Annotated in this window: 108 protein-coding genes and 4 pseudogenes (2 of these 112 cut by a window edge); 49 read left to right on the top strand and 63 right to left on the bottom strand. The window is 71.8% G+C overall.

Going from position 1 to position 112361, the window contains the following annotated elements; all coding sequences use genetic code 11:
* On the top strand, positions 1-2604 hold the 3' portion of the coding sequence (locus tag ABEA93_RS17385; protein ID WP_345676477.1) for an ATP-binding protein. The gene continues 918 nt to the left of window position 1, outside the view; the window shows 2604 of its 3522 coding nt (coding positions 919-3522); the start codon falls outside the window, past its left edge; it ends in the stop codon at positions 2602-2604.
* 165 nt (positions 2605-2769) lie between these two features.
* Here ABEA93_RS17385 and ABEA93_RS17380 read toward each other — a convergent pair whose 3' ends face one another.
* A complete protein-coding gene (locus tag ABEA93_RS17380) occupies positions 2770-3213 on the bottom strand; it encodes a hypothetical protein (RefSeq protein WP_345676476.1) in 444 nt (147 codons plus the stop codon).
* A 227-nt stretch (positions 3214-3440) separates the two neighbouring features.
* Between ABEA93_RS17380 and ABEA93_RS17375 the strand changes: the two genes are divergently transcribed.
* The 3 genes from ABEA93_RS17375 (at position 3441) to pspAB (ending at position 5876) form a co-directional block, all read left to right on the top strand.
* Positions 3441-4172: a DUF4232 domain-containing protein gene (locus ABEA93_RS17375; RefSeq protein ID WP_345676475.1), complete on the top strand. Its 732-nt coding sequence runs from the start codon at positions 3441-3443 to the stop codon at positions 4170-4172.
* A gap of 124 nt (positions 4173-4296) precedes the next feature.
* The gene (gene htpX / locus ABEA93_RS17370) at positions 4297-5202 is read left to right on the top strand and encodes a zinc metalloprotease HtpX (protein ID WP_345676474.1); all 906 of its coding nucleotides are present in this window, start codon (positions 4297-4299) and stop codon (positions 5200-5202) included.
* 68 nt (positions 5203-5270) lie between these two features.
* Positions 5271-5876, top strand: a complete 606-nt coding sequence (gene pspAB / locus ABEA93_RS17365; protein ID WP_345676473.1) for a PspA-associated protein PspAB — start codon at positions 5271-5273, stop codon at positions 5874-5876.
* 40 nt (positions 5877-5916) lie between these two features.
* Here the strand turns inward: pspAB and ABEA93_RS17360 are convergent, their stop codons facing one another.
* Complete coding sequence (locus ABEA93_RS17360; RefSeq protein ID WP_345676472.1) at positions 5917-7551, bottom strand: ABC-F family ATP-binding cassette domain-containing protein; 1635 nt, start codon at positions 7549-7551, stop codon at positions 5917-5919.
* 425 nt (positions 7552-7976) lie between these two features.
* Here ABEA93_RS17360 and ABEA93_RS17355 point away from each other — a divergent pair, with 425 nt between their 5' ends.
* Positions 7977-8381, top strand: a complete 405-nt coding sequence (locus tag ABEA93_RS17355) for a hypothetical protein (protein ID WP_345676471.1) — start codon at positions 7977-7979, stop codon at positions 8379-8381.
* On the opposite strand, the gene ABEA93_RS17350 is transcribed toward ABEA93_RS17355, so the two are convergent.
* Positions 8361-8663: a hypothetical protein gene (locus tag ABEA93_RS17350; RefSeq protein WP_345676470.1), complete on the bottom strand. Its 303-nt coding sequence runs from the start codon at positions 8661-8663 to the stop codon at positions 8361-8363. The genes ABEA93_RS17355 and ABEA93_RS17350 overlap by 21 nt on opposite strands.
* Before the next feature lie 215 nt (positions 8664-8878).
* Here ABEA93_RS17350 and ABEA93_RS17345 point away from each other — a divergent pair, with 215 nt between their 5' ends.
* Complete coding sequence (locus ABEA93_RS17345; RefSeq protein ID WP_345676469.1) at positions 8879-10738, top strand: ABC transporter ATP-binding protein; 1860 nt, start codon at positions 8879-8881, stop codon at positions 10736-10738.
* A 327-nt stretch (positions 10739-11065) separates the two neighbouring features.
* On the opposite strand, the gene ABEA93_RS17340 is transcribed toward ABEA93_RS17345, so the two are convergent.
* Complete coding sequence (locus ABEA93_RS17340) at positions 11066-12076, bottom strand: cytochrome c oxidase assembly protein (RefSeq protein ID WP_345676468.1); 1011 nt, start codon at positions 12074-12076, stop codon at positions 11066-11068.
* 287 nt (positions 12077-12363) lie between these two features.
* Between ABEA93_RS17340 and ABEA93_RS17335 the strand changes: the two genes are divergently transcribed.
* The 3 genes from ABEA93_RS17335 to ABEA93_RS17325 all read left to right on the top strand — a co-directional run bounded on the left by ABEA93_RS17335 (position 12364) and on the right by ABEA93_RS17325 (position 14314).
* A complete protein-coding gene (locus ABEA93_RS17335) occupies positions 12364-13212 on the top strand; it encodes a hypothetical protein (RefSeq protein ID WP_345676467.1) in 849 nt (282 codons plus the stop codon).
* Between the two features lie 92 nt (positions 13213-13304).
* Entirely contained in the window at positions 13305-13805 is a 501-nt protein-coding gene (locus ABEA93_RS17330) for a hypothetical protein (protein WP_345676466.1), read from the top strand.
* Between the two features lie 35 nt (positions 13806-13840).
* Positions 13841-14314, top strand: coding sequence for a DUF4440 domain-containing protein (locus ABEA93_RS17325; protein ID WP_345676465.1), 474 nt, complete (start codon positions 13841-13843; stop codon positions 14312-14314).
* On the opposite strand, the gene ABEA93_RS17320 is transcribed toward ABEA93_RS17325, so the two are convergent.
* Both ABEA93_RS17320 and ABEA93_RS17315 read right to left on the bottom strand, forming a co-directional pair.
* Positions 14283-14621: a hypothetical protein gene (locus ABEA93_RS17320; protein WP_345676464.1), complete on the bottom strand. Its 339-nt coding sequence runs from the start codon at positions 14619-14621 to the stop codon at positions 14283-14285. The genes ABEA93_RS17325 and ABEA93_RS17320 overlap by 32 nt on opposite strands.
* Before the next feature lie 26 nt (positions 14622-14647).
* Positions 14648-15262, bottom strand: coding sequence for an NADPH-dependent FMN reductase (locus tag ABEA93_RS17315; RefSeq protein ID WP_345676463.1), 615 nt, complete (start codon positions 15260-15262; stop codon positions 14648-14650).
* Between the two features lie 148 nt (positions 15263-15410).
* Here ABEA93_RS17315 and ABEA93_RS17310 point away from each other — a divergent pair, with 148 nt between their 5' ends.
* The 5 genes from ABEA93_RS17310 (at position 15411) to ABEA93_RS17290 (ending at position 19392) form a co-directional block, all read left to right on the top strand.
* The gene (locus ABEA93_RS17310; RefSeq protein WP_345676462.1) at positions 15411-16280 is read left to right on the top strand and encodes a helix-turn-helix domain-containing protein; all 870 of its coding nucleotides are present in this window, start codon (positions 15411-15413) and stop codon (positions 16278-16280) included.
* A 128-nt stretch (positions 16281-16408) separates the two neighbouring features.
* Complete coding sequence (locus ABEA93_RS17305) at positions 16409-16903, top strand: chaplin (RefSeq protein WP_345676461.1); 495 nt, start codon at positions 16409-16411, stop codon at positions 16901-16903.
* 172 nt (positions 16904-17075) lie between these two features.
* Positions 17076-17507 (top strand): PPOX class F420-dependent oxidoreductase, encoded by a 432-nt coding sequence (locus tag ABEA93_RS17300; protein WP_345676460.1) that lies wholly within the window; start codon positions 17076-17078, stop codon positions 17505-17507.
* A gap of 209 nt (positions 17508-17716) precedes the next feature.
* The gene (locus tag ABEA93_RS17295) at positions 17717-18574 is read left to right on the top strand and encodes an ATP-grasp domain-containing protein (RefSeq protein ID WP_345676459.1); all 858 of its coding nucleotides are present in this window, start codon (positions 17717-17719) and stop codon (positions 18572-18574) included.
* Positions 18571-19392: an ATP-grasp domain-containing protein gene (locus tag ABEA93_RS17290; RefSeq protein WP_345676458.1), complete on the top strand. Its 822-nt coding sequence runs from the start codon at positions 18571-18573 to the stop codon at positions 19390-19392. The genes ABEA93_RS17295 and ABEA93_RS17290 overlap by 4 nt, the downstream gene beginning before the upstream one ends.
* On the opposite strand, the gene ABEA93_RS17285 is transcribed toward ABEA93_RS17290, so the two are convergent.
* From ABEA93_RS17285 to ABEA93_RS17255, 7 genes are all read right to left on the bottom strand, one after another.
* On the bottom strand, positions 19359-20099 hold the full coding sequence (locus tag ABEA93_RS17285; protein ID WP_345676457.1) for an HAD family hydrolase: 741 nt from the start codon (positions 20097-20099) through the stop codon (positions 19359-19361). The two genes, ABEA93_RS17290 and ABEA93_RS17285, sit on opposite strands and share 34 nt — an antisense overlap.
* A gap of 515 nt (positions 20100-20614) precedes the next feature.
* Positions 20615-21937, bottom strand: a complete 1323-nt coding sequence (locus ABEA93_RS17280; RefSeq protein ID WP_345676456.1) for a metallophosphoesterase — start codon at positions 21935-21937, stop codon at positions 20615-20617.
* Positions 21938-22002: 65 nt separating this feature from the next.
* Positions 22003-22869, bottom strand: coding sequence for an ABC transporter permease (locus tag ABEA93_RS17275; protein ID WP_345676455.1), 867 nt, complete (start codon positions 22867-22869; stop codon positions 22003-22005).
* Positions 22866-23936, bottom strand: coding sequence for an ATP-binding cassette domain-containing protein (locus tag ABEA93_RS17270; protein ID WP_345676454.1), 1071 nt, complete (start codon positions 23934-23936; stop codon positions 22866-22868). The genes ABEA93_RS17275 and ABEA93_RS17270 overlap by 4 nt, the downstream gene beginning before the upstream one ends.
* 197 nt (positions 23937-24133) lie before the next feature.
* Positions 24134-24529, bottom strand: coding sequence for a VOC family protein (locus tag ABEA93_RS17265; RefSeq protein WP_345676453.1), 396 nt, complete (start codon positions 24527-24529; stop codon positions 24134-24136).
* Positions 24530-24783: 254 nt separating this feature from the next.
* Positions 24784-25047, bottom strand: coding sequence for a hypothetical protein (locus ABEA93_RS17260; protein WP_345676452.1), 264 nt, complete (start codon positions 25045-25047; stop codon positions 24784-24786).
* 129 nt (positions 25048-25176) lie between these two features.
* On the bottom strand, positions 25177-25929 hold the full coding sequence (locus ABEA93_RS17255; RefSeq protein ID WP_345676451.1) for a hypothetical protein: 753 nt from the start codon (positions 25927-25929) through the stop codon (positions 25177-25179).
* Positions 25930-26199: 270 nt separating this feature from the next.
* Here ABEA93_RS17255 and ABEA93_RS17250 point away from each other — a divergent pair, with 270 nt between their 5' ends.
* On the top strand, positions 26200-27114 hold the full coding sequence (locus tag ABEA93_RS17250; protein WP_345676450.1) for a tyrosine-protein phosphatase: 915 nt from the start codon (positions 26200-26202) through the stop codon (positions 27112-27114).
* Between the two features lie 189 nt (positions 27115-27303).
* Here ABEA93_RS17250 and ABEA93_RS17245 read toward each other — a convergent pair.
* Positions 27304-27441: pseudogene (locus ABEA93_RS17245) on the bottom strand (IS5/IS1182 family transposase); the annotation flags it as partial.
* Positions 27442-27591: 150 nt separating this feature from the next.
* On the opposite strand from ABEA93_RS17245, the gene ABEA93_RS17240 reads away from it, so the two are divergent.
* Complete coding sequence (locus ABEA93_RS17240) at positions 27592-28185, top strand: TetR/AcrR family transcriptional regulator (protein ID WP_345676449.1); 594 nt, start codon at positions 27592-27594, stop codon at positions 28183-28185.
* 61 nt (positions 28186-28246) lie between these two features.
* Here ABEA93_RS17240 and ABEA93_RS17235 read toward each other — a convergent pair whose 3' ends face one another.
* The 3 genes from ABEA93_RS17235 to ABEA93_RS17225 all read right to left on the bottom strand — a co-directional run bounded on the left by ABEA93_RS17235 (position 28247) and on the right by ABEA93_RS17225 (position 29919).
* On the bottom strand, positions 28247-29152 hold the full coding sequence (locus ABEA93_RS17235; protein ID WP_345676448.1) for an alpha/beta fold hydrolase: 906 nt from the start codon (positions 29150-29152) through the stop codon (positions 28247-28249).
* On the bottom strand, positions 29149-29442 hold the full coding sequence (locus ABEA93_RS17230) for a putative quinol monooxygenase (protein ID WP_345676447.1): 294 nt from the start codon (positions 29440-29442) through the stop codon (positions 29149-29151). The genes ABEA93_RS17235 and ABEA93_RS17230 overlap by 4 nt, the downstream gene beginning before the upstream one ends.
* A 72-nt stretch (positions 29443-29514) precedes the next feature.
* The gene (locus ABEA93_RS17225; protein WP_345676446.1) at positions 29515-29919 is read right to left on the bottom strand and encodes a helix-turn-helix domain-containing protein; all 405 of its coding nucleotides are present in this window, start codon (positions 29917-29919) and stop codon (positions 29515-29517) included.
* Here ABEA93_RS17225 and ABEA93_RS17220 point away from each other — a divergent pair.
* A complete protein-coding gene (locus ABEA93_RS17220; protein WP_345676445.1) occupies positions 29843-30025 on the top strand; it encodes an S-methyl thiohydantoin desulfurase domain-containing protein in 183 nt (60 codons plus the stop codon). The genes ABEA93_RS17225 and ABEA93_RS17220 overlap by 77 nt on opposite strands.
* A gap of 66 nt (positions 30026-30091) precedes the next feature.
* Here the strand turns inward: ABEA93_RS17220 and ABEA93_RS17215 are convergent, their stop codons facing one another.
* Both ABEA93_RS17215 and ABEA93_RS17210 read right to left on the bottom strand, forming a co-directional pair.
* Positions 30092-31117 carry a hypothetical protein gene (locus ABEA93_RS17215; RefSeq protein ID WP_345676444.1) on the bottom strand — a complete coding sequence of 342 codons (1026 nt, stop codon included), beginning with the start codon at positions 31115-31117 and terminating at the stop codon, positions 30092-30094.
* 4 nt (positions 31118-31121) lie between these two features.
* Positions 31122-31625, bottom strand: a complete 504-nt coding sequence (locus ABEA93_RS17210) for a VOC family protein (protein ID WP_345676443.1) — start codon at positions 31623-31625, stop codon at positions 31122-31124.
* 321 nt (positions 31626-31946) lie between these two features.
* On the opposite strand from ABEA93_RS17210, the gene ABEA93_RS17205 reads away from it, so the two are divergent.
* From ABEA93_RS17205 to ABEA93_RS17180, 6 genes are all read left to right on the top strand, one after another.
* Positions 31947-32972 (top strand): hypothetical protein, encoded by a 1026-nt coding sequence (locus tag ABEA93_RS17205; protein WP_345676442.1) that lies wholly within the window; start codon positions 31947-31949, stop codon positions 32970-32972.
* Between the two features lie 454 nt (positions 32973-33426).
* Positions 33427-34005 carry a hypothetical protein gene (locus tag ABEA93_RS17200; protein ID WP_345676441.1) on the top strand — a complete coding sequence of 193 codons (579 nt, stop codon included), beginning with the start codon at positions 33427-33429 and terminating at the stop codon, positions 34003-34005.
* A gap of 144 nt (positions 34006-34149) precedes the next feature.
* Complete coding sequence (locus tag ABEA93_RS17195; protein ID WP_345676440.1) at positions 34150-34767, top strand: TetR family transcriptional regulator; 618 nt, start codon at positions 34150-34152, stop codon at positions 34765-34767.
* Between the two features lie 145 nt (positions 34768-34912).
* Positions 34913-36091, top strand: coding sequence for an amidohydrolase family protein (locus ABEA93_RS17190; RefSeq protein WP_345676439.1), 1179 nt, complete (start codon positions 34913-34915; stop codon positions 36089-36091).
* A 20-nt stretch (positions 36092-36111) separates the two neighbouring features.
* The gene (locus tag ABEA93_RS17185; protein WP_345676438.1) at positions 36112-36978 is read left to right on the top strand and encodes an amidohydrolase family protein; all 867 of its coding nucleotides are present in this window, start codon (positions 36112-36114) and stop codon (positions 36976-36978) included.
* 65 nt (positions 36979-37043) lie between these two features.
* The gene (locus ABEA93_RS17180) at positions 37044-38168 is read left to right on the top strand and encodes an LLM class flavin-dependent oxidoreductase (RefSeq protein ID WP_345676437.1); all 1125 of its coding nucleotides are present in this window, start codon (positions 37044-37046) and stop codon (positions 38166-38168) included.
* A gap of 1111 nt (positions 38169-39279) precedes the next feature.
* On the opposite strand, the gene ABEA93_RS17175 is transcribed toward ABEA93_RS17180, so the two are convergent.
* On the bottom strand, positions 39280-39603 hold the full coding sequence (locus tag ABEA93_RS17175) for a hypothetical protein (protein ID WP_345676436.1): 324 nt from the start codon (positions 39601-39603) through the stop codon (positions 39280-39282).
* 119 nt (positions 39604-39722) lie between these two features.
* On the opposite strand from ABEA93_RS17175, the gene ABEA93_RS17170 reads away from it, so the two are divergent.
* The 4 genes from ABEA93_RS17170 (at position 39723) to ABEA93_RS17155 (ending at position 41243) form a co-directional block, all read left to right on the top strand.
* Complete coding sequence (locus tag ABEA93_RS17170; RefSeq protein WP_345676435.1) at positions 39723-40553, top strand: helix-turn-helix domain-containing protein; 831 nt, start codon at positions 39723-39725, stop codon at positions 40551-40553.
* Positions 40550-40741 carry a DUF397 domain-containing protein gene (locus ABEA93_RS17165; RefSeq protein WP_345676434.1) on the top strand — a complete coding sequence of 64 codons (192 nt, stop codon included), beginning with the start codon at positions 40550-40552 and terminating at the stop codon, positions 40739-40741. Before ABEA93_RS17170 ends, ABEA93_RS17165 begins: the two co-directional genes overlap by 4 nt.
* A complete protein-coding gene (locus tag ABEA93_RS17160) occupies positions 40738-40932 on the top strand; it encodes a DUF397 domain-containing protein (protein ID WP_345676433.1) in 195 nt (64 codons plus the stop codon). Before ABEA93_RS17165 ends, ABEA93_RS17160 begins: the two co-directional genes overlap by 4 nt.
* Positions 40933-41093: 161 nt before the next feature.
* Complete coding sequence (locus ABEA93_RS17155) at positions 41094-41243, top strand: hypothetical protein (protein WP_345676432.1); 150 nt, start codon at positions 41094-41096, stop codon at positions 41241-41243.
* 71 nt (positions 41244-41314) lie between these two features.
* Here the strand turns inward: ABEA93_RS17155 and ABEA93_RS17150 are convergent, their stop codons facing one another.
* A complete protein-coding gene (locus ABEA93_RS17150; RefSeq protein ID WP_345676431.1) occupies positions 41315-41902 on the bottom strand; it encodes a helix-turn-helix transcriptional regulator in 588 nt (195 codons plus the stop codon).
* Between ABEA93_RS17150 and ABEA93_RS17145 the strand changes: the two genes are divergently transcribed.
* Positions 41793-42755 carry an ATP-binding cassette domain-containing protein gene (locus ABEA93_RS17145; RefSeq protein WP_345676429.1) on the top strand — a complete coding sequence of 321 codons (963 nt, stop codon included), beginning with the start codon at positions 41793-41795 and terminating at the stop codon, positions 42753-42755. The genes ABEA93_RS17150 and ABEA93_RS17145 overlap by 110 nt on opposite strands.
* 172 nt (positions 42756-42927) lie before the next feature.
* On the opposite strand, the gene ABEA93_RS17140 is transcribed toward ABEA93_RS17145, so the two are convergent.
* The 5 genes from ABEA93_RS17140 to ABEA93_RS17120 form a co-directional block, all read right to left on the bottom strand.
* Positions 42928-43743 (bottom strand): hypothetical protein, encoded by an 816-nt coding sequence (locus ABEA93_RS17140; protein WP_345676428.1) that lies wholly within the window; start codon positions 43741-43743, stop codon positions 42928-42930.
* Positions 43744-43914: 171 nt separating this feature from the next.
* Complete coding sequence (locus ABEA93_RS17135) at positions 43915-44367, bottom strand: rhodanese-like domain-containing protein (RefSeq protein ID WP_425584979.1); 453 nt, start codon at positions 44365-44367, stop codon at positions 43915-43917.
* Between the two features lie 44 nt (positions 44368-44411).
* On the bottom strand, positions 44412-44960 hold the full coding sequence (locus tag ABEA93_RS17130) for a cysteine dioxygenase (protein WP_345676427.1): 549 nt from the start codon (positions 44958-44960) through the stop codon (positions 44412-44414).
* Between the two features lie 180 nt (positions 44961-45140).
* Positions 45141-46697 (bottom strand): type IV secretory system conjugative DNA transfer family protein, encoded by a 1557-nt coding sequence (locus ABEA93_RS17125; RefSeq protein WP_345676426.1) that lies wholly within the window; start codon positions 46695-46697, stop codon positions 45141-45143.
* Between the two features lie 483 nt (positions 46698-47180).
* Positions 47181-47588, bottom strand: a complete 408-nt coding sequence (locus ABEA93_RS17120) for a MerR family transcriptional regulator (protein WP_345676425.1) — start codon at positions 47586-47588, stop codon at positions 47181-47183.
* A 230-nt stretch (positions 47589-47818) separates the two neighbouring features.
* Between ABEA93_RS17120 and ABEA93_RS17115 the strand changes: the two genes are divergently transcribed.
* Positions 47819-48499, top strand: a complete 681-nt coding sequence (locus ABEA93_RS17115; protein WP_345676424.1) for an SDR family NAD(P)-dependent oxidoreductase — start codon at positions 47819-47821, stop codon at positions 48497-48499.
* A gap of 153 nt (positions 48500-48652) precedes the next feature.
* Complete coding sequence (locus tag ABEA93_RS17110) at positions 48653-49168, top strand: DinB family protein (protein ID WP_345676423.1); 516 nt, start codon at positions 48653-48655, stop codon at positions 49166-49168.
* 21 nt (positions 49169-49189) lie between these two features.
* Here the strand turns inward: ABEA93_RS17110 and ABEA93_RS17105 are convergent.
* From ABEA93_RS17105 to ABEA93_RS17085, 5 genes and pseudogenes are all read right to left on the bottom strand, one after another.
* Positions 49190-50047, bottom strand: a pseudogene (locus ABEA93_RS17105) (IS5 family transposase); the annotation flags it as partial.
* A 10-nt stretch (positions 50048-50057) separates the two neighbouring features.
* Positions 50058-50591, bottom strand: coding sequence for a dihydrofolate reductase family protein (locus ABEA93_RS17100; protein ID WP_345676422.1), 534 nt, complete (start codon positions 50589-50591; stop codon positions 50058-50060).
* Positions 50592-50634: 43 nt separating this feature from the next.
* Positions 50635-52161 (bottom strand): MFS transporter, encoded by a 1527-nt coding sequence (locus tag ABEA93_RS17095; RefSeq protein WP_345676421.1) that lies wholly within the window; start codon positions 52159-52161, stop codon positions 50635-50637.
* Positions 52162-52324: 163 nt separating this feature from the next.
* Positions 52325-53593, bottom strand: a complete 1269-nt coding sequence (locus ABEA93_RS17090; protein ID WP_345676420.1) for an RNA polymerase sigma factor — start codon at positions 53591-53593, stop codon at positions 52325-52327.
* Between the two features lie 5 nt (positions 53594-53598).
* A complete protein-coding gene (locus ABEA93_RS17085) occupies positions 53599-53988 on the bottom strand; it encodes a YciI family protein (RefSeq protein WP_345676419.1) in 390 nt (129 codons plus the stop codon).
* 554 nt (positions 53989-54542) lie between these two features.
* Here ABEA93_RS17085 and ABEA93_RS17080 point away from each other — a divergent pair.
* The gene (locus tag ABEA93_RS17080) at positions 54543-56471 is read left to right on the top strand and encodes a WD40 repeat domain-containing serine/threonine protein kinase (protein WP_345676418.1); all 1929 of its coding nucleotides are present in this window, start codon (positions 54543-54545) and stop codon (positions 56469-56471) included.
* 390 nt (positions 56472-56861) lie between these two features.
* On the opposite strand, the gene ABEA93_RS17075 is transcribed toward ABEA93_RS17080, so the two are convergent.
* Positions 56862-57284 (bottom strand): VOC family protein, encoded by a 423-nt coding sequence (locus tag ABEA93_RS17075; RefSeq protein WP_345676417.1) that lies wholly within the window; start codon positions 57282-57284, stop codon positions 56862-56864.
* A 166-nt stretch (positions 57285-57450) separates the two neighbouring features.
* On the opposite strand from ABEA93_RS17075, the gene ABEA93_RS17070 reads away from it, so the two are divergent.
* The gene (locus ABEA93_RS17070; protein WP_345676416.1) at positions 57451-58452 is read left to right on the top strand and encodes a helix-turn-helix transcriptional regulator; all 1002 of its coding nucleotides are present in this window, start codon (positions 57451-57453) and stop codon (positions 58450-58452) included.
* A 539-nt stretch (positions 58453-58991) separates the two neighbouring features.
* Here the strand turns inward: ABEA93_RS17070 and ABEA93_RS17065 are convergent.
* The 4 genes and pseudogenes from ABEA93_RS17065 to ABEA93_RS17050 all read right to left on the bottom strand — a co-directional run bounded on the left by ABEA93_RS17065 (position 58992) and on the right by ABEA93_RS17050 (position 62058).
* Positions 58992-59240: a hypothetical protein gene (locus tag ABEA93_RS17065; protein ID WP_345676415.1), complete on the bottom strand. Its 249-nt coding sequence runs from the start codon at positions 59238-59240 to the stop codon at positions 58992-58994.
* Between the two features lie 305 nt (positions 59241-59545).
* Positions 59546-60355, bottom strand: a pseudogene (locus ABEA93_RS17060) (PP2C family protein-serine/threonine phosphatase); the annotation flags it as partial.
* Positions 60356-60703: 348 nt separating this feature from the next.
* Positions 60704-61354, bottom strand: a pseudogene (locus tag ABEA93_RS17055) (serine/threonine-protein kinase); the annotation flags it as partial.
* A 113-nt stretch (positions 61355-61467) separates the two neighbouring features.
* Positions 61468-62058 (bottom strand): HDIG domain-containing metalloprotein, encoded by a 591-nt coding sequence (locus ABEA93_RS17050; protein WP_345676414.1) that lies wholly within the window; start codon positions 62056-62058, stop codon positions 61468-61470.
* A 362-nt stretch (positions 62059-62420) separates the two neighbouring features.
* On the opposite strand from ABEA93_RS17050, the gene ABEA93_RS17045 reads away from it, so the two are divergent.
* Positions 62421-64175: a hypothetical protein gene (locus ABEA93_RS17045; protein ID WP_345676413.1), complete on the top strand. Its 1755-nt coding sequence runs from the start codon at positions 62421-62423 to the stop codon at positions 64173-64175.
* Positions 64176-64567: 392 nt separating this feature from the next.
* Here the strand turns inward: ABEA93_RS17045 and ABEA93_RS17040 are convergent, their stop codons facing one another.
* From ABEA93_RS17040 to ABEA93_RS17025, 4 genes are all read right to left on the bottom strand, one after another.
* Positions 64568-66469, bottom strand: a complete 1902-nt coding sequence (locus ABEA93_RS17040) for a bifunctional serine/threonine-protein kinase/transporter substrate-binding domain-containing protein (RefSeq protein ID WP_345676412.1) — start codon at positions 66467-66469, stop codon at positions 64568-64570.
* Between the two features lie 194 nt (positions 66470-66663).
* Positions 66664-67053, bottom strand: a complete 390-nt coding sequence (locus ABEA93_RS17035; protein WP_345676411.1) for a VOC family protein — start codon at positions 67051-67053, stop codon at positions 66664-66666.
* A gap of 270 nt (positions 67054-67323) precedes the next feature.
* Positions 67324-67845, bottom strand: a complete 522-nt coding sequence (locus tag ABEA93_RS17030; protein WP_345676410.1) for a hypothetical protein — start codon at positions 67843-67845, stop codon at positions 67324-67326.
* Positions 67846-67959: 114 nt separating this feature from the next.
* Complete coding sequence (locus ABEA93_RS17025; RefSeq protein WP_345676409.1) at positions 67960-69423, bottom strand: MFS transporter; 1464 nt, start codon at positions 69421-69423, stop codon at positions 67960-67962.
* Positions 69424-69629: 206 nt separating this feature from the next.
* Between ABEA93_RS17025 and ABEA93_RS17020 the strand changes: the two genes are divergently transcribed.
* Entirely contained in the window at positions 69630-70286 is a 657-nt protein-coding gene (locus ABEA93_RS17020) for a TetR/AcrR family transcriptional regulator (RefSeq protein WP_345676408.1), read from the top strand.
* A gap of 75 nt (positions 70287-70361) precedes the next feature.
* On the opposite strand, the gene ABEA93_RS17015 is transcribed toward ABEA93_RS17020, so the two are convergent.
* From ABEA93_RS17015 to ABEA93_RS17005, 3 genes are all read right to left on the bottom strand, one after another.
* A complete protein-coding gene (locus tag ABEA93_RS17015; RefSeq protein ID WP_425584968.1) occupies positions 70362-72290 on the bottom strand; it encodes an ABC transporter ATP-binding protein in 1929 nt (642 codons plus the stop codon).
* On the bottom strand, positions 72287-74020 hold the full coding sequence (locus ABEA93_RS17010; protein WP_345676407.1) for an ABC transporter ATP-binding protein: 1734 nt from the start codon (positions 74018-74020) through the stop codon (positions 72287-72289). The genes ABEA93_RS17015 and ABEA93_RS17010 overlap by 4 nt, the downstream gene beginning before the upstream one ends.
* 219 nt (positions 74021-74239) lie before the next feature.
* Positions 74240-75430, bottom strand: coding sequence for an FAD-dependent monooxygenase (locus ABEA93_RS17005; RefSeq protein WP_345676406.1), 1191 nt, complete (start codon positions 75428-75430; stop codon positions 74240-74242).
* A 352-nt stretch (positions 75431-75782) separates the two neighbouring features.
* On the opposite strand from ABEA93_RS17005, the gene ABEA93_RS17000 reads away from it, so the two are divergent.
* Positions 75783-76412, top strand: a complete 630-nt coding sequence (locus tag ABEA93_RS17000; RefSeq protein ID WP_425584978.1) for a TetR/AcrR family transcriptional regulator — start codon at positions 75783-75785, stop codon at positions 76410-76412.
* A gap of 56 nt (positions 76413-76468) precedes the next feature.
* Here the strand turns inward: ABEA93_RS17000 and ABEA93_RS16995 are convergent, their stop codons facing one another.
* From ABEA93_RS16995 to ABEA93_RS16940, 12 genes are all read right to left on the bottom strand, one after another.
* Positions 76469-77410 carry an MBL fold metallo-hydrolase gene (locus ABEA93_RS16995; RefSeq protein WP_345676404.1) on the bottom strand — a complete coding sequence of 314 codons (942 nt, stop codon included), beginning with the start codon at positions 77408-77410 and terminating at the stop codon, positions 76469-76471.
* A gap of 107 nt (positions 77411-77517) precedes the next feature.
* Positions 77518-77703, bottom strand: coding sequence for a hypothetical protein (locus ABEA93_RS16990; RefSeq protein WP_345676403.1), 186 nt, complete (start codon positions 77701-77703; stop codon positions 77518-77520).
* Between the two features lie 334 nt (positions 77704-78037).
* Entirely contained in the window at positions 78038-79798 is a 1761-nt protein-coding gene (locus ABEA93_RS16985) for a glycosyltransferase 87 family protein (RefSeq protein WP_345676402.1), read from the bottom strand.
* An 85-nt stretch (positions 79799-79883) separates the two neighbouring features.
* Positions 79884-80984 carry an alcohol dehydrogenase catalytic domain-containing protein gene (locus ABEA93_RS16980; RefSeq protein ID WP_345676401.1) on the bottom strand — a complete coding sequence of 367 codons (1101 nt, stop codon included), beginning with the start codon at positions 80982-80984 and terminating at the stop codon, positions 79884-79886.
* Positions 80985-83153, bottom strand: coding sequence for an acetate--CoA ligase family protein (locus ABEA93_RS16975; protein ID WP_345676400.1), 2169 nt, complete (start codon positions 83151-83153; stop codon positions 80985-80987).
* Complete coding sequence (locus ABEA93_RS16970; RefSeq protein ID WP_345676399.1) at positions 83150-83743, bottom strand: DUF7700 domain-containing protein; 594 nt, start codon at positions 83741-83743, stop codon at positions 83150-83152. The genes ABEA93_RS16975 and ABEA93_RS16970 overlap by 4 nt, the downstream gene beginning before the upstream one ends.
* The gene (locus ABEA93_RS16965; RefSeq protein ID WP_345676398.1) at positions 83740-84699 is read right to left on the bottom strand and encodes an amidohydrolase family protein; all 960 of its coding nucleotides are present in this window, start codon (positions 84697-84699) and stop codon (positions 83740-83742) included. Before ABEA93_RS16965 ends, ABEA93_RS16970 begins: the two co-directional genes overlap by 4 nt.
* The gene (locus ABEA93_RS16960; protein WP_345676397.1) at positions 84689-86071 is read right to left on the bottom strand and encodes a phenylacetate--CoA ligase family protein; all 1383 of its coding nucleotides are present in this window, start codon (positions 86069-86071) and stop codon (positions 84689-84691) included. Before ABEA93_RS16960 ends, ABEA93_RS16965 begins: the two co-directional genes overlap by 11 nt.
* Positions 86072-86073: 2 nt before the next feature.
* The gene (locus tag ABEA93_RS16955; protein ID WP_345676396.1) at positions 86074-87192 is read right to left on the bottom strand and encodes an amidohydrolase family protein; all 1119 of its coding nucleotides are present in this window, start codon (positions 87190-87192) and stop codon (positions 86074-86076) included.
* The gene (locus ABEA93_RS16950) at positions 87189-88373 is read right to left on the bottom strand and encodes an amidohydrolase family protein (protein ID WP_345676395.1); all 1185 of its coding nucleotides are present in this window, start codon (positions 88371-88373) and stop codon (positions 87189-87191) included. The genes ABEA93_RS16955 and ABEA93_RS16950 overlap by 4 nt, the downstream gene beginning before the upstream one ends.
* A 79-nt stretch (positions 88374-88452) precedes the next feature.
* Positions 88453-88905 (bottom strand): Zn-ribbon domain-containing OB-fold protein, encoded by a 453-nt coding sequence (locus tag ABEA93_RS16945; RefSeq protein ID WP_345676394.1) that lies wholly within the window; start codon positions 88903-88905, stop codon positions 88453-88455.
* A 49-nt stretch (positions 88906-88954) separates the two neighbouring features.
* Positions 88955-90121: a thiolase C-terminal domain-containing protein gene (locus ABEA93_RS16940; protein WP_345676393.1), complete on the bottom strand. Its 1167-nt coding sequence runs from the start codon at positions 90119-90121 to the stop codon at positions 88955-88957.
* A 533-nt stretch (positions 90122-90654) separates the two neighbouring features.
* Here ABEA93_RS16940 and helR point away from each other — a divergent pair.
* Complete coding sequence (helR, locus tag ABEA93_RS16935) at positions 90655-92880, top strand: RNA polymerase recycling motor ATPase HelR (protein ID WP_345676392.1); 2226 nt, start codon at positions 90655-90657, stop codon at positions 92878-92880.
* A 90-nt stretch (positions 92881-92970) separates the two neighbouring features.
* On the opposite strand, the gene ABEA93_RS16930 is transcribed toward helR, so the two are convergent.
* Entirely contained in the window at positions 92971-94203 is a 1233-nt protein-coding gene (locus ABEA93_RS16930; RefSeq protein ID WP_345676391.1) for an MFS transporter, read from the bottom strand.
* Positions 94204-94278: 75 nt separating this feature from the next.
* Between ABEA93_RS16930 and ABEA93_RS16925 the strand changes: the two genes are divergently transcribed.
* A complete protein-coding gene (locus ABEA93_RS16925) occupies positions 94279-94917 on the top strand; it encodes a CGNR zinc finger domain-containing protein (RefSeq protein ID WP_345676390.1) in 639 nt (212 codons plus the stop codon).
* Positions 94918-95026: 109 nt separating this feature from the next.
* Here ABEA93_RS16925 and ABEA93_RS16920 read toward each other — a convergent pair whose 3' ends face one another.
* Complete coding sequence (locus ABEA93_RS16920) at positions 95027-96484, bottom strand: aldehyde dehydrogenase family protein (protein ID WP_345676389.1); 1458 nt, start codon at positions 96482-96484, stop codon at positions 95027-95029.
* A gap of 161 nt (positions 96485-96645) precedes the next feature.
* On the opposite strand from ABEA93_RS16920, the gene ABEA93_RS16915 reads away from it, so the two are divergent.
* From ABEA93_RS16915 to ABEA93_RS16905, 3 genes are all read left to right on the top strand, one after another.
* A complete protein-coding gene (locus tag ABEA93_RS16915; protein ID WP_345676388.1) occupies positions 96646-97179 on the top strand; it encodes a MarR family winged helix-turn-helix transcriptional regulator in 534 nt (177 codons plus the stop codon).
* A 117-nt stretch (positions 97180-97296) separates the two neighbouring features.
* Complete coding sequence (locus ABEA93_RS16910) at positions 97297-98499, top strand: acyl-CoA dehydrogenase family protein (protein WP_345676387.1); 1203 nt, start codon at positions 97297-97299, stop codon at positions 98497-98499.
* 77 nt (positions 98500-98576) lie between these two features.
* On the top strand, positions 98577-99392 hold the full coding sequence (locus ABEA93_RS16905) for a crotonase/enoyl-CoA hydratase family protein (RefSeq protein ID WP_345676386.1): 816 nt from the start codon (positions 98577-98579) through the stop codon (positions 99390-99392).
* Positions 99393-99526: 134 nt separating this feature from the next.
* Here the strand turns inward: ABEA93_RS16905 and ABEA93_RS16900 are convergent, their stop codons facing one another.
* Positions 99527-99892, bottom strand: coding sequence for an iron chelate uptake ABC transporter family permease subunit (locus ABEA93_RS16900; RefSeq protein WP_425584967.1), 366 nt, complete (start codon positions 99890-99892; stop codon positions 99527-99529).
* A gap of 248 nt (positions 99893-100140) precedes the next feature.
* On the opposite strand from ABEA93_RS16900, the gene ABEA93_RS16895 reads away from it, so the two are divergent.
* Positions 100141-101604: an SDR family NAD(P)-dependent oxidoreductase gene (locus tag ABEA93_RS16895; RefSeq protein ID WP_345676385.1), complete on the top strand. Its 1464-nt coding sequence runs from the start codon at positions 100141-100143 to the stop codon at positions 101602-101604.
* Between the two features lie 22 nt (positions 101605-101626).
* On the opposite strand, the gene ABEA93_RS16890 is transcribed toward ABEA93_RS16895, so the two are convergent.
* Positions 101627-102172 carry a GNAT family N-acetyltransferase gene (locus ABEA93_RS16890; protein WP_345676384.1) on the bottom strand — a complete coding sequence of 182 codons (546 nt, stop codon included), beginning with the start codon at positions 102170-102172 and terminating at the stop codon, positions 101627-101629.
* Between the two features lie 47 nt (positions 102173-102219).
* Here ABEA93_RS16890 and ABEA93_RS16885 point away from each other — a divergent pair, with 47 nt between their 5' ends.
* On the top strand, positions 102220-102858 hold the full coding sequence (locus tag ABEA93_RS16885; RefSeq protein WP_345676383.1) for a TetR/AcrR family transcriptional regulator: 639 nt from the start codon (positions 102220-102222) through the stop codon (positions 102856-102858).
* A 45-nt stretch (positions 102859-102903) separates the two neighbouring features.
* On the opposite strand, the gene ABEA93_RS16880 is transcribed toward ABEA93_RS16885, so the two are convergent.
* Positions 102904-103464 carry an AAA family ATPase gene (locus ABEA93_RS16880; protein WP_345676382.1) on the bottom strand — a complete coding sequence of 187 codons (561 nt, stop codon included), beginning with the start codon at positions 103462-103464 and terminating at the stop codon, positions 102904-102906.
* A gap of 237 nt (positions 103465-103701) precedes the next feature.
* On the opposite strand from ABEA93_RS16880, the gene ABEA93_RS16875 reads away from it, so the two are divergent.
* Positions 103702-104418 carry a VIT1/CCC1 transporter family protein gene (locus ABEA93_RS16875; RefSeq protein WP_345676539.1) on the top strand — a complete coding sequence of 239 codons (717 nt, stop codon included), beginning with the start codon at positions 103702-103704 and terminating at the stop codon, positions 104416-104418.
* Positions 104419-104457: 39 nt separating this feature from the next.
* Here the strand turns inward: ABEA93_RS16875 and ABEA93_RS16870 are convergent, their stop codons facing one another.
* The gene (locus ABEA93_RS16870; protein ID WP_345676381.1) at positions 104458-105279 is read right to left on the bottom strand and encodes a dienelactone hydrolase family protein; all 822 of its coding nucleotides are present in this window, start codon (positions 105277-105279) and stop codon (positions 104458-104460) included.
* Between the two features lie 119 nt (positions 105280-105398).
* Here ABEA93_RS16870 and ABEA93_RS16865 point away from each other — a divergent pair, with 119 nt between their 5' ends.
* Positions 105399-106385, top strand: coding sequence for a GlxA family transcriptional regulator (locus ABEA93_RS16865; protein WP_345676379.1), 987 nt, complete (start codon positions 105399-105401; stop codon positions 106383-106385).
* A gap of 29 nt (positions 106386-106414) precedes the next feature.
* On the opposite strand, the gene ABEA93_RS16860 is transcribed toward ABEA93_RS16865, so the two are convergent.
* On the bottom strand, positions 106415-107062 hold the full coding sequence (locus ABEA93_RS16860; protein WP_345676538.1) for a TetR/AcrR family transcriptional regulator: 648 nt from the start codon (positions 107060-107062) through the stop codon (positions 106415-106417).
* A 152-nt stretch (positions 107063-107214) separates the two neighbouring features.
* On the opposite strand from ABEA93_RS16860, the gene ABEA93_RS16855 reads away from it, so the two are divergent.
* The 5 genes from ABEA93_RS16855 (at position 107215) to ABEA93_RS16835 (ending at position 112033) form a co-directional block, all read left to right on the top strand.
* Positions 107215-108729 (top strand): MFS transporter, encoded by a 1515-nt coding sequence (locus ABEA93_RS16855; protein WP_345676378.1) that lies wholly within the window; start codon positions 107215-107217, stop codon positions 108727-108729.
* Positions 108730-108869: 140 nt separating this feature from the next.
* Complete coding sequence (locus ABEA93_RS16850; protein WP_345676377.1) at positions 108870-109460, top strand: hypothetical protein; 591 nt, start codon at positions 108870-108872, stop codon at positions 109458-109460.
* Between the two features lie 27 nt (positions 109461-109487).
* Positions 109488-110690 (top strand): sensor histidine kinase, encoded by a 1203-nt coding sequence (locus ABEA93_RS16845; RefSeq protein ID WP_345676376.1) that lies wholly within the window; start codon positions 109488-109490, stop codon positions 110688-110690.
* Positions 110691-110723: 33 nt separating this feature from the next.
* Positions 110724-111404, top strand: a complete 681-nt coding sequence (locus ABEA93_RS16840) for a response regulator (RefSeq protein WP_345676375.1) — start codon at positions 110724-110726, stop codon at positions 111402-111404.
* A 131-nt stretch (positions 111405-111535) separates the two neighbouring features.
* A complete protein-coding gene (locus tag ABEA93_RS16835) occupies positions 111536-112033 on the top strand; it encodes an Asp23/Gls24 family envelope stress response protein (RefSeq protein WP_345676374.1) in 498 nt (165 codons plus the stop codon).
* Positions 112034-112148: 115 nt separating this feature from the next.
* Here the strand turns inward: ABEA93_RS16835 and ABEA93_RS16830 are convergent, their stop codons facing one another.
* On the bottom strand, positions 112149-112361 hold the 3' portion of the coding sequence (locus ABEA93_RS16830) for a bestrophin-like domain (protein WP_345676373.1). 546 nt of this gene lie beyond the right edge of the window; the window shows 213 of its 759 coding nt (coding positions 547-759); its start codon lies off the right edge, out of view — the gene reads right to left on this strand; its stop codon occupies positions 112149-112151.

Raw genomic sequence — 112361 nt, 5'->3', positions numbered from 1 at the left:
GACCGGACACCCCAGGCCTCTCCCCCGGCCGCCTTCCTGGGCCGCGACACCGAACTCCGGAACTTCGCCGCGGCTGCCGACCGCGCCCTCGTCGCGGGCCCCGGCTTCGCTCTCCTCACCGGGGAGGCCGGCCTCGGCAAGTCCGCCCTGCTCCGCCGACTCGGCGCGCACCTGGCCACGGACGAAGCGGACCCCGACTGGCTCGTGGCCGTCGGCCGAACCACCGACGCCGAAGGTGCTCCTCCGGCATGGCCGTGGGTCGAGGCGCTCCAGACCATCGCCGCCGTATCTCCTCCGCCCGCCCAACTGGCCCCGATCCTCGCGCCCCTGCTCGGCGAGACCGACGCCGACGCTGCCGGCAAAGCCCCGGCGGAAGCCCCAGCCGAGGTCCACACCGCGGCCCACTCCACTCCCTCGGCCGGCATCCACCACAACGACGCCCCCGCCGGCCGCTTCCACCTCCACCGCGCCGTGCTTGCCTGGCTCACCGCCGCCGCGGACCGACGCCCGGTGGCGCTCTTCCTCGACGACCTGCACTGGGCCGACGCGGAAACCCTCGCGCTCCTCACCACACTCACCGAACTTCCCTCCGGCACCCGGCTCTTGGTCGTCGCCGCGTACCGCCCCGACGAGGCCGACGCCCGCCTCGCGGACGCCCTCGCCGCGCTCGCCCGCACGTCCCCGCTCCGCGTCGCGCTCCCCGGGCTCCCGGCCGAGGCCGTGGCGGGCACCGTCGCCGAGATCGTGCGGGCCGCCGGAGCCCCGCCCGTCGACGCGGCGACCGTCGCCGCGTTGGCCGAACGCACCGGCGGCAACCCGTTCTATGTCCGCGAGAGCGCGCAACTGCTGGTCGGCGAAGGCGCGCTCGTCGCTCTGTCCGATGTTCCCGACGGGGTCCGGGACGTGCTCCGCCGCCGCCTCGCCCGGCTGCCGGATCAGGCCGTCGCGGTCCTGCGGCTCGCGGCGGCGGTCGGCCGGGAGTCCGACGTCGACGTGGTCGCGGATGCCGCCGACGTCGACGAAGACGCCGTGCTCGCCGCCCTCGAAGCCGGGATCATCGCCGGGCTGCTCACCGAACCCGCACCCGGGCGCGTCCGGTTCGTCCACGCGCTGGTCCGCGACACGCTGCTCGCCGACGTGAGCCGCCTGCGGGCGGCCCGTATGCACGCCCGCATCGCGGCGAGCCTCGAAGCGTTCGGCTCGTCCGACGTCACCGCGCTCGCCCACCACTTCGCGCGTGCCGCCACTCCCTCGACCGCGGCCCGCGCGCTGGACTACTGCCTGCGCGCCGCCGCACTCGCCGAAAGCCGCTACGCGTACGACGTCGCGGCTTCCCAACTCGCCCACGCCTTGGCCGCGTTCGACCGACAGCCCGGCACCGGCGGCACACCCGACCAGCGCTCCGACCTCCTCGGCCGCCTGCTCCAAGCCCAGCTCCGCGCGGGCGCCATCATGGCCGCCCGCGCCACCCGCCACGCCGCGATCGACCACGCGCTCACCGCCGGACGCGACGACCTGCTCATCGCGGCCTTCACGGCGTGGACCGAGCCCACGCCGTGGCAGACCCGCCCGTACGGCATGGTCGACACCCCCGTCCTCGCCCAACTGCGCCGCCTGCTCGACGACTCCGCGGCGGCTCCCGGACCCGAGGTCCGCTGCCGGCTCCTCCTCGCGTACGCCGCCGAACTCTCCGACCTCCGCGACCCCACGGTGCGCGCCGCCGCCCGCGAAGCGCTGGCGCTCGCCGCCGACTTGGCCGATGCCTCGCTCCACGCCCAGGCCCTGGCCGCGATTCTGCGCGAACACGACGTCGACCGCGAAGCCGACGAGCAACTCCGGCTCTCCGCGGACCTCGTCACGCTCGCCACCGACCACGACCTGCCCGTGCACCTGTGGTACGGCCTGTTCGAACAGGCGTCCGCCGTCGCCGTCCTCGGCGACGTGCCGGAAGCCCGGCGGCTGGTCGACGCGTGCGCCGACCTGGCCCGGGCGCACCGCATGCCGGGCCCGACCGCGGTGGCCGACTGTGCGCAGGCCACCCTCGCGCACATCGCCGGGCGGCTCGACGAAGCCGAAGCGCTCTACCGGGAAGCGTCGGCGGGCATGGCCCGGCAAGGCTCCCCGCACGCCGAGGGGTTCCTGGACCTCGCCCTCGCGGCGATCGCCGCGGGCCAAGGCCGCCTCGCGGACGTCCTACCGCGTGCCCGCGAACTCCATTCCCAGTACGGCCCGTTCGTCAACGACCTGCTGACCGCGTGCCTGGCTGCCGCCGGCCACACCGACGAGGCCCGCGCACTGCTCCGCATCGCCGGGCCGATCCAAACGGACTTCCTGTTCCGGATGTTCGCCACCTTCCGGGCGACCGCGATGACCGCGATCGGGCACACCGACGGCGCCGCGGAGCTGTACGACATCCTCCTGCCGTACCGCGACGCCCCTCCTCCGTCCTCCGGCTTCACGCTGGCGATGCGCCCGGTCGCGGCCACGCTCGCGGACCTCGCCGATCTCCTCGGCCGCACCGACGCGGCCGCCGAACACCGGGCGAACGCCGCGGTGATTGCGGCGCGTTGGGAGACCTCACTCGGCAGCGCGCCGGTCGTCTGAGGCGGTCACGACGGCCACTCCGACGAACCGTCACGCCGTCTCCCCGTCAAGCCGTGACGCACAAACGGCCGGCCGGGAAGCGGGATATCCGCTTCCCCGGCCGACCGCTTGGCCGGTCGGCCCACCTGCCTACGGGCCGACCCGATCGTTACCGTCGGAACTGCTTCAGTTCCTGACCGCCCGGACGATCAGCCAGATCACCCCCACGACCACCACGATCAGCACGATGACCAGCAGGACCGCGAAGATCCCCAGCTTCTTGAACCAGGACTTCTTCTTCTTTTTCTTCTTCTTGCTCTTGTCCGATTTGCTCTTGCCCGCCTTGTCCTTGTCGGACTTGGTCTCCGACTTGACCGTGTCGGAGTTCGACACGTTCGACTTGGCGCCCCCGGCCTTGAGCTGGTCGGACGCTCCCGCGGCCTGTGCAGCCGATGCCGGTGCGGCACCCCCCGGCGACACAGCCGATGCGGCAACCGCCGTGCTCTCGGCGGGAGCCGCGGCAGCGGCGCCGGTGCCGAGCACCGCGAACCCGAAGACCACACTCGTCAGAAGGGCCGCCCAGCGGACCCGTCCCTGGTGCCCCTGGCCTCCGTGCCGATGCGTACGCAACGCAGTCAAAACCTTTCTTCCCTTCCGCAAGATTCCGAATGGACCCCCGGGAGTCTAGGGAGGACCGCAGCACGAAGGTGAGGGATGCGCATCAGGTTTTTCGTGCGGGCCTCGGGCCGGACCCCACGGCGGAGGCGGCGCCGGGCCGCGGGGCGGAACCGAACGGGCGTTCCGGTTGTCCTGATCGGTGATCGTCACCGCAACGTCCCCCACGAAGGTGATCCCGCATGCCGTTCCACCGCTCCGTGCCGCTTTCGGCATGTCTCGCGGCAAGTGCGCTGTTCGCGCTGACCGCCTGCAATTCCGACGATTCGGCGAAGTCCACCGCCGATTCGCCCTCGGCGTCCTCGCCCGCGGCGTCCCCGGCGGCGCCCTCCGCGGCCGACGGGTCCGGGCAGCCGGGCGGCGGCGCATCCACGTCGGCGGGCGCGGCCTCGAAGCCGGCGGGCGGCGCGGTGCCCGGCGGCGGCGCGGCCGACTCGGACTCGTACGCCCTCGACCACCCGTGCACCAAGGAACAGGTCTCCATCACGTTGGAGCCGCGACCCGAGGCGCCCACCCAGCGGGTGATCCGGGTGCAGAACACCAGCACGAAGGCGTGCGGCCTGTCGCTGATCCCGTACGTCGAACTCGACAGCAAGAAGGACGCCGGCAACGGCAAGATCGTCAAGCCGAAGGTGCCGGACGGCATGGGCGGCCCGCTGCACGCGCTGCGCGTCGGCAAGAGCGCCTACGCGGTGCTCGACCTCAACCCGGGCAACGCCGCCACCGGCACGGCGGCCGGCATCGACGAGGTCGACGTCCTCGCCGACCCGGCCAACATGCCCGCCGCCGACACGCTCAACTTCCCACTGCCCGCGGGGACGCGCATCGCCGATCCCAAGCTCGGCATGTACCGCGACAGCATCGCGGACGCCGCCGCATCGGCCGCGAAGGCGAGCATGCCCGAGCAGTCCTGACCCCGGCCACCCGGGGTGACGGCACCGACGCACAGCGTGCCGAAATCCCGCGCGCCCGGGAGGCCCGTTTTGCCCTCCGGGCGCGCACCATGGGATCAGGACATCCGATCCCGAGGTGATGGCGATGCGCAGTCGGTTCGCGCCGGACCGGGGGCTGACCGGTCGCATGCTGCTCACGATGTTTCTGCTGGGCCTGCTGTATGTCGGGTTCATCGCGGCACTGATCGTGCTGCTCCGATCCGTCGTGCTGATCGTCCTGGTGGTGGCCGCGCTGCTGGTCGCGCAGTTCTGGTTCTCCGACCGCATCGCGATGTACGCCATGCACGGCCGGATCGTTTCCCCGGAAGAGGAACCGGAGCTGCACGGGGTGATCGACCGGCTGTGCGCCGCGGCCGACATGCCGAAACCGCAGGTCGCGGTGTCGAACATGGATCTGCCGAACGCGTTTGCGACCGGGCGGAACGCCAATCACGCGGTGGTGTGCGTGACCCGGGGCCTGCAGCGGCGGCTCGACACCGAGGAGATGGAAGGCGTCCTCGCACACGAGCTGTCGCATGTCGCGCACCGGGACGTCGCGGTGATCACCATCGCGTCCTTCCTGGGCGTCATCGCCGGGCTGATGGTCCGGTTCGCGTTCTACTCGCAGTTGTTCGGCGGGCGCGGACGGCGCGACCAGAACACGGCCGTGCTGTTCGCGATGGTGATGGGTATCTCGGCGGCCGTGTACGCGATCAGTTTCCTGCTCATCCGAGCCCTGTCCCGCTACCGCGAGCTGGCCGCGGACCGGGCGGCGGCGACGCTGACCGCGAAGCCGTCCGCGCTGGCGTCCGCGTTGACCAAGGTCAGCGGCGAGATGGCGCGGATCCCGACGGAGGATCTGCGGACCGCGCAGGCGTTCAACGCGTTCTTCTTCACACCCGCGCTCAGCGCCGGGACCACGCTGTCGAACCTCCTGTCCACGCATCCGAGCCTGGAGAAGCGGCTGGCGGCGCTCGCGGAGATCTCGGAACGGCTGGGCAAGGGCGTCTGATGCCCCCAGCGATGCACACGACGTAGGCGATGTAGGCGATGTAGGCGACGGAACTCGCGAGGTGGCCGGTGGCTTTCTGGGACACGGTGTTGGGGCGGACCAAGCAGGTCAAGCCGGATCTGGACCGGCTGTTCGGGCTGCCGTCGGCGGCGATCACGTTGGAGGCGGCGGCCGGGTTCGTGCCGACCGGCGATGCCGCGGTGTGCTTCTCCAGCACCGAGGGCGAGGCGTTCCGGAACGTGGTGGAGGACGTGCGCGCCCTGCTGGACGCGCGCCTGCCGGATCCGGACGGCCTCGGCGACGACGCCCCGGAGGCTCCCCCGGTCGACCTCCGCCGGGACGGCTACGGCTACTCCTGGCTGGTCCTGCGCCGCCCGCCCGACGACGTCGCCGCCCTGGTCAACGACCTGCACGCGGTGAACGCCGGGCTCGAGGAGACCGGGTTCGGCCCGCAGCTGCTGTGCTCCCTGATCGCGTTCCGGGACGCGCGCGACCGGGCGCTGGCGCTGGTGTACCTCTACAAGCGCGGCACCTTTTATCCGTTCGCGCCGCTGCCCGGCGACAAGCGGGACAACGCCTTGGAATTGCAGGTGAAGGCGGCGCTGGCCGACGACCTGCGGATCGAGACGGACCTGTCCCGATGGTTCCCGGTGTGGCGCGCGCCCGGGATGTAGGCCTCTCGGCCGTGTCCGGGCCGGGCGCGCGCCACCCGGCTCACACCTCCGGCGCGGCCACCTCGCGGACCTCGCCGTCGGCCAGCCGCAGCCAGCGGTCGACGCCGATGGCGGTGAGGAAGCGTTCGTCGTGGCTGACCACGACGAACGCGCCGCGGTAGGACGCGAGGGCGCCTTCCAGCTGGCCGACGCTGACCAGGTCGAGGTTGTTGGTGGGCTCGTCGAGCAGCAGGAGCTGCGGTGCCGGTTCGGCGCAGAGCACGCAGGCCAGGGTGGCGCGCAGCCGCTCGCCGCCGGACAGCACGCCGACCGGGAGGTGGGCGCGGGCGCCGCGGAAGAGGAAGCGGGCGAGCAGGTTCATCCGGTCCGCGTCGGTCCGGTCGGGCGCGAACGCGGCGAAGTTCTCGGCGACGGTGCGGTCGGCGTCGAGCAGGTCGAGGCGCTGGGACAGGTACGCGATCCGGCCGTCGGCGCGCTTGACCGTGCCGTCGTCGGCCGCGAGGTCGCCGTGCACCAGGCGCAGCAGGGTGGTTTTGCCGACGCCGTTGGGCCCGGTCAGGGCGATGCGTTCCGGGCCGCGGATCGCCAGGTCGGCGCCGTTGCCCGCGAACAGCGGTCGGCCGTGGTGCCGGACCTGGAGGCCTTCGCCGAGGAAGACGGTGCGGCCGGACGGGACCTCGGTGTCCGGCAGGTCGAGGGTGATCCGCTGGTCGTCGCGGAGGGCGCGGCCGGCTTCGTCGAGGCGGGCCTGGGCTTCGCCGACCCGGCTGCCGTGCATCTGCCCGGCACGGCCCGCGGCTTCCTGGGCGCCGCGCTTCATGTTTCCGGCGAAGATGCGCGGCAGGCCGGCGTTCTTGAGGTTGCGGGCGGCGTTGCTCGCGCGGCGTTCGGCGCGTTCGCGGGCCTGCTGCATTTCGCGTTTCTCGCGCTTGAGTTCCTGTTCGGCGTTGCGGACGTTCTTCTCCGCGGCTTCCTGGGCGATCTGCACGGCTTCTTCGTATGCGGTGAAGTTGCCTCCGTAGAGACGGAGTTCGCCGCGGTCGAGTTCGGCGATGCGGTCCATGCGGTCGAGGAGGGCGCGGTCGTGGCTGACCACGACGAGGCAGCCGTTCCAGACCGAGAGGACGTCGTACAGCTTGTGCCGGGCGTCCGTGTCGAGGTTGTTCGTGGGCTCGTCGAGGAGCAGCACGTCGGGGCGCTTGAGGAGTTGGGCGGCAAGGCCGAGGGAGACGATCTGGCCGCCGCTGAGCGTGCCGAGGACGCGGTCGAGCGCGAGGTGGCCAAGGCCGAGGCGGTCGAGTTCGGCGCGGGTGCGGTCCTCGATGTCCCAGTCGTCGCCGATGGCCGCGAAGTGCTCGTCCGCCACGTCGCCGGATTCGACAGCGTCGATCGCGCGGATGACCGCGTCGACGCCGAGGACTTCGGCGACCGTGCGGCCGGCGGTGAGCGGGAGGTCCTGCGGGAGGTAGCCGAGGGTGCCGACGACCTGCACGGATCCGGCGGTGGGCCGCAGTTCCCCGGCGATCAGCCGGAGCAGCGTGCTCTTGCCGGCCCCGTTGGGAGCCACCAGGCCGGTGCGGCCGCCGCCGATGGTGAAGGACAGGTCGGTGAAGACGGGGGTGTCGTCGGGCCACGAGAACGACAGAGCGGAGCAGATGACGGAAGCGTCGGACATCGCAAAGAACCTCGGGTGTGCGGCGGGGCGGGCATCGGCCTACGGCCCCGGAAACCGGGCGGCAAAAAGGAACGACGAAATGGCCACGGCGATGCTCCTGCGCATCCGCCGACGGCCGTCAGCTCCGGGTCTCACCCGGAGATGTCGTCGTCACCCGCCACGTTCGGTCTCCTCACACTGGTGTTCCGGCGATCTTAACGGCATGCGGGCATCGGGTCACCCGGATTCCCGGCCGGCGGCCGGTCGTGCCGCGGCGGCCCCGGGCGGGCCGGCGGTCGTCCGGGGCCGGGCTCGGGCCGGGCTCGGGTCGGGCTCGGGCCGGGCTCGGGCCGGGCTCGGGTCGGCCGAAGACCCTCGCGTGTTAGCCGGCGGCGGAACCGGGCAGGCGGACAACGGGGGAACTTCCGCTCCGAGGAGGTCTTCCGATGTTGCTGCTGGGACTCCTGCTGCTGATGGCAACCAGTGCGTTCACCGCGCTGCTCATCACGGAGAACTGGTCCGGCACGCCCGAGTACTCGGTGTCGATGTTCGGCAACCACATTGCGACGCTGAACGGGGTCGCGATCTTCATCGCCGGGCTCGCGCTGGCCCTGATCTTGATGCTGGCGCTCGGCCTGATGGGCGCGGGAGCCGCGCTCCGGCGCCGGCACACCCACTACGCGCAGATCGGGTCGTCCACCGAATGGCGGGCGAGCCAACGCCGCGACGCGGCGGAGGCCCGGACCGCCCCGCCGCGCCAGCGCGACGAGGCGGCCGATCAACCGCCGCCGGGCGACGCACCACCGCCTCCTCCGCCGGAATCGGGGCCGTCAGGACCGGCCAAGACGTAAGGCCGCGCCGCGGGCCCGGGTGCCGAACCAGCCCGCGACCAGTGCCGGGGCCGCGACGGCTACCGGAATCCCGGTGTAGGCGGCCTCGCCCAGCCAGAACGAGCCGCCGTCGGCGGGCCCGGACCGGAACGACGCGAGCCACTGGCCGCAGGCCGGGGTCACGGCGAGCGACCCGGCCGGCGCGACGCCGACCGCGGCCAGGGTGCGCTTGAGCCGCGCCCCGGCGGCGACCGCGAGGGCGAAAGCCGGCAGCGCGGCCGCCGCCGGGGCCGGTCCGATCACCGGGAACCGGATGGGCCACGGTGTCGGGGTTGACCGCGAGCGCGTCGACGATCTCCTTGACCGTCGACAGACTCCCAACACCAGTCCCCACCAAGGAACTTCTTCCAGCCATCACCCACTTGGCTCAATCTCGGGCATTAATCAATCGCGTCCCGTCCAACCGCTGCGGCAGCATGGATCCACCGCCAACGAACCCACCGCACAAGGGGGGATCCATGCCTGCGCCCGCACCCGGGGAAGCCGGCTCCGAGTCGCCGAACCCGGCACGCCACAAGACGTCCGTGAAGCTCGCCTTACAGTTCTACGGCCGCGAGATACTCCGCAGCCGCCGCTTCTCGTTCCCCGCGCTGCTGCTGCCCGCGCTGGGCAACATCCTGCTGTTCTACGTCGGCCCGCTGCTCGTCGCCGCGGCCATCGGTCACATCGCCGCCGGCTCCACCGCCGTACTCGGTTACGTGCTCGGCTACTTCGCCGTGTGCCTGCTCGCCGAGGGCATCTGGCGGATCGGCGTGCACTGCCTCAACCGCGCGGACGCGCGCGGCATCGAGCAGTTGAACCTCGTCGGCATGGACGCGCTGCTGGCCAAGGACGCGGCGTTCTTCCACGGCAACTACGCGGGCTCGCTCACCAAGCGGGTGCTCGGCTTCGCGTCGCGGTACGAGGAGTTCATCGACACGCTGTCGTTCTCCGTGGTCGCGAACATCGTGCCGCTGGTCTTCGCGTCCGTGGTGCTGGGGATCTACAACCCGATCCTGGTGGTCGTCCTCGTCGGGATGATCGCCCTGACCGGGTTCGTCGTCGCGCCGCTGATCCGGCGCCGGCAGAAGCTGGTCGACGCGCGCGAGGCGGCGTATGCCCTGGTGTCCGGACACGTCGCGGACAGCCTGTCCAACATGGACACCGTCCGGGCGTTCGGCGCGCAGGAGAAGGAAGCCGCCGAGCACCGCTCGCGGGTCGCGGACAGCCGTCGGCTCGCGCTGCGGTCGTGGGACTACAGCAACCTGCGGATCGACACGATCATCGCGCCGATGTCCGTGCTCACCAACTCGCTCGGGCTGCTGGTCGCGGTCGTGTGGGCCGGGGGGCTCGGCGTGCAGGGGACGATCGTGGCGTTCACGTACTTCGGCAACGCGACGCGCATCATGTTCGACTTCAACCAGGTCTACCGGCGGCTGGAAAGCTCGCTGACCGAGGCCGCGCAGTTCACCGAACTGCTCCTGGAATCGCCCACGGTCGTGGACCCGCCGGCCCCGGAACCGCTGCGCAACACCGGCGCGGACGTGCGGTTCTGCGACGTGACATTCGGCTACGCGGGCGCGCCGCCGCTGTTCCGCGGCCTGGACCTCGACGTGCCGAGCGGCACGAAGCTGGGCCTGGTCGGGCGCTCCGGCGGCGGGAAGAGCACGCTGACCCGCCTGCTGCTCCGGTTCATGGACGTGGACCAGGGCCGGATCCTGATCGGCGGCCAGGACATCACCGCACTGCGGCAGGCGGACCTGCGGAGCCTGTTCGCGTACGTCCCGCAGGACCCGGCGATGTTCCACCGGACGCTGCGCGAGAACATCGCCTTCGCCCGCCCCGACGCCACCGAGAAGGAGATCCGGCAGGCCGCCGAGGCGGCCCACGTCACGGAGTTCGCCGACACCCTGCCGGAGGGCTTCGACACCCTGGTCGGCGAACGCGGCGTCAAGCTTTCCGGCGGCCAACGCCAACGCGTGGCCCTGGCCCGGGCGATCCTCCGCGACGCCCCGATCCTCCTGCTCGACGAGGCGACCAGCGCCCTCGACTCGGAGAGCGAAACCCTCGTCCAGGATGCCCTGTGGCACCTGATGCAGGACCGCACCGCCTTCGTCATCGCCCACCGCCTCAGCACGGTCGCCAACATGGACCGCCTGGTCGTCCTCGACCAGGGCACCATCGTCGAGCAGGGCAGCCACACGGAACTCCTCGCCCACGACGGCACCTACGCCAAGCTGTGGCACCACCAGTCGGGCGGCTTCCTGGACGAGGAAGGGGAGACGGACGCGGAGAAGACCGTCGAGGGGGAGGTGGATCTGCCGGGGATGCGGCGGTAGGGCCGACGGGGGCGGGAGTGGGACGGGCGGCGCGGTGGGGCTCGGCCGACGCATCGGGAGCGCGCCGCGACGGCGCCGACGGCCGGGCGCGTGCGCGGCGGGAGCCGAAGTCGGCGTGCCCGCCCGCCGGCCGGGGTGGGGCGAGGCGGCCGGCGCAGGACGCGGGAGCCGGGCGGCGGCGCGGTGACGGGTCAGACATCGCCGCGCCCGGGTGCGTTCAACACCGTGCTGCTGAACCCGTCGCCCGAACTCACCGCACGGCTGGAGCGGGACGCGGCCCGCTGCCGACCGGGCCGGTCGGCGCACGATCCCGTCGCCGGCTCCCCCTCACCCCTCCGACACCGGCCCGTAGCGACCCGCGAAGCGCGGGTCCGTCTCCCACCACGGGCGCATCATCTCCGGGCCCTCGTTCGCCGGGTCCGCGGGGGCCAAGCCCGCTTCCGCGCGGGCCGCGGCGGATTCCGCTTTGCGGGCGGCGGCTTGGGCGTCGAGTTCGCGGTCGATGCGGTGGGCGCGGCGTTCGTCTTCGCGGACCATGCGGACCAGCAGGATGGCCAGGAACGGCAGCCCCGCCAGGTCGCCGGTGAACCACAGCGCGCCGCCGCCCCAGACCTGGTCCTGGTGCGGCGACGGGCCCCACGGGCGGACCGCCTGGTAGTGGTCCCAGGCGATCTCCTGGTGGCCGAGCATCACGTACAGACCGAGTGCACCGTCGAAGATCACCTCGGCGAAGGTCAGCCACATCGACACCAAGTGGGGATAGCGGCGCGGCACCGGGTCGACCTGCACGCGCGTCCAGAAGTACACGCTCCCGATCGCCACGAGCAGCAGCCGGGTCAGGTGCGGGGCAAGGCCGCCGTGCAGCGTCGCCGGGTACCAGCCCGTCAGGTAGAGCACGAACGGGGTCAGCACGAACACCGCCGACGGCAGCAGCGGGAACGTCAGGGCCGCCGCGACCTTGCCGCGGCGGATCCGGCCGAGCCGGGCCGCCGCCGATCCGGGCATGAACGCGCGCAGCAGGGTCAGCGGCGCGCCTTCCGCCAAGAACAGCGGCACGACCATGAGCAGCAGCATGTTCTGCACCGCCCGCGCCCAGAACAGCACGTCCCCGTACACCCCAAGGCACGACATCGTGGCCAACGGCCACGTGCCCAGTCCCAGTCCGATGAAGTGCACCGTGCGGGTCCGCGGCCAGGCTTCCCCGCGGGCGCGCAGTTTCCGCACGCCGGCCAGGTACGCCACGCCGAGGCCGACCACCAGGACGGCGGTCAGCGGGTCGAACGTCCACTCGGTGAGGACTCGGACCGGGGTGAAAGGGGGCACGTCGTACGCGGACACGCGCCGACGGTACGCCCGGTTTTTCCCTCCTCCCGGCCGGATCGCGCCCCTCCGACGAAGTCCGGGGCAGAACGACAGCAACTCTTGACCATCCGATGGCGTTGCGCGGCCGCGGCTGCGGCGTGGGTCACAATCGCGCCGCCCCTCTCCCGCGACCGGGGCACAGAATCACCTATCGTTCCAAATCCCGTCCCGAAGATTCGAATATCCGAATGATCGACCTTGAACCCGACAGCCCGTCAAGCTAGCGTCGCCGAGCACCGCCGCCACCGGACCGAGGAGGCCCTGTGCCCGCCGAAGACCGCTATGCCGCCCCGCTCGCCTTCGAACCCGGCCGTCTGTACCGCCAAGCCGACGAACCGATCCGGGTCGGCGCCCTGCTGTGGGTGCTGACCGATCCGCACCGCGGGCACGAGTTCGCGTACAACCGCTGGTACGAGCGCGACCACTACTACGCGGGCTGCATGATCGGCGCGTCCACCGTCGCCGGCAGCCGTTGGGTCGCCACCCGTCGGCACAAGGACGCCCGGCTCCCCGACAAGCCCGCGCTCGGTTTCACCCGCGACCAGGCCTCGTACGGCTGCGTCTACTACATCCTCGACGGCGAGTACGACAACTGGCTCGACTGGGCGACCCCGCAGGTCCACGCCCTGTACGCCGCCGACCGCGGCTTCGGGCCCCGCACGCACTACAACACCGGCGCCTACCGCCACATCTGGCGCGCCTACCGCGACCCCGACCCGGTGCCGGTCGAACTCGCCCTCGACCGCCGCTACGCGGGCATGGTCGCCCTGTGGGTCGAGCGCGCACCCGGCGTCGGCGCCGAGCAGTTGGAGGCGTGGTTCGAGGACTACCTGCCCGGCTGGCTGGCCAGCTCGCCGATCGCCTCGGTCTCGTCCTGGGACACCGTGCAACTCGACGAGACGAAGCCGGACTTCGTCCCGGGTCCGCAGGCCGCCGACGAACGACGCAGCCTGCACCTGCACTTCGTCGAGAGCGATCCGCTGGACTGCTGGGACCGCTACACCGCCTTCGCCGAGGCACTGACCGCGTCGGGGCTGGCGACGGTCGCACTCGCCGCACCGTTCATTCCGACGATCGTGGGCACCGACGCGTACATCGACGAACTCTGGTAGCCGGTCGGACCCAGGACGAGGCCGGGTAGGCCGGCGGCCCGCCGGGCCGGCAGCATGAGGCGCCGCCACGTCGTCGACGCCGAGGAGTTGCCGTGACGCCCGAGGAGACCGTCGGCCACCTGGCCGCCCGGCTGCACGAGACCGGGTTCACCGTCCAGCAGGTGCAGATAGGCCCGACGCCCACCTACATGGGCCACAAGCGGGTCATGCACTGGCCGACGTTGACGTCCATGCACGTCTTCACCGCCATCGGACAGGCGACGCATCCGCAGTACGCGGACACGGCCGCGTACACCCATGCCGTGCTGCACTATGCGTCCAAGCACAAACCCGGACTCCCACTGGGCCTCCAAACCGGAGTCCTGGCACCGGCCTTCCTCGTCGTGCCCGCCACCGACGACGAGATGCGGCACATCGTCGCCGAACGCATGCCCCCGCGCCGGTTCGCCGCCATCGGCGAATCGGTCCTGGTCGATGCCCATTACGGGCGTTACCTCCGGCACCAGGGCCGACGCCTCGTCGGCGGCGCCTACAACAAGACCATCAGCCGGACGATCGAAGCGACCACGGCGGGGATCCTCCTCCCGGGCTGAGCCGCGGCGGCCGGACACGGCTTAGAGTCGCCCGCATGCCGAACTCCAACCCGAGCTCCAACCCGGACGCCGCCCCCAGCACGATCCCGGACACCGCCCCGGACATCGCCCCGGACATCGCCGCACTCGACGCCCTCACCGCCGACTTCTTCGGCGCGTTCGACAACCGCGGCGGCAAGCCCGCCGACGTCGCCCGGGTGCGCCGCCTGATGCTGCCGAAGGGCGTAGTCGTCATCACGCGCCCGGAGTTCACGGCGCTGAGCGTCGACGAGTTCGTCGGGCCGCGCGAGAAGCTGCTGTCCGAAGGGCGGCTGGTGGTGTTCTCCGAATGGGAGACGTCGGCGCGCACCGAGGTCGTCGGCGATCTGGCCACGCGGTTCCTGGAGTACCGCAAGTCGGGCCTGCTCGACGGCACGCCCTACGAGGGCGGCGGCACCAAGACGATCCAGTACGTCCGCACCCCGGACGGCTGGCGGATCAGCGCGTTCGCCTGGTTCGACGAAGCCTGATCCCCCACCGCCCGCGCCGCGCCCGCGGACGGACGGCGGCCGTCCGCCGGGCCTCCCCGGCCAGGGCGAGCGGCGGCCAATGCCGGTCCGGCGACAGCATCGGCAGCTTGCGCCGCGACTGCTCCTGGACCTCCACATACGCCTCGCGCGACGTGATCCGGTAGGCCTCCTCCCACGAGGCCAGCGCCGCCCGGGCCGCGCTGCCTTGCGGCCCGCGGCCGCGGACATGCCGCGCCAATGCCGCACACCCCACCAGGAATGCGGCAATTCCCCCGAAGATCGCGGTCAATGCCACGGCATCGCTCATGGCCCGACCCTACGTCGGCAACGCGCCTACCGCGCCGCACCGTACGGGAGGGCGTTCCGGCCGTCGCGGAGGACGGTCCCCCACCACAGCAATTGGTCGAGCATGGTCTTCGCGGAAGCCTCGTGCTCGGCGGGCTCCAGCAGGGCGCCGTCCTGGCCGAAGAGCAGGTAGTAGCGCGGGAACGACACGTACTCGCGGACGGTGTGCGCGTGCAGTTCGTTGAAGACCTGGCGGAGTTGCTCGATGGCCAGCAGGCCGCCGCTCGCACCGCTGTAGCCGACGAACGCGATCGGCTTGGCCTGCCATTCGGTGAAGTGCCAGTCGATCGCGGCCTTGAGCGCGGCGGGGAAGCTGCGGTTGTAGTCCGGCGTCACGATGACGTACGCGTCCGCGTCGGCCAGGCGCCGGGTCAGCTCCGCCATGCCGTCCGGGCGCGTCATGTCCGGCTGCATCGCCGGAGGTACGGACGGCAGTTCGAGCGGGATGCCGTAGTCCGCGAGGTCGATCGTGTCGATCTCGAACTCGTTGTGCCGCAGCGCTTGTTCGCGGAACCACCTGGCGACGACCGGGCCGAACCGGCCCTCCCGGACGCTGCCGGTGACGACGGCGAGCTTGAGCTTGGGCTGGGTTTCACGGGACATGGGTGTACTCCCTACGAGAATTCCGGTGGCTGCCGCCCCCTGGCGGCGATCACCAGATTGCCGGGCTCCGGAAGGCCGAGGGAGACCGCGTGAAGGGTGGTAGTACCGGGGCCACGATGGGCGCCGGACCCGGTGTTACGTTCGATCCGTGAGCGAGAACGAACTGGGACTGTTCCTGCGCCTGCGCCGCGAAGCGGTCACGCCGGCCGAAGTCGGGCTGCCCGCCGGGGCGCGCCGCCGGACGCCCGGGCTGCGCCGCGCCGAACTGGCCACGCTGGCCGGGGTCAGCGTCGAGTACGTGACGCGTCTGGAGCAGGGCCGCGACCGGCACCCGTCGGCGCAGGTGCTGTCCGCACTGGCGGACGCGCTGCGGCTGACCACCGGCGAGCGCGTGCACCTGCACCGGCTCGCCAAGGGCGCCGAGCCCGGGTTCACCTGCCAGGGCGGGCCGCGGCCGAACCGGGTCGTGCGGCCGACCGTGCGGGCGCTGCTCGACCGGCTGGAGCCCGCGCCGGCGGTGCTGGTGAACCGGCTCGGCGAGGTCCTCGCGCACACCGACGTGTTCGCGCGGATCGCCGAGCCGATCGGGCTGCTGGAGGGCGGCCGCCCGAATCTCACCCGGTTCGTGTTCACGGACCCGCGGGCGCGCGAGGCGTATCCGGACTGGGAGCGGGTCGCCGACGAGCAGGTGGCCGCGCTGAAGCAGGGCCCCGGCCAGGCCGATCCGCAGGTGGCGGCGCTGATGGACGAGCTGACGCTGCTGTGCGGCGCGGAGTTCGCGGAACGCGTCGCCCGCGTGCCGGGATTGCCGCGGTCGAACGGAATCGTGCGACTCGTGCATCCGGAAGCGGCCGAGTTGCGTCTCTCCTATGAGACGCTCGACCTGCCGGCGGACGACGACCAGCAACTCACCGTGTACTTGCCCGCCGACGACGCGTCGGCGGCAGCGCTCGACCGCCTGGCCGGACGGCGCCCAGGGGCCTTGCACGCGGTGGGAAATACCCGGCGCGCAGTGTGACGAACATCTTTTATGCCCCAACTCCTCGGTGAAACTGCGGATTCGAGTGACTTAACCCGTCCTGCGGCGTTAGTGCTTACGCGGGAACCACGTCCCGCACGCACACGAAGGGACGGGCGTAGAACTCCATGCAACAGCTTGCGAAGAAGGGGCTGCTGGTCGCGCTTGCGGCGACCGGCGCGTTCGGCGCGGCCGGCGGGGTGGCCTTCGCGGACAGCGGCGCCGACGGTGCCGCGTCGAACTCGTCCGGGGTGGGTTCGGGCAATGCGGTGTCGGTGCCGATCAACGCACCGGTGAACATCTGCGGCAACAGCGTCAGTGTGGTGGGCGTGCTGAACCCGGCGTTCGGCAACAGCTGCGCCAACGGCGCGCCCGCGGAAGCCCCCACGCACACGCCGAAGCCGCGGACGCCTCCGCCGACCACGCAGCCTCCGACGGCACCGCCGACCAGCGTGTCGCCGACGGCGAGCCACCCGACGACGCCGCCCGCCACCGGGGCTCCGGCCAAGGGCCCGCACCTGGCGGAGACCGGCAGTTCGTCGATGCTCCCGGTGGCCGGGGGCGGCGCCGCGCTCCTCCTCGGCGGCGGCCTGCTCTACCGCCGCATGCGTCGCAGCCACTGACGCTGCCGCATTCCGCCGGACGGGGCGGCGGCGGCCCCAGCCCGCCGCCGCCCCGTCCGGCATGCCCGGCGTTCCGACGCGCGGGGAAGCACCGCGCCGCCGCAAACAGCGTGCCGCCGGGAATACCGCGCGTTCGGGAATACCGTGCGGCCGTGCTCGACTTGCCCCCGGTATGACCGAGACATCGTTCGATCCTCGGGACCTGCTGGCCGAGAGCCGCCTGGGCGTGCTCGCCACGATCAAAGCCGACGGGCGGCCGCAGTTGTCGCCGGTGATGCCGTTCTACGACCGGGCCACCGAGACCCTGTACGTGTCGATGACCGAGGGCCGCGCGAAGACGGCGAACCTGCGGCGTGATCCGCGGGCCGCACTGGAGGTCACCGGCAAGGACGGCCTGACCTGGGCGACCGCCGAAGGGACCGTGACGCTGACCGGCCCCGGCACCGGCCCGCGGAGCCCCGAAGTCGAGGAACTCGTGCGCTACTACCGGCTGGCCGCCGGCGAGCACCCGGACTGGGACGAGTACCGCACGGTCATGGTCGCCGACCGCCGCGTCCTCATGGCGATGGCGGTCGAGCGCGTCTACGGCGCCGACATCCGCTGACGCGCCTCCCCCTGCCGCCCGCTCGCGGGGCCACGCCGCGTGGTACACGAACGCGGACCGGCTGCCTGACCGGGACCGGGACCGCCCTCCCCCCGTCCCGGGCCGCCGACCCGGGATGGAATTCTTGTTCCGGCATCGGCACGGATCCACAGCGGGACAGCGGAACAGCGGCGGAACTGCAGCGCTTGGCGGCGCGGATGGGGGGCGGCGTGAGGTTGTGCTTCCTGCTGGAAGACAAGTACCGGCACGACGGCCTGCCCCGGCACCTCATCCGGCAGCTCACCGCCTGGGGCCACCATGTCGACGTCGTCGAACCCGCCCGGAACCTCGTCCCGCTCGACGACCTGCGCCGCCGCGGCCACGACGCGTGGATCCTCAAGACCGTCACGGACGGCCCCGGCCTGACGCTGCTCGACGCGGCGGCCGCGTGCGGCATCACCACGATCAACGACGCCCGTGCGGTGCGCAGCGTGCGCGACAAGGCGGTCGCCGCCGCGGTCGCCCGGCGCTGTGCGCTGCCCGTCCCGGACACGGTGTTCGCCGCCACCCCGGAGGCCGTCGCGCAGATACCCGCGGAGCGCTACCCACTCGTGGTCAAGCCGGTCGCCGGACACGCCGGCAAGTGGGTGCACCTGGTCCGCACCCCGGGCGACCTGGCGGCGGCGCAGTCGGCGTTGCGCGGCAAGGGCTTCCTGCTGGTGCAGTCGTACATCCCCAACCCGGGCGTGGACTTCAAGGTGTACAGCCTCGGCGGCGAGATCCACGCGACGGTGCGCGCGTCGCCGATCCATCCCGGGAAGCCGGTCCGCGCCCGCGAGGTCCCGGTGCCGCACGAACTCGCGCAGACCGTCGCGCGCATCGGCGAGGTCTTCAGCCTCGACCTGTTCGGGGTGGACGCGGTGGAAGGCCCGGACGGGTGGGTCGTGGTGGACGTCAACGATTTCCCGAGCTTCCGTGCGGTCCCGGACGCGGTGCCCCGCGTCGCCCGGACCATACTCCGACTCGCCGAGTGCCCCACCGTGCCGCGGCAAGGCCGCTCGTGGACCGCCGTGCGGGACGTCGGATGAGCGCGCGGATACGCATCGTCTCCGAACAGGCCGACCACACGACGATGCTCGCCTACGCGGCCGCCGTGCGCGCCCGCGGCCACACGGTCGAGACGCTGCACCCGGACGTCCCGGACCCCGACCTGTCCGCGGACCTCTACCTGCTGAAGTCGCGGACGCCCCAGGCGATCCGCCTCGCCCGCCGGGCCGAGGCGGCGGGCGCGGTCGTGTGCAACTCCGCCGACGCGACGGCGCTGTGCGTCGACCGCGCGGCCATGGCGGCCCGCGCGCGGGAAGCCGGCGTGCCGTTCCCGCCCACCCACGCCTTCGCCGGCCCGGCCTCTCTCGCCGTCCCCGGGCGCCTGATCCTCAAGAGCCGCCACTGCCGCAAGGACGAGCCGCTCCCCGCCGTCGGCACCGCCGCGGAGCTCCGTACCGCCGGGTGGCCCGACGAGCCGGTCGTCGCCCAGGCGTTCGCGGACGGCGACGGTTGGGACCACAAGTTCTGGGCGGTCGGGGACCGGATCTTCGCGGGACTGCGGCGGCCGCCCACGGCCGAGGCCGCCCAGGCCGGGAAGCGCACCGTGCCCGTGCCCGACCCGTCGGCCGCCTCGCTGGACGTCGTGCGCGCCGTCGGTGCGGCGTTCGGGCTGCACGTCTACGGCGTCGACATCATCGCCACCGCGTCCGGCCCGCTCGTCGTCGACATCAACGCCTTCCCCGGCCTCAGCGGACTCCCGGATGCCGCAGCCGCGTTGGCAGCCCTGACCGGCCGCTTGCTGACGGCGTCACCCGAGACCCCGGCTCAGCCGGGCAGGACCACCGTCGCCGCCAAGTAGCCGGGGAGTTCCGCGAAGTGGCCGAGCACGCCGCACGCGGAGCCGTCGCCGCGGCCGTCGTCGGCCGGGGGGCCGTCGACCCCGCGGACGCCGTCGCGGGTGACGTGCACGGTGTGCATCCCGTAGGCGCGCGGGCCGAGGACGTCCTTCGACAGGTTGTCCCCGACGAACAGGATCTGGTCGGCGGGCACCGCGCATGCGCGGGCCACCACCGCGTAGAACTCCGGATGCGGCTTGCGGAACCCGATCTCACTGGACAGCACCGCGGACGCGAAGCAGTCCGCGATTCCCGCCTCGGCGAGCGTCCGCAGCCGGGCGGCGGCCGAGCGCTCGGTGTTGCAGGCCAGCACGCAGCGCCAGCCCTGCCGGTGCAACGCCCTTACCGTGGACGCCGCGTCGGCGTCGACCGCGGCATCCGGCAGCGAAGCGAACACCGCCTCGGCGGCCTCGGCCGCGTCGGGGACGTCCGCACCGCACCGCAGCGCCGCGCGGGCGATCACGGCCGAGAACATCGTGTGCACCCGCGCGTCCCGGTCGGTCTGCCGGATCTCCGCGTGCACGGAATCGAACACGGCGGCGAAATCGTCGGGCACGTCGAGCCCCAGCCGGTCGCGCAACGCGTCGGCCACGCACGCTCCGTCCGGGTTCGGCCCGGGCCGGGCCAATGTGCCGCTGAAATCGATTGCCAATGCACGGATGGCGTGCACAAGCCCCCCTCACAGCCGGACGGCCGCGCCGTCTCCGGTACCCCGCGCACACTGTAAGGCCAGATCGGGCCGAAGATCGATCGGCCGAATCGAGCCGGTCACACCCGGCTCGAATACCAGGACAAGACGACCGCGACGATGATCGCCAGGCCGATCGTCCAGCAGCCGATGAGCCCTTCGGGCGGGCGGGACGGCGCCGGAGCGAGGCGGTCCCGCCGATCTTCACGAACGGCGCTAATCGGTGCCAACTCCCCCGGGAATCACCTGCGTTGACGGGATGCAGGGCGGGCCCGCAGCACATCCGCCGATCGCCTGGCGGACGTCCGCCGAGGCCCACCACAGCGAGCTTCGCGGCCCGTCCGCCCGGCAACGGCCCGCACTCCGGCAAGCCACTCGAACGAGTGAACGGAATGATGGCGCGCGCCGGGGGACGGGGTGGCGTGCGCCGGGGCGCCCGAAGTCGGGGGCGGACAGGGGGCGGACAGGGGGCGGACAAGGGTGGGAGCGGGGCGAGTTCAGGCCTGTTTGGCGGCCAGCTCCACGACGGTGATGTCGGAAGGCGCACCCACCCGGACCGGCGGCCCCCAGGCCCCGGCGCCGCGGGTGACGTACAGCTGGGTGTCGCCGTAGCGTTCGAGCCCGGCGACGGTGGGGTTGGACAGTTCGGCGATGTAGTTGCCCGGCCACAGTTGGCCGCCGTGCGTGTGCCCGGAAAGCTGGAGGTCCACGCCGAACTTCACCGCGTCGTGGATCGCCACGGGCTGGTGGGCGAGCAGCACGGACGTGCGCGACCGGTCCCGGTCGCCGAGCGCACGGGCGAAATCCGGCCCGTGGTGCTCGGATTCGCCCGCGAAGTCGTTCACGCCGGCGAGGTCGAAGCCGGGCATCTCGACGCGGGCGTTCTCCAGCGGGTGGATGCCCAGCTCGCGCACGTGGTCCACCCACGCGGCCGCACCCGAGAAGTACTCGTGGTTACCGGTGACGAAGTACGCGCCGTGGCGCGCCCGCAGCTCGCGCAGCGGCTCGGCGGCGCGGCCGAGGTTGGCCACCGAACCGTCCACCAGGTCGCCGACGATGGTGATGAGGTCGGGGTTGGTGCGGTTCACCGCGTCGACGACGCGCTGTGCGTGGGCCTTGCCGAGGATCGGGCCGAGGTGGATGTCGCTGACCACGGCGATGCGGAACCCGTGGGCGGAGCGCGGCAGTTTCGCGAGCGGAATGGTGAGGTGCTTGGTCTGCGGACCGCGGAAGACCCCGTACGCCCCGTAGCCGACGGTCCCGGCGGCGGCGACCGCGGCTCCGGCGGCGACGGCCCGGGCGACGAAGAGGCGGCGCGGCAGGGCGGGATCGGGCGTCGGGGGCTCCGCCGGCAGCTCCGAAGGCGGCTCGGCGGGCGGCGCCGCCGAAGCCGGGACCGGGGCCTCCGCCGTGTTGTGCGGCGCCGGTTCCGCCGCGGGGACCGCGGCGGCAACGGGCACTGCGACGCCGCTCACCCGCTCCTCCCCCGCGCGCTGCGCGGGTGTCCCGCGCAGCGCGACCCACCGCACCGCTTCGCCGACCACCAACGCCAGCACGAGGTACAGCAGCGTGGCCATCCACAGATAGCCCGGCCAAGCCAGCACCTGCTGCAGGACGAACGGAGCGTCCGCCCACGTCGATACGACCGCGCCGAGGCTGGTCAGCGGCAGCACCGCCACCACGACGGCGCCGATCCGCCGGACCGGGCCGGGCCCGCGTGTCGTGTCGGCGACCATCCGCCGCCACACGTACCAGTGCACCCCGGCCAGCGCGGCCAGGACCGCCAGACCCGCGACAATCGCGCCGCCACCCACGTGCACTCCCCTGTTGCGTCCGGTCGGCCGTCGGCCACCTTACGGGGCGGCGACGGCCCACCGGACACGGCCTACTTGCGGTTGTACAGCCGCATGGTCAGGGTCCCGAACACGGCCACGAACGCCACCGAGAAGAGCAGCACCCAGCCCGTCTCCGACGTGCCCCAGTCCCCCGCCATCAGGTCGCGGACCGCGGAGACCAGATGCGTGACCGGGTTGACCTTCACGAACGCCTGCAGCCAGCCCGGCATGGTGTGCGGTTCGACGAACACGTTGCTGAGGAAGGTCAGCGGGAACAGCACCATCATGCTGACGCCCATGACCGACTTCTCGCTGCGCAGCAGCAGGCCGAACATCGTCCAGATCCACGAGAACGCGAACGAGAAGACGACCAGCAGCGCGATCCCGGCGAGGACGCCGAGCACCCCGCCGTCCGGGCGGAAGCCGAGGATCAGGCCGACGGTCATGATGACCGTCGAGGCGAGCACGTAGCGCAGCAGGTCGCCGAGGATCATCCCGACCAGGGCGGCCGGCCGCCACACCGGCAGGGTGCGGATCCGGTCGAACACGCCGCGCTCGATGTCGTTGTTGAGCGACACACCCGTGTACATGGTGATCATGACGATGCTCTGCACCATGATGCCGGGCAGCACGAACTGCAGGTATTCACTGGTCGATCCGGCCAGCGCACCGCCGAACAGGTACGTGAACATCAGCGTCATCATGATCGGGAACGCCGTCACGTCGAACAGCTGCTCGGGCACGTGCTTGATCTTGAGCATCGCGCGCCAGCCGAACGTCACGGACGCGGACAGCGCCCCCGGCCGCGCCGGGCGCTCGCGGGCGGCGAACACCCGGGCGAGGTCGTCGGCCACCACCGGCGCCGGAGCGTCCAGGTCGGCGTCCTTGGCCGCGGGAGTGGAAACGGCGGTGGTCATGCGCGGTTCTCCTTCACGAGGTCGCCGATACGCGGGTCGTCGTCTGCCGCGGCCTCATCCGCGATGCCGGCCCCGCCGACGGGCGCTCCGCCGACGTCCCCCGAGGCCTCCGTGAGGGCCAGGAACACCTCGTCCAGGCTCGGCTGGCCGAGCGAGAAGTCCGCCACCACGATCCCGGCCCGGGCCAGTTCGGCGAGCGCCCGCGCGGCGTCCTCCGCCGCGCCGAGGTCGGTGCCGTGCCCGGGAATCGCCGCGGTGAGCGCGACCGGGTCGGACTCCAGCCGGACGTCCGAGCCGAGCACCCGCCGCAGCACACCGGCCGCCTCCGGCCGCCGGTCCGCGTCGTGCAGCCGGACCTGGATCGCCCCGGCGCCGACCGACGACTTGAGTTCGCCCGGCGTGCCCTCGGCGATCACCCGGCCGTGGTCGATGACCGCGATCCGGGACGCCAGCCGGTCGGCTTCCTCGAGGTACTGGGTGGTCAGCAGGACGGTGGTGCCCTGCGCGACGACGGCGCGGACGATGTCCCACACCTGGTTGCGGCTGCGCGGGTCGAGGCCGGTGGTCGGCTCGTCCAGGAACAGCAGGTCGGGCGTGTTGAGGATGCTCGCGGCGATGTCGATGCGCCGCCGCATGCCGCCCGAGTAGGTCTTGACCTGCCGGTCCGCGGCCGGGGTCAGGCCGAAGACGTCCAGCAGCTCGGCGGCGCGAGCCCGGGCGACCCGCTTGGGGTGGCCGAGGAGGCGGCCGAGCAGCACGAGGTTCTCGGTGCCGGTGAGGTCTTCGTCGACGGAGGCGTACTGGCCGGTGAGGCTGACCCGGCTGCGCACCGCGTCGGGTTCGCGCCGGACGGACTTGCCGAACACGTACGCGTCGCCGTCGTCCGGGCGCAGCAGCGTGGCCAGCATCTTCACGGTGGTGGTCTTGCCGGCGCCGTTGGGGCCGAGGACCCCGTAGACGGTGCCGGCCGGGACGCGCAGGTCGATGCCGTCGACGGCGCGGTTCGCGCCGAAGACTTTGACCAGCCCCTGCGTCTCGATCGCCAGGCCGGGGGGATGGGTGGTCATCGTCGTTTCGCCTTTCACGGTCGCGTTCCGGTGGGGTCTCTCTGGCTTTGGACTCTCCGCAGAATCGTTTCTCATCGGTCGCGAGGGAAATTCTTTTCCACCACGCTACGGAGTCGCGCCGACACCGCCGATCCGGCGCCCGGACCCGGCGGAGCCCCGCGCGCCGGATCGGCGGCGGGGCTCCGGGCGGTACGGGGTCAGGCGCCGGTCTTCGGCTCGATCAGGTCCCAGCGGTTGCCGTACAGGTCGCGGAACACGGCGACCGTGCCGTACGGCTCGCGGCGCGGCTCCTCCTCGAAGACGACCCCGGCGGCCCGCATGCGCGCGTAGTCCCGCTCGAACGCGTCGGTGTTCAGGAACCACCCGACGCGCCCGCCGGTCTGGTCGCCGACGCGCGCGGTTTGGCCGTCGTCGGCTGCCCGCGCCAGCAGCATCCGCGTCTCGACCGCGCCGGGCGGCGCGACGACGACCCAGCGGGTGCCGTCACCCCGCGGCGTGTCCTCGACCAGATCGAACCCGAGCGCGTCGACGTAGAAGGCGATGGCCTCGTCGTAGTCGCGCACGACCAGAGCCACCAGTCCGAGATGAGCCATGCGGCGATCCTGCCATCGGCGAGGCCGGGGAGCCGGGATCCGGCGGGCTCGCCGCGGTTTGCGGTGTTCCGGGCAACCCGGTCCGTCCGGCTTGCTGCGGCCGCGGTCGTGTCCGTGGCGGCGGCGGGGCCTCGCGCGTTCCCCGGGTGCGCGGCCGCCTGCTTGGCCCAACGGAAAGCCGGCTTCCCCGCCCGTTCGGCCCAGCCAACACCGCCCGTGCCGAATCGTTTCGGTCGAACGACGGACCGAAGCCGTCAGGTTCCGCCGCGGACCAGGACCTCGATGCGGTCGGGGTGGTAGACGACCCAGCGCGGGGCGCCGGCGCGGGCCAGGCGCAGGCGGCACAGCTCGACGCCGTCGGAGAGGGTCGACCAGCCGGTGACGACGCCGGGCCACGGGGCGCCGTCGTCGTCGTAGGTCTCGACCGGGCAGTAGTCCCGCCGGACGCCGCGTTCCGCGGGCACGGGGCACCCCGCCGACCACGCGTCGAGGACTTGCCGCGCGGTATCGCTCACCATGGCCAACCTCCGAGGTTCCGAGGACGACAACCCGGGCCGCCATGATACTTCAGTGTTTGCGCAACCTTTAAAGTCGGGGGCCCGAAACGGCATCGTCGGCCGAACCGCCGCGCGGCGACGCCGCCCTGGTCAACGAGTAGGCGGGACCGCGGCTGCGGTGTCGCGCCGGGTGCGCTCGTACTCCGCGGGGTCGCGGATCTCCCACGCTGCCTGCCCGATGGCGAGGACGCCGCGGGCCGGGAGCGGGACGGCGCCGATGTACGGGTTCGGCGACACCCGCACGGGGCGTCCGAGGTCGACACCGTCGAGGACGGCCGAGGCCTCGTCGACGAAGTACATGCGCTGCGGCATCAGCGTCCCGGTGTGCCCGCTCGGCATCGGGCCGGAGAACTCGACGTATCCCAAACCCAGTTCGCGGGCCATGCGTTCGCGCATCCGCACCAGTGCGGGCGGTTTCCACGACGCGGCCGGCAGCAGGCCGCCGACGGCGTTGAGGACGTCGAGGGCGAAGGTGGAGTGCGCGGTCAACGTCCAGTCCAGGGCCGGGTTGTCGGCGGTCACCCGCAGCGTGGCCGGTCCCGCCCAGGCGAGGGTGATCTTCGCGTGCCCGACGTGGTCGCACGCGGGCCCGTAGTAGCGGGGGCATGCGGCGTCGACCCGCGGGCCGTCGACGTGGATCGACCAGCGGCCGCCCGGGTCGCGGTGCCACAGCGAGCGATACGGCGCGAACGAGTTGTCCGGGAAGACGCGCAGCGCGAGGACGTGCCCGGAGTCGAACGGCAACGCGAAGACGCCCCAGCCCCGCACGTACTCGTGCCCGGGCCACGGCGGCTCGCCCCGGGTCTCCGGCAGGTCGGACAGGAGTGCGGCCAAGTTGCGCATGCGGTCCACCTCGCTCCGCGCGAAATCCGCCCCCGTGTACCCGTGTGCTTCCAGGGTCCTCCCGATCGCGCGGGGCGGCATGTCCGGCGTCCGGGGGCCGCGGAACCGGAACCGCAAGCCCCTTCCTCCGTTCCATACGCACGCGTATGGTGAGCCTCGCACTGCGACCATGCGCTTGCGTATGGTCGCGGTCGCGTCCGGATCACCCGCCTTCTGCTCCCCCCGGAGATGGAGACATCTGGAGCGGATACGACAGAAAGGGACCCTCTGTTGCGCATCCGCAAAGCCCACAGCGCCGCCGCGCTAGGACTTGCCGCGCTCGTCCTCGCCACCGGCACCGCCGCCGGCGGCGCCCAGGCCGCAACCCCGATGACCCCGGCCGGCGTGCAGGCGGCCGCGGCCACCCGGCTGATACCGGTGGACGGGACCGCCAACTTCCGCGACATCGGCGGCTACCGCACTTACGACGGCGCGACCGTCCGCACCGGCGTCGTCTACCGCTCCGAGGCACTGAACAAGGTGACGGCGGCCGGCATCACCAAGATGCAGAGCCTGCGGCTGTCCGGCATCGTCGACTTCCGCACCTCCGCGGAGATCGGCGCGAACGGGCCGGACAAGGTCCCGGCCGGCGTGCCGGACACCAACCTGCCCATCTCGGACGGCGGTTACCTCCAGACGCTGTACGCGGTCGTGAACTCGCGCGACCCGGTGCAGCAGCAGGCCATGCTCGGTGACGGCAAGGCCGCGCAGTTGATGCTCACCATGTACCGGACGTTCGTGTCCGATCCCGCGACCCGGGCGCAATTCGCAGCCACCGCAAGGGGGATCGCGAACGGCACGGTGTCGCTGTACCACTGCTCGGCGGGCAAGGACCGTACCGGCTGGATGACCGCGATCCTGCTGACCGCCGTCGGCGTACCGCAGACGACCGTGGACGGGGACTATCTGCTGAGCAACCAGAACCTCAAGGCCGGCAACGACGCCCTCAAACAGCAGCTGCTGGCGGGCGGGCTCATGCAGCACCCGGAACTGCTCGACCCGCTGCTGACCGTCGACCAGTCCTACATCAACGCGGCCCGCGCCGAAGCCACCGCCGAGTACGGCTCGTTCGGCCGCTACCTGCTCGACGGCCTCGGCCTCGACGTGCAGACCCTCGCGAAGCTGCGCCAACGCCTCGTGGGCTGAACCGCCGCCCCCTCGGGGGCGTCCCCGCGGTCCCGCCGTCACGGGCGGGCCGCACCGGTCCCGCACCGCCCCGGCCGCGGGACCACCCGGCCCGGCCGCCGCGCACGACCCGGAGTCGCGGCGGCCGGGGTGGGCTCGCCCTATAGGGGTCTTTCTTGTGGATCATCGTGCGGCCCAGATGTGGATGGCGGGGACGCGGATCTCGGCCATGACCGCCTCGAACGACGTGCTGTCGCCCGCCTGTCCGGCCTTGACGACGAACGCGAGCGGGCGGCAACGGCCGTCGGCGGCGAGGTGGACTTTGGTCGCCGGCCCGCCGCGGGACCGGCTTGCCTGCCCCTTGCGATGGTCGAGCTTGGTGTGCAGTTCGGGTACCGTCCGGATCGGACGGGAGGGCGTCGGCGCCCCACAATTTTGCATCGATCGTTCGAGAAGTAAGCCGACACATATCCCTAACGATCGCTCTAGAATGTGCGCATGAGAACCGGACGCCCGAGATCCTTCGATCGCATCGACGCACTTGACAGCGCGGTTGTGGTGTTTTGGGAACATGGCTACGACGCAACTTCGGTCTCCCTCCTCACCACCACTTTGGGTATCGGAGCACCCAGCCTCTACGCAGCCTTCGGCGACAAGCAGACGCTGTTCCTCGAAGCTGTTGACCGCTACCTGGCCACCTACGGCGCGTTCGTCGCGCGGGCCCTGGCCGAGGAATCGCAGGCCCGGAGAACCGTCGAGCGCCTTCTCCGTGAGGCGTCGGCTGCCTACACGAGCCCAGAACACCCACGCGGCTGCCTTCTGATCTCCGCCACGACCAACTGCTCACCTCAGTCCGCCGGGGTCGCCGCCCGCCTTCGCGAACTCCGTACGGGCGGACTCCGCGCACTGGAAGCGAAGTTCGCCGACGCCATCCAAGCCGGGAAACTCACGGCCGACACCGACGCCCATGCCCTCGCCACTTTCTATGCCGCCGTGCTCCAGGGGATGTCCGCGCAGGCACGCGACGGCGCCGGAAAGGACGACCTCCAGCACATTGCCGACGCGGCGATGCGCGCGTGGCCGAGCGGCTGACGAAGCGCCGGTGGTTGCAAGGATGAGACAACACCAGCGGCCGTTGGCGGCCCGATCAGGCCTATCGCTCCACGTGCACGGACTGCCGGAGGAAGTCCGCAATAGCCGCGGCAATCGGCTCGGGTGTCTGAAGGTTCAGAAGATGGTTGGCGTCGGCAATGTCTACGTCGACGCACTGAGGGAAATGCCTGTGGAGGAGTTGGCGACCTTCGTCGAAGAAGGGGCCGCTCCGGGTGCCCATCACGGACAGGACAGGGCTCTTCACCGCGGCGGCCCGAGCGGCGTCCAGCCGCCACGCCTTGAGGACGGGAAACTCGTCCCGGTAGAAGAGTTCCGTGTCGCGGACCGCACGTTCGAGAGCGCCGGGCCCGGTGGCGGCGACCAGGTCCGGCCACCTGTGGCCTCCCATGCCGGCGAATGTCGCGGTGACAGCACCTTCCATGTCGCCGGCGTCGTAGAGGCTGACGATCGGGTCCATACCGGCCAGGAATCCGGGGCCGCTCGGAACTTGGGCCAGGATCGGCTCGAGGAGTGTCAGGCTCCGCACGCGGGTGGGCGACGACAACGCCGTCTCGAGTGCGATCACGCCGCCGTACGAGTAGCCGAGAACGTGCGCTGACGGGAGACCGAGGGCATCGAGGAGACCGATCGCGTCCGCAGCCTGCTGCCGCACCGGGATCGGCCACGTGCGGCCACCACTGCCCCCCATGCCGCGCCGGTGGTAGCGCACGAGCTGCAGCGGTGGCTCTTTGTCCGCAAGCGCCCCAGCGATCGGCACCAGGCCCGTGGCGAGATTGGAACCATGGATGAGTAGAAGCGGTTCGCCGTGTCCGATGACCTCGTACGCGATCTCGGTGTCGTTGACGCGCGCCGTCTCCATGACGATCTCCTGAATGTCGGCTTGACGGGGTGATGTGCTGCCGGCGCCGGGCTGCGCCGGCAGCAGGCCATCGTTCGTCGCGGTCACTCACCGCGGAGCATGGCAGCGCTGACGTCGATGTGGTCGACGACGGGTTCCCCGACGAAGAGTTCGGCGCCAATCGAGCGCAGCGCTTCGAAGTTCGCCGCAAGGTGCGCCTGGCGGTCTTCGTCGTTCGCAAAGACATCGAAGATGGCGAACGACGTCGGTCCCGTGCGCAGGCCAAACCACGCTGCCGCCAGCCCCTCGGCGCGCACGATGTCCACCACCGTCTTCAGCTTGGCCTCGAACTCCGACACCTTGTCCGGCTTGACCTCGACGCGGATGAACAGTCCCACGGCAACCATCTGCAATCCCCACTTCTGTAACGATGATTCGAGAAGAACTCTACGCACATCTCTAACGATCGATCAAGAATTTGGGCGACATCCAAATCCGCCGGCCGCCTCGGGCGCGGGTCTGCAGAAACCGGCAGCGGCCAGCCGGCGCGGAGGCCGCTGCTCCGGGTCGTTGAGGTCGGCTCCGGTCGGCTCGACGAAGCGGCGGATGCGGGATCCCACCGCGTTGCGGTGCAAGTGCAGCACTTCCGCGGCCCGCGCGGGCGAGTTGTTGTGGTGGAGGTACGCCTGCACCGTGCGCAGCAGCGGCTCCGCCCGGTCCGGGCCCAACGCGGGTACACCGGCCGGGAGTTCGCCGACGGCTTCGCGCGCGGCCTCGGACGTCTGCCACTCCAGCAGCATGCGGTCGAGCCCCGCCGCGTCGTGCGCCGCCACCGGGCCGTCCGTCTCCTGGGCGAGCCTGCGGATCAGAGTCATCGCCGCCCCATGCGATCCGCGCTGGACCAGCCCGGGCGGCCTGGCCCTCGCCGGACCGCACTACTTCGGGTACGAGACGGACTATCTGCCGTTCGGGACGGTGTAGTTCCCGGTCGTTCCGGCGTTTCCCGGCCCGGGTCCGCGTCGCGTGCGACGCGGACCCGGGCCGTCCTCACGTCCGGAAGCCCATGTGCACGTGGTCGTGGTGCGTCTGGTCGGTGAAGAACTGGTTCGACGCCCCGCCGCCGCTCAATTGGTAGGGCCCGCCGACGTTGTACGAACCCGCCGCGGCCGCCGCCCGCATAAACCCTTCGACGAGCGCGCGCGGCGTCGACGGGGCCACGACCGGATGCCCGTCGATGCTCCACACGTCGACGGCCCGGCCGAGCGGATGGTCGCTGGGCCGCGTCGTCCCGAACACGTCGATCGGGTGCCCGGAGCGCACGACACTCACTTTGATCTCGTACGTGCCCGCCAACGCGAGCAGCGCGTCCGCCACCGAATCGTGCACCTGCCCGGACCGGAAGTCCGCGGCCGCCGCGGGCGGCAAGTCGATCCGCGGCTCGGCGAGCACCCGTGTCACCACCGCCGACAGCGCCGCCGCGGGCGGCCCCGGATCGGCCGGACGCAGCTCGGTGACCGCCCACGGCGCGGACGGGTCGGCACCGGCGGCGAGACGCACGTCGACGGTCGTACCGCCTTCGGTCACCGTGCCCTGCGCGTCCTGCGTCCACTGGCGGCACGGGATCAGCACACTCGCGGAGGTGTCGAGGATGCCGCCGTACTGCGCATAGATCACCTGCAACGCGGCCGCGTCCGCCTGCGGCACCAGCGGCCCCGCCTCGTCGGCCACCGCCGCGGACACCCCCAGCGCCGCGGCCCGCGCCTGCGCGGCGGCCTGACCGCCACCGCCGGGCGGCCACGCCCCCAGCGTCTCCACCACGGCGACGGCACGGGCCTTCACCTGCGGACTGACCTCGCCGGGGCCGGGGACCCAGGGGGTGGTGGCGGGGAGCTTGGCTGCGGTGGGCGCGGCGGACGTCGCACTCGGCGCGCCGCCGGATGCGGGAGTCTGGGCCGCACTGGACGCGGGCGCCTTCGCCGAGCCACCGCTGCTGCATCCGCCCGCGCACACCAACCCGGCCACGCCCAGCAGCACTCCGCGACGGGTCGGCCCGGATGTCGCACCTGCGCTCATGCGTTCACGGTACGGCGGGGGCGACGCCCGGCAGCGGCTTGAGCGGGCGGCGTGTCGGGTCGCATGTCAGGGGTCGGGTGTCGGGTGTCGGGTGTCGGGTATCGGGTGTCGGGCGGTCCTGCCAGCCGAGTTCTCCGCTGATGACCCACAGGTGGCCGAACGGGTCCTTCACCCGCCCCTGCCGCATGCCGTAGGGGCGGTCCTCGACCGGGATCACCAGTTCGGCCCCGTGCCGCACCATGCGTTCCGCCGTGGCGTCGGGGTCGGGCACGGTCAGCATGAGGAGGACAGGCGAGCCGCCCAAGGCTCCGGGATCGACCCACCCCCACTCCGGCACCTTCTCCGCCAGAGCGAAGACGATGGAGTCGACGGCGAGTTCCGCGTGGTTCACGACGCCGTCGTCCTCGGCGGCGCGATGGTTGAGCGTGGCGCCGAGCGCCTGCGTGTAGAAGGCGATCGCCTTGTCGGCGTCGGCGACCAGGAGTTTGGGGTGCAGCTGTGTGCTCATGCCTCGATGGTCGCGAGGCGGGCCGCGCTCGGGATTGTAGATTTCGGCGCTCTTCGGCGAGCGCTCGTGGGGGCGGAGGTTACGGGTTCGCGCAATCTGGCTCTCTTTCCGGTCGGCGCGGCGACGCGCGTTGCCTGCCGCGGTGAGCGGGTTTTCCGGCCCTGACCCGGGGGCGCGGCACGGCGGTCCGGGCTTCGGGATCCGGATGCCGGGGTTGCGGGCACCCCCGCCGACCGTGGCATCCTCGCGTCACCGCCACGAACGCCCGCTCACCGTCGCGTCCGGAAGAGGCCATCTCCTTTGCTGCGTACTGTCCTTGCTGTGCCCTGCCGCGTGCTTGCGAGCACGCCGGCGGTGCGGCGGGTGGTGCTGGCGGGGTTGTTCGCCGCCGGGATCGTGCTGTGCGGCTGGGTGGTGTCGGATCGGGCGCAGGCGGCGGAAGCCGTGCCAGGCGTGCCGACCACGACGGGGCAGCCTGTCGCGGGTGATGCGGTTGCGAAGTCCGCGCCGGCCAAGCCGGGAACGGATCCGGCGCAGGCACCGGCCGGGCCCGGGACGAGTGCGATGTCGAGCGAACGGTCGAACGCGGCCACCGCGTCGGCGCACACGCCGGTCTCGCCCGCCGGGGTTGTCTCGGCTGTCACGTCCCCGACGTCCGCCAAAGCGGTCGGAGCGGGCGCGACCGCCGCCGCGACGCCCGGGTCGGTGCCGAAGCGTGTGACTGCGCTCGCCACTCCCCCCGCTCTCGCTGTTTCTCCCGGGGAACCGCCGACGGTCGTCGGATCCCCCGCGGCGAGCGGAGTCGGCCGGGAAGTCTCCACGGCACTCGGCGACTTGGGCCTCGAAGCGGTCTCGCTGCTCCCGCCCTCGACCGACGCGCTGGTCGGCGACCTGCCGAGCCTGCGTCCGACGGAGGGCGCATCGGGCGGTGTCCGCGACGGTGCGGCTGCCCGCTCCACCGAGCCGGTCCCTGCTCCGGAGACGCCGACCGGGGCCGCAACCCCCGAGGCGTCCGGCGTCGGCCAGGACACGGCCACGGAGCTGCCGGTTGCCGTCTTCGACGGCCCTCGGCGCGTCGAGCCCGCACAACCTGCCCTCCTCACCCGGCAGTTGACCTACGACACCGCGGACCGCGAAGCGCCGTCCGCACCCGTCGGCCCCTCGTCGGCCGCGTCCACCTCCGACGACGCCGTCAACGGCTCCGGGCACCGTGTGGACGCCCCCGGTGCGGTCTGTGCCGCTCCGGCGCCGACCGCCGCCGCCTCCCCGGCGCGTCCCACCGGATCCCGTACCGCGGCCGCCGGGCCGAGCGGCGGGCCGGGCGACGTCCCGGTTTCCCCGGCCTGACGGCCGGATTCCCGGCCGGCCGCGTCCGGATTCCGCGTGCCCCGGCACCCGGCATCACGGCACCTCGGCGGCACGGCGAACCACGGCGCGCGGCAGCGCACCGCCGTGGCCCGGGGCAGGCGCGTCGAACGGCCGGATCGGCCCTCGACGGCGCCCATCGTGACACCGCGAACCGCCTGACCGGCGGGTTCCTTCACGCCCCTCGCCGTCTCTGCCCCGCCCTCGCCACGCCCGGACGTCTCCGGACGCGGTGCGAGACGGCCTTGCCCGCACCCGGCCGTACCCAAGACTCCTGACCGACCCGGACCCCGTCACGGGCCGGGACTCCGGTCAGGCCGCCGCACCCGACGCGCGTACGACGTCCGCGGCACCCGGGGACATCCCCGGCAATCCCAGGAGACCCCGGTTTATCCCGGGAATCTCCCACCCTTCGAGCACTTCGAGGAATTCACTCATGCGCAAGATCGTCCGTTGGAACCGCGGCTTCGTCGTGACCGGCGTCGCCCTCGGCTTGGCCGCGCTCGGCGCGGCCGGTGCCGCGGCCGCGACCGCCGCGAAGGCGCCGGCCACCCCGGCCGTGCCGGCCGCGTCGTCGGTGGTTGCCGCGCCCGCCGTTCCGTCGGTGCCGTTCGTTCCGCCGCTGCCCGGGACGCCGGACGTCGCGTCCCTGCCGACCGACCCGGGCCAGGTGGCGGACGCGGTGCGCGGACTCGTCGCCGCGCACCTCTCGGCCGTCGACCTCACAGCCGCCCTGCCCGTCGAGGTGCCGACCGGTGCGACCGGCATAGCTCCCGGCGACAATCCGGGCACGCGTCTCGACGGCGTGCCGTCGCTCGACGTCGCCCGCGACCAGGTCACGCAGCTCACCGAGGGCCTGTCCCGGACGGTGACCGACCTCCTGCCCGGCGTGCCGCAGGCACCGTCCGCCGAGAACCCGGTGCCGACGCTGCCCGACAACCCGGTGCGCACGCTGCCCGTCGACCCGGCGGCCCTGCCGGAGCAGGCCTCGACGGCGCTGACCAACCTCGGCTGACCAAGCCACCACGCGGCCCCGGGCACAGGCATCCTGCCCGGGGCCGCCCCCATTCCGCCGGATCCGGTACGAAAACCGCGTTTTCGAAATCCCGATCGCGCACACGCGGGCCCTCCCCCACGTCCGCCCGTCTAGACTGCGCCCGTGTCGACGAGTGAGCTTCCTCCGCGGGCCGTGGACGCCATGACGCGCGCGCAGCTTGCGCGGTACCGGCGGATCACCGACGCGGTGATCGAACTGGTCGCCGAGATCGGGCCGGACGCTCTGCAAATGCGGGATGTCGCGGCGCGGTCGGGGATTTCGCTGGCCACCATCTACCGGTACTTCTCGTCCAAGGACCATCTCCTGGCCGCCGCGGTCGCGGACTGGCAGAGCCGGCTGACCGACCGGGTGCTGACCGAGATGGGGCCGGGCGGCGGGCGCCCGCCTGCCGCGTCGGCGGAGGAGCGGGTGCTCCGGTTCGCGCAGCGCGAGCTGCGGGCTTTCCAGCGGCATCCGCATTTCGCGCGGCTCACGGTGAGCCTGGTGTGCTCCGCGGATCCGTACGCCAGCGAGATGATCGCGCGGATGAACGCCGCATCGGATGCGGCGTTGGCCGCGCTGATGCCGGACGTCCCCGCCGAGGCCGCGGCGACCGCCGGGGTCGCCGTGCAGGCGGTCGTGTCGACCGGGCTCATCGCGTGGGTGACCGGGCGCAAGGCGTGGCCGGAGATCCTCGACGACACCGAGCGCGTCACCCGGCGGGTGCTGGCCGGGCTCTGAGCCGCCCTCGCCGCCGAACCCTCCGTCGGCGCACCGCCGAACTCTCGCCGAACCCCTGCCAAGGGCTACGAACCCCGCACCCGCTCCGCGCATCCGCCTCCCGAAAACGTTGACCGTGACAAGAACCGCGTTTTAGTTTGGTCGCATGCTGCCTCAGGGGTTCCGCGCGTTCGACGCCGACAACCACTACTACGAAGCACTCGACGCCTTCACCCGCCACATCGAGCCGGAGTTCCGCAAGCGCTGCATGCAGTGGGCGCAGGTGGACGGCAAGACCCGGTTGCTCGTCGGCGGCAAGGTGAACAAGTTCATCCCCGACCCGACGTTCTCCCGGCTGGCCAAGCCCGGCGTGCTGGAGAAGTGGTTCCGGGGCACCGCCGAGGGTTCGCTGATCGAGCAGTTCGGCGAACTGGAGCCGACCCGTCCGGCGTACCGCGAACGCGATGCGCGGCTCGCCGCGATGGACGAACTCGGTCTCGACGGCGCGATGTTCTTCCCGACGCTGGGCGTCGGCATGGAGCAGGCGCTGCGGCACGACATCCCGGCGCTGTGCGCGGCGTTCCGGGCGTTCAACCGGTGGCTCGAAGAAGACTGGGGATTCGCCTACCGGGACCGGATCTTCGCGGCGCCGTACATCACGCTCGCGGACCCGGACAACGCGGTCGCCGAACTCCGCTGGGCGCTGGAGCACGACGCGCGGATGATCGTCATGCAGTACGGGCCGATCACGACCGCCCGCGGCTGGACGTCCCCGGGCGATCCGGTGTTCGAACCGTTCTGGTCGCTCGTGAACGAGGCGGGTATCACCGTCGTCTACCACGGCGGCAACAGTGCGTACGCCGAACTCCTCTCGTGGTGGGGCGAGTCGCACGACCTGGAGGCGTTCCGGGCGACGCCGATGCGCGGCCTGATCAGCCCGGAGCCGATCGCCGACACGATCGCCGCGCTGCTGTCGTACGGCGTGCTCGCCCGCCACCCGCGCATCCGCCTGGCGGCGATCGAGACCGGCTCGGACTGGGTCCCGGTGCTGTTCCGGCGGCTGAAGAAGTCGTACGCACAGCAGCGGCACGCCTGGCCGCAGGATCCGCGCGAGACGCTGCGCGAACGACTGTGGGTGGCACCGTTCCACGAGAACGACCTCACCGAACTCCGGGACGTCATCGGCGCCGACCGCATCATGCTCGGCTCGGACTGGCCGCACACCGAGGGCATCGCCGAACCCCTGGCCTTCGCCAAGGACTTGGAGGCGTCCGGGTTCACCGACGAGGAGCAGGTCAAGGTGATGCGCACCAACGCCGAGTCGCTCGTCCGCCGCCTGCCCTGACCGTTCCGAGGAGATTTGCGATGCCGTTCCCCACGGACGTCCCGGTCGTCGACACGATGATCGGGTTCCCGCACGAAGGCTGGGACCAGTACGCGTTCATCCGGCGACAGACCAAGGACCGGGAGTCCCGCGAGGATTTCGAGTTCCCGGCCGAGTACATGTTCAAGGGCGTGCCGAAGGATCTGCCGACCGACGACCCGGTCGGGTTCACGCTGCACGAGATGGACCGGTTCGGCATCCGGCACGGGCTGATCGGCGTCGGCGACGAGACGTCCCGTACGGCGCTGCGCAAGCATCCGGACCGGTTCCTCGCGTCGTCGAACGTCGACCCCAACACGGGCATGGACGGCATCCGGCAACTCGTGCGCGAGTACGAGGAATTCGGGGTGCGAGCGGCCGGGTGCTTCCCGTCCGGGACGTTCCCGCAGGTGCCGATCAACGACAAGAAGATGTACCCGTTCTATGCGAAATGCGTCGAGCTGGACATCCCGATCTTCGTCTGCGCGGGCGTGCCCGGACCGCGCCTGAAGATGGCGCCGCAGCATGTCGAGCTGATCGACGAGGTGATGTACGACTTCCCCGAGCTGGTCATGGTGACCCGGCACGGGTGCGAGCCGTGGGTGGACCTCGCGGTCAAGCTCATGCTGAAGTGGCCCAACCTGTACTACTCGACGTCGGCGTTCGCGCCCCGCTACTACCCGAAGGCGATCGTCGACTACGCCAACACCCGTGGCGCGCACAAAATCCTGTACGCGGGGTATTTCCCGATGGGGCTCACGCTCGACCGGATCTTCGGGGAACTCCCGTCGGTCGGTTTCAAGGACGAGGTGTGGCCGCAGTTCCTGTACGGCAACGCGGCACGCCTGCTCAAGATCGACCCCGCGTAGCGCTCGCCAGTTCTTCCCGCTCCTCCTGCTCTCCCTCGACTCTCCTTCGACGCTTAAGGATTTCCGTGGAGTTCGGCATCTTCCTCCAGGGCTACAACCCCGCCTTCCGCCGCGAGGGCAACCCGAACGCCGAGCACGAAGCGCTCATGAACGACATGGCGTACGGCATCGCCGCCGACAAGGCGGGCTTCAAGTACGTGTGGCTGAGCGAGCACCACTTCCTCGACGAGTACTCGCACCTGTCGGCCAACGACGTGATGTGCGGCTACCTCGCGCACGCGACCGAGCGCATCCACATAGGCTCGGGCATCTTCAACCCGCTGCCGCAGGTCAACCACCCGGCGAAGGTCGCCGAGCGGGTCGCCATGCTCGACCACCTGTCCGGCGGCCGCTTCGAGTTCGGCACCGGGCGCGGCGCGGGCAGCCACGAGATCCTCGGCTTCCTGCCCGGCATCGAGGACATGTCCCAGACGAAGGAGATCTGGGAAGACGTCATCCGCGAGTTCCCGAAGATGTGGCTGCAGGACGAATACGAGGGCTACGACGGCCGGTTCTGGTCGCTGCCGCCGCGCCGGATCCTGCCGAAGCCGTACGGCAAGGGCCACCCCGCGATGTGGTACGCGGCAGGCAGCCCGCCGTCGTACGAGATGGCCGCACGGCTGGGCCTGGGCGTGCTCGGCTTCTCGATCGGCGACCTGGAGGCCGCGGAGAAGCTGACGGCGAAGTACAAGGAGGCGATCGGCAACGCCGAGCCGATCGGCGCGTTCGTCAACAACAACGTGCTCGCGGTGTCGACGGGCTTCGTGGCCACCGAGAAGCGCGCGGCGATCGACCGGGCGGTCGCGGCACGGCCGTCGTACCTGGTGAGCAACGTGTACCGGTACCACGACACGTTCCCGCACCCGGAAGGCTTGCCGAACTGGCCGGAACTGGTACCCGACATCAACGCCGAGATGGTCGAGTTCGCCGCGGACGCCGGCGCGATGATCGTGGGCGACCCGGACACCGCCCTCAAGGCCGTCAAGCAGTTCGAAGCCGCGGGCGTCGACCAACTCGTGCTCGGCCTGGGCCCGGACACCCGCGAGGGCACCCTGGAGACGATCCGCCTCTTCGGCGAACACATCATCCCCAAGCTCGACACGGAAGCCGAACACCGCACCACGGTCTTCCGCCGCACCGCCGGCGCCTGACCCCTGACGGCCTCCGCCCGCCCCGGCCCGGGACGGCCCGGGTCGGGCGGGGGTCCGCGCCTTGCCGGCTGCCGCAAACAGCCCGAATCACGCGGACCGGATTCAGCTAGTGCTGTGACCGGAATCGTTTGCCTGGTTGCCGGGGTGGCTTCAAGGCTGGGGCCAACTACGCGCGAGATTGGCCGGTGGTCGACAAGAGGTTGACGAGCTCGCGGTGATTGCGTGCACCGTCCCTGTCCACAACACGTGTCGGCTCGGCCCGATATCCAGAGCACCTGCACACTGTCGTTGCCGTGGCGAAACCGGTGCGGTCCGACCGCCATACCCGGAGGCCCAGCGGGAGCAAGCACCTTGGGTGTTGCGCGCTGTGGACATCTCCCGGGCGTACGTTGTGCTCCGGGTGTAGCGTAAGCGCCTTCCGCAGAAGGAGACTTCGGATGGCAGAGGGCCAAGTCCCCCGCGCACATCGTGCGGCAGCGATGGGACTTCCGTCGGCACGCAGCTCCCGTTCCCGGCCGCCTCGTGAGGCCGAACGGGCGTCGTCGCCGAGCCAGGATCCGGCTCTCAAGCGTCAGCACGCACGCAGCGAGCAAGTACAGCTCCGCGAGCCTGGCGTCAACGCTCCGGACCCCGTGAAGGCCACGCTCTGGCGCCAGTGGGAGGCCAAGCTTGACATGACGCTGAGTGCGGAGCGTCGAGTGAGGGACATGCGTGCGGGGCAGGAGGTACACGACCCCGAGGTGCATTACTTGGGGACCAGCGAGTTCGGTGGCCCGGGCGCTCCGATTTTCCGAAGCGCGGATGGGTACCTCTCGCGTGGAGATTACGATCGTTGGGAGCGGTCCAACCTAGGAGACTTCCGCTAGTACTCAGGCAGGACTTCAGCGTTCTTCTGGCTAGTGCTCCGGCCGGAAACGTTCAGTGCCGGCTCGGAACGCCGGAGTTCTGAGCGGTCGACCTCCCGCACCTTTCGGCACGCTCCCCGATGCGTGAGAGAACGGCGGTTCGTTCTCGCGGCCACTGGCCCACGGCGACGAGCACGCCCAAGGGCCCTCCTGTCCGCGACTGGGAGTTCCGCAGCGGTAACGCGGCAATCGGCAGTCCGGAGAAGTCACGGGGACAGCGTGGTGGTCGCCGATGCCGCGGCACTTCGCGGCGTGCCAGTCGCGGACACGGTGGCCGTGGGGCTCGACGACGCCGTCCGCTGCGCCTCCAGGCTCCGGAGCAACGCCGAGTAGTCCGTCGACGGGTACGGCGCATAGGGCTTCGACTCGGTCGGCGACTTGTGTCTCATCGACACCAGCACCACCACCGCGACAACCAACGACACGACGATCAGGAACATCCCCACGGGATTCCGCGGGTTGTAGGCATACCGCGGTTCCCCCCACTTCTGCTTCTTGAACACCGGCTCGTCGTCGTCGAAGAAGGGCATCCGGCAGATGCTAGGCCGAATCCCCCTCCGCGATACAACAGACGTCTTGCAGTAATCGAACAAGTACACGGAGTGACGGAACGCCGTTAGCATGAAGCCCTCTTCGAAAGGGGGCCTCGATGCCTGCGAGCAAGGACTTGGACCCGTACGTTTCCGCCAGGGCCTTCTACGGCGCCGAGCTGCGCCGCCTCCGCGAGGCCGCCGGACTCACCCAAGACGCGCTGGGCGAACTGGCCTTCTGCTCCGGCGCCTACATCGGCCAGTTCGAGGCGGCGGTGCGCCAACCGCAGCCCGAGTTGTCGAAGGCCTTCGACCAAGTGCTGGGCAGCGGTGAGCACTTACAGCGGCTGTGCCGACTGGCACGGCAGTCGAAGCACGCGGACTACTTTGCCGACGTAGCCGAACTGGAACTGCTCGCGACCACGATCAGCCAATACGCGACCATCCACGTTCCCGGCTTGCTGCAAACCGAGGCATACGCGCGCGGCATCATTCGAGCGTCGCTCCCCTACGCCGCACCGGCGCAAGTCGAGTCACGTGTCCGGGCTCGGCTGGACCGAAGCCTGCTGCTCGACCGCGAGGACGCGCCCGAGTTCTGGGCGATCATCCACGAGACATGCTTCGGCATCCTGGTGGACTCGGGGCCGACGATGGCCGCCCAACTCACCCACCTCCGCGATCTCGCCGCCGACCACCCGCGGGTGGTCCTTCAAGTGATGCCATCGAGCGCGGGCCCCCACCCGCTCATGGGCGGCCTCACAATCGCCATGACCTTTGCCGACAGTCCGCCGATCATCTACAACGAGAGTGCCCACACCGGACAACTCATCGAAGAACCGGCACTGGTGGCCAAGTACTTGAGGTCCTACGATCACGCCAGGGCTGCCGCGCTGTCCCCGAAGGCGTCCCTGACACTGATCGCATCGGCAGTAAGGACGTATCGGCCATGAACGCCGCCCGCGCCATCTGGTTCAAGTCCTCGCACAGCAACGGGGACGGCGGAGACTGCCTCGAGGTCTCGCCCTCGTTCCCGGCCATGGTCCCCGTGCGAGACAGCAAGCTCAGTGCCTCACCCACACTGGTCTTCTCGCACGCGGGCTGGGCAGCACTCGTCTCGGCGATGAAGGAACCCGCGTGAGCGCTGATGCCATCTGGTTCAAGTCCTCGCACAGCAACGGGGATGGCGGGGCCTGCCTCGAAGTCTCGCCCTCGTTTCCGGCCGTCGTGCCCGTGCGGGACAGCAAGCTCGCCGACTCTCCGACCCTGCTCTTCCGCCGGGCCGAGTGGGCGTCGCTGATTGCCGCGGTGAAGCCGGAAAGCCCTCGGTAGGCAGCTCCGGCTTCCACGAAGTCGTGTGACGTCCAGTTCCGCTCGGCGCGTCGTGAAGCACGGGTGGGTCGTTGATCGGCCCCCGTTCGGAACGACAACGCCGGGAGGCACAGGTACATGGCGGGCGGCTGCCCGACCGCCCCGGCCGGCCGGCGACCCCGGTGACGCTGCCGTCGGGTACCGAGCACCTGTGGGGCGCCTCGACCGGCGAGTTCGGAATCGGCCTCCGGGTGGTCGGCACCGCCCAGAACCCCGAACTGTCGAGCACGCTCCCGTTCACGGCGTGGAGCCCCTGGATGCCCGCGTCCTGACAGCCCCGCCGAACACCACCGGGCCGTGCCCGGGGCACTCCGCCCCGGGCACGGCCCAGGCGGCCCGCCCGTCAGCCGCCGCTACCCGCCCGCTTCAGCCGCCCTCCCATAGCCCGGCACCGGTCCGCGAACGCGCGGGGCTCCTCGACCACGAAATCGACGTCCAGCAGCCCCACCACCAAGACGAGCCATTCGAACGAGTCCACCCGTGTCACCACCCGGCACCGCTGCTCCCCCAGCGGTTCGACCACCGCCTGCTCGTCGTACTTGAACCGGTCGGCGACCCGGTCCGCCGGGGCCTCCACGGTCACGGCCACCCGGTGCCGGGGCGCGGTCATCTCGGCGCGGAGGTAGGCGTAGGCCGTCTCCGCGGGCAGCGGCCTCGGCGCGAACAGCGCTCCCGCGGGCACGGGTTCGCGCACCCGGTCGAGGCGGAAGGTGCGCCAGTCCGCGCGGTCGAGGTCCCAGCCGAGCAGGTACCACCGGCGCCGCATCAGGACTTGGCGGTACGGCTCCACCCGCCGCGCCGACTCGGCCCCGTCGGCCGCCGTGTACGCGAATCCGATCCGCCGGGCTCCGCGCGCGACGCGCCGCCGCGCGTCGACCGGCCGCCCGTTCCGTATCGCCGACGCCCGCCGCCACAACCTGCGCGGCGTCACGGTCGACCTGCCGGCCGGGATCCTGACCGTGGTCACCGGCGTCGCGGGCTCCGAAAAGTCCAGCCTGCTCGCCGAGTTGCTCGCGCAGCACACCGCGACGGCGATCACCCAGCGGGCGGTGTCCACGAACCGCCGCTCGACCCCGATCACCTACACCGGCATCGGCCCGGCCATCCGCAAGCTCTTCGCGAAGACGCACGGCGTGGACGCCGGGCTGTTCAGCGCGAACTCCGCCGGTGCCTGCCCGGAATGCAGGGGCACCGGCGTCGTGTTCACCGACCTCGCGTTCATGGACGGCCACTCCGCACCCTGCGAGGCCTGCGGCGGAGGCAAGTTCAACGACAAGGCGCTCGCCTACACCGTCGACGGCCTCACGATCGCGGACGTCGAGGCCCTGACGGTCGCTGAGGCCCGCGACCGCCTCGACGTCCCGGTCATCCGCGGCGCACTCCGCCACATCGCGGAGGTCGGCCTCGGCTACCTCACCCTCGGACAGCCGCTCTCCACGCTCTCCGGCGGCGAGTGCCAGCGCCTCAAGATCGCCAAGGAACTGCGGTCGGCCACAGGCGAGATGCTGTACGTCCTCGACGAACCCACCACCGGCCTCCACCTCGACGACATCGACACCCTGCTCGGCGTCCTGGACCGCCTGGTCGACACCGGCAACACCGTCGTCGTGATCGAGCACAACCTGACGGTCATCCGCCGCGCGGACCGGATCGTCGACCTCGGCCCGGGCCCCGGCCGGCATAGCGGCCGCGTCCTCTTCGAGGGCACCCCGGAGGAACTCGCCGGCCACCCCGACTCCGCCACGGGCACGGCGTTGCGGGAGACGGAACGGAACGGAGCCTGACCGGCGTCCGTGGCGAAGGCCGCGAACCGGTCACGGTCGAGACCGGCGTGCGGATCGGCAGCACCAAGACCGCTGCGGCCACCGGGATCGCTCCCGGCGGCCGCCGCCGTCGGCCTCGTCGACGAAACGCACCGCTCCGCATGCGCCTGCCCAGAGCCGGACGCCGCTACGGCTACGGCGTCTTGCTCGGCCCAGCGGCAGACGGCTTGGTGCTCGTGCCGGACGTCGGCACACCAGCCGTCCAGTTCGCGCGGCCGATCTTGTCGCGCTGGGCGTTGACGAAGCCGATGGGCTCATCGGGCTTGCCGGACTTGGCCTCGGCCTCCGAGGTCACGTCCACGGCCACCGTGCCGTCGACGGTCAGCACGCGGTATTTGTCGACCACGAGGGTCCCTTCGACGTAGGTGAACCGATAGCTCACGCTGCCCGGCCCGTACGTCCCCCGCCGGACGTCGCCCACCTTGTAGTCCCACCAGTCGGTGCCGTTGGACTCCTGGAACGAGGTGCAGCCCTCGACGGCGGCAGCCAAGTCGTCGAGCCGCTTGACGAGGTCGTCGTGGTCGCCGCCGAACACGTTGATCCACACGCCGTCCTCGGCAGTGCCCTTCTCCGCGTAGAAGCGCATGCTTCCCACCAGGCCCCTGGTCAGACTGTCGTCGATGACTCCCGTGCACGCCTCGGGCGTGACCCGGTAGTTTCCGCTCCACGCCACGAACAGCTTGTTCACGGGCCCGGCCTCGTAACCGCGCGGGGCCTCCTCGGCTGTGAGCATCACCTCGGCGGTTTGCTCATTCGTCGGGACGAACACGGGCTTGTCACCCCGAAACTCACCCTTCTTCTCGTCCTTCTCGTCCTTCTTGTCGTCTGTCTTGTCGTCCTGCGAGGGCGGCGACTGCGCGGTCCTCGCCGCGGGCTTGCCGTCGGATGCGCAGGCGGTCACGCCGGTCAGCGCCAGCAGCGGTACGGCCGCCACTCTGGCGGCGGACATGCGGAAATGCACCGTGGTTACCCCCGGGTTAGGCGTCAACAGCCGCCGCGGTCGCGCGGACCCGCCCCTCCCCGGGCAGGTCCGCGCGCGACGGCCCGCCTCGAAACTACCCGCCGCTTCAGTCGACCGCGGCCCGAAACGGCGGGGTTGGCCGACTCGGGGCGAACGCCCTCAGCCGACGCCCGGCGCGGAGCCGTCCGGCGCGGCGACGGGCAGTCCGGCCGCCCGCCACGCCTGGAATCCGCCGACCACATCGGTGGCCCGGAACAGTCCCAGGTCCAGCAATGAGGCCGCGGCAAGGCTCGACGCGTAGCCCTCGTCGCACAGCAGGATGATCCGGACGCCGTAGCCGGCCGCCTCGGGCAGGCGCGCGTCGCACTCCGGGTCGAACCGCCATTCCAGATGGTTGCGTTCGACGACGAGCGCGCCCGGGACGGTGCCGTCGGCGGCGCGTTGCCCGGCAATGCGGGTGTCGACGAGCACGGCACCGTGGTTGTGGAACTCGTCGTACGCCTGCCGGACGTCCACACGTGCGTATCGGGTACGCGCCGCGGCCAGCAGCGCGTCGACGCCGCGGGCCCGGCCGTGGTGGGGAGGCGGTGGAAAGCCGCGCTCCGCGGTCACCGGGTCGTCTTCGGGCGTGGGGTACCCGGCCTGGTCCGCCGCGGTCACCAGTCTTCTCCGGACCGCTCGACGCGCAGTCGGGTCAACGGCCCGGTGCCCGGGCGGCCGAGCACGCCGGCGTCGCTCTCGAAGATCGTCATGGCGGTCAGCCGCGGTGCGTAGACGTGCACACTCACGGCCGGCTCGGTTCCCGTATTGGTGACTTGGTGGATGTAGCCCTGCCCGAACGCCCGTGTCGCGCCGGGGACGAGGAGCCGTTCGCGCGCGGCTCCTCGTCCCCGGGGCGTGGCGATCAGCGAGCGTTCGTGCAGCGTGCCCGCGACGACCGTGAACGCGCCGGACGACCCGCCGTGGTCGTGCAGTCCGGTGCCCTGGCCGGGCAGCCAGCTCAGCAGCCATACCTCGTGGTCGTCGGCTGCGTGCAGGCGGCGGTACCAGCGTGAGACCGGGTCGAACTCGACGGTATGCAGCGAAGCGGCGGCTTGTCGGGCGTACCCGGCGACGATGTCGATCGGGCGTACCGCGGGCGCGGGCGACGTCGGATCGGCCGGGGCAGCGGACAGTTCGCCCGCGACGGTGGTGTGGTGCGACATGTGTGGGAGTCCTCGGAAGAGCGCGGAATCGGTGGGCGGGTCGGGTGTGTGGGGGGTGCCGGGTGTGTGGGGGTGCCAGGTGCGGCGGGTGTGCCGGGTCTGACCGGTGTGCGGGGTCTGCCGGGTGCGCCGGTCGGGGCGGGCCGCGGGTTCGGTCGGGTCGCTGCGGCACGTGGGCGGTCACGGCGCGTACTTGGCCAGGGAGCGGCGGATCTCCGCGGCGTAGGGGCCGTCCCACCAAGGGATCGTCCGGGCCAGCATCGGCGGACCGCCGCTCACTTGGACGAGGGCCCGGCCGCGGGGCAGGCGGAAGAGGTCGGCGGCGTCCAGCACGGGTTCGCTGCGTGATGCGTGTGTGACGGATCCTCCGAAGATCCGGCCCGCGGAACGGCTGGTCGCGACGGTCTGCGGCTCGAACCTGGGCGTGGTCTGCGCGAGATCGTGGAGGAACCGGGTGTCGGCGGAACCTCCGCCGTATACACGGACGTTCGCCGCACCCCACATCGAGGCCATCCCTGCTTCGCCCCAGACACCGACGCCTTGGGCCCACGATTGCAGGACGGTCATCATCACGATTCCGCGCGACCCGTAGTGGCTGTAGAGGAAGGGGAGTTCGTGCCACGGGCAGACGTTCGCGGCTTCGTCGAGGACGAAGAGCGCGGGCACCGCGAGCCGTCCGCCGGGGCTCTCGATCGCCCGCCCTTCGACGGCGTAGGCGAGCGCCGACACCAGCCCGATCAGGAAGGGCGCGGCGGCGCGTTCCGTCTCCTCCGACAGCAGGTAGATCGTCGCGTCGTCGCGTTGCGCGAAGTCGGCGTGCCGGAACTCGGGGCGTCTCGGGTTGCTTCCGGGGGTGACCCATTCCGTGACCGAAGGCACCGTGAGGGGAGACGCGATCTGCGCCGCGACCCCGAATACTCCGGAGCGTTGGCGGGATGGGGCTTCCCGCACCATGGCGATCGAATCCGCGGCGAGCGGCTGCCCGTTCGCGCGCAGGATGTGCTCGGGCGTGCTGTCTCCGGGGCGCATGAGCCAGGTCAGCGTCCGGGTGATGGGTAACCCCTCCAGGGACGCCGCCAGGAGGAAGTTGCCGAACAGGTCCCGTCCGGCGGGCTCGAAGTAGCCGTCGCTGCGCACGTGGCCCTGCCGGTTGATGCCCGCGAAGAACGACGCGAGCATGTGCCCTTTGGCGACGTTCTCGCCGACGAACGACAGCGGGTTCCACCACCAGGACGGCGACTCCCCGGCCTGGTTCTGCGGGTCGAACACGAAGACCGGGCCCCGCCGTTCGCGGACTCCGCGCGTCGCGTCCACGATGTCGCGCTTGTTGGACGTGACGATCACCGCGCCGGGGGCGCCGACCACGGCCGGTATCGCCCGCGTCGAGGTCTTGCCGGTGCGGGGCCCCCAAATGTCCATGTGCATGTCCTCCCAGGACCCCCACAGGTCCCGGCGGCCGTGCACCGTGCGGCCGATGTACACGCCGGGGACGGCGGTTCGCGCCCCGAGCCGGACGGCCTCGGCCGCGGCCCCACGTGTGGTGGACCGCGCGACCCCGGGCCGGCCCGCCAGAAGCCGTGCCGCCCGGTCGACGTCCGGCCGCCGGCGGCCGCGCCGGACGATCAGCGCCGCGCCGGACGCGACGGCGACCGCACCGAGGGCGGTGCCCGCAGCCGCCCACGGCCCCGCACGGACGGCGGTGACGCCGATGCCGGACACGGCACCGATCGGCAGCAACAAGCAGAGGAAAAGGACAAACCCGGTTTCAGCGGCGGGCCGAGGGCCACGCCGCCGTGTGGTGGCAGACATGCTGCGGGAACTTCGCTTCCGGAGTGCCGGTGTCGGACGGTCGGAACGTCACGGGCGAGATTCGCCCATGCCGTCAGCGACAGCGACCCCCGGGCGGCACCGGCAGGTGGCAGATACGGTGCCGCGTCAGCAGGAATGCACGGCGGGACACAGCAGACATCCCGCCTCCTTCCGCAGCCACCTGGACCTCATCGATGCGCACTATCCGACCTCATCGGATCACGGAAACCCCGCCGGGACTATCCGCAACACGCGGGACGCCGTGGGTAATTCGCTGGGGGGGTCGGGCCGGGCACGGTTTCGCCGGGCAGGGCCGGTCGGCCGTTGCCGATGAGGCGAGGCCACCGCCGACGCCGATGGAGTGAACGCCGTCCGAGCATCCGAAGCGTGTGCGGCTGCTCCCGGCGCCGGCTAACCCGGCGCCCTGGAGATTCTCGCGGGCATGGCCAGCAGGGACTCAAGGGCCTGATCGGAAGCTTGCAGCCGCTCGATCTCCTCCGCGATGCGCGCCCGTTCCCGGCGGAGACGGGTGGTGAGGCCTGCGCACCCCGAGGACGTCATCAGGCCGTCGCCGTCGTCGTTGCCGGTGTCCGTGCCTCCGTCGCCGTCGTGGAAGCAGTCGAGAATCCGGTTGATGACGGCGGTGGGGAGCCCGGCGGCAAGCAGCCGCCGGATGCGCCGCACCGTCGCGACGTCGGCCTCGCTGTAATCGCGGTATCCGTTGGCCAACCGTGCCGGTCGGAGCAGCCCCTGCTCCTCGTAGTAGCGCAACAGCCGCCGACTCACCCCCGTCGCGTCCTCCAGCACACCGATCCGCATACGTCCGCCCTTCCTCGCCGGCACCCGCTTCGTATCAAGCGCGCCGGCCGAGGCCTTCTTCCCGTGCGCTGCCGAGCCGGCCGAGGCCGGGGAATGCGGTTTTGCGCCGCCCTGCCGTCCTTGCCTCCCTTGTTTCCCTTGCCGCGCTTGACCCTCACACCGGTGTGACGACTTAGCGTTCCGGTCGCCGGCGGTTCAGGAAGCCGGGTTGACCAAGAGAGGAGACCGTGATGCCAGGAGCGGTGATCATTGGTGCGGGCCCGGGGATCGGGCGGTCGGTGGCACGGCGGTTCGCCGCCGAGGGCATGGCGGTGGCCCTCATCTCCCGAACATCCGCCTCCCTCGACGCTGCCGCCGAAGCGGTCACACCGCTCGGTACGCCCGTCGTGCGGCTGCGCGCCGACAGCGCGGACGAGACCGAGCTGCGCGCAGCCCTCGACCGGGCGGTGGAGGCGTTCGGCCCGCCGGAGGCAGTGGTCTACAACGCCGCCGTCATCCGTCCGGATGCGCCCGGCGAACTCACCGTCCGCGGCCACCAGCGAGCCTGGGCGGTGAACGTCGTCGGAGCGCTGACAGCCGCGGCCCACACGGCCCCACTGATGGCCCGGCACGGCGGCGGCACCTTCATCGTCACCGGGGGCATGCCGGAGCCCAAGTCCGCATACGTCAGCCTCTCCCTCGGCAAAGCCGGCGTGCGGACGCTGGTGGACCTGCTGGACCAGGAATACGGCCCCTGCGGCGTTCACTTCGCCAGCATCACCGTTGCGGGCCCCGTCGCCCCCGGAACCGATTTCGACCCGGACGACATCGCCGAGCACTACTGGCATCTGCACACCCAACAGCGCTCGGCCTGGCAGCGGGAAGTACTCCACGACGGCAGAGCGCATGCCGACGACAACAATCCCGGCTGAGCGACAGGAGAGGGACCACGGGCGCCGCATCGCCTGGGCCTGTCCGGCGGATCCTGCCAGGCTCTCCCCGAGCACAGCCGGTGCTGTGGGACTTGACGGTGCTTCCGATCAATGGGGTCGACACCCGTTCCGGGCTGGGGGAAACTCCTCGCGATGACTCAACGAACCGACACGCCTCCCACGTGGGACGAGCGTACGCAGCTGGTCACTTTCCTGGACTACGCCCGTGACACCGCGCGAGCCAAGTGTGAGGGCGTGTCCGCCGAGGACGCCCGCAAGGCCCCGCTCGCGAGTTCACCGCTGATGACGCTGTGCGGGCTGATCAGCCATCTGCGTTGGGTCGAGTACTACTGGTTCCAAGTAATGTTTCTGGGCGAGGAGCTCGCGGGGCCGCTCACCGAGGCGACCGACGATGATCCCGACCCTGAGATGCGGACAGCAGTCGACATTCCGTTGCCCCGGCTTCTTGCCGAGTACGAGGAGCAGAGCGCGCGCTACCGTCGCCTGGTGTCCGACCACGACCTGAACTCAACGGCCAAGCGTTCCATCAGCGACGGCCGCAATGTAGACCTCCGGTGGGTGATCCTCCACCTCATTGAGGAGACGTCCCGCCACAACGGCCACCTCGATGTCGTGCGTGAGCTCGTCGACGGGCGGACCGGCGCCTGAAACCGGTCGTGCGGGTTGCGAGCGGAGCCACTGTCGGATCGCTGCCACGGTGACGGTGCCGTGGAAGACGTAGGCCCGCTTGTCGAACGGGTGGCCACGGCGCGGAAGTTCTTCAGCGCATTGATCGTCCGCTCGACTTCGTTCCTCCGCTTGTAGATCGTCTTGTCGAAGCCGGTCGGCCTGCCGCCTTGGCTGCCGCGGCGCTTGCGGTTGGCCCGCTGGTCCTTCGACTCGGGATGGTGTGCTTGATCTGGCGTGTTCGCAGGTAGCGGCGGTTTCGTCGGGATGAGTACGCCGTGTCGCCGCCGAGGTGATCGGGCCGGGTGCGGGGACGGCCGCCGTCCTGGCGGGCGACCCGGACACGTTCCATGACCGGGATGGGCTGCGGGGCGTCACCCCACTGGCCCGGCGTGAGCAGGAACGCGAGCTGCCGTCGTCCTCCCTCGCCGGCCAGGTGGATTTTGCCGGTCAGCCCGCCCCGGGAGCGTCCGAGTCCCTCGTCGGGGCGGTGCTGCCGGAGCGTGCGTCTTTTCCCGGCACTCGCGGCGGCTTCTTGCGTGCCCCGGCGGCGTGCCGGTGAGCGCGGCACGAGGTCGAATCCACGCTCACCATCGACCAGTCGATGCGGCCGTCCGCATCGGCATCGGCCAGGACGGCACCCCAGATCTTGTCCCAGGAGCCGTCCGCCGACCACCGTCTGTGCCGTTCATAGACGGTCACCTCCGAGGTGCTGCCCGTTCTCGCGAACCTCCGGGGCGGAAGGTGCCTCCCGAACTGCCGTCGAGACGCTGTTCTTCGACGAAACAGCGCCACAGGCAGTTCGGTCGCCTGTTGGTGGCACCCTGCAACACCCACGCCGCCTGTCGCCGGAACCGGCGGCTACGTGAGGTCAGCGAGGCACGTAGGTGAGGATCACCGACCCGTTCCGCAGTCGCTTTTCGTCGGTGAGTGTGAGGTCCAGCCCTGTGGTGTCGGCGTGTTCGAAGAGTCGTTGTCCGGAGCCGGCCACGACGGGCATGTACCAGAAGCGGAATTCGTCGATCAGATGGTCTCGGACGAGGGTGGTGTCGAAGCGAGTGGTGCCGTACTTGATGAGGTCCTTGCCTGGCCGGCTCTTCAGCTTCGCGATCGCGCCGGACGGGTCGGGGCCCAACAGGGTGGCATTCCATGTCGTCTCGGTCAGTGACCGAGACGCGACGTACTTGGGCATGGCGTTGATGCGGTCGATGTGGGGGTTGCCGGTGACGTGGCCCCAGTTGGCGTAGAAGGTCTCGTAGGTCGTCCGACCCATGACGAATGCCTCGTAGTTGCGGAGCTGTTCGAGCGAGTACGCCGAGGACTCGGCGTCGAAAAAGGCCCAGCGTTCAGGGGCCTCGACGACCCCGTCCAGGGTGACAAGCGTCGATTCGACGAGTTTGCGCATGGTGGTCCTCCTGACTCTGCGTGGATGAGGGGGCACCGCTGCCTCAGCGATGGCCGCCGTGGCCGGTCGGCGCGGCGGGATCCGGGACTTGGCTCGGCGGGAGGGGGCCGACCTGGGTGATGCCGGTGCGCCGGATGAGGAAGAGGGTGATGGGGATGGCGGCCAGGGCGATGAGTCCGCAGACCCACAAGGCGGTGTGGAATCCGCCGGTGAGCGCATCGGTGATGGCGTGGCCTTGTGCGTTGAGGTCGCGGGTGCGGGTGGCCGCCGCGGTGGAGGCGATGGCGACCCCGATGGCGCCGCCGAGTTGTTGGGAGGAGTCGATGAGGCCGGAGGCGATGCCTGCGTCCCGTTCGGTGACGCCGGCCAGGGCTCCGATCGATACCGGGATGAAGATCCAGGTGACGGTGCCGGTGAGGAAGAAGGGGCCGGCCAGGTTCGCCCAGAAGCTGCCGTGGGCGGGCGCCTGGGCCGCCCATAGGATCCCGGCGCCGGTCAGGGTGAGTCCGGCCGCCATCACCAGCGTGACGGAGGTGCGGGTGACCAGCACTTGTGCGGGACCGGCGAGTGCTACGCCGGTCAGGCCGACGGTGAGCCAGGCCAGACCGGTATTGATCGCGGAGTATCCGAGTACCTGCTGCATGTAGAGGGTGCCGATGAAGATGTAGCCGTAGAAGCCGGCGCCCAGGAGGAACCCGACGGCGTTCGACCCGGCGAGGGTTTTCACACGGAACAGCCGCAGCGGCAGCAGCGGCGCCTGGGCCCTGGCTTCGACGGCCACGAACATCGCCAGCAGGATCACCGACGTCGCGAGCAGGGCCAGGGTCCGAGGGGTCGTCCACCCGGCGGTCGGCGCCTGGGAGATGGCGTACACCATGAGCACCAGGGCGGCGGTCACCGTGACGGCGCCGAACGGATCGTAGCGGCGGCTTGCGCCGCGCAGTCTGCTTTCGGGCCTGCTCTCCGGCACGACACGCCGGGTCAGGAGCAGCGCAACTCCGCCGACGACCACGTTCAAGTAGAAGATGTACGGCCAGCCCGCATAACGGGTCAGGACACCGCCGGCCAGCACGCCGACGGTCGCGCCGCTGGCGCCGATGGCGCCCCACAGGCCGAGTGCCTTGTTGCGTTCGGCACCCTCGGTGAACATGTTCATCACGATCGACAGCGCGGCGGGCAGCACGGCGGCGGCGCCCAGGCCTTGGACGCCCCGCATGACGATCAGGAAGGTGCCGCCGGCGGCCAGTGCGCAGGCCAGCGATGCCGCGGTGAACAGCGCCAGCCCGGCGGTGAAAACGCGCCTGCGCCCGAGCAGGTCGGCGGCTCGGCCGCCGAGCAGCAGGAAGCCGCCGAAAGCGAGGGCGTAGGCGGTCACGACCCACTGCAGGTCCGCCGGTGCGAGATGCAGCTCGCGGCCGATCGTCGGCAACGCGACGTTGACGATCAGCATGTCGGCCGCCGTCATGAAGTAGGCCACGGCCAGCAGCGAGAACGCCCGCCACCGGTACACGGGGCCCGGTGGCGCGGTCTCACCGCCGCCGAAGTGGCTGCGTGCGTCTACCGCGGTCACGGCTGCCTCCTGCCGTTCGAGGCATCGGCGCGCCGTCGCCGGCGGTCGTTCCTGCGGAGGTTCCGCATGAGGTCGATTGGCGACTCTGGCATCTCTCTCTCCTCGTGTGATCGGGCGATCTCAGGAGGAAGACGAACGGCGGCCGCCGAAACCGGACACGCCTCTAGGAGATTTTCAGACCTTCGATCCGGCGCTCGAAGGCCGCACGCTCAGCGGTGCTGCGGGCCAGGGAGATCGCATGCCGGTAGTGCTCGCGGGCCCGTTCGTGGCGGCCGCCGCGCCGTTCCAGGTCGGCACGGGCCGCCCAGTAGAAGGGGTATCGAGACAGCTTGGGCTCGTGCGCCAACGCGATCAGCTCCCGACGGCCCTCGGCGACACCGTCCCGTTCGGCCAAGGCGAGCGCACGGTTGAGCGCCACGACGGGGTTCGGGGACTGTTCGGCGAGGAGCTGGTAGAAGCCGACGATCCGGTCCCAGTCCGTCTCCTGGAGTGAAGGCGCGATCGCGTGCTCGCAGGCGATGCCGGCCTCCAGATGCCAACGGGACATGCGGTCCCCGGTGGCCGCGTGGCCGAGATGGATCAGACCGCGCTCGATACCCGCCCGATCCCAGCGGCGCCGGTCCTGGTCCTCCAAGGGGACGAAGACACCTTGCGCGTCCATGCGGGTGGGCAGACGGGCCGCGCCGAAGCAGAACAAGGCCGCCAGCGCGTGCACGTCCGGATGCGCGGTCGCCCTGGCGTCCAGCATCAACTCGGTGAGACGGAGGGCGTCGTCGCACAGAAAGGGCCGTACCGGGTCCTGCGGGTTGCTGCCGTGGTATCCCTCGTTGAACAGCAGATAGAGCGAACGCAGGACCGAGCCCCGCCGGACGTCGAGGTCGGGCAGGTCGTCCACGTCGGGCAACCGGCCCAACGCATGCAGGTGTCCGCGGCCGCGATGCAGGCGCCGGTCGATGGTCTGGGTGTCCACCAGGAACGCCTGGCCGATCTCCTTGGGCGACAGCCCGCACAACCACCGTAGGACCAGGGTGACGTGCGTCTCGCGGCTCAGGCCGGGATCACAGACAGCGAACATCATCGCCATCTGGCCGGCCGCCTCGGCCTCCGGGGCCAAGGCCGCCTCGATGGTGTCGGTCAACGCCGTCGTCGTGGCCAGTTCGGGCAGGAAGGAGCGGTGCCGCTGCTCCCGGCGGACAATGTCGATCGCCCGATTGTGAGCGGCCCGGATGATCCACGCTTTGGGATCCCGCGGCAGCCCGAAACGCCACGCCTGCATGGCGCTCACCAGTGCATCATGGACGACGTCCTCGGCCAGCGGGACGTTCGAGGGTCCCAAGACCCTGACCAACGCGCTGACCAGGTGCGCGTACTCCCTGCGGAACAGGTCCTCTACCAGTTCTGCAGACGGGAGCGCCTCCGGCTCGTCGTTCACCGGGATCAGATCCGGTAATCCTGGACCGGCCGCACCTCGACGGACCCGCCGAACTCGTACGTCGGGCATCCGCGCGCGACCTCGATCGCGTCTTCGAGCGAGGCCGCCTCGAAGATCATGCTGCCGGTCACCAGATCCTTCGACTCGGCGTACGGTCCATCGGTGACCAGGTCGCGACCGCGCACCGTGGCCCCCGGAGCATCGAGCGTGGTTCCGGCGTTGCGCCGGCCCCGACCGGCCAACTCCTCGGACCAGCGGTACCACTTCTCGACATGAGCCTGGAGCTCGGACGGCGACAGGTCGGGCCGCGAAACAGCACCTCCGCGAAAGATCAACATGAACGTGCTCCGCGGCGCCTGGTCCTCGCCTACGGGTTCCGACATCACGGCCTCCACGTTTCCGCCGCCAGGCGTGCGCGGGCCCGGCGACCATTCGGGCCCGGCCTCAACGCCTCACCGACAGCAACACATCCAGCTCGAAAGCAGTACCACACATCACATCGCCCGGAAGAGCGAACCGGCCTGGCGCATGCTGCCGCGTGCCCTCGCCTCACCCCGACCCGCCTCGGCGAGCGGGCAGGACAACGAGGCCGTCGCCCCACAAGCCGCGGTACGAAAAGGTCTTCCCTATACACACGGCAGAGACGCGGCGCACCGCTACCGGGGAACCGGCCGAGCCGTACGCGCAGTCCGAGCCGTACGCGCAGTCCGCGCAGTCCGCGCCGTGCCTGCAGCCGTACTCGCCGGCCACACGGTGACCGCCGGCGCCCACGGCAGCAGTCCCTGGTCGTCAGCGCTCGAAACGTGAACGCCGGTAGGTTCTTACCGGACTTCGTCGGCTGGTTCCCGGGTGTCGGGTGTGTCGCCGATCCGGGCTACGCCGTGATCCCTGTCTCGCCGGTGCGCGGGCGGGAGGGAGAGGAATGTTCGAGACCGGGGGAGGGATGGCTGTGCAGGGCCAGATTTTCGGCGGCCGTTACCGGCTGGTGGGGCTGCTCGGCGAGGGCGGTATGGGGCAGGTGTGGGAGGCTCAGGACGAGACGCTGGACCGGCCTGTCGCGGTCAAGGTGGTCTCCCTGCTCGCCGGTGGCGGAAGCCGGGGCGACGAGGCACGCGCCAGGTTCCTGCGCGAGGCACGGATCACCGCCAAGCTGCAGCACCCCGCCATCGTGACCATCCACGACCTCGGCGAGACGGACACCGGCACCGACAAGGTCCCGTTCCTGGTGATGGAACTGGTCCGGGGCGAGGGCCTGGACGCCACGCTGCGCCGCGGGCCCGTCCCCCTGCCGGACGCAGCAAGGTGGGGCGCGCACATAGCCGATGCCCTCACCGAGGCGCACGATGCCGGGATCATGCACCGGGACATCAAGCCGTCCAACATCCTCATCACGCCCTCCGGCACGGTGAAGGTCCTCGACTTCGGCATCGCGCGAGCTGCCGACCCGCCCGTCGCGACGGCGGACCGCCTCACCCAGACCGGGTTCATCGTGGGAACCCCCCAATACATGGCCCCCGAGCAGGCACGCGGGTTCCCGGAACCCCGCAGCGACCTGTACGCGCTCGGCTGCCTCCTCTTCGAACTGATCACCGGCCGGCTGCCGTTCCAGGCTCCTGACGCCGTGGGCCACCTCACCGCACACCTGACCGAAGAACCCCCCGCCCCCAGCTCGATGGCCCCGGGCATCCCACCCGCCTGGGACGACCTCGTGCTCACCCTCCTGCGCAAGGCCCCCGACCGGCGGTACCCGGACGCCTCCGCCCTCGCGCAGGCACTACGCCGCCTCGACCGCCCAGCCGAACCCGCATCCCCCGCAGACGCCCCGACCCGGACCCTTGCCGCCCCTGGCACGTCTCCGCCCCCGCCCAGAGCCGCCGCCCCCGGGCGGTCGAACGCCTCAACGGGCGTCCGGCGCCGCACTCTTGTCATCGGCGGCCTCGCGGTACTCGGGGCGGCCGCCGGAGCGACTGCGGCGTTGTGGCCGGACAAACACCCGGATCCCGACCGGTTCACCAGCCGCGGCACCACTTCCGTGGCGTTCAGCCCCGACGGCAAGACCCTTGCCACGATCGGCACCGCAGGCGTCGACGCTGCCTTGTGGGACGTGGCCGGCCGCAAGGCCATCACGGACCTCGCCTCCGGCTCCGGCATCAGCACAGTGGCGTTCAGCCCCGACGGCAAGACCCTCGCCACCGCCCAGGTCTACGGCGAGCTCCAGCTTCGGGACACGGCCACCGGCGTCGTCACCGCCCAGCTCGAGTCCGGCTACTACGTCCAGGTCGTTGCGTTCAGCCCCGACGGCAGCACACTCATCCTGAGCGGTGGCAGCCGCCCTTGGCTCGGGTTGTGGAACCCGGTCACGCCCAAACCGACCGCGATCACCGATATCGCCCACGGGACAACGGTTTTGGCACTCAGCCCCGACGGGAAGACGCTCGTCAGCGGCAACAGCGACGAGTCGACTTCTGCGGGCCTGTGGGTGTCGGACGCCATCACCCCTGGCGACAGCCGGACTTCCGAGGACCCGCCCCTCCACGAGCGCCGCCTCATCCAGGACTACACCAACGCGGTGGCGTTCAACCCGGACGGCAAGACCTTCGCCAGCGGCGGTCAGGGCGGCCTCCGCCTGTGGAACACCGCCCCCGACCACACCGTCACCGCCATCACGGCCGACCCCACCAGCGCGCTGGCGTTCAGCCCGGACGGCAAAACCCTCGCCACCGCCGGAAAAGACGGCATCCGACTCTGGGACACCGCCACCCACCAGGCCACCGCCACGCTCGCCACCGGCGCGTTCGCCGCGGTCGCCTTCAGCCCGGACGGCAGAGCCGTAGCCGGGGGGAACGACGACGGCTGCTGGCTGTGGAACCTCCGCTGACGTTGCAAGATCACGAGACGTGGCGCCACGGGACAACGCCTCACCATGCGGCTCGGCCCGAACCCGGCGAGGACGGCAACCTGCGCCTCGACCCCGAGATCCTGCGGTCGGTTCAGGAATGCCTCCGGCGTGGCCGTCCCCGAGGCGGCGTTCCCCGCGGTCGAACGCCGGTGGAGCAGCTGCGCAGGCGCGGACTGGGCGTCGCCACCGTCCGCGGACTCGGGCGCGTCCTGCCGGCACCGGACCCAGCCTTCGAACGTGACGCCTTCGCCTCCCCCGGTCGGAGCGACGGGCATGGCTCACCGGGCCGAGCCCGGTGTTCGGGCCGTCGTGCCGGGAGCACCGAGCCCGCGCGGCGGGCGCGGCCGCGCGGGCTGAGTGCCTCCGAAATCAGCCGGAATACGGGGCGGCGACGTCCAGGACCCAGGTGACGCCGAAGCGGTCGGTCAGCATGCCGTACAGCGGAGCCCACGCCGCGGGCTCCAGGGGACGGACGACGGTGGACGCCTCGGCGAGGCGGTGCCACAGCGCGCCGATCTCCTCCGCGTCGTCACCGCGGACCGAGACGAAGAACGGGTTCTCGCCCTGTTCCCACGGCAGCTGACCGGGCACGTCGTAGGCCATGACGTGGAAGCCGTTGTCGCCGGCCACCTCGCCCCACATCACCCAGTCCGCTTCGCGCTCGTCCCCCACGGCGCCCGCGTCCCGGTAAGTGACCGCGACGGTGCGCCCGCCGAAGACGGACTGGTAGAAGTCCAGCGCTTCCCGCGCCGTACCCCGGAAATTCAGATGGGTCGTGGTCGTGACGGACATGATCTGCTCCTTGCCTTGCTGCGCGACGGGTGGAGAGTCCGCGGGCCGTCGTGGCCACGCGGCGGGTGCCGCACTCCGGACGGTTCTCCGTCCCGGACGGCTCGTCGTCCACAGTGGCCGAGGTAGCGGACAGGCTGTGTCCTGTACTGCGCGCAGAATGGACGGCATGCAGAAGACCTCCGCCCGGCTGCTCGCACTGCTGTCGCTGCTCCAAACGCACCGCGAGCGTTCGGGCGCCGAGCTGGCCGAGCACCTGGGCACGACCACGCGCACCGTGCGGCGGGACATCGGCCGCCTGCGCGACCTCGGCTACCCGATCGCGACCGCCAAAGGCCCGGCCGGCGGCTACCGGCTGGAAGCCGGCGCGCGGATGCCCCCCATGCTGTTCGACGACGGCCAGGCCGTCGCTCTGGCCGTGGCACTGCAGACCGCGGCCGACGGCACCGCCGTCCCCGACGACGCCGCACGCGCCCTGGCCGCGCTCCGCCAGGTCATGCCGTCCAGGCTGCGCCACCGCATCGACCTGCTGCGCGTCACCGCCGTCCGGCCGCCCGAGACGCAGCACGGTGCCCGGGTCGACAACGACGTCCTGGTCGAGCTGAGCCGGGCCATCCACGCCCGCGAAGAACTCCGCTTCGACTACGTCCCGGGCCCGAACACCGCGGACGGCAGCCGGCGCCGCCGGGTCGAGCCCCACCACTTGGCCACATGGCGCCGACACTGGTACCTCGTGGCCTGGGACCTCGACCGCGGGGACTGGCGCACTTTCCGGGCCGACCGGATCAGGCCCCGCACCCCGACCGGCCCCCGCTTCGCCCCGCGCGACCTCCCCGGCCACAGCATCTCGGAGTTCCTCACCGGCCGGTTCCACGGCAGCGACGACGCCACCGCCGACTGGCCCTGCCGCGGCGAAGTCGTCCTCCACCTCCCGGCCGCCCAGGTCGCGCCCTTCACCGGCGACGGAATCGTCGAGGAACTCGACGGCCACCGATGCCGGCTCACCCTCGGCTCGTGGTCGTGGACCGGCCTCGCCGCAGCCCTCGGCCGCTTCGACACGGACTTCGACATCATCGGCCCGCCGCAATTGGCCACCGCGTGCGCCGACCTCGCCGCCCGCTACGCCCGCGCCGCCCGATCCGCGGGACCCGATGCCGGCCCGGCCGCATAAGTCCCGCCTCGTGGAAGCGACAGCCGCCGCATGCCGGCCATCGGACCAGGTACGAACCCGGAATCGGAGCAAGGACGCCCCTGGCGGGCTCTGGCGGCAGTGGGTCGACGGCCCGCCCGCCAAAGGGATTCGAGCCGCAGAGCTACCACCGGATCATGAGCCGGTTCTGCACCATCGCCGCCGAGAGCCGACGGAACGTAGCCCACCGACATGAACGTTGAACACACCCGTGCCACGCGCCCGCAAATCCCGCCGTGCGTGCCCTGGGCGGACATCGGGGCGAGTGGCGGTCGTGCCGGGACGACAGGGGACACTCGGTTCTGTCGACGACTGGCTTGTCCGTGTCACAAGGCGGTCGACCAACCCAGGATGTCGAGGCTCCTTGAAGACCCGCTGGGGTGCCGACCGTCCCGACGCGGCTGACGAGGCAACCCCGGCACGGGGGCCGGTGCGCGCGCAGGTCGGCAAATAGAGCGCTCCTGCGACGAGTTGGTGCCGCGAACTGCACAGACCAGGGACGGCGCGGACAACGGAAGCGTTCAGTTCGGGGTGGTGCCGGCGGTCAGTCGTGCGTGCGCGTCCGACCAGAGGGCGGACAACTCGTCTGCGGACACGGCGCGGTCCGCCGTCCAGGACACGGAACGGGCTGTGCCCCGGTCGCGGTAGCGGCGCATGATGGCCACGTGATCCGGCAGGCCTACGAAGCCGTGCAGGGCCGCGGTATGCGTCCACACGGCGACCGAGCCGACGCGTCGCGTTTGGGGAGACGCCCAGAGCCAGACCCCCACGGCCCCTTCCAGCACGGGCCAATGGCGACGCAGTCGGAATCCGGCGCGGGCGATCCCCGGGAGATCCCGCGAACGTGCCGCCGTAAAGTCCGTCAACGTCACCAGTACCGGGCCGTCATGTCCGGCAGCCGCCCCCGGATGCCACCGCGATCGCACCAGCCGTATCTCATGCACATCGTCAACCCTAACGAGCTCGTCCATCGTCGGTAGAGCAGCACAGGGCGGGCGTGCGGCCGTGGACACCGCGTGCGACGAACCGCAGGGCGCACCAAAGCGATTGGGCCGGTGAAGCGCGGTCAGTGCAAGTCCTCGGCGACCGCGCCCACCACTATCGGGACGTCCGAGAACTGTTCGTCCGGGGTGTCACCGGAGTCGGAGCCGGAGGCGGTGTGCGCGACGGTGTCGGCCACGATGACCGTGATGTTGTCCGGGCCGCCGCCGCGGAGCGCCAGCATGACGAGTTCTCGCACGGCCGTCCGCGGGTCGGCGAAGGAGGCGAGAGTGTCGTGTATCGCGGGGTGTGAGACGGCACTGCTGAGGCCGTCGGAGCAGATCAGGTAGCGGTCGCCGGGTCGGACCTCGTGGAGGGAGAGGTCTGGCTCGGCGTCGTCGCCACTGCCCAACGCGCGCAGCAGCAGGGAGCGCTGCGGATGGGTGGCGGCCTCCTCCGTAGTGATGCGGCCTTCGTCGACAAGGCGCTGTACGAAGGTGTGGTCCTGGGTGATCTGCGTCAGCACGCCGTCGCGCAGCAGGTAGGCGCGGGAGTTGCCGACGTGGGCCACAGCGAGCCGCCGGCCGGTCCAGAGCAGGGCGGTGAGCGTGGAACTCATGCCCTCCGGCTGCGGATCCTCCGCGGCCAGCTGCCGGAGCCGAGCATCGGCCTGCTGCACGGCAGTTGCAAGCAGGGCGAGGACGTCGTGTCCCGGTTCGTGGTCGTCGAGCGTGACGATGGCCGCGATCACTTCCGCGGACGGGACGCCTCCCGCGGTCTGGTGACCGGCTTGGACGTGTGTGCCGTCGGCAATGGCGAGCAGCCGCGGTCCGGCGTAACCGGAGTCCCCGTTGCCCTTCTGGATCAGCCCCCGATTCGACCATGCGGCGTATCGGAGCGACACGCGGAAGAACCCGCCAAGCCCGGGCCGCTCCCGGGTTCGGGTCGGTTCCTGATCGATCCCGGCCCGCGGTGGTGTGACAGGAACAGGGGGTGTGACAAGCAGAGGGGGTGCCACCGGGAGAGGGGGATTCACGGGCCGAGGAGGTGTCAGGGGTGGAGGGAAAGACGGTGCGGTCGTGGCATGTTCGCGGACGAGGCTTGCGGTTTGGGCAGGCAGCCAGCCCGGCTCCATGCGTACGTGCGTGGCATGGGCGACCTCATGGCGGCGGCCGGAGATCTGCCCGGAGAAATGTCGGAGCAGGTCGGCCAAGGCGGGGCGTTGCCCGGGCTGTTTGGCCAGGCAGGCGGCCACGATGCCGTGCAGCTCCGGGGGAAGAGTCCGGAGGTCGGGGCTCTCGTACACGGCGCGGTAGTGGAGGACGTGTGCATGGCCGGTGCCGAAGGGGTGCACACCGGTGGCGGTGTAGGCCAGCACCGCGCCGAGGGCGAAGACGTCGCTCGCCGGGCCGACGGGAGCGCCGGTGAGCTGCTCGGGGGACATGAAGCCGGGTGTTCCGACGGTCGCTCCGGCAGCGGTGAACGTGCTCGCCTCGCTCGTGATCGAGATCCCGAAGTCGATGACCCGCGGTCCGTCGGCGGCCAGGAGGATGTTGGACGGCTTGAAGTCACGGTGCACCACCCCGGCGTCATGGATGGCTTCCAAGGCTTCGGACAGACCCGCGCCGAGGGCCAGGACCGCGGCCGCCGGCCAGGGTCCGTGCCGCGCGACCGCCTCCTTGAGAGAGACGCCCGGAACGTAGACGGTGGCCAGCCAAGCCGGGGAACCGTGCGGATCCGCGTCGACCACTCCGGCGGTGAAGGCGCCGTTGACCAGCCTCGCGGCGGCGACCTCGCGGGCGAACCGGCGTCGGAAGTCCGCCTCGCGCGCCAGTTCCGGATGTACCACCTTGATCGCGAACGCCCGCCCGCCGGGGGAACGTGCCAGGAACACCCGGCCCATCCCGCCCGCGCCGATCCGCGCCGTGATCCGGTACCGGCCCACCTGCCGCGGATCTCCCGGCTCCAAGGCTTGCAACCGCTTACCCCCTACGTGTTCGGCACCGGACGCGCCGGTCAGACAACCTTGTGGCCGTACGACGCCGCGAGTGGCGCGAGGTCCGGTTCGCCGTACTTGTCGACCAGGCCCTCGAACTTTGCGGCCTTGTCGTCCCCGAAGCGGCGTACGGCCACCATGTAGTGGGCTGCTCCGACGAACACGGGCGGCCGGGACTTGCTGTGGAACTTGTCGGCGTACATCACGAGTTCCTCCTCGACCGTCTCCGGCACGTAGTCGGCGACGGGGATCGGCAGGCCTTGCCGGAGGATGTCGTCGCGGGTCAGGCCCATGCCGGTGTGGCACGAACAGAAGCGGCGGATGGTCTCGGGGAAGCCCAGGTCACCGAGTATCCCGGCGCCGAGCACGCCGTGGCGGATGTAGTGCTCCCGCTCCCCGGGCGGGCCGGACAGCCTGTAGACGCCGATGTCGTGGAGCAGGCACCCCGCTCGGACCAGGGCGACGTCCACGGCGAGGCAGCGGCGGTCGATGATCTGCTCGGCCAGCTCGCAGACGATCCGGCAGTGCGTGTACACCCGCTCGAACGCCTCCGGCGACGGCGCGAGCCGCTGGTGAAGCTCGCGGATCTCCTGGTCCGTCGGAATCTCCATGCGCGAACGCTCCTTTCACCACGTGCCGCGGTTCGCAGGCATCAGCATGGAGGGAAAGGCCGGCCGGCCGAAAGCGGGGGCCTGGCGGCCGGGTGAGGCCGGCGAGTCCCGCTCCTTGCCCGGGAAGGCACCGAGCGTGCTTGCCGTCCTGTTGCGCTGTGCGGTCGGGCGATGCGGTTGTCGGCGAGTCCGTCAGTGCGCAGCATTGTCGCCATAGCGTTGCAGTCCGGTCCGGGAACCGTTCGGCCATGACACATGGTCCACCGCTTCCCTATCATCCCAACGAGCAACTGCCGCACAGACGCGGCCTTTTGGGGGATTGATATCTGTTCCCGGGGATCCGGGCGGTTGGGGGATCGGGCATGGCTGTGGGCGGCGGACTGCTGCGGAGAACGTATGAGGCGAGTGCGGCGCTGGCGGAACGTACCGCGCGCCGTCCGCAGCCGCTCGGCGGCCGGGCGCTGGAATGGCTGCCGAGCGCGGTACTCGTGGTGGTCGCGGTCGGATCCGCGCTGATCTCACTGCGCGCGGGTGGGTCGCTGGGGGGTCCGTCGGCCGCTGTCGCGCCGGACGCCACCAGCTACGGGCAAGCCGGCTCCGGCGGTTCGGCAGGCTGGACGATCTGGGACCTGACCGCGGTGCTGCTGCCGTGGGCGATCCCGCTCGTCATCGGCGGGGTGGGGCTGACCGACACCGCTTTCGTGCACCGCCGGGGCGCGGTGGCCGGCGTCCTGCTGGTCGGCCTGGGCGGGACCGCGCTCACCTCGCTGCTGGACCTCGTCGCCGCCGGCGACGGGCAGCCGCCGCGCTGGCTGGGGCTGGTCTATCTGCTGCGGTTCGCCTTCGCCGTGCAGATCATGGTCGGGGTGGTGCTGTGGGTGCACATCGCGCCCCCGTCCCACCGCACGGCGCTCAACGCCGCGCTCGCCGCGACCTTCGCCGCCGCGGTCCCGCTGATGTTCAGCGTCGTCGGCCGTGACCTGCTGCTGCAGTTGTGGAAGCCCGACGCGGTGCTCCAGACGGCCCTTCCGTTGATCGCGCTGCTGCTTCTGCTCGTGCTCCTGCCGACCGGGAAGGTGCTGGTCGGGCCCGGGCAGGGCTGGCCGCGGGCCTCCCGCGGTTCGTTCCGCGGCGTGGTCCTGCTCGGACTGGCAGGCACCGCGGTCGCGGTGTGGACGCTCGTGGACCCGGACGGGATCCCGAAAGCCGTCGCGTTGTGGCCCGTGGTCGCCCTCCTCGGCTGCCTGGTCGCGGCCGCCCTCACCTACACCGCCGGCGGCTTCTCCTCGGTGGCCGGTTCGCTGCTGGCCATGGCGGTGGGGCTCGCCGCCGTGCCCGCCGCACTGTTCGGATTCGACCGCACCTCGTTCAATCCGGGACTCGGCTTCGACGGCGCCGGCGAGTCGGTGCCATGGCTGCTCGGCCTCGCGGCGGCGGGCGTGGTCGGCGCGGTCGTGGCGCGGACCGCGGGATCGTACGCAATCGTCCTCGCCGCGGTACTCCTCGTCCTCTGCGAAGCGGCCGGCGCGGACACCGGCGAGACTCACATCCTGCTGACACGCGCCGCGGGCGCGTTCGCCCTCGGCGTCGTCATCGGCGCCCTGCGGCCCGAACCCGCCCTGGCGGCACTGGGATTGACCGCGACATGCAGCCCGGTATGGCCGGATCTGCAGAGTTCGGCGGTGCACTACGCGTGGGTCGATGCGCTGACGGAACGGCCGTGGGGAGTGCCCGTGCCGCTGCTGGTGCTCGCCGGTCTCGCGGTGCCCCTGGCCCTCTGGGCCGGGCTCCGCACGCCGACGCGCGGCCCGGGGCCGGCCGGACCGAACCCGGGCCCCTTCGGCGGGTACCCCTACCCCCCTGCGGCGGTCCCGGCCCAGGCAGCCGCGGCGCCGGGTGGGGATGCGCAGGGGGCTTTCGATCCGGAGGCCGCGGCTTTCCGGATCCCGCCGGATCCGGCCGGTCAGACCACCACGCCGCCTCCCGCAGCCGGCCCCTGGCAGCAGGCGGCTCCCGGCCCGCAGGGGACGGGGCCGGCGCCCGGTCCGGAGGGGTTCGGCCGCGACTTGCGCCCCGGCCCGCGCCGCGGCGACCTCGGCGGCCCGGACGCCCGGTAAGGCGCATGACCGGCGGGTGCGACGCTTGACCGGCCGGACGAGGCACATGACCGGCCGTCCGTGGGACGGCCGGTCCCGGGCCGAGCCGAACGGCAACGACCTAGGTGGATCCGTGCGGGCCGGGTACGACCGAGATGACTGTTCCTTGTCACGTTGTTCTGTTCGCCCGGCCCGTCCACGCGGCCAACGCCCGGCTGGGCCGGACCGCGGGCGTGCCTCATGGCAGCGGCAGGGCGTCGCCCACACGTACATCGATCCCCCGAGCGGCCCGGGAGCGCCGACACTTGCCCGAGTTGTCGGCGTGGCCGCCTGTGATGCCCGATTCCGTCAATTGGCAGGTCACTGCGGACGCCGGTCATCGGACGGCTGCGCGGACGGCGAGTTGCGGGGGCCTAGGTTCCCGCGTTGACGGTCACCGTTTGGAACGCCCCCGCGCCAAGGCCCTTGGCGTCCAGGATCCGTTTGTATTCACCGTCGGCAATGAGGCTCTGCAGGGCCTGCTTCACGGCATCGCGCAGTTGGCTGTCCTCCTTGCGCACCGCGATTCCGTACGGCGCCGGGTCGATCTGCTGCCCGACGATCTCGAAGTCGCTGCCACCCGTGACGAGACCCGCGGCGATCGGGAAGTCCAGGAGTGCCGCCACCGCCCTGCCCGCCTTGACCTGTTCCGCGACCTGGTCCGCTTTGTCCGCACTGACGGTCGTGATCGATCTGCCGTTGCACTCCGCCGTGGACGTCATGTCGGACTGGGCACTGCCCGCCAGGACCGCCACCGTCCGACCGCAGAGGTCGGTGAGAGCGCGCAAACCCTTCGGGTTGCCCCTCGCGACCAGGATCGAGGAACCCGCGCTGAAATAGTCGACGAAGTCGGCCTGCCCCTGACGGTTCTTGGTATCCGTCATCGAGGATATGACCACGTCGAACTGCTTGACCTGGAGTCCCGGCAGGAGTTGGTCGAACTTCACTGGCACCAAAGTCATTTGTACGCCCAGTTGCCGTCCGATGGCCGCGGTGAGGTCGGGGGTCAGACCGACGACCCGGCCGCCTGCGTCCAGAGATTCGTTGGGCGGGTAGGACGGGTCGATGCCGACCTTGATCACGTTCTGGTACTGGTCGGGCAAGTGGGTGATGTTCTTTGCCGCGTTCGGGGTCGACGACGTGCCGCCGGGAGGCGGCGACTGTCCTGGTGTGGTCGGCTTCGAAGCGGTGCCGCTGCCCGCCGCCTTGTCCGAGTTGCCGTTGGTGCTCCCGATGTCCCGCAACAGGAACGCCGTGGTGCCCGCCGCGGCCACGGCCAGTACTCCCCCGCCGACGAGCAGTCGACGCCGCGTCGGCGTCGGCGGCCGGGTCGCGGGAGTCACCGGTGCCGGTGCCGGACGGCGTGCGGGCGGCGGAGGCGGGATCCGTGCAACGTACGTCGCGGTCCGAGCCTCCACGTCGCGCACCAGGCCCATGTGCGGGCCTGGGAGCCATGCCCCGCCGACCGGGTGCGCGGCGGGCCCGAGGTGCCGAAGCATCTGCGCGGGCGCGGGCCGCAGGCTCGGGTCCTTGCTCAGGCACCCCTGGACCAGCGGCAGCAGGGCCTCCGGGACGCCCGCCAAGTCCGGCGGCTGGTGCACGATGCGGAACAGCAGCTGCACGGGATCCCCCGATCCGAAGGGGTTCCGTCCGGTGGTCGCGTATGCCAGCACCAGTCCGGCACAGAAGACGTCACTCGCCGGTCCGATCCGGTCGCCGTTCGCCTGCTCGGGCGACTGGTAGCCGGGAGTACCGACGATGTGGCCGGTCCGGGTGAGGCCCGTCGTGTCCTCGGTGCTCCGTGCGATGCCGAAGTCGATGACGCGTGGGCCGTCGGCGGCCAGCAGGACGTTCGAAGGCTTGAGGTCGCGGTGCACAAGACCCACGGCGTGGATGGCGGCGAGTGCTTCCGCAAGCCCGACACCGAGTGCCCGAGCACCCGACTCCGGCAGCGGACCGAACTGGCCGATGGCGTCGCCGAGAGCGGGGCCCGCGATGAACTCGGTGGCCAACCATGGGGTTTCAGCTTGCGGATCGGCCTCCACAAACGCCGCGGTCCGGATGCCGTCGATCCGCCGCATGGCCGCGACCTCCCGCGCGAACCGCTGCCGGAACTCGGGATCATCGGCCAGACCGACACGAACCGTCTTCACCGCCACCAGCCGCCCACCCGCCGACCGCGCGAGATGGACGTCCCCCATGCCCCCGCTGCCCAGCCGCCCGAGAACAGCAAAGGGCCCGATCTGCTGCGGGGTTTCGGGCCGGCTCGCTTGCATCGCTACCCCCGCGTCGGTTCGGCCTCCCTGCCGCGGTCGTATCAACGCAGCACACCGTCACTTGCTGAACGCCCGCGGGGCCGAAGCCTATTCGTTGCCCTGAGGTCTTCGCTGCGGGCGTGAGCCAGTCGGCACGAGAGCGTGCACGGGACCACTCCACGTCAGGGCATCCGGCGCCACTGCCGATTCGGACGCTACTGCCGCTTCGGTGCGCTGAGTTCCAGCACGAGCCCGTCCGGGTCGGTCAGCCGCAGGTTGCAGCTGACCGCTTCCTCGAAGATGTCACCGGGCGCGAAGCCCGCGGCGGCCAGCTCGCCGCGCAGCCTTTCGAGCGTCCCCAGGTCCGCCACGGCGAACGCGAGGTGGTCGATCCCGGCCGTGGCCGCGCTGCCCCCGTCCACCGCCGTCTGCATCCCGACCACAAACCCCGCCGTCGGATGCCGCAAGGCCGCGTACGCGCCGGACTCGAGCGTTCCCGAAGCGAGATCCTCCAGCCCGAGAACCGCCCGGTAGAAGGCCGCGCTTGCATCGACATCGCGCACCACAAGCTGAATGTGCGAAAACCCCACGATCACCTCGCGCATGTTACGCCGCCCAACCCCCGACGACCATGTCCACCGCGGTTCAGTCGCTTCGGTCGCTGCGGGCACCGAATACGGCCGGTGACACGCAGAACCGAGGGGTAGCCCGATCCGGACGTCGAGCCGGAGGGCTTCCACCACGGTCACGTCGAGGGGGTGGGCCCGTCTGCAGGACGGGCCCACCGAGGAGCGGCGCACGGGGAAGGCCGCGACACCCGCCGATCGCGCGCGACGACGTCGGGGATGCGCCCGTCGGCGCTCGGGCGGGCGGCTTCAGGAACGGTGAGGAGAGCGACGACGGTGATGCCGCTCCGCGTGGAGCTTCAGGTTCAGCAACTGCTTTCGGGCCATGATCAGATCGCCGAGGGACAGCCCGAGGGCCACCACACGGTTCGTTTCCATGGTGACCTTGAGCAGCAGGCGCGTGGTGTGATCACCCTGAGGCACAAGGACGTATGACATGAAGGCGCCCATGATGGTGCCCGTCATCTGCTGCCCCTGCTCGACCGAGACAATCCGGCCCAGTTTGCGCCCGCCGGCGCACGTGAAGCGTTCTCCGACCTGCGGCTCGGGAAGGCCGGCGAGTTCGCGAGGCGAGCGGCGGCCGAGGTTGTCGATCCAGTCGTAGGCGTAGGGGGCAAGCCGCACTTGTGCGACCCACGGCCATACCGCTTCCGCGGGCGCCTCGACGGTCACGCCCCGCCACGCCTGCAGCGCCGGCGAGTCGACGAAATCGTCGCACGGGTAGGAGCGGGCGGTCTCGTCGTCGTCAACGCCCCACCGGTCACCGATCACGCGTCCACACCTCCACCGACGTCCCGCTGTACGGAGCCTAGATGCAGATCCCGTTGCCGTGGTCCGTCGGCGTCGGGGATCACACCAGTCCCCGACGCCGACTACACCACCCCCTCACCCCTCCGCCTTCACCCCCGCCCCCCGCATCAGCCACCAAGCCGCGCCCGACGCCGCCGCCGCGGCCGACGCGACCGCGAACGCGATGGCGTTGCCATGGGCGAGCGCGGCCATACCCGCCTTGCCGCCCGCCGGACCCGGGTGGTCGTCGGCGTAGGACGACGACGCGGACGCGGTGATCGTCGTCAGCACCGCCAGGCCCACCGCGCCGCTCAACTGCCGTGTGGTGTTGAGCATCCCCGAGGCCATCCCGGCCAGGTGCGGGGCGACGCCCGACGTGGCCGAGACGGTGATCGGGGTGAACGACGCGCCGATGCCGAGGCCGAAGACCACGCCGGGCAGACCGATCGTCAGCAGGTAGCCCGAGTCGCGGGCGAAAGCCAGGGCGAGGGCGAGCCAGGCAAAGCCGACCGCGCCGATGGCGGTGCCCACACCGGCCACCAGGCGTGGTCCGAACCGGGGCAGCAGGCGTCCCGTCGCGATGCCGCCCGCCATCAGGGCCGCGCTCACCGGCAGGAACGCCAGGCCCGCCCGCAGCGGCGACCAGTCGCGCGCGCCCTGCACGTACAACGAAAGCAGGACCGGGCTGGCGAAGAACCCGAGCCCCATCAGGAACATCACCAAGTTCCCGCTCACCACCGACCGGGCCCGGACAACCTCCTTGGGCACCAGCGGACTCGGCGAGAACCGCGCCTGATGGACGACGAACGCCGCCAGCAGCGCGACCCCGGCGACCTGCGGCCCCCACACCCGCCCCGCCGACCAGCCGTACGCCGACGACTCCATCAGCCCGTACAGCAGTACCGCGATACCGCCGGTCGCCAGCACCGCGCCCGGCACATCCAGCCGGGGCCGGCCCGCGCCCCGCGCGGAGGACGCCGACGGGTGGTCGCGCAGCACCCGCGCCGCGACCGCGAACGCCGCCGCGCCCACCGGCAGGTTGATGAGGAACACCCAGCGCCAGCTCAGCCATTCGGTCAGCACCCCGCCGAGCACCGTGCCCGCCGACGCGCCCATCGCCCCCACCGCGCTCCACAGCGCCAACGCCCGGGCCCGGCGCGGGCCTTCCGGGTACGTGTGCGTGATGATCGCCAGCGTGGTCGGGGTCAGCAGCGCGCCGCCGATCCCCTGCGCGATCCGCGCGGCCAGCAGCGCGGATGCGCCGTTCGCCGCCCCGCAGGCCGCGCTGGCAACGGTGAACAGGACGAGGCCCGCGAAGAACGTGCGGCGCCGCCCGTACAGATCGCAGCACCGGCCGCCGAGCAGCAGGAAGCCGGCGAAGGCCAGCGTGTAGGCGTTGACGACCCACGGCAGCGACGTGGCGCTCATGCCGAGGCCGTCGCTGATGCCGGGCAGGGCGACGGACACGATCGTCGCGTCCAGGATCACCACGAACACGACCAGGCAGGCCAGCCCCAACAGGACACCCGGCCGCGGACCGGCCGGGCCGTCGCGCACCACCGTCGGCGAACCGGAGCCCGGAACAGAGGAACCGGAAGGAGGAGACGAACCGGAGGAAGGAGAAGGAACGGAAACAGGACGTGCAGGCATGGCGGAGCCACCCCCGTAAAGACGTACGGAACTCCTGACGAAGCAAGAGAATAGGCAAACCTCACTAGTTTGTGAAGCTCATTCACTAACTAGTGCGGCCAGCTATGCTCCCCCGCATGCCGCACGACGACGACGCACCCGAGCCGCCCCCGGCGGCAGAGCCGACGGGCAAGCCGGCCGGGAAACCGGCAGGAAAACCGGCGGTCAAACGCGCCGCCACCACCGCGCGCGGCCTCCGCGCCCCGCGCGTGGGACGTCCGCCGACCCTCGACCGGGAGCGGATCACCGCCGCCGTCATGGCGCAGGACCTCGCGACGCTGACGATGCAGAGCGTGGCCGGGAGCCTCGGCGTCGCGCCGTCCGCGCTCTACCGCTGGGTGCGCAACCGCGACGAGCTGCTCGACCTGGCCAGCGCGGAGATGGGCCGCCGCATCGTGCCGGAGCGCGAGCCGACGGCGGCCGACTGGCGGGAGTGGCTGACCGATCTCGCGTACGCGATCCGGCGCGAGTTCACCGCCTTCCCCGGCTTCGCCGCGCGCATGCTGTCCGTCGGCATCCACCGTGAGGCCGGGCACGGGCCCGTGGAGCGGGCCGCCACCCGGGCGTTCGAACTCGCCGGGAATCCGCACGACCGGGCCCGCCAGTGCTGGTACGCCTTCGCCGCGGCCGTGATGGGCTGGATCGCGGCCGAGCAGTCCGGCTTCCCCGCCGACCCGCCGATGGACTTCGCCGCCCTCGTCGACATCCTCCTGCGCGGCACCACACCGACCTGACCCGCGAAAGACGACAAGGGCCCGGACCGCTCACCACGAGCGATCCGGGCCCTGTCGGCAACCGGGAACCGCCGGTCAGTCGACCTCCGCCGGCGCCGCCGCGAACTGCGACTCGTACAGCCGCGCGTACGCGCCGCCCGACGCCAGCAGCGACGTGTGCGTGCCCTGCTCGACGATGCTGCCGTTCTCCATGACGAGGATGGTGTCCGCGTCGCGGATGGTCGACAGGCGGTGGGCGATGACGAACGCGGTACGGCCGTCGCGCAGGCGGGCCATCGCGCGCTGGATCAGCACCTCGGTGCGGGTGTCGACCGAGCTGGTCGCCTCGTCGAGGACGAGGATCGTCGGCTCGGACAGGAACGCCCGGGCGATGGTGATCAGCTGCTTCTCGCCCGCGCTGATGCCGGTCCCCTCGTCGTCGACGACGGTGTCGTAGCCGTCCGGCAGGGTGCGGATGAACCGGTCGGCGTGCGCGGCCTTCGCCGCCGCGACGACCTGGTCGCGGGTCACGCCGTCCGAGCCGTAGGCGATGTTGTCCGCGATGGTGCCGCCGAACAGCCAGGTGTCCTGGAGCACCATGCCGACCGCGCCGCGCAGTTCGTCGCGCGACATGGCGGCGGTGTCGACGCCGTCCAGGGTGATCCGGCCGCCGGTCACCTCGTAGAACCGCATGAGCAGGTTGACCAGCGTGGTCTTGCCCGCGCCGGTCGGGCCGACGATGGCGACCGTGTGGCCGGGCTCGACGGTGAGCGACAGACCGGTGATGAGCGGCTTGCTCGGGCTGTACGAGAACGCCACGTTCTCGAACGCCACGCGGCCGCGCAGCTCGGCCGGCCGGGCCGGCGGGTCCGGGTCGGGCGACTGCTCCTGCGCGTCCAGCAGTTCGAACACGCGCTCGGCCGACGCGACACCCGACTGGATGAGGTTCGCCATGCTCGCGGCCTGCGTCAGCGGCTGGCTGAACTGCCGCGAGTACTGCACGAACGCCTGCACGTCGCCGATCGACAGCGCCCCCGACGACACCCGCAGCCCGCCGATGACGGCGACCAGCACGTAGTTGAGGTTGCCGATGAACATCATCGCGGGCTGCATCAGCCCGGAGACGAACTGCGCGCGGAACGAGGCGTTGTAGAGCTTCTCGTTCTCCTGGCGGAAGATCTCCGCGGACTCCTCCTGGCGGCCGAAGACCTTGACCAGCGAGTGGCCCGTGTACATCTCCTCGATGTGCGCGTTGAGCTTGCCGGTGGTCTTCCACTGCTGGATGAACTGCGGCTGCGCCTTCTTGCCGATGCGCGCCGCGACCACGATCGACACCGGCACGGTGACGAGCGCGACCAGCGCGAGCAGCCAGGAGATCCAGAACATCATGCCGAGCACGCCGACGATGGTCAGCAGCGAGAACAGCAGCTGGCTCATGGTCTGCTGGAGCGTCTGGCCGAGGTTGTCGATGTCGTTGGTGACCCGGCTCAGCACCTCGCCGCGCGGCTGCTTGTCGAAGTACGAGAGGGGCAGCCGCCCGATCTTGTCCTCGACGTCCCCGCGCAGCCGCTTGATGGCGCGCTGCAGCACGGAGTTCGCGATACGCGACTGGATGATGCTGCACACGCCGGACAGCACGTAGACGAGCACCGCCCAGCCGAGGATCACCCCGACCGCGTCGAAGTCCACGCCCGACGGCCCGAACGCGCCGCGGAAGATCTTGTCGGTCGCCTCGCCGAGGATCTTCGGCCCGACGACGGACAGGGCGACCGCGAGCACGGCCAGCACGACCACCACGTACACCAGGAACTTGTCCGGCTCCAGGAGCGCCAGCAACCGCTTGCCGGACGCCTTGAAGTTCAGCGACTTCTCCACGGGCTGGCCGCCCATGAACCGGCCGGGGCCGGGCTGCGCCACCGGACCGCGGCGCGGCGCGGTCGTCGCGCCTTCCCCCTCCGAAGCGGCGGCCGCTCCGCCTTCCGGGGCGGGCGGCGGCACGGCATCCTTGCGTTCGACGTCCGTCATGCCGCCTCCTCCTCGGTGAGCTGGGACAGCACGATCTCGCGGTACGTCTCGTTGCCCGCCATGAGTTCGTTGTGCGTGCCGACGCCGACGACCTCGCCCTCGTCGAGGACGATGATCCGGTCGGCGTCGCGGATGGTGTTGACCCGCTGCGCGACGATGATCACCGTCGCCTCGCCGATCTCCCGGGCCAGCGCGGCCCGCAGGCGCGCGTCGGTGGCGTAGTCGAGCGCCGAGAACGAGTCGTCGAACAGGTACACCTCGGGCTTGCGCACCAGCGCCCGCGCGATCGCCAGGCGCTGCCGCTGGCCGCCGGACACGTTGGTGCCGCCCTGCGCTATCGGCGCGTCCAGGCCTTCGGGCATCGCTTCGACGAACGGCTTGGCCTGCGCGGTCTCCAGCGCCTCCCACAGCTCTTCGTCGGTGGCGTCCGGGTTTCCGTAGCGCAGGTTGGTGGCGACGGTGCCGGAGAACAGGTACGGCTTCTGCGGCACGATCGCGACCGACCGGGCGAGCAGCGCCGGGTCGAGTTCGCGGACGTCCACGCCGTCCACGAGGACGGCGCCCTCGCTGACGTCGGACAGCCGCGGGATAAGCCCGAGCAGCGTGGTCTTGCCGCTGCCGGTCGAGCCGATGACCGCGGTGGTCTCGCCGGGCCGGGCGGTGAAGCCGATGCCGCGCAGCACGGGGGCCTCGGCGCCGGGGTAGCGGAAGCCGACGTCACGGAGTTCGACGTAGCCGTGCCGGGCGACCTCGCGCACCGGCGCGAGCGGCGGCACCACGGTGGTCTCGGTGTCGAGGACTTCCTGGATGCGCTCGGCGCAGACCTCGGCGCGCGGCACCATCATGAACATGAAGGTCGCCATCATCACCGACATGAGGATCTGCATCAGGTAGCTGAGGAACGCGGTGAGCGACCCGATCTCCATGGAATGGCTGTTGATGCGGTGCGCGCCGAACCACATCACGGCCACGCTGGAAAGGCTGACCACGGTCATCACCAGCGGGAACATCAGCGCCATGATCCGGCCGACGCGCCACGACACGTCGGTCAGTTCTTCGTTCGCCTCGGCGAACCGCTCGCGCTCGTGCTCGTCCTTGACGAACGCGCGGATCACCCGGAGGCCGCTGATCTGCTCGCGCAGCACCCGGTTGACCGTGTCGATGTCGTCCTGCATGCGGCGGAACAGCGGACGCAGCCGGCTCACGATGACGCCGACGATCACACCGAGGGTCGGCACGATCGCGATGAGGAGCATGGACAGCGGCACGTCCTGGTTGAGCGCCAGGATGATGCCGCCGACGCACATGATCGGCGCCGACACCATGAGCGTGAACGTCATGAGCGCCAGCATCTGGACCTGCTGGATGTCGTTCGTGGTGCGCGTGATGAGCGACGCCGCGCCGAACTGCCCCACTTCGCGTGCGGAGAACGACTGGACGCGGTCGAAGACCGAGGCGCGCATGTCGCGGCCCAGCGCCATGGCCGTCCGGGCACCGAAGTAGACGGCGCCGGCCGAGCAGATGATCTGGAGGACGGAAACGCCCAGCATGACCCCGCCGGTGCGCCAGATGTAGCCGTTGTCGCCTCTCACCACACCCTTGTCGATGATGTCCGCGTTCAGGGTGGGCAGATAGAGCGTCGCCGAGGTCTGGATCAGCTGGAGTATCACCAGCAATCCGATGGCCCCGGCATAGGGCCGCAAATGGCCCCTGACGAGTTTGATCAGCACGGTATCTCTCAGGGCAACGGGGGGAGGTCCCCACCAACTCCGACGGTGCAGCCTTCCCGACCGCGCCGTGCCGAAGCGGGGCAAGCCGAAGCGCACCCCGTTCGGGCGAAGATATATGTAACCACCAAGGAGCCGGTACCGTCCTCTGTTTTTCGCCGGGGGCGGGTTGCGGTCGGGCAAATTTTCCCCGGCCGGGGAAAAGCCCGCGCCTGTCACCGGTTACGCGCGGGCCACCGGCCGCCACGCCATCACGTCGTCGAGCGGCTTGATGGCGGTGTCCGGCGACAGCCGGGCGGAGAGCCGGAGGGCCCGGTCGCGCAGCGCGACGGCGGTGCGCCCGTGCCACTGCGCCATCGCACCCATCCGCGTGGACTTGCGGACCACCGCGGTGGTGCGCGGCAGCCGCAGCGCGGTGTACGCCGGGAGCGCGGCGGCGACGTCGCCGCCCCGGTTCGCCAGCAGCGCGGCCAAGTCGACCGCGTCCTCGAGCGCCTGGTTGCCGCCCTGACCGAGGTTGGGCGTCATCGCGTGTGCCGCGTCGCCGAGCAGCGCGACCCGGCCGCGGTGGAAGGCGGGCAGCGGAGTAGCCGACCAGTGCACGTCGAGGTGCAGGACGTCCCGCGGGCTCGCCGCCCCGACGAGCTCCGGGATCGGGTCGTGCCAGTCGCCGAACAGCGCGAGCACTTCGGCCCGCGGGTCGGCGTACTTCTCGCCTTCCGGGCGGTTCGCGGTCGCGTACCAGTAGATCCGCCCGTCGGTGAGCGGCATCGCACCGAAGACCTGGCCGCGGCCCCAGGTCTCACCGAGCGTGGAGCCTGCTTGCGCCGGAGCGGGGACGACGGCGCGCCACGTGGTGAAGCCCGCATAGACGGGTGCCGAGTGACCGGGGAAGAGGACGCCGCGGATCGCGGAGCGGATCCCGTCCCCGGCGACGACCAGGTCGGCGGCGTACGCCGCGCCGTCGGCGGTCGCCACCTTCGCCGGACGCGCCGCGTCACCGGGATCGACGTCGACGACGGCGCTGCCCAGCCGCAGCGCCCCCGCCGGCAGCCGGTCGAGCAGGGCTTCGACGACGGACGCCCGGGTCGCCACCACCATCGGGTCGCCGAAGCGCTCGCGGATCGCGTCGCCGCTGGTCGTGGCGAGGATCCGGCCGTCCGGGCGGCGCAGCGCCCCGGCGCCCTGGATGGCGGAGAGCGCACGGATGCGGTCGCCGACGCCGATCGTGTCGAGGGCACGCAGGCCGTTCGGAGCGACGGCGATGCCGGCACCGACCGGCTCCACGGCATCGGCGCGCTCGAGGACGGTGACCGCCCAGCCGTCGCCGTGCAGCGCGGCCGCCGCCGCGAGACCGCCGATGCCGGCGCCGACGACGAGGGCGGTGGGGGTGGAGGTCGACGGGGAGGTCATGGCGGTTCCCTTCACGGAGGCAGGGTGCGGACACGCCGCGTCGGCGTGCCCGGGCGAGACACTCCCACTACAGGTGTAGAGCACCCGCCCCACGCCAGACTCTACACCTGTAGTGGCGACACCTCTACGGGTGTAGTGACTCTTTCTCTCCAGATGTAGTGCGGCACGATCGGCTCGCTACAGTGGCAGCGTGATCACCAGCGGCAGCCCCGAACCCGGCACCGGCAGCGCTTCCGAGCCGGGGGGCTCGTCAGGGGGCGGGCCTTCCGGAAGCAAGCCCGCGGAGGGCCTCGCGTCGGGCGGCGGTGCGTCCGGAACGGGTGCCGCGCCCGGCAAACGCGCCCGGCTCGACCTGCTCGGCGACACCGCCGTGCGCCTGCTCGTGGAACGCGGCATGCGCGGCCTCACCCACCGTGCCGTGGACGAGACCGCGGGCCTGCCCGCCGGCTCGACGTCGTACTACGCCCGCACCCGCGCGGCGCTCCTCGAACTCACGCTCGCCCGCATGACCGTCCTGGAAGCGGGCGAATTCGGCGGCGTCATGCCGGAACCGGGCTCGGCTCCGGTCCCTGCCGCCGACGGGGCGCCGCCGGACCTGGCCGCGCTACTCCCGCAAGACCGCGACGGCGTCGTGGAGTTGCTCGCGTCGATCGTCTCCGATGCGATCCGCGGCGGCCGCGACCAGAAGATCGCCCGCTACGAACTCGCCCTCGAAGCCACCCGCCGCCCCGAACTGCGCGGCGCCTACGACGACGCCGGACGCACGTTCCGCACCGCCGCCGTCGGCATCATGCGCGCCCTAGGCTCCCGTGACCCGGCCCGCCACGGCCGCTTCCTCGTCACGTGGTGCGAGGGCGTCATGTTCGATTCCGTAGCGGGCGCGGGCTGGGACGAACCCCCCTCACGCGACGAAATCGCTCTGGGGATCGGCGAATTGCTGGACGGGATGCTGGGGGCGACGGCCCGCCCGCCGGGCGAGTGACGCCGCAGGGGTGACAGCCGGCCGACCCGAGGCCGGTCGGCTGGTCGTCACCGCTCTCACGCCAAGCAGGTCAGCGGCTTGCCCCCGTTGTACGCGACCATGTCCCCCAACGCCGCTGCCACGTCGATCGGGCGGCCGAGCGGGCCCGGCTCCAGTTCCGCGTACGCCCGGTGCAGATTGCCGACGATGCGTTCGCTGTCGAGGAGTTCGCCGTACTCGCCGAGATCCAGCTCCCGCGCGGTCTGCAACGGCGTCAGCCCGGAACTGTGCCCGGCCACCGCCGCGGCCTGCACGAACCGCAGGTAGCCCAGCACTCGGTCGACCAGTTCCGGCCCGGCGACCGCGCCGTGCCCCGGAACGATCGTCGCGGCACCCAGCGGCTTGACGACCTCCTCCAGCACCTGGATCGTGCCCGCGACGGACCCCTGGACCACGAACGGGGTCCCGCCGTTGAACAGGACGTCACCGCTGAACAGCAGCCGCTGCTCGGGCAGCCAGACGACCGAGTCGTTCGTCGTATGCGCCGGTCCGCCGACGTGCCGTACCTCCGCACGCATTTCGTCGGACCACACCGTCACCCCGTCGGTGTACGTCAGGAACGGCGGTTCGAGGACCACGTCCCCCCACTCGACGTCGGTCCAGAACGGCGCCGACCGCGGCTCGCCCCAGTCGGCGATCCCCTGCCGCGTCGCCTCGTGCCCGACGATCGTCGCGCCGCGGAACAGGTGGTTGCCGAACGTGTGGTCGCCGTGGTGGTGCGTATTGATCAACGTCCGCACCGGCTGCGCGGTGACCCCGGCGATCGCGTCCAGATACGCCCGCGTCCGCCGCACCGTCGCACAGGCATCCACACTGACCACCCCGCGCCGCCCGACGATGAACCCCGTGTTGTTGATCCACCAGGTCCCATCGGGCTGCACGTACGCGAACACCCCGTCCGCAACTTCCTCCACCCGCGGCGGCCGCACCGTATCCACGTCGTGCTGCACCGTGCTCATGCGGGCTCCCCTCGTCGCGGCCCCCGGGGATCGGGGCATCCGACCCCGTCCCGGCTGCCGCAGCCAGGCAACCATTGCACCAGAACCGGTCGGCCCGGGTCAGGCGTTCACGGTGTCGTCGGCGGGGGGACGGCGAACGGTGGGGCCGTCGGTGGGGGCATCGTCGGTGCGGGTGTTGTCGGGCGGGGCGGGTAGGGCGGCAGGGGCGGCACGAAGGCGGCGCCGGCCGCCGCCGCGGCGGCGTTCGCCTGGTTCTGGCGGACGATCAGCACCACCAGAACGACCACGAACACCGTGACGAGCAGAATCGCGATGACCAGCCAGAGGTCACCGGGATCTCCAGCCCCACCGCCACCACCACCGCCGCCGCCGCTGCTCCCGTAGTAGCCTCCGCCACCACCGCGGCCGCCACCCCGACCGCCGCTGCTGCCGCCACCGCGACCACCCCCGCCGCCCCCGCCGCGGCCTCCCCCACTGCTGGCCCTGACCCAAAGCTCGGTCAACTTTTCGACCATGTCGCGTAACCCCCGTTGTCACAGCGTTTCCCAGAAGGTAGCGCGGGGCGGGGGTGATGGTCGTGAGGAACTCCCCCACAGTTGGCGGAGCTTCCCCAAAACACATGGAGCATCAGCCGTAGCGCAGTTTGTCTCCGCCCTCGGCGATCAACCGGCCGTCGGGCCCGTACGCGAGCAGCAGGGCGTGGCTGGTGTTGCTCACCGCTATCCCGAAGTTCCGTGCGCCGTTGATGCGATGGTCCTCGATCGGGCCGCCGGGAAACGGCGCGGGGCCCATGCGCGGTACCGCGGCGTTGCCGGGCAGGCGGATCGGACCTCCGGTCGGCCCTGGCGCCGGGATCAGCGGCACCTCGATCGCCCGGGTCCCCTCGACCGTCACGAAGACCAAGCGTGCAACCTCCGGGCCGACTTGCCCCTGGATCGTCACCGTGCCGTCCGCGGCTGTGCCCGCACCGAAGTTGAGCTGCCGTCCACCCACCGGATCGACCGCGCTTTCGCAGGCCAGAGTCGTTCCGGGGCGGCCGCCGGGCAGGGGCGCCTGGGCGAACGTCGCGCACTCGTCCGTCCCGGCCCCCCACAACGCCGTATCGCGATCCCCCGCCGTCCGCACCCGCACCGTCACCGGCGCTTCCCGCACCACGGCCACCACCACCCCGGCGGCCACCGCCGCCACCGCCGCGTACGCCATCACCGTCCGCGGCCTCAGGAGTACCCGCACCCCGGGCAGCACGTGGGCCGTGACCGTCCCCCGGTGCCACAACGGCGCCAGCCCCCACGCGCACACGCCCAGCGCGGCCAGCAGCCGGACGTTGTCGGCCACGAAGCCGCCGGGCAGCCACCCGCCGACGCTGATCGTCATGCCGATCAGCAGGGCCGCGCCCGACCCGACCCGGGCCTTGCCCGGTCCGGCGACGAGCAGCAGGCCGGCCAGCACCAGCCACACCTGGTGGTGCGTCCACGACACCGGCGACGCCGCCACCGTCGCGCAGCCGACGATCACCGCGCCCTGCACCGCGCGCCCGGTGCGGTAGCTGTGGCAGGCGCCGACCAAGGCGATCACGCAGATCAGCGCGGACAGCAGCAGCCACGCCACCGCGCGCTCCGGCGGGACCACGCCCGTGCGGATCAGCGCGCCGTTGATCGACTGGTTGCCGCTCGCGGCCAGGTTGCCGATGCGGGACGTGCTGAAGACCGCCGACGTCCAGAACGTCGTGGAGTCGGCGGGCCACAGCGCGTGCGCCAAGCCCGTGCACGCCGCGAAGGCGGCGCTCGCGCGCACCGCGTCGCGGCGCCGGCCCGTCGCCCAGAGGTACGGGATGAACAGCATCGGCGTCAGCTTGATCGCCGCGGCGATCCCGACGAGCACGCCGCGCAGCGGGCGCGGCAGCGCGTCGAGCACGTCCAGGAAGGCCAACAACACCAGGAACACACTGATTTGGCCGAACCGCAGGTTGCTCTGCACCGGCGCCGACAGCAGCAGCACGGAGGCTCCGACCAGCGTCAACGCGGTGTACCGGCGTCGGCCTTCGATCCCGCGCCGGGCGAGCAGCGTGGCGGCGATACCGACGACCGCGGCGAGCGTCGCCCCCGTCCACAGCACGCGCGCGACCGGCTCCGACACCCAGCCGAGCGGCCACATCACCACCGCGGCGAACGGCGGGTAGGTGAACGGATCGCCGTTCTCCGCGACGTACTTGTAGAGCGGATGACCGTCCCGGACGGCCAGCACGGCGCCCCGGTAGACGTGCAGGTCCATCTGCCGGTCCCAGGACGGCAGATGCCACGCCGACCACCACGACCACACCGCGGCGGCCAGGAAGCAGAGCACCGCCGCCACCCCGGATATGCGTGCCGCGTACGGCCGCCACACCACGCCCCGTCTTCTTGCCCCGTCAAGAATCATGGAACGGGATTGTGCCCCAACCCCGCCGTCCACCCACTGGGTGGTTGCACATCGCTCACGCCAGCAGCGACACCACCGCCCGCGCCTCGCGTCCCGAACGCACGCTTGTGATGGCCGTGTTGATGTCCTCCAGCGGCACCTGACGGGTGATCAACCCGCCCAGGTCGAGCCGTCCGGACACTGCCATCGCCATCAGCCGCGGCAAGTCGCGGGACGGAAGGCCGCCGCCGCCCGCGCAGCCTTTCAGCGTGCGGTTGAAGAAGAGTTGCTGCGGCAGCACGCTGATCGGCTCGTTCGGCGGGCTCCCCACCATCACCGCGGTGCCGCCTTCGCGCGTGGCGGCGAACGCCTGGGCGAGGACGCCGGCATGACCGGTGACGTCGAACGCGTAGTCGACGCCGCCGTCCGTCGCCTTGCCGACCGTCTCGGCGAGCGCGTCGTCCGCGACCAGTGTCTCGGTGGCGCCCAGTGCCATCGCGCCGGGCAGCTTCGCCGGGTTCACATCGGCGACGATGATCCGCGAGGCTCCCGTCAGCACCGCGCCCTGCACGACGTTGAGCCCGACGCCGCCCGCGCCCACCACCAGCACGGTCGAACCGGGCTGCACCTCAGCGGTGTTCAGCACCGCGCCTACCCCGGTGACCACGCCGCAGGCGAGCAGGCACGCCGCGTCCAGCGGCAGGGCGTCCGGCACCGGGACGAGCATCTCCTCGTTCACGCACACGTATTCGGCGAACGAACCGATGCCGATGAACGGGTACGCGGCCATCCCGTCCACCCGCAGCCGCGTCGTCCCGTCCCGCATGCGTCCGAGCTGGCTCTGCCGGATCGGGCTGCGGCAGGCCGCAGGTGAACCGCTTCGGCAGCCCGCGCAGCGCCCGCAGTGGCCGGTCATCGCGACCACCACGCGGTCGCCCGGCGCGACCATGGTGACGCCCGCGCCGATCTCCTCGACGATGCCGGAGCTTTCGTGCCCCAGAACGGCGGGGAGTTCGCGGGCGACCGGGCTCTTGCCGTCGATCGCCTTCAGGTCGGAGCCGCAGATCCCGGAGGCGGCGACCCGGACGAGCACCTCGCCCGGCCCCGGGTCCGCGATCTCCACGTCGTCGCGCAGCACCAGCGGCGCGTGGAACTCGGTCAGCACAGCAGCGCGCATCTATAACTCCCGTCCCGGAATGGGCTTCCGGTCGTCGTCGGTTCGGAGGCAGTGGGGGCACCGGGCGTCTTGCCGGCCTTGCACGGCCGCGATCGCCGCCGCGGCTTGGTCGAGGTTGCCGAACAGCGGAATCGCGGCCCGGAGGCCCGCCGCGGCGATGGCTTCCGCATCGTCCGGGGGCGCGCATTCCAGGTTGCGGAGGACGAGGCTCAGGCGCGGTCCGGAGGGCGGCAACTCCGCGAGCCCGTCCACAAGTCGGACGAGCGGTGCGGCGCCGGTGTCCGCATACCCGTAGTACGACTGGACGTTCACGTGCAGCAGCGCGTCCCCGTACGCCGCGCCGCCGTCCGCGACCGCCGCGAGCACCCGGCCGAAGACCGAGCCGCCTTCGACGGCCGGGCCCAGCGGGATCTCGATCGGATTGACCAGTGACGTTCCGGCGCCGTAGCCCAGCCGCCGCAGCCCGGCCGCCGCCTCCGCGGGAAGCGGCCGCACCTCCAGCCCGGCGCGGTCGCACGCGTCCGTCGCCAGCACGGAAGCGCCGCCGCCCGGGCCGACGACCAGCACGCCCTCGGCGCCCCGCGAAGACCCGGCATACCGCTGGAACATCCCCAGCACGGCCAGGAAGTCCTCGAGCGAGTCCACGACGGTCAGCCCGGTGTCGGCGCGGAGCGCCTGCCACATCCGGGCGTCCCCGGCGAGGGCGCCGGTGTGCGACGCGACCGCGCGGGCACCTTGGCGGCTGCGTCCGCCGACCAGCGCCACCACCGGCTTTCCGCGGTCGGCCGCGCGGCGCAGCGCGGCGGTGAGGCGTTCGCCTCCGCCGGTGCCTTCGACGTACAGGCCGATCACCCGGGTCGCCGGATCGTCCGCGAAGTGGCCGAGGAGTTCGGCCGCGTCCACGTCGACCGCGTTGCCGATGGTGACCAGTCCGGAGAACCGCAGGCCGCGCCGGGTGCCGGCGGCGACGATGTCGCCGGCCAGGCCGCCGCTCTGCGAGACGACGCCGACGCCGCCCGGTTCGGCGGGCACGCCGAGCTGGAAGGTCTGGCGCCCGGCGGGGGCGTACACGCCGAGGCAGTTCGGTCCCAGCAGCCGGACGCCCGCGCCGCGGGCGGCGGCCGCCAGGCGGGCTTCCAGCCCGGCATCTCCGGCTTCCCGGAAGCCGCCGCTGACCACGTGCACGAACCGCGCGTGCCCGGCCGCACCCGCGACCAGGTCCGGGGTGGCCGCGGCCGGGACGGCGACGAGCAGGTAGTCGGCGCCGCCGGGGATCTCGGCGACCGAGGGCACCGCCGGGACGCCGTCCACCTCGGCGGCCGTCGGGTGGACCGCATACAGGCCGTCCGCGCGGCCGAAGGCCCGGTAGGCGGCCAGGAACCGGTTGCCGAAGGTGACTTTCGTGGTGGACGCGCCCGCGACCGCGACGGTGCGCGGGGCGAAGAGCCGGGTGAAGTCGGTGCCGTCCCGCGGCGGCTCCGGGGCGTCGGCGGCGCGCAGGATGAGGCGCGCGTCGACCGCCACCGCCCCGTGCGGTGTGGCGATCACCGGGTTGCATTCGAACTCGTCGAGGACGAATCCCGGATATGCCTTCGCCACCGCCTCCGGCACCGCGTCGAGGCAGCGCAGCAAGGCCGTCACCGCGTCGACGTCGACCGCGGCCCCGCCGCGCACCCCGTGCAGCACGGCGGCGCCCGGCAACGCGTCGACCAGGGCGGCCGCTCCGCCGTCGCCGAGCGGCTGGAGGCGTACCACGGCCTGGTCGAGGGTCTCGGCGAGCACGCCGCCGTGCCCGACGAGGGTGGCGAGGCCGAACGGGCCGCGGATCACCCCGGCGATGAGTTCGACACCCGGCGGCTGCTGCTCCTCGACGAGCCACCCGTCCGGGGTGATCCCGTGGTCGGCGAGGCGGTCCCGCATCGCGCGCACGGCGTCCGGCAGCGTCGCCGCGTCCAGGCCGAGGCGCACCGCGCCGACGTCGGTCTTGTGCACGATGCCGGGGCCGTACGCCTTGAGGACGAGCGGGCCGAGCGATCCGGCCCGCGCCGCCCAGTCGACCCCGCGCTCCCCCGCGGCCACCACGGCCCCGCGCGGCACCGCCACACCCAGCCCGGCGAGCAGCGCCTTCACCTCGTGTTCGGGCACGGCCTTCCCGGGCTCACCGGTCACGCGCCGGCCTCCGCGGCCCGCCGGTAGCCTTCGCGCGCCGCCACCGCCAGCCCCCGGGCCTCGGCGAGCACGGGTTCCAGTGCGGCCCGGTCCACCCGGGGCACGAGGTGCCCGCCGCCGGCCTTGGCCAGCATCTGCGGCAGCCGGGTGCGCAGGCGCTCGAACGCCCACTCCAGCATGTCGCCGCCCGCGGTGACGTCGAACGGCACCACGTTGTTGACCGCCTCGCCGACGGGGCCTGGACGGTGGTTGTAGTGGTAGTGGGGTTCGCCGTCGAACAAGTCGAACCGCAGGTACTCGTGCCCGTCCTCGGCGTCGAACACGTGCACGGACACGCCTTCGTCGGAGAATCCGCCGACCGGCGACTTGGCCTCCAGCTCGGCGAGCTGTGCCGCGTTGCCCGCGTACGCGGCACGCAGCGCCTCGGGGTCGACATCGCGGTACTCGACGCCGATCCGCAGCGCCCCGGCCTCCAGCATCCGGGTGTTCGCCGCGACCGGCGGCTGCGGCGGGATGCCGTAGACCACCCCCACGGTGGGCCCGACATCCGCCGCCGCCCCGGTCGCCACGCCGTTCGTCGCATCGCTCACGCGGATCCTCCTGCCGTGCCGAGAAGTCCCGGGACCGGGGCGAGGCGGGGGAACACCTCGTACGCCGTCCCGCCGATCAGCCGCGCCCGCACGTCGTCGCGCAGTCCCAGCTCGTCGATCTGAGCGAGGGCCTTGGCGTGCGCGACGGTCGGGAAGTTCGTCCCGAACAGCACCTTGCGGCGGCCGGGCCCGGTCAGGAACTGGTGCACCGATGCGTGCCAGTGCCGCGGCGGGTACGCGCCGGTGCCGAGGTAGACGTTCGGGAACTTCAGCGCCAGGGAGACCGCCTCGTCGACCCACGGCCAGCCGGTGTGCGACAGCACGAACCGCACCGTCGGGAAGTACAGCGCGGGCCTGTCGATGCCGATCGGGTGGCCGCATTCGCTGGCCATGAGGCCGCCCGAGGTGCCGGCCTGCATGGCGACCGGGATGTCGAGGTCGGCGCACATCGCGTACCAGGGGTAGTAGTCGGCGTGGTCGAAGCGCCGGTCCCAGCTGTGCGTGTGCAGGTACAGGCCGACGACCGTCGGATCGTCGGCGATCCGCGACCGCGCTTCCGCGACGCCCGCCATGCCGCGCGTCGGGTCGACGACCAGCAGGGCGGCGAACCGCCCTGGATGGCGTTTCGTCAGCTCTCCGTACTCGTCCCAGCGCATCGCGAAGTGGTCGTAGTCGCGCGGGTCGATCGCGGCGCGCGCGGACAGGTCGCCGGTGGACAGCAGGACGGTGGCCACACCGAGCGCGTCCATCCGTCCGACCATCGTGTCGCCGTCGCAGAACGCCTCGTCGGGGCCGCGGCGGACGCGCACGTTGATACCGGTCGCCGCGATCGCCTCGTCCCACAGGGCCTGGCGGTCCGGGAAGAACGCGTTGCACAGGTAGTCGACGACGGGCAGGGCGGCGGGAGCGCCGGCGTTCGTCTCGGCGTTCGTCTCGGCGTTCGTCTCAGCGTTCATCGCGGAACCTCTTGAGCTTCGGCGAGACGTCGACGCCCGTCCACGCGTCGAGAGCGCCGGGCACCGCGATCTCGGCGCGGATGCGGACGCCGAAGCGTTCGCGCAGGGCTTCCTCGACGCTAGCGGCAAGCACCGCGAAGCCCGAAGGGTCCCCCTCCCCGACCACGTGTACGACCATCTCGTCGCGGTTGCCCTCGCGGATCGCCCGGACGAAGTAGTCGGGTGCCGTGCCCGGCACGCCCGTCGCGATCTCGCCCACGACCTCCGGCCACAGGTTCACGCCGCGCAGCTTGACCATGTTGTCGCCGCGCCCGGCGAACGGCCCGATCTTGCGCAACCACGAGCCGCAGGCGCACCGGTGACGCGGCATCAGGTAGGAGAGGTCCATGATGTTGTAGCGGAACTGCGCGCTGCCCGTTTTGTACAGTTCGGTGACGACCAACGCGCCGGTCTCGCCGTCCGGCAGGCGTTCGCCGGTCTCCGGGTCGACGACCTGCACGACGAACGCGTCCTCGAAGATGTGCAAGCCGCTGCGGGCCTCGCACTCGACCGCGACGGTCTGCACTTCGTGGAAGCCGTACGTCGCGTAGCAGGGCAGCCCGAAGGTCTCTTCGAGCAGCTTGGTGTCGCCGATGTTCGGGATCGCCTTGAGCGCGAGGTCGGTGCGCGGGTCGAGCCCCATCTCGCGCACGACTTCGGCGAGGCGCAGTACGTAGTCGCCGGCGGTCAGGATGGCCGAGGCCCCGTATTCCAGGGCTAGTTCGACCTGCTTGCGGCTGGAGGTGACGTTGCCGGTGCTCGCGGTGATCACGACGCAGTTGAGCCATTGGTAGGCGGCTTCGTCGAACGAGAAGGCGCCGTTGTGGGTGCCGTACGACCACGAGTTGATCACCACGTCGCCCGGCCGCACGCCCTGCATGTACAGCTGCCGGGCTTCCAGGATGCCGCCCACCGCGCGGTCCCAGGCGGTGTAGAACGTCGGCCGCGAGGCGCCCGTGGTGCCGCCCGACATGTAGAGCCGCATGGGCTCGCGGGCCGCGTCGGCGGGCGTCACGCCCTGGTAGTCGCCGTACGGCGGCACGGCCTCGATGCTGCGCCGGATGTCGTCGACGGTGTACGCGGGCGCCCTCCACAGGTCGTCCAGCCTCCGCAGGTCGCCGGGGGCGAACCCGGCCTCGTCCCAGCGCCGCCGGTGAAACGGGATGCGGTACGCCGTATCCGCGCGGTGCCGCAGCCGCGCGAGCTGCGTGCGCTCGATCTCCTCGGGCGTGGCGAAGTAGGCCGTTTCGAAGTACTCCGGCGGCGGCGGGAAGCGGTGTGCCGCCTCGCCGAAGTCCACCGCCTCGTGCGGTCGGCGGATGCCCTGAGACATCGTCAGACTCCGTATATCCGAGCCGCGTTGCCGGCCAGGATCGCCGCCGCGTCGGCCTCGGCCAGCCCCTGTGTCAGCTCGTCGGCGATCTTGCGGGTGTTCGGCCACAAGCACACGCTGTGCGGGTAGTCCGTGGAGAACATCGCGGCCTTCGCCAGATAGGGGTAGGCCCCGCTTCGCGCGAGGTCGAAGCCCACCCGGTCGTCGAGCACGGTCACGAACACCTGCTCGCCGAGGATCCCGCTCGGCGGCGCGGTGATCCGGTGGGTGCCCATGCTGTGCTGGTTCTCGAACTGTTCGTCGGCGGTCTGTGCCCAGAACGGCAGCCAGCCGAAGTTGACTTCGCCGATGACCAGGCGCAGCCCGGGGTGTCGTTCGAAGACGCCGCCGAGCGCCATGTAGGTGAGCTGCTTGGTCGAGCCGAAGAACCGGTGCACGGTGCCGGCCGCACTGAAGTTGTTCGCGGCGACGTTGTCCCAGTCGGCTTCCTGCGGCTTGCCGCCGAAGGTGCGGTGGTACGTGAGCGGAACGCCGTTGCGTTCGGCGGCCGTCCACATTTCCGTGTAGTACGGGTCGTGGTAGGGCCGTTCCGGGTTCCCGGGCAGGAAGGCCGCCTTCGCGCCCGCCGCGAGCACCCGGTCGAGTTCGGCGGTCGCGGCCGCCATTCCGTCGTCGACGGGCAGCATCGGCAGCCCGACGATCCGGCGCGGGTCGGCGGCCTGGAACTCGCCGAGGATCCAGTCGTTGTAGGCCCGTATGCAGGCCTGCGCGAGGCCGCGGTCGGGTTCCTGGTAGGTGAAGATCGCCTGCGCCGGGTAGACCACGGACACGTCGACGCCGTCGCGTTCCATGTCGGCGATGTGTGCGGCGCCGTCGTAGTTGCCGGGCAGGATGTCGTCGAACCGGAGCCCGGAGGCGACGTGTTCGTCCTTGGTCCGGCCCGCCATCGCTTCCACGCCGTAGGTGCGCTTGGGCGGCTTGCCGTCGAAGCTCCAGCCGTCGCCGCCGTCCGCGCCGCGCATCAGGCGGGGCGTGCGGTCGCGGTATGCGGCCGGGACGCTGTCGAAGACGTGCGGGGGTTCGTTGACGTGGCAGTCCGCGGAGATGATGCGCGTCGTCATGCGTTGCTCCGGTCCGTGGCTTCGGTGAGGTCCGTGGGCAGGTAGGCGTCCGGGAAGCGGTAGAAGTCCACCGGGTTGTCCCACAGGATCTTGCGCTTGCTCGCGTCCGACAGGATGTGCGCGCCTTGGCCGAGGAACTCCTCGGTGGTGTGCGGGAACTTGGAGTCGGGGTGCGGGAAGTCGCTTTCGAACAGGATCCGGTCGTCGCCCATCCAGCGCACGACGTCGGCCACGAAGGGGTCTTCGCACTCCGTCGAGATCCATCCGTTGCGCCGGAAGTAGCCGGTCGCGTTCATCGTCAGCTCGGGGAACTCCCGCTCTCCGGCCATCTCCAGCTGCTCGTCGATGCGGTGCAGCCAGCTCGGCAGCCAGCCGCAGCCGGCTTCCAGGTAGGCGACGCGCAGCCGCGGGAAGCGCTCGAACACGCCGTGCACGATCATCGAGGTGATGACACCCATGGTCTCGAACGGGTGCACGACCGTGTGCCACTCGGTGAAGGTCTTGTACCGGTCGTGGCCGAACGATTGGCCCTTGAGCCCCATGAACTCGTGGGTGCCGAAGGCGACGCCGAGGTCTTGCAGGGCTTCCCAGAGCGGGTCGTAGTAGCGGTCGCCGAGGGTGCGCCCGTCGAACGGGTTCGGGCGGGCCCAGAAGCAGCGGGTGCCCAACGTCTCGTATGCGTGGGCGACTTCCTCGACGGCACGGCCGATGTCGACCAGCGGGACGGGCCCGGAGACGTGGACGCGGTGCCCGGACGTCTCGCGCATCTCCTGCCCCCAGCGGTTGTAGGCGCGCGCCATGGCGGCCTGGAGTTCGGGGTCGATGCCGTCGAACCACATGTCGTACTCGGGCCCGTAGATCACCGCGACGTCGATGCCGTCCCGGGCGAGGGCGGCCGCCACACGGTCGCCGGTGAAGCCGTTGAGGAGCAGGTCGTCGCCGTAGATGCGGCGCATGTCGTCCGTGGTCCAGTTGATGGCTTCCTGGAAACGGCCGTAGACGATGGTGTCGTGCTGGGTCCAACGGCCGTCCACGGTCACCGGGTTGTAGGTGTCGAACCCGGGGAACGGCTGGCGGCGGCCGAACCGGTCGGCGTGCTTCTTGTCGAGGAACCGCGTCCACAGGTCGCGCGGGTAGATCACGTGGGCGTCGGCGTCGAAGACCGGAAATCCGTTGCGCATCGCGGGACCTGCCTTGGAAGAGTCGCGGGTCGTGTGTGCGGGCGTGGGGCTCTGGGCGCATCCTGCCGGTGGGCTCCGGCTAAATCAAGCGAGTGCTTGAATTTTGGTGCGGCCCACCGGCTTGCGGAGCGGCAGCCGACCAGGTCAGCAGGGCCGCCGCGGGCTCCCCCGGCAGGTCCCGGAACCCGGCCGTGACACGTGCTCCGATCGCCAGCCGGGGATCATCGTGTGCGCCGTCGAACGCGCCGGGCAGCAGAAGATCCGGCTGCTCGTCCACGCGGACGGTGAGGACGACGTACGGCACTTGCGAATCCGCGGAGAACCGGTGGTGGTTGACGATCCAACTGGCGATCTCGCCTTTCCCCGAGGCCGGTTCATGCCGCCAGGCGAACGAGCCGCAGGCGTTGCACATCGCCCGGTCGGGCCACCGCCACCGCGCGCAGTCGGCACAGCGCTGGAAGACGAGTTCGTGCGCGGCGATCCGGGCCCACCAGGCCGCGGAGTCGCGGTCGACGTTCGGTCGTACGGTCATGTCGGGCCTTTCCGCGTCGAGTGCTCCCGGTCGCGCCGGAGGTCGGGCGCTACCGATCGCGCCGCAGGACGAGGGCGGAGCACGTCCCGCCCACATACCCCGGCTGACCGGTCGTCAGCGCGGTCTCCGCGCCCGGGACTTGCCGCGCACCGGCGGCTCCGCGCAGCTGCGTCACCGCTTCGGCGATGTGGTTGATGCCGTGCACGTAACCCTCCGACAGGTGCCCGCCGTGCGTGTTGACGGGCAGCCGTCCGCCGAGGCGCGCATGGCCGTCGGCGTAGAACCCGCCGGTCTCGCCGCGCGGCACCAAGCCGTAGTCCTCGAGTTGGAGCGGCACCAGGAACGTGAACGCGTCGTACAGCTCGGCGACATCGATCTCGCCGGGCCCGACACCGGCCGCCCGGTAGAGCCGCGGCGCCAGGTCGGCCGCCGCGCTCACCGTCGGATCCTCCCGGCCGTTCGAGAACAGCCAGTGCCCTCCGCCGGTCGCGGCCCCGGCGATCAGCACGGGCGGCTGCCGCAGCGCGCGGGCCCGTTCGGCGCCGGTGACGACCACGGCGACGGCGGCGTCCGTCTCCAGGCAGCAGTCGTACAGCCGCAGCGGCTCGGCGATGGGGCGGGCGGCGAGGTAGTCGTCCATGGTGAGCGGCTTGCGCATCATCGCGCGCTCGCTCAGCAGCGCGTGCTCGCGCTGCGTGATGGCCACCCGCCCGAGGTCCTCGGGCGCCGCGCCGCGGGCGTGCATCCAGGCGCGGGCGAGCATGGCGTACTGCTGCGGCGGGGTGGCGTAGCCGTACGGCAGTTGGTACGCGAACTCCAACGCGTCGGGCGCCGCACGCCCGGTACCGCCCATCCGGAACTCCGACCGCGCGTTGACGGCCCGCCAGCACACCACGGTCTCGGCCATCCCGGAGGCCACCGCCAACGCGGCCTGCGCCACCACCTGGTGCGAGGTACCGCCGCCCCCGAACATGTCCAGGTGGAACCGCAGGTCCCGCACCCCCAGCGCCTGCGCCACCAGCACCGCCTGCACCGAGTCCCCGACCCGGTGGCACGCGACCCCGTCGACGTCGCCGTGCCCGAGCCCGGCATCCGCCAGCGCCCGGGAGACGGCCCGCGACGCCAGCGTCAGCGTGCTGACCCCCGAGTCCTTCGCGTACTCGGTCCAGCCCACCCCGGCAATTGCCACCCGGTCCCGCGGCCACCCGTCCACCATCCCCGCATGCAAGCGCGCGGCGGCAACGGAATCAAGTCAAACGCCTGAGTGAATTCGAGGCGGCGGAATCGGCCGGGGCAACCAACCGGCTACCGCATCGTTCCGCCGCAAGAGCCGCCGCCCCCGCCGCTGGTGACCCCGCGGCACCGGAGAGCCCTTCCGCGCGAGGCACCCCGGCTCGGACGACCGGGGTCGGCGGCGGACCGGGCATCATCCTGCCGAAAGCGAACCCCCGCCCGCAGGGCGAATGAACCCGTCCCTGGCCGGAACTCCGTCGGGCGCCGCATGGCCGAGGGCTCGCGCCTCGCCGCGGTCGCGCCCGGCACGCCTCGTCGACGGCCCTGCGCAGCCGGCCACCCGCACCCGAGCAACCGGCCGCACACGTCCGGCAAACACAAAGGCGAGGAGCTTGTGCTCTCCTCGCCATGTTCAAGGTATAGCGCACAGGGGGTCTTGCGGCAAGGCCCCCCTGACCCCGCAGAATCATCCGCCGAAGCCAAAAGCTGAAGGATTGGGCGGTTAGCACTTTGTCTGTGCGTTTGTCGGAAAAGTCGGAACGGGGCGGAGCGCAGGGCGGGAGTGCGTTCGCGTTGCCGGAGCGGTTGGCCGGGAAGGCCGATCCGGGACTGATCGGGGGCGACGAGGCGCATTTCGCGGCGATCGGGGAGAGCCTGGCGCGGGCGACCGCCGAGGTGGCCGAGCAGCTCGACGCGGTGCGGAAGGCGCCCGGCGGGGCGGGGCAGGCCGCGATGGAGCGGGACGTCGAGGTGTACCGGCTGAGCGGCCGGCTGCGCGCGCTGCGCCGGTTCGGGCTGGACTTGTGCCTCGGCCGCATGGTGCCCGAGGGCGCCGACGATCCTGTGTACGTCGGACGGCTCGGCCTCACCGATGCCGACGGCCGACGGCTGCTGGTCGACTGGCGGTCGCCTGCCGCCGCGCCGTTCTTCGGGGCGACGCACGCCGATCCGATGGGGCTCGCCAGCCGCCGCCGGTACCGCTGGACGCGCGGCCGGGTCGGCGACTACTGGGACGAGGTCTTCACCGCCGACGGCCTCGACGGGCACGCCGCGCTCGACGACCAGTCGGCGTTCATCGCGAGCCTCGGCACCACCCGCTCGTCCCGCATGCGGGACGTGCTGGCCACCATCCAGGCCGACCAGGACGCCGTCGTCCGGGCCGGCTCCCGCGGCGCGCTGGTCGTCGACGGCGGCCCCGGGACCGGCAAGACCGTCGTCGCGCTGCACCGCACCGCGTACCTGCTGTACTCCGACCCCCGCCTCGGCCACCGCCGCGGCGGCGTGCTGTTCGTCGGGCCGCACCAGCCGTACCTGAACTACGTCGCCGACGTCCTCCCCAGTCTCGGCGAGGAAGGCGTGCTGACCTGCACCGTCCGCGACCTCCTCCCCGAGGGCGCGGACGCGCCGCCGGAAGCCGACCCCGAGGTGGCGCGGCTCAAGTCCTCCGCGGACTTGGTGAAGGGGATCGAGAAGGCCGTCCGGCTCTACGAAGAGCCGCCGTCCCGCGGCATGACGGTGTCGACCGACTGGGCCGACATCCGGCTGACCGCCGACGACTGGGCCGAAGCCTTCGCCGCCCCCGGCGCGGCGACCCCGCACAACGAGGCCCGCGACCTGATCTGGGACGAACTCGCCACGATCCTCCACGACAAGCTCAGTGCGCACGACGACACGATCGGCCCCGACCTGTTCCGCCGCTCGCTCCGCTACGACGAGGACCTCACCGGCGCACTCAACCGCGCCTGGCCTCTCCTCGACCCCGCCGACGTGGTCGGCGACCTGTGGTCCGTGCCCGCCTACCTGCGCATGTGCGCGCCGTCGCTCACCCCGGACGAGGTCCGCGCCCTCCAGCGCCCCGACGCGCACGCGTGGACGGTCTCCGACCTGCCGCTGCTCGACGCCGCACGCCAACGCCTCGGGGACCCGGACGCCGCGCTGCGCAAGCGCCGCCGCGAGGCCGACCTCGCCGCGCAGCGCGAGCGGATGGCCGACGTCATCGACAACGTCGTCGCGGCCGACGACGACGGCGAGGGCGCCGTCAGCATGCTGCGCATCGGCGACCTGCGGAACAGTCTGGTCGACGAGGACGCCGTACCCGCCGCCGACCGCGATGCGCTGGCGGGTCCGTTCGCCCACATCGTCGTCGACGAGGCGCAGGAACTGACGGACGCGGAATGGCAGATGCTGCTGCTGCGCTGCCCGTCGCGCAGCTTCACCATCGTCGGCGACCGCGCACAGGCCCGGCACGGCTTCGGCGAATCGTGGCGGGAGCGTCTGGAACGCGTCGGCTTCGACCGGATCGAGGTCGCGTCGCTGAGCGTCAACTACCGGACGCCGGAAGAGGTCATGGCGGAGGCCGAGCCGGTGATCCGCGCCGCGCTGCCGGACGCCAACGTGCCGACGTCCATCCGCGCAAGCGGCATCCCGGTCACCCGAGGCCCGCTCGCCGACCTGGACACGATCCTCGACACGTGGCTCGCCACCCACGACGAGGGGGTGGCATGCGTCATCACCAACACGGAACAGCACCGGCGGCTGCGGGAGTCGCTCGTCGACCGCCCCCGCGTCCAGGCCCTCACGCCCGACCTGTCGAAGGGCCTCGAATTCGATCTGGTCGTCCTCCTCGACCCGGACACCTTCGGCACCGGCATCGAGGGCGCCGTCGACCGCTACGTCGCCATGACCCGCTCCACCCGCCAACTGACCGTCCTGACCGACCCGGCAGCCGGCAACGCCCCCTGACGCGTTGCCTTGGACAAGGCCGAACGGCACCACACCTCGCCGTTCGGCCTCCAGCCGCCGCCGTGCCGCGCACCCGGCGGCTGTGGTCCGTCAGCGGTGCCGCGCGCCCGGCGTCAGCGGCACGGCCGCCAACGCGGCCAGCGCCGCGGCGGCCCAGACCACCGGCCATGACGTCGCGCCGTGCAGGACCGGCAGCAGGAGCGGGGTCAGGAAGCCCGCGGCGAAGATCGTGGTGCCGGCCAGGCCGAGGGCCGTGCCCGCGCGGTCCGCGCCGGCCAGGACGGCGACTTCGGTGTAGGCCACGCCGTGCCACGCGTTCGCCGCCACGCCCGCCGCCGCCAACGCGAGGACGGCGACCGGCGTCGGCGCGTGGGTGAGGACGGCGACCGCGGCCATCGCGACCGCCGCGACCACGCCGATCACCCGGATGTACGTGCGCCGGTCCCCGCCCCGGTCGCTGCGCCGCCCCGTCCAGATCCGCAGCGCGCCGCCGCCGAGTTGCGCCGTGACCACCGCGACGGCGGCGGCCGCCGCGCCCGCGCCCTTCGCGTCGTGCAGGAAGATCCCGGCGAACGACAGCACCGCGAACTGCGGGACGGTCAGCAGCGCCCCGGCCAGCGCGACCCGCCACACGTCCCAGCGGCGCAGCGGGCTCGGGCCCGACGCGGCCGCTTCCGGCGTCGGCGCCGGCTCCCCCGGCGCGCGCAGCCACCGGGCGGTGGCCGCCGCGGTGAGCAGCAGGAACGCGGCGAGGGTGAGGTAGGCGGCGCGGAATCCGTACGCCGATGCGACCGGCGGCAGCACCGCCACCCCCACCGCCCCGCCGACCGGGATCGCGGTCTGCCGGACGCTCATCGCGAATCCGCGCTCGGCATCGCTGAACCATGTCATCACCGCGCGGCCGGAAGAGCCGTTGACGCTGCCGCCGAGCGCGCCCGCGGCGAACAGGAATCCGGCCAACCGCCATACTCCGGTGCCGTCCGCGGGCGTCGCGACCGCGGCCATCGCGACCAGCACCGATCCCGTCGATATCAGCCCCGTCAGCAGGATCCGCCGGTCGCCGAACCGATCCGTCAGCAAGCCCCACACGATGTCCGACGCCGCGACGCCCAGGCCGAGGCAGCCGATGACGAATCCCAGTTGGCCGGTGCTGAAGCCGTAGTCGGCGCGCATGGTGACGCCCGTCACCGGGAGCCCGGAGAACATCGCGGAGAACGCCGCCTGCGCGGCGACCCCGAGAGCCAGCACGACCCAGCGGTGCCGCGGCCGGACGGTGGTGTGCGGTACGGGCGCGGTGGTCGCCGTGGTCACAAGAGCCCCCAAGAAGTAACCCTACAATGTGGTTACCGGAGATTATTGACGAGAAAGTAACCTGTCAATTCGGTTAGGATCGACGGCATGTCAGCGCCCGAGTTCACGTTCGTCAGCGGAAATCTCGCCCTCGACTTCGTCGGCACGGTCGGCCGGCGGACCACCGAGCCGATCGAACTCATGCCCGCAACCGTCGATTTGGCGGTGTGGGCGGCCGCGTCCGGCACCGCGGGCGGCGCGCTGGCCGAGCCGCCGTCCGACACGGACTACGCGGACGCGGTCACGCTGCGCGAAGCGGTCTACCGGCTGGCCACCGCGGCCCGCACCGGCGCCCGCTTCACCCGGAAGGACCTGGCCACCGTCAACCGGCACGCCGCCAACGCACCCGGCACCGTCCGCCTGGGCGCGGACGCGACGGTGCGCCGCGCCGGGGACATCCGGAGCGTCCTCGCCGACGTGGCCCGGTCCGCCGTCGAACTCCTCGGCGGCCCCGACGCGGTCCTCATCCGCGAATGCGAGGCCACGCCGTGCACGCGCCTGTACGTGGACGCGTCCCACCGCCGCTCCCGCCGCTGGTGCGACATGCGCGGCTGCGGCAACCGCGCCAAAGCGGCCGCTTTCCGGGCCCGGACGCGCGCGAAGGCCAGCACGGCCAAGGTCGCGGTGAAGCAGGCGACGGGGCGGCGGCAGTCGGCATCGGGGAGCGGACCGGCGGCTTCGGAGTAGTCCCGGGGCCGGCAGCAGGGCGTTGGGCAGCACCGACTGGATCACCGACAACGAACGCAAGAGGGTGTCGTAGCGGCCGCACACCGGTCCGGGCGCGGCCGGACACTCCCTAGCCGAGCAGTTCGATCATCACCGACTTCTCCCGCGTGTTCTCCAGCACCGAGTCGTGGCCGTAGCCGCTGTCGCCGATGCCCGCGAACGGGAGGCCGCCGCCCAGACGGCGATAGGTGTTGACCCAGACGAACCCGGCGTGCAGCGCGGCGCTCATGCGGTGCGCGCGGGCGAGGGACTGCGTCCAGACGCCGGCGGCGAGGCCGTAGCCGGTGTCGTTGGCGATCCGCACCGCGTCGTCCTCGTCGGCGAACGGCATGACGACCGCGACCGGCCCGAAGATCTCCTCTCGGCACACCCGCAGCGTGTTGTCCGGCACCCGGAGCAGCGTCGGTTCGACGAAGTAGCCGTCGGCGTACGGTGATCCGTCGGGGAACAACGCGGCCCCGCGGCGCCCGCCGAACACCGCCTCGGCGCCTTCCCCCGCGGCGCCGTCGAGGTATCCGGCCACCCGGGCGAACTGCTCGGCGGACACGATCGGCCCCATCGTCGTCGCCGGATCGAGTGCGTCGCCCAGCACGACGCCCGCCACCGCGGCCCGCATCCGCTCGACGAAGTCGTCGAAGACGGAGTGTTCGACGAGGATCCGGGTCCCGGCGTAGCAGACCTGGCCCGCGTTGCCGGTGAAGACGGCCGTGGTGGTGGCGCCGACGGCGGCGGCGTCGAGGTCGGCGTCGGCAAAGACGATGTTCGGGGACTTGCCGCCGAGTTCGAGCGCCAGCGGCTTGAGGTGGTCGGCGGAGGCACGGGTGACGACCTGCCCGGTCGCGGTCGAGCCGGTGAGCGAGATCCGGTCGATTCCCGCGTGCCGGACCAGCGGGTCGCCGACCTCCTCGCCGAGGCCCGCGACGATGTTGAGGACGCCGGGCGGCAGCACGTCCGCCACCAGTTCGGCGAACCGCAGCGACGACGCGGACGCCTGCTCGGCGGGCTTGATCACCGCGGTGTTGCCGGCGGCGAGCGCGGCACCGGCCTTCGCGGTGAGGGTGGGGAGCGGCGCGTTCCAGGGGATGATGCCGAGTACGACGCCGTAGGGCTCACGCCGGGTCAGACCGACCGTGGTCGGCCCGACCTGCGTGCTCATGCCGCGCACCGCGGCATCGCACTCGCCCGCGAACGCGTCCCACATATAGGCGACGCCGGGCAGGTCGCCGCCGGCCACGTCGCGGATGATCCGACCGTTGTCCCGGGCCTCGATCTCGGCGAGTTCCGCCGCGTGCTCGGCGACGACGCGCGCCACCGCCTTGAGGTACATCGCGCGCCGCGCGGGCGGCAGCGCCGCCCATCCCGGAAACGCGCTCCGCGCGGCCTCCACCGCGGCCTCCGCGTCCACGGCACCCGACCGCGGCACCCGGGCCCACGCCTCCCCGGTCGACGGGTTCACGGAATCCAGCCACGCACCACCCGCCGCCGGAAGAACCTTGCCGCCCACCAGATTCCCGAACTCGCGCACCACGCCGCCCTCTCCGCCGAAGACCCCTACCCGCCACGGTTCTAACGGGGAAGCCCCGCAGCCGCAAGAGAATTCAAACGATTGATTGATTCATGTATCCGCCGGCGGCACGCCACCCCACCCCGACCCTTGTGAATTGCATGTACACCTGCAAGCATCCGCCCATGCCCGCCGACCCACCCCCCGGCACCCCCGGCACCCCCGGCACCCCGAGCGCCGCGGCTCCCCTCCCGGATCCCGTCCCCGACGACGCGCCCGAGGCCATGGTCAGCGCGTTCATCACGCTCGTCGTCGAGGCCGATCGTGCGCCCGGGTACCGCGCGCGGATCGAGGCCGCGTCGGGGCGGTCGCTGCCGCGGTCGGCGATTTCGATCCTGTTCGTGCTGCATCGCCACGGGCCGCTCGGGGTGAAGGAGATCGCCGAGCGGCTGGGGGTCGAGCAGTCGACGGCCAGCCGGCAGATCCGGCCGCTCGAAGAGCACGGGCTGGTGCACCGGGACACCGATCCGCGGGACGGCCGGGCCGTGCGCCTGCACCTCACCGAAGCGGGGCTGGACGTCCGCGAGCGGGTCCGGCAGGTGTGGCTGCGCGACATCTCCACCGTGTGGCGCGACTGGGACCCCGCCGAGCGCGCCCAGCTCGCCACCCTGCTCACCCGCTTCCGCGACTCCTTCCGCGAACTGCGCGGCGGAGACTGACCCGAGCCTGCAAAGACCTGCGAACACCCGCAGAAACCCACAAACATCCACAAAAACCGCAAAGCACAGCCCCGCAAGGAACAGACCCGCTCCACCCCACCGACCGACGGAGGTCGTATGCACATCGCCTACACCCCGGAGCAGGAGCAACTCCGCCGCGAGTTGCGCGCGTACTTCGCCGGGATCATGACGCCGGAGATCCGCGAGGAAGTGAACCGCGGCGAAGGCGCCGCGCTGGACCGGGACAGCGCGTACTGCCGGGTGATCCGCCGCATGGGCCAAGACGGGTGGCTCGGCATCGGCTGGCCGAAGGAGTACGGCGGCCAGGACCGCACCAACATCGAGCAGCTGATCTTCCACGACGAGGCGATGGGCGCGGGCGCCGCCATCCCGCTGCTGACCCTCAACAGCGTCGGCCCCGCGATCATGGAGTTCGGCAGCCACGAGCAGAAGGCGTTCTTCCTCCCCAGGATCCTGGCCGGCGAACTGCACTTCGCCATCGGCTACTCCGAGCCCGACGCGGGCACCGACCTGGCCGCCCTGCGCACCAGCGCGGTCCGCGACGGCGACCACTGGGTGATCAACGGCCAGAAAATGTGGACGTCGCTGGCGAGCGTCGCGGACTACGTCTGGCTGGCCGTCCGCACCGACCCCGACCAGCCGCGGCACAAGGGCCTGTCGGTGTTCTGCGTTCCGACCGACACCCCCGGCTTCTCGTGGAGCCCGGTGCCGACGCTGACCGGGCAGGTCACGACGGCCACGGTGTACGACAACGTCCGGGTCCCCGCGTCCGCGCTCGTCGGCGAGCCCGGCGACGGGTGGAAGCTCATCACCGGGCAGCTCAACCACGAGCGCGTCGCGCTGTGCTCGGCGTACGGCCTGCAACTCCTCGTCAACCAGACCCACCGCTGGGCGTCGGAGACCGAACTCCCCGACGGCTCCCGGGTCATCGACCGCGAGTCGGTGCAGCTCAACCTCGGCCGCCTGCACGCCCGCACCGAGTACCTGAAGCTGCTCAACTGGAAGGCCGCGTGGGGTGCCGACCACGGCGCGAAGTTCGGGCCCGCGCAGGCGTCGACGACGAAGGTGTTCGGCACCGAACTGTACGTCGAGGCGTACCGGCTGCTCATGGAGATCTTCGGCGAAGAGGCCTACCTCCGCATGCCGGCGGCCGAGGACGACCTGGGCGGGCGGATCCGCGCCAAGGTCGAGCAGATGTACCGCATCTGCCTGATGCTCACCTTCGGCGGCGGCACCAACGAGATCCAGCGGGACATGATCGCCATGCTGGGACTCGGGCTGCCCCGGCCGCCGCGCTGACCGGACGCACCCCTCACCGGCCCGCGGTACGCCACCCTCTCCGCCGAGGCCTCATCCACCCAGGAAAGGAACCACCGATGTCGGAATCCCCCGCTCCCCCGGTGCTGATCGAGCGTGACGGCCACGTCCTGGTCGTCACGCTCAACCGGCCCGAGGCCCGCAACGCGCTCACCACGGAGATGATGAGCCTCCTGGAAGAGGCGTGGGACCTGGTCAACGAGGACGACGGGATCCGGGTCGCGATCCTCACCGGTGCCGGCGGGGCGTTCTGCGCGGGCGCGGACCTGAAGAACATGAGCCGCAGCGCGCCGGGCGACGCTTTCAAGGGCGACGGCGACGGCACGAAGCTGGCGCTGGACATGTCGGTGATGAAGTGGATCCTCAAGGGCTTCACGCTCAAGAAGCCGCTGATCGCCGCCGTCGAAGGCCCGGCGATCGCGGGCGGCACCGAGATCCTCCAGTCGACCGACATCCGGGTCGCGGGCGAGTCGGCCCGGTTCGGGGTGTCCGAGGTCAAGTGGGGCCTGTTCCCGCTGGGCGGTTCGGCGGTGCGGCTGCGCCGCCAGATCCCGTACACCGCCGCCGCGGACATCCTGCTGACCGGCCGCCACTTCCACGCGCCGGAGGCGAAGGACCTCGGCCTGATCTCGCACCTGGTGCCGGACGGCACCGCGTTGGAGAAGGCCAAGGAGATCGCGCACACGATCGCCGCGAACGGCCCGATCGCGGTGCAGGCGGTCCTGCGCGTGCTGCGCGAGACCGACGAACTGCCCGAGGACGAGGCGTTCAAGATCGAGTCGGAGATCGGCATGCGGGTCTTCCTCAGCGAGGACGCCAAGACCGGGCCGCGCGCGTTCGCCGAGAAGAAGACGCCCGAGTTCAAGGGCCGCTGACCCGGCACCGGCAGACCGGCGGCGGGCCGGAACCGCCGGAGTTCCGACCCGCCGACGTTCCGCTGTTCCGCTGTTCCGGACGTGGCTTTGTGCAAAGTCGCTTTGCGCAAAGCCATTTCCGGAAGAGCAAGCCGTCAGCCCTTCCCCACCCGATTCCCCCGTGCCAACAGCCACATCAGATGCGGCGCGCCGACGACCCCGGTCACGACTCCCACCGGGATCTCCGTCGGCGACAACAGCGTGCGTCCCGCCAAGTCCGCACCGATCAGCAGCACGGCACCGGTCAACGCGTCGGCGACCAGCGGGATTTCGGCGCGCCCGGTGAGCCGCTTGGCGATCTGCGGGGAGGCGAGCGCGACGAACGACACCAGCCAGGCGGCCACGACCGCGACCGCGGCCAGACATGTGGCGGCGATGAGCAGCGCCAGCCGGGTCCGCACCACGTGGATGCCGAGCCCGCGTGCCACGTCGTCGCCCTGAGCCCCCACCGACTCGGTCACCGCCGGGTTCCCGCCTGCTGCCGCGTCCCTCGGCCCGGACGTCACCCTCTGCACCGACCGGCCGGCCGCGCACCGCACGGCCTACACCGGCACCGGCGCCGCCCGCGCCCGCATCGTCGCCTGCCCACAGGCCGCGAAGTGTCCGACCTCGCCGGGCGGGGTTTGGCGCTCCCCGGCCGTGCTACGTACAGTTCCCTGGTCGGCGCACCGCGCGGGCCACGGACACGACCAGGGAAACGGCAGCAGGGATGACAGCGCGTAACGAAGAACTGCTCGCCCCTGACGTCCCCGGCATCGACCCCGAGCGCCTCGCCACCTGCCTCGCGGTGCTGCGCGAACTCGACGGGCTGCCGACCGAGCACCCCGATGCGATAGTCGTCCGCAACGCGACCTCGCACATCTGGAAGAGCCTCAAGGAACGCCGCCGCGCCGACCGCAAGGCCGCCGTGCGCGCCAACGACGACGCCGTCACCGCCGCGACCGCGACCGGATCGCCGGACCGCATCGACGACGAAACGCAGGGCATCCCGATCAGCACGTCGACCGTCGGCGCGCTCGCGGGCATATTGCGGCGCTCCCGCGGCTGCTACATCTGCAAGCAGCGCTACGTCGAGGTCGACGCGTTCTACCACCAGCTCTGCCCGCGCTGCGCGAAGGAGAACCGGGAGCGCCGGGACGCCCGCACCGACCTGACCGGCCGCCGCGCGCTGCTGACCGGCGGACGCGCCAAGATCGGCATGTACATCGCGCTCCGGCTGCTCCGCGACGGCGCGCACACCACCATCACCACGCGCTTCCCCAACGACGCGATCCGCCGCTTCAAGGCGATGCCGGACAGCGACGAGTGGATCCACCGCCTGCGCATCGTCGGCATCGACCTGCGCGACCCGGCGCAGGTGATCGCGCTGGCCGACTCGGTGGCCGAGGCGGGCACGCTCGACATCCTCATCAACAACGCCGCGCAGACCGTGCGCCGCACCCCGCAGTCCTACGCCGCGCTGATCGCCGCCGAGGACGGCCCGCTGCCGGCCGGCGAACTCCCCGAGTCGGTCACCTTCGGCCACATCGCCGGGTCCGGCCACGTCGCCCTCCCCTCCGCGTCCCCGGCGCCCGACGACCTCGACCCGCAGGCGCTGACCGCCCTCGCCCTCACCAGCGGCTCGGCGACGCTCGCCCGCATCGAGGCGGGCACGGCCATCGACGCGGGCGGCCTGATCCCGGACCTCGACGCGTCCAACAGCTGGATCCAGCGCGTCCACGAGGTCGACCCGCTGGAACTCCTCGAAGTCCAACTCTGCAACGTGACGGCGCCGTTCCTGCTGGTGAGCCGCCTGCGCCCGGCGATGAAGGCGGCTCCCGCACGCCGCAAGTACGTGGTCAACGTCTCCGCGATGGAAGGCGTCTTCCAGCGCGGCTACAAGGGCGCCGGCCACCCGCACACCAACATGGCCAAGGCCGCCCTCAACATGCTGACCCGCACCAGCGCCGACGACCTCTACGCCGACGGCATCCTCATGACCGCCGTCGACACCGGCTGGATCACCGACGAGCGGCCCCACCCCACCAAGATGCGCCTCCACGACGAGGGCTTCCACGCTCCCCTCGACCTCGTCGACGGCGCGGCCCGCGTCTACGACCCCGTCATCCGCGGCGAAGCCGGCGACGACCTGTACGGCTGCTTCCTGAAGGACTACCACCCGTCCAACTGGTGACGGGGCAGGTGGACGGCGCTCTTCACGGCGTAGCCGAGCGGAACTCCAGCTCCATCCGCTGCTCCACCGCATCCACGCCCCACTTGCGGGTCGGGCTGGAGTCCGTGAGGCGGAAGCCGGCGGACTTGTAGAGGTGGTGGGCGGCGTCGAGGCCGGCGACGGTCCACAGATGGACGCCGCGGTACCCGCGGGCGCGGGCCTCGGTCATGGCGCGTTCGAACAGGGTGCGGCCGACGCCGCGGCCGCGGGCTTCCGCAGCGAGCACGACCCAGCGGAGCTGGCCCCAGTCGTCCTCGGCGCGGGTCAGGCCCGTCGCGCCGACGATGCGGCCGTCGAGTTCGGCGACCCACAGGCGGCCCGCGGCGTACGAGCCCTCCTCGTGCCAGGCCATCACGAGTTCGGCGAGGCCCACGGCGACGTAGGCCTCCATCGTCGTGTCCATGCCGTACTCGGCGGTGTACAGCGTGCCATGCAGGGCGGCGACCGCGCCCAGGTCGCCCGGACGCGTGCCGTCCCGCACCACGACCTCGCCCGCCGGGGGCCGGCCCGTGTTCCCGGAGTCCTCCATCGCGCTACCCTTCACTGAAACACTCGTTTCAGTGGAGGATAACCCCGGTGCCCGAACCTGCGGAAGCCTCGCCGCGCCGCCGTGAGCTCCTCGCGGCCGCCCTCGCCTACGCCGCCGAGCACAACCTGTCCGATCTGTCGCTCCGTCCGCTCGCCGCCGCGATCGGGTCGAGCCCGCGCGTCCTGCTCTACCTGTTCGGGTCGAAAGACGGCCTCATGCGCGAAGTCCTCGCGGCCGGCCGCGAAGAGCAACTCGCGCTCGTCGAACGCGCGTACGCCGAAGCGGCCGACCCGCGCGCGGCACTCGAACTGCTGTGGGAGTGGTGCACCGCGCCGCACCGCCGCTCCACCCTCCGCCTGTTCTTCGAGGGCTACGTCCGCTCCCCCGGCGACGACGGCCCCTGGCACGGTTTCGCCACCGCCTCCCTGGACGACTGGCTCCCCCCGTTCGAGCGACTCTTCGCCGACACCGACATCCCCGCCACCCTCGCGCTCGCGGTGCTGCGCGGACTCCTGCTCGACGCCATCGCCCAAGAGCCCGCCGGCGCCGGGGCGTCCCAGCCGCGCGTCGACGCGGCCTGGCACCGGTTCCTGGACGGCGCGTTCGGCACCGCACCCGCTGCCCGAGACCGCCGCGCCGCGAGTGACCGGCCCCCGCAGGATGCGGCAAGGCCCGGCACCGCGTGACGCGGTGCCGGGCCTTCCGGTTTCCGGGCCGGGGTTCGGACCCCGTCAGGCAAGCACCAGCCGGCCGTCCCGCACCCGGTCCAGCACCCAAGCCGCGGTGTCCGCGGCCGACATCGCGCTCGAATCCAGCACGTGCTCCTCGAACGCACCCAGGTCCGCGAACTGCTCGTGCATGTGCCGCACCGACGCCGCATCCGTCAGCGCGGTCGCCGCCGTGCGCCCGGTGGCCCGGGTGACGGTGGTCTCCTCGTCGGGCCGCAGCACCGTGTAGTGCAGTTCGATCCCGGTGGCCTTCGCGCACTCCCGGAACGGGTCGAGGAACCACGGGCCCACGATGCCGTCGAGGATCACCGTGTAGCCGCCCGCCGCATAGCCGAACGCCGCGTCGGCGAGCACCCCGACGACGACTTCGTTCTGCCGCTGCGCCGCCGGCAGGTACGGGGGAATCGCGCCGCGGCGCAGGAACGCCCAGAAGTCGTCGGCATGCAGATGGACACTCGCCGGAAAGGCGTCGGCCAGCCGCGGCGCCACCGTGCTCTTGCCGGCCCCGGGCGGTCCGGTGAGGACGACGACGCGGCCGGGCGGATTCTCGGCAGGCTCGGACATGAAGATGCTCCGTTCCGGGTCGGGGGACGCGACACCGCGCGGTATTGCGCGTCGCAGCGTAGTCGCGGCCACCATCGCCCCAACCCCCCGGTGGTGCGCAAGCGCTTTCCGTGGTCCAGTGAGAGCCGTGGTACGTGAGAATTCTCCTGAGGCGCGAGCGCGGTACGGAGGTGGCGCGGTGACGGAACGGCCGTGTCCGGCACCGACGCGCCCGGCCGCGGATCGGGCGTGACCCGGATGGCCGAACAGCTCGTCCCGACCGCGGACAACCCCCCGGAAGGCCTCGCGTCCCGGCTCAACTGGCTGCGCGCCGCCGTCCTCGGCGCCAACGACGGCGTGGTGTCGACGGCCGGCCTCGTCCTCGGTGTCGCGGGCGCCGCGGGATCCCGGTCGGCGATCCTCACCGCGGGCCTCGCCGGGCTGCTCGCGGGCGCGCTGTCGATGGCCGCGGGCGAGTACGTGTCGGTCAGCACGCAACGCGATGCCGAACGCGCCGCCATCGAACGCGAACGGCGCGAACTCGCCGAAGACCCGGACGCCGAACTCACCGAACTCACCGACGCCTACATCGCCAAGGGCCTGCCCGACGACCTGGCCCGCGAGGTCGCCGTCGCCCTCACCCGCCATGACGCCCTCGCCGCCCACGCTGAAACCGAACTGCGGCTCGACCCGGACGAGTTGACCAACCCCTGGGAAGCCGCCCTGGCCAGCTTCGGGTCGTTCGCCGTCGGCGCGCTCCTGCCACTCCTGGCGATCCTGCTGCCGCCGCACGACTGGCGCGTGCCGGTGACGGTCGTGTCGTCGCTCGCCGCGCTGCTGCTCTGCGGGTGGTCGAGCGCGCGGATGGGCGGATCGCCGCCCGGGGTTGCGGTGGTCCGGAACGTGGCGGGCGGCGGCTTGGCCATGGCCGTGACGTACGCGACGGGCGCGCTGCTGCACGTGTCGGGGGTGTGAGACGTCCGGACAGCGGTGTGCGGCGTCCCGCCCCCGCCGTCACCCCGCCTTGAGCCGCTCGGCCAGGAACGCCAGGATCTCGTCGCGGGCCCGCACCGTCGGGTGGCCCGCTTCGTCGACGAAGTGCGCGGTGACCACGCTGTGGGCGCAGCCGACGACGTCGCGGAAGAACGGCGGCGGCTCCGGGTTCGCCGCGTCGTCGGGGAGGACGCGGCCGTCGAACGCGTCGCCCAGCAGCGCCCGGTAGGCGGCGAACCGCTGCCCGGTGCAGAACGCGTCGTTCTCGAAGCGGTAGGCGAGCACCTTCAGGCCGTCGCGCGCGACCCGCGCGGCCACGGCCGCGGCATCGTCGTCGCCGATCTCCAGGGCCGCGGGGTCGTCGAGCGGGAGTGACGGGTGGTTGACGACGGGGGCGATCACCGCGGGTTCCAGGACCATGGTCAGTGCGAAGTTACCGGTGAAGCACATGCCGACCGCGCCGACGCCGGGGCCGCCGCGTTCCGCATGGGCGAAGCGGGCGAGGCCGCGGAGCCAGGCGGCCACGGGGCTGGTGCCGCTTCCGGCGAGGACCCGGAACTCGGCGCTCACGCAGGCGCGGCGCATCACGGCAAGGCCGGCGTCGGCGGCGGGGTAGGCGCCGTCGGTGCCGAACAGCGACGGCACGTACACCGAGAGCCCCGCGTCGCGGATCCAGCGGGCGAACCGGGCGACGTCGGGGCTGATCCCCGGCATCTCCGGCATGAGGACGACGGCGGGACCGGATCCGGTGACATGGACGGTCTTGGCGATGCCGTCGACGGTCACGGTGGTGCGGGTGAAGTCGGCCAGAGGGTCGTCGAGGCCGGCGTGAGAGCGGGTCATGGGAGCGATCCTGGCCGGTTGCTACGCTCGGGCACGAGTGGCGGTATCGCCATGCAGTACGTCGATCTCGCCATGCAGCGTGGCGATCGCGCCGTGCGACGGCGGCCGGGAGGTGGCTTGTGGATCTCGTGCGCGTGGGTGTCCTGGCCTATCCCGAGTGCTTCGCGTCCGAGGTGTTCGGCGTGCCGGACCTGCTGACGATGGCGGGGCATGTGGCGTCCGGGTACGGCGATGCGCGGCGGTCGTACGAGGTCCACGTCGTGTCGCCGCGGCGGCGGGTCGCGGCATCCGGCGGCGCCGCGCTGGACGTGGCCGCGATGCGGCCGGTCGACGTGCTGGTCGTGCCGGGGTTCGCGTGGGCGCCGGGGCTCGACATCGGGGCGTTCCTCGGCGGGCTCGCCCCGGAGATCGCGGGAATCCGCGCGCAGGCCGAATCGGGGGGTGCGGTCGCGGCGATCTGCGTGGGCGCGTTCCTGGTCGCCGAGGCGGGGTTGCTGGCGGGCCGGGGGGCTACGACGTCGTGGCTGTTCGCGGACCGGCTGGCCCGGCGGTACCCGGATGTGCGGGTGCGTGCGGACGAGTTGGTGGTGACGGACGGCGGCGTGACGACGACCGGGGCGTTCAGTGCGATGTACGACTTCGCGTTGGGACTGGTCGGCACCTACGCCGGTCCGCGGGTCGCGCGCGGCACCGCCCGGGTCGCGCTCCTCGACGACGCGCGGTCGCGGCAGACGCCGTACGTCGACACCGCGCTGCTGCCCCCGGCGGGCGGGGACTTCGCGCACGAGGTGCGGCGGTGGCTCGACCGCCGGCTGGCCGACCGGTACGACCTGCCGGCGCTCGCCGCGGCGTTCCATGTGAGCACCCGGACGATGCTGCGGCGGTTCGGGGCCGAGACCGGCGGGACGCCGCTGACGTACCTGCATACGGCGCGGGTGCGCCGGGCCCGGCAGTTGCTGGAGACGACCGACCGCACGGTCGCGGCGATCGCGGCCGAGGTCGGGTACCGGACGCCGGGGAGCTTCGGCCAGGTGTTCGCGCGGCATACCGGGCGCGGGCCCGGGGAGTACCGGGCGAGGTTCCGGCGCGGGGGCGGACCCGGGTGACGGGGTAGCGGCGCCGGTTCGGCTCGGGTTCAGGCGCCGGCTTGCCGGCGGAGGCCCGTCAGCGTCAGCTCCAGCGCGGCGCGGAACTGCTCGACGTCGTCGTGGCCGTCGAACTCGTCGACGATCTCGTGGACGAACGGGAACTCCTCGGGGTCGAGTTCCCGCCAGGCCCCGGCATAGTGACCGAGGAAGTCGTCCCGTTTCACTCCGCTGTCGAGGAACCCCTCCGGCAGCTCGCGGCCCAGGTCGATGGCGGAGCCGACGACGACGCCCACGACCGCCGACACCGCGTGGAACCTCTGCCTCGCGGTCAGGTCCAGGCGGAGGGTCGGTTGGCCGAGCTTCTCGTACAGGCGCAGCGCGTTGCCCTGGACGTCGGAGTTGCGCATGAAATAGGCGGCCAGCCACGACCGCTCGACGATGGCGTCGAACAACGTCAAGGCCATCGCGCGCAGCTCGTCGATCGGGTCCCCGGCGGGCGGCAGCTTCTCGATGGCGGCGAGGACGTCGCCGATCACGTAGTCGGTGGTGCGGTCGAGCAGCTCGTCCTTGTTCGCGACGTACCAGTAGATGCTGGCGGCGCCGCCGCCGAGACGCCCGGCGAGCGCCCGGAACGTGAGCGCCGACGGGCCGGCCTCGTCGAGCAGGGCCGCCGCCTCGGCGAGGACGGATTCCATCGAGTGCGAAGCCCGGCGGCGTCCCTCGCCGGTGCGGGTCTGCGGGCGTGCCATGGCTCCGACCTCTCGTGTTTGCGTCGTATCGAACGTTGTTCTACGGTACCTGATCGTACAGTGTTCGATATTCGTACGACGTTCGATCGGAGGCAGCCATGGCCACAGCCACGCTCTCGGCTCCACCCCGCACCTACCCGTCGCTGCGCGCGGCGTGGATCCCCCTGGCCGCGCTCTGCCTGGCCTTCTTCGTCGAAATGGTCGACAACACGCTGCTGTCGATCGCCCTGCCCACCATCGGCCGCGACCTCGGCAGCGGCACCACCGCGCTGCAGTGGGTCACCGGCGCGTACTCGCTGACCTTCGGCGGTCTGCTGCTCACGGCCGGGTCGATGGCCGACCGGCTCGGCCGCCGCCGGGTGCTGCTCACCGGGCTGGTCGTGTTCGGCGCCCTGAGCCTGTGCGTCGTGTGGGTCACCACCGCCGGCCAGCTCATCGCCTTGCGGGCGGCCCTCGGCATAGCCGCGGCCGCAATGGCCCCCATCACGAACTCGCTGGTGTTCCGCCTGTTCGACGACAAGGCGCTGCGGATGCGCGCCATGACGGTGATGATCGTCGTCGGCATGTCCGGCTTCGTCCTCGGGCCGCTGCTCGGCGGCACCGCGCTGGCCCACGTGCGGTGGGAGTGGCTGCTCGTCGTCAACGCCCCGATCGCACTCATCGCCTTCATCGGCGTCCGGCTCGGAGTCTCGGCCGACCGGCCGGAGGACTTGACCCGGGACAAGCTCGACGTGCCCGGCGCGGTCCTGAGCGTCGCCGCCATCGGACTCGCCTGCTACGCGCTGACCAGCGGCGTCGAGCACGGCTGGCTCTCCGCCCCCACCCTTGCCTCGGTCGCGGGCGCCCTCGTGGCGGCCCTCGCCTTCGTCGGGCACGAACGCCGCAGTTCCGCCCCCATGCTGGACCTGGGCCTCTTCCGCAACGGCACCGTCCGCGGCGCGACCATCGCGCAGATGGGCACGTCCATCGCGATGGCCGGCGTGATGTTCGGGCTCATCCTCCACTTCCAGTACGCCTACGGGTGGAGCCCGGTGCGGGCCGGCCTCGCCAACCTCCCGATCATCGCGACGATGCTCCTCGCGACCCCGCTGTCCGAGTGGCTCGCCCGCCGTTTCGGCCACCGCATCGCCTGCCTGGTCGGCGCGGCCTGTCTGGCCGGGGCACTGGCGGGCCTGGCCTGGGGCGTCGAGCACGGGTACGCCGTCATCGCGGCGTGCATGGTGCTCATGACCGTGGGGCTGCGCACCGTGATGACCATCTGCGCCGTCGCCCTCGTCGAAGCCATGCCGAGCAACCGCACGTCCATCGGCACCGCGCTCAACGACACCGCCCAGGAGGTCGGTTCCAGCGTCGGCACCGCGATGGTGGGCACGTTGATCGCCGCACTTGTCACCACCCAGCTCCCGGCAGGCGTGTGGAGCAGCGACCTCGTCGACTCGTTCTTCCACGGCGAGCGCATCGCCTACGCCCTGCTCGCCGCCGTCGTCGGCCTGATAGCGGCCGGCGGCGCCCTGAGCCTCACCGACTCCCACACCGTCGAGGAACCGGCGGCCGATGACGAGGTGGCCGAGGAAGGGGCGGCGGAGCACATGGCGGCCGGGGAGCCTGCCTGAGCGACGGCGGCAGCGTGCCACCCCCTACCGCGGTAGGGGGTGGGGAACGGCTCCGCAGTGTGACGTGCCGTCGTACGCCCGATTCCTACTGTCGTTGGTGGCAGGCCGGAACGACCGGTTGCCGCCGACGGGAGTCCCCCATGACCGCGCTTCACGCCACCAAATCCGCACACGTGACCCCGCCGGGTGCCGACACTCGCCCGCGCGGCTTCGCCCGGCTGCGGGGCGCCTACAGCTGGCGCACTTCGGCCTACGCACTCGCCGCGCCGACGGTCGGCTTGGCCGCGCTGCCGCTGCTTCTGGCCGGTCGTTCCGTCGGCTACCGGTGGCAGCGCCGCCTGGCGGTGCGGCTGCTCGATGCGGAGATCCCCGAGGCGTCCGGCAGGGGACGCATCGTCCACGGCACCGCCCACAGCGTGGCGGCGCTGCCGCTGCAGATCCTGTCGGGGGTGCTCGCGGGGGTTTTCTGGGCGCTCTTCCTGGCCCGCGGAGTCTGCTATCCGCTGGCCGAATGGGGCAACGACGTCTCCGGGTCCTGGGGCGGGCCGACGATGGCCGGAGCGTGGGCGGCACATTTCGGGGTCGGCCTGCTCACCGGTGCCGTGCTGCTGCCGCTGGTCGCGCTGCTCGTCGCGGCGCAGCGCCGCCTCGCCGTCCGGCTGCTCGGCGGCGGCACGGCCGCGGCTGCCACCGCTTCTCCGGCCGCCGCCCGCGGTGGCAGGGCGGGATGAACCGTGGCACCAGCCATCATGACCTTGATGACCACCGATCCTGCTCGTGTCCGCCTGCGCCGTGCCGCGCTTCCCGCCACCGCGCTGGTGCTGTTCGTGCTGGGGTGGGCCGACCTGGCCCAGCACTACACCGTGGGTGCCGGCCCGGCACTGGTCCTCGCCGCCGCGCGGGCCGCCCCGGTGATGTGGGTGCGCAGCCGCCCGCTGCTCGCATGGGGATTCTCCCTCGCCGCCTGTGTCCTGGCCGCCGCACTCACCCATCCGGTGTCCGCGGCGGAGCCGTGGCCCATGTCGGTGACGGCGCTGGCCACCCAGTTCGTGCTGCTGCTCGTGGGCGGGAGCGTCCTGGGCCGCGCGGTCTCGGCCGCGATGGCCGGGACGCTGGTCGGCGCCGCCGCCGTCCTGCTCGCGGTGCTGCCGGGCCGAGGCGCATGGTCGGGTCTGGTGGCGGTGGGCGTGGCCGCCGCGGTCGCCCTGGCCGGAGCCGAACTGCTGCGGGACCGCGCGGCGACCCGCACGCGGCTCGCCGAGCAGGAGCGGATCAGCGAGGCCGAACGCGTCCGCCGGACTCTTCTGGAGGAGCGGGCCAGGATCGGCCGCGAGCTGCACGATGTGGTGGCCCACCACATGTCGCTGATCGCCGTCCGGGCGGAGACCGCCCCGTACCGGCTGGCGGACTGCCCCGAACCGGTCCGCGAGGAGTTCCGCGCCGTCGGCGACGCCGCCCGCGAGGCCTTGACGGACATGCGCCGGCTGCTGGGCCTCCTGCGCGGCGGGGAAGACGCGGAACGCGCACCCCAGCCGGACGTGTCCGGCATCCCGGCCCTGGTGGCCGCGGCCGGGCCGACCGCCGATTTGACGATGGACGGCGACCTGCGGCAGATCCCGGACACCGTGAGTGTCTGCGCCTATCGCGTCGTGCAGGAGGCGCTGACCAACGCCCGGCGGCACGCCCCGGGGGCGCCGGTGACGGTCGATGTGCGGGTCACCGCCGCCGCGGTGCTCGTCGGCGTCCGCAACGGCCCCGCCGTCACCCCGCGCCCCGAAGCACCCGAGTCCCGTCTTCCCGGGACGGCCGGCGCCCGGCCTGTCGGGCCGGACGGAGGCGGGCATGGTCTGATGGGCATGCGCGAGCGGGTGGCTGCAGTCGGCGGGACCTGTGCCGCCGGGGAGGACCCCGACGGCGGCTTCACCGTGACCGCGGCCCTTCCGCTCTCCGCCCGCGCCTGAACGGCTCACGACCACAAGGGAGATCGGATCCAGGTGGAGACGGATTCCATCAGCGTGCTGATCGTCGACGACCAGGCCATGGTCCGACAGGGTTTCGGCGCACTGCTGGCCGCCCAGCCCGGGATACGCGTCGTGGGCGATGCCGCCGACGGCGCCGCCGCGTTGGAGGCGGCTGCCCGGCTGGAGCCGGATGTGGTCGTCATGGATGTCCGCATGCCGGTCATGGACGGACTGCAGGCCGTGCGCGCCATGCTCGACGGCAACCCCGACCGGCCGCGGGTGCTCATGCTGACCACCTTCGACCTGGACGAGTACGTGTACGAGGCGCTGCGCGCCGGCGCCAGCGGCTTCCTGCTCAAGGACGCGCCCGCGGAGGAACTCGTGCACGCCGTCCGCGTGGTCGCCGCCGGCGACGCGCTCCTCGCGCCGGCGGTCACCCGCCGGCTGATCGCCGACTTCACCGCCCGCCGCCCCGCCGTGCCCGGCACGCCATCCGCGGCCCGGCAAACGGCCGCGCTGACGCCCCGGGAGACCGAGGTTCTGGAGCGGGTCGCCCGAGGACTCGCCAACCGCGAGATCGCCGGGGAACTGGTGGTGGCCGAACAGACCGTCAAGACCCACGTCAGCCGGATCCTCGCCAAGTTGCTTCTGCGGGACCGCGCGCAACTCGTCGCCTTCGCCTACGAATCAGGACTTGTCACCCCCGGTGGATAAATGAACTCTCTTGTCCCCGCGCGCCGTTGCGGAGGGATATCCACGGGGCGCCGATGCCGTCCAGCCCTGCATAAGTGCCGAGGACCCGGGCAGCGGTGAATCAAGATGCCCCTCCGGGAGGAGAAACGTTGATGGACGACGGAAGCACCACCGGAAAGGCCAAAGAGCAGGGGCGGCCCGCGGAACGGGCGGCGGGCAACGCACTTCAGCGTCGCGAGGACGGCGCCACCGAACCGTTCGCGCTCGCCTCGGACCGCGGCCGCACGACCGTCGCGGACAGCGTGGTCGCGAAGATCTCGGGCATCGCGGCGCGGGAGGTGCACGGCGTCCACGACATGGGCGCCGGGGCGTCCCGAGCGCTGGGCGCGGTGCGCCAGCGCATCCCGGGCGCGAAGCGCAACGTCGCCCAGGGCGTCAACGTCGAGGTCGGCGAGAAGCAGTGCGCGGTCGACTTGGACCTGGTCGTGGAATACGGCGTGGAGATCGCCCACTTGGCAAACGAGGTGCGCGGAAACGTCATCGAGTCGCTGGAGCGCATGACGGGCCTGGAGGTCGTCGAGGTGAACATCGCCGTAGACGACGTCCACATCGAACACGACGACAACGCGTCGGCCCGACAGCTCCAGTAGCCACGGGTGAGCCGGGCCGCTCGGCGGCAGGGGCGCTCGGCCGGGAAACCGGCCGAGCGTTCCGCGCGTTGCGGGGCCGGCCGACGGCCGGGGCCCGTAGCGGGGTGCACCCGGCCTAGGCGAGCTGGGTGTAGCGCGCCAGCGCGTCCTTGAAGGCGGACGGGCCGACGTTGAGGGGTGCGGTGAACGGGTCGCGGAGCTGGAAGACGAAGAGGATGCCGAACCCGACCACGGCGCCCGCGAATCCGAGCAGGGCGACGTTGCGCGGGTTGGCGGTCATGCCGACCAGCGGCGGGTAGACGAGCACCAGGATGCCCGCCACGACCAT

Source organism: Yinghuangia aomiensis, assembly GCF_039542225.1.
GTDB classification, from domain to species: domain Bacteria; phylum Actinomycetota; class Actinomycetes; order Streptomycetales; family Streptomycetaceae; genus Yinghuangia; species Yinghuangia aomiensis.
Note: the sequence above shows the minus strand (reverse complement) of the source record. Positions and strands in the feature narration are given on the sequence as shown.

Bases quoted from the DNA above. Each gene is read 5' to 3' on its own strand.
- ABEA93_RS17315 (WP_345676463.1), bottom strand. From the start codon at position 15,262: ATGTCCCGTGAAACCCAGCCCAAGCTCAAGCTCGCCGTCGTCACCGGC.
- ABEA93_RS16940 (WP_345676393.1), bottom strand. From the start codon at position 90,121: ATGGTGGACGGGTGGCCGCGGGACCGGGTGGCAATTGCCGGGGTGGGC.
- ABEA93_RS16855 (WP_345676378.1), top strand. From the start codon at position 107,215: ATGGCCACAGCCACGCTCTCGGCTCCACCCCGCACCTACCCGTCGCTG.
- ABEA93_RS16955 (WP_345676396.1), bottom strand. From the start codon at position 87,192: ATGACGACGCGCATCATCTCCGCGGACTGCCACGTCAACGAACCCCCG.
- ABEA93_RS17255 (WP_345676451.1), bottom strand. From the start codon at position 25,929: ATGCGCAACTTGGCCGCACTCCTGTCCGACCTGCCGGAGACCCGGGGC.
- ABEA93_RS16835 (WP_345676374.1), top strand. From the start codon at position 111,536: ATGGACGACGGAAGCACCACCGGAAAGGCCAAAGAGCAGGGGCGGCCC.
- ABEA93_RS17305 (WP_345676461.1), top strand. From the start codon at position 16,409: ATGCAACAGCTTGCGAAGAAGGGGCTGCTGGTCGCGCTTGCGGCGACC.
- ABEA93_RS16960 (WP_345676397.1), bottom strand. From the start codon at position 86,071: ATGTCTCAGGGCATCCGCCGACCGCACGAGGCGGTGGACTTCGGCGAG.
- ABEA93_RS17075 (WP_345676417.1), bottom strand. From the start codon at position 57,284: ATGTCCGTCACGACCACGACCCATCTGAATTTCCGGGGTACGGCGCGG.
- ABEA93_RS16880 (WP_345676382.1), bottom strand. From the start codon at position 103,464: ATGTCCGAGCCTGCCGAGAATCCGCCCGGCCGCGTCGTCGTCCTCACC.
- ABEA93_RS16910 (WP_345676387.1), top strand. From the start codon at position 97,297: ATGCACATCGCCTACACCCCGGAGCAGGAGCAACTCCGCCGCGAGTTG.
- ABEA93_RS17375 (WP_345676475.1), top strand. From the start codon at position 3,441: ATGCCGTTCCACCGCTCCGTGCCGCTTTCGGCATGTCTCGCGGCAAGT.
- ABEA93_RS17040 (WP_345676412.1), bottom strand. From the start codon at position 66,469: ATGCAAGCGAGCCGGCCCGAAACCCCGCAGCAGATCGGGCCCTTTGCT.
- ABEA93_RS16905 (WP_345676386.1), top strand. From the start codon at position 98,577: ATGTCGGAATCCCCCGCTCCCCCGGTGCTGATCGAGCGTGACGGCCAC.
- ABEA93_RS17300 (WP_345676460.1), top strand. From the start codon at position 17,076: ATGACCGAGACATCGTTCGATCCTCGGGACCTGCTGGCCGAGAGCCGC.
- htpX (WP_345676474.1), top strand. From the start codon at position 4,297: ATGCGCAGTCGGTTCGCGCCGGACCGGGGGCTGACCGGTCGCATGCTG.
- ABEA93_RS16915 (WP_345676388.1), top strand. From the start codon at position 96,646: ATGCCCGCCGACCCACCCCCCGGCACCCCCGGCACCCCCGGCACCCCG.
- ABEA93_RS17200 (WP_345676441.1), top strand. From the start codon at position 33,427: ATGCGCAAGATCGTCCGTTGGAACCGCGGCTTCGTCGTGACCGGCGTC.
- ABEA93_RS17130 (WP_345676427.1), bottom strand. From the start codon at position 44,960: ATGTCGCACCACACCACCGTCGCGGGCGAACTGTCCGCTGCCCCGGCC.
- ABEA93_RS16850 (WP_345676377.1), top strand. From the start codon at position 108,870: ATGACCGCGCTTCACGCCACCAAATCCGCACACGTGACCCCGCCGGGT.
- ABEA93_RS17345 (WP_345676469.1), top strand. From the start codon at position 8,879: ATGCCTGCGCCCGCACCCGGGGAAGCCGGCTCCGAGTCGCCGAACCCG.
- ABEA93_RS17045 (WP_345676413.1), top strand. From the start codon at position 62,421: ATGGCTGTGGGCGGCGGACTGCTGCGGAGAACGTATGAGGCGAGTGCG.
- ABEA93_RS17165 (WP_345676434.1), top strand. From the start codon at position 40,550: ATGAACGCCGCCCGCGCCATCTGGTTCAAGTCCTCGCACAGCAACGGG.
- ABEA93_RS17140 (WP_345676428.1), bottom strand. From the start codon at position 43,743: ATGTCCGCCGCCAGAGTGGCGGCCGTACCGCTGCTGGCGCTGACCGGC.
- ABEA93_RS17360 (WP_345676472.1), bottom strand. From the start codon at position 7,551: ATGTCCGACGCTTCCGTCATCTGCTCCGCTCTGTCGTTCTCGTGGCCC.
- ABEA93_RS17325 (WP_345676465.1), top strand. From the start codon at position 13,841: ATGCCGAACTCCAACCCGAGCTCCAACCCGGACGCCGCCCCCAGCACG.
- ABEA93_RS17020 (WP_345676408.1), top strand. From the start codon at position 69,630: ATGCCGCACGACGACGACGCACCCGAGCCGCCCCCGGCGGCAGAGCCG.
- ABEA93_RS17050 (WP_345676414.1), bottom strand. From the start codon at position 62,058: ATGGAGATTCCGACGGACCAGGAGATCCGCGAGCTTCACCAGCGGCTC.
- ABEA93_RS16895 (WP_345676385.1), top strand. From the start codon at position 100,141: ATGACAGCGCGTAACGAAGAACTGCTCGCCCCTGACGTCCCCGGCATC.
- ABEA93_RS16845 (WP_345676376.1), top strand. From the start codon at position 109,488: ATGACCACCGATCCTGCTCGTGTCCGCCTGCGCCGTGCCGCGCTTCCC.
- ABEA93_RS16875 (WP_345676539.1), top strand. From the start codon at position 103,702: ATGGCCGAACAGCTCGTCCCGACCGCGGACAACCCCCCGGAAGGCCTC.
- ABEA93_RS16995 (WP_345676404.1), bottom strand. From the start codon at position 77,410: ATGAGCACGGTGCAGCACGACGTGGATACGGTGCGGCCGCCGCGGGTG.
- ABEA93_RS17070 (WP_345676416.1), top strand. From the start codon at position 57,451: ATGCAGAAGACCTCCGCCCGGCTGCTCGCACTGCTGTCGCTGCTCCAA.
- ABEA93_RS17290 (WP_345676458.1), top strand. From the start codon at position 18,571: ATGAGCGCGCGGATACGCATCGTCTCCGAACAGGCCGACCACACGACG.
- ABEA93_RS16965 (WP_345676398.1), bottom strand. From the start codon at position 84,699: ATGAACGCTGAGACGAACGCCGAGACGAACGCCGAGACGAACGCCGGC.
- ABEA93_RS17115 (WP_345676424.1), top strand. From the start codon at position 47,819: ATGCCAGGAGCGGTGATCATTGGTGCGGGCCCGGGGATCGGGCGGTCG.
- ABEA93_RS17170 (WP_345676435.1), top strand. From the start codon at position 39,723: ATGCCTGCGAGCAAGGACTTGGACCCGTACGTTTCCGCCAGGGCCTTC.
- ABEA93_RS17175 (WP_345676436.1), bottom strand. From the start codon at position 39,603: ATGCCCTTCTTCGACGACGACGAGCCGGTGTTCAAGAAGCAGAAGTGG.
- ABEA93_RS17215 (WP_345676444.1), bottom strand. From the start codon at position 31,117: ATGAGCGCAGGTGCGACATCCGGGCCGACCCGTCGCGGAGTGCTGCTG.
- ABEA93_RS17190 (WP_345676439.1), top strand. From the start codon at position 34,913: ATGCTGCCTCAGGGGTTCCGCGCGTTCGACGCCGACAACCACTACTAC.
- ABEA93_RS16870 (WP_345676381.1), bottom strand. From the start codon at position 105,279: ATGACCCGCTCTCACGCCGGCCTCGACGACCCTCTGGCCGACTTCACC.
- ABEA93_RS17185 (WP_345676438.1), top strand. From the start codon at position 36,112: ATGCCGTTCCCCACGGACGTCCCGGTCGTCGACACGATGATCGGGTTC.
- ABEA93_RS17220 (WP_345676445.1), top strand. From the start codon at position 29,843: ATGCGGTCGAGCCCCGCCGCGTCGTGCGCCGCCACCGGGCCGTCCGTC.
- ABEA93_RS17265 (WP_345676453.1), bottom strand. From the start codon at position 24,529: ATGGCTCATCTCGGACTGGTGGCTCTGGTCGTGCGCGACTACGACGAG.
- ABEA93_RS16925 (WP_345676390.1), top strand. From the start codon at position 94,279: ATGTCAGCGCCCGAGTTCACGTTCGTCAGCGGAAATCTCGCCCTCGAC.
- ABEA93_RS16980 (WP_345676401.1), bottom strand. From the start codon at position 80,984: ATGCGCGCTGCTGTGCTGACCGAGTTCCACGCGCCGCTGGTGCTGCGC.
- ABEA93_RS17005 (WP_345676406.1), bottom strand. From the start codon at position 75,430: ATGACCTCCCCGTCGACCTCCACCCCCACCGCCCTCGTCGTCGGCGCC.
- ABEA93_RS17035 (WP_345676411.1), bottom strand. From the start codon at position 67,053: ATGCGCGAGGTGATCGTGGGGTTTTCGCACATTCAGCTTGTGGTGCGC.
- ABEA93_RS17355 (WP_345676471.1), top strand. From the start codon at position 7,977: ATGTTGCTGCTGGGACTCCTGCTGCTGATGGCAACCAGTGCGTTCACC.
- ABEA93_RS17110 (WP_345676423.1), top strand. From the start codon at position 48,653: ATGACTCAACGAACCGACACGCCTCCCACGTGGGACGAGCGTACGCAG.
- ABEA93_RS16860 (WP_345676538.1), bottom strand. From the start codon at position 107,062: ATGGAATCCGTCCTCGCCGAGGCGGCGGCCCTGCTCGACGAGGCCGGC.
- ABEA93_RS17275 (WP_345676455.1), bottom strand. From the start codon at position 22,869: ATGACCACCGCCGTTTCCACTCCCGCGGCCAAGGACGCCGACCTGGAC.
- ABEA93_RS17320 (WP_345676464.1), bottom strand. From the start codon at position 14,621: ATGAGCGATGCCGTGGCATTGACCGCGATCTTCGGGGGAATTGCCGCA.
- ABEA93_RS17240 (WP_345676449.1), top strand. From the start codon at position 27,592: ATGAGAACCGGACGCCCGAGATCCTTCGATCGCATCGACGCACTTGAC.
- ABEA93_RS17210 (WP_345676443.1), bottom strand. From the start codon at position 31,625: ATGAGCACACAGCTGCACCCCAAACTCCTGGTCGCCGACGCCGACAAG.
- ABEA93_RS17015 (WP_425584968.1), bottom strand. From the start codon at position 72,290: ATGACGGACGTCGAACGCAAGGATGCCGTGCCGCCGCCCGCCCCGGAA.
- ABEA93_RS17260 (WP_345676452.1), bottom strand. From the start codon at position 25,047: ATGGTGAGCGATACCGCGCGGCAAGTCCTCGACGCGTGGTCGGCGGGG.
- ABEA93_RS17120 (WP_345676425.1), bottom strand. From the start codon at position 47,588: ATGCGGATCGGTGTGCTGGAGGACGCGACGGGGGTGAGTCGGCGGCTG.
- ABEA93_RS16950 (WP_345676395.1), bottom strand. From the start codon at position 88,373: ATGCGCAACGGATTTCCGGTCTTCGACGCCGACGCCCACGTGATCTAC.
- ABEA93_RS16890 (WP_345676384.1), bottom strand. From the start codon at position 102,172: ATGGAGGACTCCGGGAACACGGGCCGGCCCCCGGCGGGCGAGGTCGTG.
- ABEA93_RS17100 (WP_345676422.1), bottom strand. From the start codon at position 50,591: ATGCGCAAACTCGTCGAATCGACGCTTGTCACCCTGGACGGGGTCGTC.
- ABEA93_RS16945 (WP_345676394.1), bottom strand. From the start codon at position 88,905: ATGACCGTACGACCGAACGTCGACCGCGACTCCGCGGCCTGGTGGGCC.
- ABEA93_RS17225 (WP_345676446.1), bottom strand. From the start codon at position 29,919: ATGACTCTGATCCGCAGGCTCGCCCAGGAGACGGACGGCCCGGTGGCG.
- ABEA93_RS17270 (WP_345676454.1), bottom strand. From the start codon at position 23,936: ATGACCACCCATCCCCCCGGCCTGGCGATCGAGACGCAGGGGCTGGTC.